Raw genomic sequence first — 115,343 nt, forward strand, 5'->3', positions numbered from 1 at the left:
AGTAAAGAGAGGCTTCTTTATGTACAAAGAATATAACATCGATCAACTGTCCTTGCCAATGGACTTGCAAGAAGATATCCCCGAAAATCATCTCGTACGCGTCATCAACAATGCGGTCAATCGCTCACACAGCGCATCTACTCCTCTCGCCAAATTGCCAACGCCGTACGTGAGAATATCATGTTCATGTAGCTGGCTGCTAGGCAACGTCCAGATTTCCGTACCATTAACCGTTTCCGTTCTGATCGCATGAAAGACGTGCTCGAGACCGTCTTCACGGCAGTTCTTCAGTTTCTCAAGGAAGAAAACTACACAAAGTTGGAGCATTACTTTTTAGACGGAACAAAATCGAAGCCAATGCCAATCGCTACACGTTTGTCTGGGGCAAGGCTGTCGTCAAACAGAAGATGAAGTTGCAAGAAAAGGTGCAGACCTTGTTCGCTGCCATTGAAGAAGCAGAAAAACAGGAAGATCAGGCGCTGAATAACTTGGACCTTCCAGAGCTCGGAGAAGCTTCAGCCATTACGAGCGAAAAGCTGGAGCAGGCTGTTCAGCAATTAGAAAACAAGCTTCAAGAAAAGCCGAAGGACAAACCGCTAAAAAGCTGTTCGCCATGTCCGGAGGGATCTTCTGCCTCGCCTGCAAAAATATGAAGGGCAACAAGAAACGCTCGGAAGCCGAAACGTCCCACAGATACACGTTGCCTGAAGCCGCATCTAGACAAAGTAAAAGCCTCTTTAGGGCAATTGCCGGGAACCATCATCGCAGATGCAGGTTATGGCAGCGAAGAAAACTATGCTTATCTGGAGTCCGAAGAACAACGAGCACTTGTGAAATACCATACTTATCACAAAGAAAACACGAGGGCATGGAAACAAGATATTAGTAAGTTCGAGAACTGGCTCTATGACGAGAGCGAAGATACCTGGACCTGTGCGGCTGGTCAGAAACTGCTATTCCGTTATGAAAGCAAAAGCACGACAGAGAGCGGATATGAAGTCGTTACGCGTAACTACCGCAGTATCTCTTGCGAGGGCTGTCCGCTAAAGGAAAGATGTACAAAGGCCCAAGGGGATCGAGAAATAAAGGTCAGCATGGAATATCTTCGACTCAAACAACAAGCAAGGAAACAATTAAAGAGCGAGGAAGGACATGCCCTGTCGGTTCGACGAATGCACGAACCCGAGAGTGTATTTGGCCAAATAAAAAATAATCGGGGATTCCGCAGATTCCTGCTTCGAAGCTTGCCGAAAGTTAGCCTGGAGGTCGGGTGGCTTTCGCTTGCCCACAATTTGCTGAAGAAAGCAGCAAGAACAAAAATAGTGCTGCAAGGGTAACCCTCTGCTGCACTATTTTCATAAAAATCACTCTTTATTTACTAATGCGAGCCGTCTTTAAAGTGAGCGATCACCTTTGAGACGGCCCCTTCCGTTTAATTGCTGCGCGGACGTCGGTTGTAGCCTTTCTCGTCATAAGGCTGGAGCTTTTCCAGCCAAAGCTCGAGCAGGGCATCCACTTCCGCTTGGTATTTCTTCAGTTCGGACCGGTCGGTTAGATTCTCCTCGCGAGGTTTGATCGAATCCAGCTCCTCGAATTCAAAAGTACTTCCGCCGTATTTGTTCCAGTCCTGCTGCAATTCAAACACTGTGTTCATATTTGTCTGCTTCATGAAAGCCAGCCGGTTGTTCGCGCCATCCAAATCCATCGTGCCAGCTACCAATATTTTGCCGTTCTCAACATTCCTGATCTGATAGATCCCCATTCTCCGGAAGGATTGGGAATAGGCCGTGCCTAATTCGCGCTTGCGTTGCTTTTCCACTGCTTATCATCTCCTCCATACTTATTTACTAATTTACTAAATAAGTAACGTAGTCAACGATAGCATATCACTCCTTGAGACGTCAACCGGACCGGATACAAAAAAGCGCTGGAATGAACGGATTCATTCCAACGCTTTCTAAAGCAATTATGCTGATAACTTAATGATTCTGAGCGATGCGCTGGCGATCGTCTGATCGGCAACTCCGCCAAACGGAGGATATTGGATTCTCCCGCTAATATTAATATTCACTTGCGTGCTGGTTACCGGTATAAGAGCGCGAAGCTCGACCACATCGCCTGCAACTAATCGCATAATAGCCGTTGCGCCAACGTTATTCACCTGCTGGCCGTCCGTAACCGCAAGGCCCGAGGTGGTGGCAGGATGCAAGGCGCCGTTAATAAAGATGCCAAACGCGCAATGGGTTGGCGGCGGCAGGAAGGATACGCTCCAGTCCGCCGTGTAATCGCCTGCAGCAGCGACCGTCAACGACGTGGCGGTAGCGACGATCCCTCCGGCCATCACGGATGACGGTTGATCAAATTGATTAAAACGTACAGCCTGGTTATTAATTAGCGTTTGATCCGCATTGTCGTAGATGTTGGCATAGGCGGGTGAAAACGCCCCAGGCGGACCTTGAGGGCCAACCGGTCCTTGGATTCCTTGCGCTCCTTGCGCGCCTTGTGCTCCGGCCGGACCTTGAGGACCTGCTGGCCCTTGCGGCCCTAGAGGACCCTGATTCTCGAAATTATTAATAATCATATTAATTTGGTTAATTTCGGTAATAAACGTGTTTTGCTGGACTGTCGTTAAATTAACCGTCTGCATGACGACAAACAGCTCGTTAATAATCAGCTGCTGTTCAACAGCTTTGTCCATTAGAGACAGTTCAATTCTTCTAAGCAGGTCTATAAAGTCTCTTAACAACTTGAGGAGGAGTTTTTTTCTACACATATGGGACTTGCTGACGAGATCGTGGAGCCTAATATTTTGCGTCATCAAGCCATGATTTGCAGTTGGATCCATTTGAGTTAAAGCTGCGGGCAACTCATTCTGAATGCCCTCCAGAATGCTTATTAAACGAGCAAATTCCGCATCCGTCATTTTAGATCGGCAAGGCTTTCTTTTTGGATGACGGCAAATCGCTTTGCGTTTGCAAGGCTTATGCTTTTTAGCTTTAAGTACTGCGGATTTCAAGCTTGCACCTCCATCGTTGTTGTCCCGTTAATTTATGTGGGACAAGAGCCGCGTGGCGTATGCGCTTGTCATGCTTGCCTTAAAAAAGGCGTTATTCTCGTGTATATAAGTCTAGTTATTCCTTAACAAACCTTCGCGCCATGTCGGGTACTTGGGCAGCCATCCATATTGCTGTCTGGCCTTTGTATTGGACGCGCCGCGTTCTCCGCGATTGGAACCATCCTGAGCGACAGGCTCCGGTGCTCCAAGCGAACGCGCATATAATGGCAGCCACAACTTGCCCGCCGCAGGCTCATCGTCCACGATGTTAACTGGACCAGAAGGCCAATCTAGAGCCAGGACAGCCGACCGCGCAGCGTCTTCTACATGCAGGAACGAAGTAACGCCGTCCGTCGCCGGAACCAATCCTTGCTTGACCCGTCCGGCAAACAACCCGTGTTCTCTCTCATAGAAAGTACCAGGACCGTATAAAGCGCCATAACGCAAAATAACGGCATGCGGCATTTCTGCTGCCGCCTGTTCCATTGCAATGACGCCGTCCACCGATATTTTTCTTGGCTCCGGCGCTTCGATATCCAGCTCTTCGCCTTCCGAAGCAATGCCCTGGCCAGGTTCATACGCCCAAGATATACTCTGCACAATCATCCGCGGAACATTGGCCGCCAAGGCTGCGTCAACCAAATTACGCGTCCCCTCCGTACGGATCCGCGCGTTGTCCGCAAGATTCCATTCGCTCAGAGCGGTCAGCTGGTGAATAACGGCATCAGGGCGCAACTCTTCAATCAACTCGAATATTCGCTCTCGGTCGAATATATCAGCCACTACAGCAGATGCTCCGGCATGCTCAATTTGAGCAGCCTTTGCCCGGTCGCGCGTCATGCCGACCACTTCATGTCCTGTTTCAGTCAGCATGGGAAGCGACAATCGCCCTATTGCGCCGGCAGCTCCGGCAACGAAAATTTTCACGACAGCATCCGCTCCTTTTCCTTGAACCTATTGTTGGGGTTGCTCTGCACCAGTCCCCTTCAGCTTGATCTTGAACAACAAGCGAAGCAGCGGCGGTACCGCAAAAAAGATAAAGAAGGTACGGAACAATTGATAACCCGATACCATCGACAGATCCGCGTTAATCTCATGCGCCAGAATGCCCATTTGATCCATCCCGCCAGGCGCCAGGCTAAGAAGGGCCGTCGATCTGGACACCGGATGCAGCAAGGTGAGCAGTTCGCATAATCCCCATGCGATGATCATAAGCACCAGACCGCTTCCAATCGCAAATGCGAAAGTCCTTACTTTCCGCTCCAGCCTGCTTGGTTTCAAGAGCAAACCTACATACGTGCCAATCATAAGTTGTGCGGCGCTAATGAGGCCGGATGGCAGCGATGGTCCGTGAAGGCCAATGCCTTGCAAGATAGCAGTAGCAATCGCAGGACCTAACAAGAATGCCGTTGGAAAGTTAATGCGGTTCCCGACAATTGCGCATACAGCGCATACCGGTGCGAAAATAAACATACTCGGAAACAAGCCTGCCCAATCCGCATGTTGCGTAGTTAACGCGACTGCCGCTGCGACCGAATCATGTACCTGGCCGAATACCGGACTAAAGACAAGAAGCGGTATGCCGATGACGATAATCATTAACCGGATCACTTGCGTAACGGTAACGACCGTCAGGTTAACGCCTTCGGTTTCCTCGGCAAGCGCAAGCACCTGCGACAATCCGCCGGGAATGCTGCCGAGCAAAGCGGTCTTGAAATCCGTATCCGACAGCTTCGATACCAAGTAAGCAATTCCCGCGCAAAAGAGCAGCAACACAAGCGTCATCAAAAACATGGATGGCAGCTGATGCCCCATTGCCTTCAGCGCCGTCCCCGTCATCGATAATCCAATTGTGTAGCCCACAATGATCATGCCGCTGTTTCGGATTTGACTAGGCCAACGGTATGCCCCTTTCCATATATTTGTGCCAATCAGCACGGCAATCATAGGTCCAAGCAGCCATGGAATTGGCGTATTCAGCAAGTTGAACAGCATGCCTCCGCCAACTGCGGTGATAAGCGTTATAAGAAATTTAAACCCGTTTGTAGTAGTTAACGTCTTGCTGCCCATCTTTATTACCCGTCCTTTCCTTCCTGCTTAATCATACCGGAAAGTAACGATGCCTGCATAATCGGACAGCCGCTCCTTGGTGACCTCTAGCTCCTTCACTTCTTTGGCCGGCTGATTGGCCGCCGTTATAAAGGAATCCACTTTATCGAATAGCAGTTTGCCCGGAAGGCCAAGCGCCTTCGTCCGGTAATGCATGGGAATCGTTATAACGGGGTTAAGCTGCTTTCTAACTTCGGCCGCTTCGGTACCGTTTAGCACCATTTTGCCTCCGGCCGGAACGATGAGAATGTCCACTGGGCCGATTTGACGAATTTGCTCTTCCGTGAGCAAATGTCCAAGATCCCCGCAATGGCAAATCGTTAAATCCCCTGTCCGGATAACAAACACGATATTGGGTCCTCTCTTCTTGCCGCCAACCTTATCATGGAAGGTCGGGATCCCCGTAATCGAGACATCCTTTTTCGTATAACTTTTCGCTTGGTTGACCAGCATATATTCGCCCGAAGCGACCTGAATCTGGTTATGATCCTTATGGTTATGGCTCACGATCACGATATCGGATTCAATGCCCTTTGGCATCCGGTAACCAAGCAACTTCCCATAGGGATCGATTAGAATCCGCGACCCTTCGTCTGTCGTCAGCAAAAAAGCAGATTGTCCATACCATTTGATTTTCATTACGATATTCCCCTTCGAATATGTGCGTCATTTTGCACATTTAAGATAAAAAATTTAATCCACCAAATCAGCAATCGTATAATTGCCCAACACAAAATAAACCTGATCGGAAATATCCGTCATGATTTTTTTGAAAGATTCATTCACTTTTTGGCCGAAATGATGATTCCCGGTCGTATCCAGCATACGGTCCCACGCCGGCTCTTCCTCGTGCACGGTCTGGTAAACTTCGCGCAGCGTAATGAGTCCGGGACGTTTCGCCAATTGGTAGCCGCCTGCGCGACCTTGCTTCACTTCAATAATTCCCCCGTCTACAAGCTGGGACAAAATCTTGCGCAAGGCGGTAGGTTCGCAATGTATCAGCTCTGCCATTTCTACGCTTGTTAACAGCTCCGTATGGGAAGCCAATACGATTAAAGCTTGAACGCCGAATCCAAACCGCTTCAGTTGTGCCATGTAAAAGACCGTTTCCTCCTTCATTTAATATGTGCTAATTCTAGCACACTTTATTAAAGGCCACAAATAAAGCCCTTTGTTTGTATTTGGGTTAATCAGCAGCCTGCACATTAAATGTTCTTCCGATCGCCATTGCTCAGGGATTCCTTTGAATCAACGAGGTATGGTTGGCATCCCTTCACAAAAGCGAACGCTTCAAAGCTTTCTGAAAGAAAGCTACTTCGTAAGCATGAGCTTTGCTTCTCCAGAATCATTTAATGCTCCGTCTACCCGTAACCCACTCATAAAATGCTCAAACAAAAAGAAGCCGACCTTTGTTAAACATTGGAACAGAAGATCAAATTATTCTCGGTTACGAAGATGCAGGAATAACCGGGGATTCCGCAGATTTCTGCTTCGATTATTGCCGAAAGTTTGCCTGGAGGTCGGATAGCTTTCGCTTACCCATAACTTGATGAAGAAAGCAGTAAGAGCAAAAATAGCACTGCAAGGGTAACCCCCTGAAGTGCTATTTTCATAAAAAAACGTTTTTATTTACTATGCGAGCCATCTTTACAGTGAGCGATCACCTTTTGAGACGGCCTGTGATAAGTTTATAATTCCTCATAAATCCGAATTTCAATCACTTCGGCGCGTTCGCATCCATTGGTTTCCTTCACGACGATCCGGATTCGATCTGTCCGGACCGGCTGGTTCAGCGCATGAATTTTTTTACGGGAACGGTTATGCTCGTCGCTAGCTACGGTAATCCATTCGCCTGTTGCCCATGCCTGAACGTCATACGACTTGACGAGCTCCGGAATGACGAGAAACGGCGTTTCATGGTGATGCAGATTAATTAAGTCTTCGTTCACGTCGTCGTTAAACGTAATTTGAATTTGGCTCACGTCCGCTGGCTGGGCAAGGGCAACTTCCACCCATTCCTCGCGGCCGCGCTCAAGCGGTTCGGACACCCACATATGCGGACCACCGTAAGGCCGAACATAACCGTCAACGACTTTCTCCGGACCAAAGGCATTCGTCTGAACCGTAAAACAGAACGGTCTGCGAACGAGCCTCTTCATCGACCATTCAATAACCGGCTGATCCGGCTGATGATCCTCCAGGTTGGAGCTGACGACTGGTTTAACGCCACGTTCGAACGAAAGCACGCCGGTTGCCGGCACTTCGGACGTATATAGACTTACCGCCTCATTCGCGCGGACAATGGCAAATACATTGCATGGTTCGCCGTCAAACAACGCGTTCTCCACCGGAATAGACAGCCATTGTTTCTCTCCCGCCTCGACTTCAATCGTTAGAGCTTGCAGGAGGTTGGCCGGTACGTAATTCTCATGGCGTCCCGTATCCCACAGCTCTACGGTTAACCTTGTCGCCTCGGAAGCGGTGGCAAGCAAAGATAAATCTTCAATCCCGCCATCGGCCGGGAACAACAATCCAACGTCCGAGGTGAGCGCATACGCTTCTGAAGGGCGGTCAATCGCAATGCGCCTTCTCGTGCTTGAAGCGCTTAAGGTACCTTGTCTCGCCAGATCGGCGGAATCTTCATTGCGCAAGCCAATAATGGACGCATCCATCCTGAGCATCGTCTGCTGAAGCTCGGTCATATGCTGCGCGCGCAGCTCGCGTGGCGTTACGCCTTTCTTGACGGATAACGCAGCTCCAACGCCTGCCGCTTCTCCTATTACCGCGCATGTTGCCATAACCCGGGTTGTTCCGAACGCCACATGCGACGCGCTAATATTGCGTCCCGCAAATAACAGATTGCTCACATTGCGGGAATAGACGGAACCAAATGGAATATGATAAATGCCGTCCGCATGCAGATGTTTGGAACCGCTTTCCGTTGCGTACATCCCTTGCGGCGGATGCAAGTCGATTGACCAGCCGCCAAAAGCGATCCGGTCATCGAACGGACGCTGGGAGATCACATCGTTTTGCGTCAGAATCGTATCTCCGAGGAAGCGGCGGTATTCGCGTTTGCCCGGCATGGAGCCTACCCACTCTAGCGTCATATTGTCCGCTTCGAACTGGCCGGAGTTCTTAATATAATCCCAGATGCCGTAAATAACCGACCATAATTCATCCCGGATCCGTTCATTCTCATGGACGGTATCAAGTTCCCCGCCCCATTCAATCCACCAATAATGGCAGCCCGAATCGCCGCTGCGGATCACGCGTTTGAGCGGAATCGAGGTCGTCGTTATGTCCTTCGCAAACGAAGGGGCAACGAATCTAACCGGTTTGCCCGTATCTTTCGTATAGAACAGCAAGGTACTTCCGAGCGTTATATCGTCGGCAACTTCCGGCGCCCAATCCTCGCCAAACTCATGGCGGGCTTCACGCCCGATTCGGTAGGCCGCGCCGGCGAGAAAACCTACTAGACCATCCCCGGTACAGTCCAAGAAAACTTCGCTCTCAAACGTAATGTCCCGCTCCGACCCCATCATCCATCCGGTTACGCTCCGGATCACACGGGCATCCAGCTCCCCGTCCGCTTCCACTTCTCTGACATCCGTATTCATGAACAGCGTCAGATTAGGCTCCGCCCGAACTGCCTCAAGCAGCGTAACATCCCACAAATAAGGGTTGCCTTCGGGATTGCGGTATTGATTCTGAATAAACAATTCTCCCATAATGCCGGTCTCGCGGGCATAACGGTTAACGCCGTGACTTGTCGCCCCGCATACCCATACCCGCACCTCGGAGCTAGAATTGCCGCCAAGCACGGGCCGGTTATGGACAAGCGCCACCTTTTGTCCCAATCGTGCAGCCGCGATAGCCGCGCTAATTCCCGACAGACCTCCACCTATAACCGTAACATCGGATTTGACCGTTTCCTGTCTCATGTTGGATGAGCCTCCTTTTAATTAGCCTTTAACAGCCGAACTGGATATGCCTTGGATAATGTATTTCTGGCCAAGCAGGAAAATAAGAATCATAGGTACAATTGCCGCGGAAGAAGCAGCCATCATGCCGTTATAATCAACGTTGTTTTCCAGAACGAAATTCTGGAGGCCAAGCGGAATCGTATACAGCTTTGGACTTTGCAGGAACACAAGCGCATTCTCGTAATCATTCCATTGCCAGGAAAAATCAATAATCGCAAACGTGGCTAGCGCCGGCTTGGCCAGCGGCAATACAAGCTTGAAGAAAATCCGGAAATGTCCGGCACCGTCAAGAAACGCCGACTCCGTAATCTCTTTGGGAATGCCAAGGAAAAACTGACGAAGCATAAATACGCCAAAGATCGAGAACATCGCAGGCAGAATCAGCGCCCAATGCGTGTTGTAAATATGAAGCCAATTAAACATGATGAACTTCGGAACAAAAATAACTTGAGGCGGAATCATCATCATGGATAAATATACCATAAAGAGAATATTGCGTCCCTTAAATTCCGTGCGTGCAAACCCGTAGGCTGCAAGGGCCGACAGGAAGACGGCGCCGGCCGTCCCAATAACGGCAATCTTAAGCGAGTTCAAATAATACGGCATAAAATTATAACTTCCGGTCCAAATCCGCTTATGGCTGCTCCAATCCAGCTTCGAAGGAAGCCACTGCCGGAACACTTCGCTAGGCGTTTGCAAGGATGTACTGATCATCCATAAGAAGGGGACAATCATGAACAATCCTGCAATCAGCATCAGAATCGTAACGGGAAGCTTAACCGAGAGGTTCTTTTTCGTTTCAATCATCGGGCCTCGCTCCTCTCTTAGTAATGGACCCAGCGTTTTTGGCCGACCCACTGGATGATTGTGATAAAGAGTATGACTGCAAACAGGAACCAGGAGATCGTCGACGCATAACCCATTTCATAGTAGCTGAAGGCGGTTTTGTAGACGAACAGCGATAATATCGTCGTGCTTCCGCTAGGACCGCCGCCCGTAATCGCTTGAATGAGAGAGAAGGATTTCATCGTCATAATAAGACCTGTAATAAGGAGCATAAACGTCGTCGGGCTAACGAGCGGCCATACAATCCGCCATGTAATCGTTGCCGAACCCGCCCCGTCGATGCGCGCGGCCTCCAGTTGTTCGGTCGAAATTTCCTGCAGGGCAGCCAGGTAAATAATCATGTTGTAGCCTAACATAAACCAGATCTGTACCACATCGATCGCAAACATCGCCGAGTCGGAATCGGCGAACCAGCCCGGTGGCGATGCGATGCCGATCAAACGAAGCACTTCATTAATTGGTCCTTGGGACGGCTGGAACAACAGCATCCAGACAAACGCAACGGCTACGCCGCTTGAAATATAGGGAAGGAAAAACATTCCCCGGAGCAATCCCTTCAAGTACACATTGCGGTTCAGCACTAGTGCAACAAGAAACGCAAGCGCAAGCGATACGGGAACGGACAGAAGAAAAATCGCCGTGTATTTGATCGACGCATAGAACTGATCATCACCGAATAAGCGGTTGATATTATCCATGCCGGTAAACTTCCAGTTTGGATTTGCGAATTGATAATCCGTGAACATCATCATGAAAGAATAGAGCGCAGGTATTATAAAAAAGGCGAGAATGCCTAGCATATTCGGCAATATAAAAGCATAACCAACCCAGCCTTGCTTCTGAACCCAGCTTTTTCTTCTCACAGAAAACGCCGCCTTTCTTGATCGTATCGGGCTATTTGGATATAACAAAGAGAGAAGAAAGGAAGCGGATGATCCTTCTTCTCTCTTGGAGGTTTTGTCACTATGAAGGTTACTTGATATATTCCTGATGGCGTTTGGCCATATTTTTAAGCGTGGCATCAATATCCTGCTCGTTCAGGAAATACTTCTCATATTCTTCTTTGCGGGCATCAAGCGCTTGCTGCGGCACGCTTAACTGGAACGAAGGGAACTGGCCAAACACAACCCGGTTCATCGATTCGGTATCGTACTTGTCTTCTACCCCTTTGAGCAGCAGATCCATCGCTTGTTTGTTGTCTACGCTCTTCGAGGATGGAATCCGGCCGCCGCTTGCCATCGGCAACATGCCGCCGTCCGCATACCATTTCGCAAATTTCCAGGCCGCGTCCTGGTGTTTCGACTTCGCGTTCACGGAGAGCACGTCGCCCAAACCGCCGGGATATTTGTAATCCTTCTGGTCGGCCGTTACTTTCGGAATCGTTGCGAACGCAATCTTGAAGTCATGCGGGAAGTTGGTCAGGTCATTGGCATTGCGGAAAATAAACTCGCCAGCGGACAACATGGCTGCTTCGCCTTTCAGAAACATCGTATCTACAGGCATCTTGCTCGTAACTTGCTCACCGTACTCCGGAGTCGACTTATCCACGAACATCATGTCATGCACGATTTGCAATTGCTTCTTCCACAGGTCATTGTCAAAGTTGGATGTCCCGTCCGGCTTCGTTACGCCAAGACCGGCAATCGTTCCGTCAATCGTGGCGGTAAAGGCCGCATCATGCTGCAGGAGACCGTATACGTTGTCTTTTTTCAGCTTGTTCGCGTAGTCTCTGAGGTCATCCCAAGTCCAGTCCACTGGCGGGATTGGAAGACCGGCATCATCAAGCATCTGTTTGTTAAGCCAAATGAATAGCATGTTTTTCTTTGTAGGAATGCCGTAGTATTTGTCCGCGATTTTCCATTGCGCCGCATCCTGCCCCATCTGATCATCGATGTTATAGTCGGTTTTGGCGCTCAGATCGAGAGCAACGCCGGCGTCAACGCGCTTCTGCAGACGAGTGAGCGTATAGTTGATGTAGAGGTCTGCATCCTGTCCCGTCATTAGCGCCGTATCCAGCTTCAAGTTGCCCGGATCATCGTTAACGTAGCGAATGTATTCGACCTGAATATCCGGATTCTCCTTATTCCAAGAATCAATGACGGCTTGCGGACCCGCTTCGGCAGGAACGGCTCCCCACATGGTGAGCTTCACCTTCTCGCCCGAGCTGCCAGCCGGCGCTTCGCTTGCCGTACCCGTGCTAGTGCCCGCGTTATTGTTATTGCCGTTGCTGCCGCATGCACCCAGAATGGAAGCTGCCAGCGTCGTAATGAGCGCAATCTTGAGCCAACCTTTTCGTTTCTTCATTTGTATTCCCCCTTCTGAAGATGTGCTGCCTGTTTGCTACGTCTTTAACTTTATCACCTGCCCGGCGCTTGGGGGATGAACAGCGTTTGGACATTCATAGAACGAATTTTTGTTCTTTCCGGTATTCGTTTGGCGTCACGTAGCACCAACGCTTGAAAATTTTGATGAAATAGTTGTCATTCTCGAAGCCTACCGAGCGGCCGATCTCGCTGACCGTTCTGTCCGTCTCGGCCAGAAGCATCTTGGCGGCTTGAATCCGGCGGTTCTGAATGTAATGCGTAAGCGTCGTGCCCGTCTTCTTCTTGAATAAATCGCTCACATAACTGGCATCCATCCGAATGTAATCCGCCAGGCGCTTGAGCGTAATTTCCTCGGCAAAATGCTCCTCGATGTAGTTGATGATCCGGTTCATCTCCGGATGATCCGTTGGTTCCTGCGCTGATTTTTCCGGGAACCACTTATCCGCCTTGCGGAGTTTCTCCATTCTTCCTAGCTCGGCGGCCACTTTGTCCATCGCTTGCTTTAATCCCGCCAGATCCAGGGACAACTTCATCAGGTAACCGGATGCCCCGTACTCCACGGCCTGCCTCGCGTATTCGAATTCACTGACCGCCGTCAGCATAACAAACCGGCAATCATAACCTTCTTCCCGCGCAAGCTGCAACAACCGTACGCCGTCCATAACCGGCATAATAATGTCCGAGATGACCACATCGGGCTGAAGCTCCCGGATCATCTTTAGTCCTTCTTCCCCGTTGGCAGCTTCTCCAACAATCTCGAACGGAATCTCCGCTTTGGCGAACAGTTTGCGGAGGCTTGCCCGCGCATGCTGCTCGTCTTCAACGATTAACGTTTGCCACATGGTTCAACCCCTCTTTCTCGTAAGGCTTAGATAACAGTAACGGACAATGCAGCATAACCCGCGTCCCTTCGTTTGACGATTCCAGTGCAAGACCGGAAGGCTGATTCTTGAACAACAGCTCCAGGCTTTCGCGTAAATTTTGAATGCCGATGCTTTTCCGTTTGCGCGTAGACTGATTCGCCTTCGCTTGCTCGATCCCCATTCCGTTATCAATCACTTCCAGGTAAAGCTGTTTGTTGCGGCTAGTGGCCCGTATAACGATGTGTCCTTCGCTTTGCGACTGTCCAAAGCCGTGAAGAAGCGCATTCTCCACCAAAGGCTGCAGGCAGAACTTTGGAATAAGCGCGTATTCCAGCTCGCCTTCAATCTCATATTGAAGCTCGATGCCATGTCCAAACCGTTTGCGCTGAATGTCCATATACGACTCGATCAGCACAATCTCTTCCTTCAGAAGAATCAAATCTTCTTCGGCATGAAGCGTCGTTTCTAAAATTTTGCCAAGCGATACGCATATTTCATAAATATCATCTTCGTCCTTGTCAAGCGCGATACTCTTGATCGTGTTCAGCGTATTAAGCAGGAAATGCGGATTCATCTGCCCAAGCAGCACCTGGAACCGGACGAATTGCTTCTGCCGTTCCTCCAGCTTTAACCGCTCCAGCAGCTCGTTAATATCGGTGATCATCGAATTGAAGCTGCGGGTCAACGCCAGAATTTCGCCGCGGCCTTGCTCCGGCAGCTTCGCCTTCAAATTGGATTTAACCGTTGTTTCCATCTTGCGCTGCAGCAGCTTGAGCGGTCCCATTACCGTAGACGAGATGAAATAGATCATAAGGACAAACATAAACAAGATCGCCATGTATAAGGCAAAAGAACGTTTCTTCTGCTTGTCCACTTCATCAAATAGCAAGGACAATGGCACCTTCTTCACGAGATAACCGTCAAGCTCTCCAATCTTGCTGTAGGTATACAATGTCTGTCGATCCACTATCGACTTGGAGGTGGTCGATTCGTCCATGCCGTTCCGGCTTGCCGCAACGATCCCGTCCGCTACATTTGCCGGCACCTCTTCTTCCGGTTTCGATTGAAGGATGGCATGGCCGCTTGCGTCCAGCAGAAAATACGCGCCATCGCCGGCCGCATCGCTGCCGGATATCCGCTCCGCGAACCACTCCTCATAATCGATGCTGAACCGGCCGTACGCAAAAGGTTTTAACCCGTCATCCCTCATCACTTCGTACAAGCTGAGCATGCGGTTGCCTTTGGTCTCCCGAATAACGGTCGACTGGTCATTTGTATGCCAGATATACCGCTGCCCGCCTTCCTTCTTCAGCTCCCGCACCCAAGCTTCCGAGCTGATTTCTTCGTAATTCAAGGAATTTTCCGGCGTATAGGAAGTGTAAGCGTTTCCTTTTAAGTCGATTAACGTGTAATAAACGGTAGCTCCCGTGAGGAAAAAGCTGTTTTCGATACCCGCAAATTTATTCTCAACGATTTTTTTGCGGTTGATGGCATCATATTGCTCCGGCTTCTGCATCACTTGGCGAAGGACGGAATCCTGTTCGAGCAGCATGCCCGTCTTCATCACAAGGCTCATCAGATCAACTAGATCCGTCTTGATTTCTTCCAGCTGCTCGATGTTTTTGTCGGAGGCATTGCGCTGGAGCAGCTCTTCCGTCTCCCGGAAATTGTACAGAAACAGCAAAGCAATCGGAACGAGCAGGAAAATCAGGAGGGATAACAAAATCCGGTTTTTGAACGTATCCGGCGTTATTCGGCGGAACCATCGGGTCAACATTCGCGATCAGTCCTCTGCTGGGATGTATACCCTCAATGTACTTGACGCGCATGCGAATCGGCAAGGGGCAGTTTGTGGTTAAAAAAAAAGCGGCTGTACTGGAATTCAGTACAGCCGCTAAGGTCTCTCCCATTTGGTTAATGGGCAAACGAAGCAATCGAATGATTCTGTAGAAGCGAATGCGTTCGCTTTTGCTCGGGGATTCCTACATATACACATCTAATCTAAGGAATCCCCGAGCAATGGCGATCGGAAGAACATTCGAATGCGCAGTTTGGATCATTAACCTACTTCCTCTTACGGCATTTCTTCTTTTTGTCGGTGGAGAACTGAATAAACGTACCGCTGACTTCATTCCGAAGGACATTGCGGAATACAAATGCCGCCACGTTATTATAGTTGCCGTAGAAGTCGGAAAGATCGTCATTATAGAACTGCACAACCCGGATTTTGAACACCGGATAAACATACGTTTGACCAAAAATCGTTCTGACGGAAACAAAATGGAAAAGGCGGTTTGTGCGGAATGCAGTCCGGTATAGGTCTGCGATTTCTTTAGGCGTTAAGGTTCTCGTAATAGGTTCGATCACCTTGCCGCCGCTTATCACCAGTACTTGAATGCTTATTTCGCCAATTACTTTAACGGGGGCAACAAGCGTTGCTAATGCTTGGGCTTTCTTGATCCCTTTGACGTAAAGCTTAACAATAAACTCGCCGTCTCCGTGATCTTGCAGCGGACCTACCGATACCAACGGATCTTTTCCGACGGAATACTTAATTTCGTTGTAATACGTAAATTCAGGCGGAGACAAACTGATTCTGGCTTTTCTATTTATCGTCATTATGAATCTCCTCTCTCCCATCAATCTTACTTCTATACTATTTGCAGAGAGAGGAGCCTGTTACCGCATTCATCCATAGGGGACAACTATATTTTTCTACTGAATGGCGTCTAGGAACACATAATAAGTCCGGCCCCGCTCGGCATGAAATACGCCATTCGCAAGTTCAATCGCTGTCCCTCCGTCATCCTCTATTCGGATGGATTGGTTATACCGGATTTGGCAATAGCCGCTGCTCGTTGCCCTTACATCCGCCCGCTTCAGCTCGCCGCCTGCCCATTCCATGCCGATTACAAAGCCACCTCTTGCCTTAAGTCCGCTAATTTGACCGTTTGCCCATTCAGCGGGCAAAGCCGGCAACAGTTCGATATAACCTAAGTGACTTTGCAGCAAAAGTTCGGCTATCCCGGCGCTGCCGCCAAAGTTGCCGTCGATCTGAAACGGCGGATGGGCATCGAGCAAATTCGGGTAAGTTGATCTTGCCAATAACGTTTGAACGGCGCCATAGGCCTGTTCCCGATCTTTAAGACGGGCAAACAAATTAAGCAGCCAAGCACAACTCCAGCCGGTATGCCCTCCCCCGTGTGCCAACCTGCGCTGAAGAGACGTAACCGCCGCTGCTAGCCACTCCGGCGTATTTTCGTTAATCTCATTGCCCGGGTATACACCGTACAGATGCGACACATGGCGATGCCCCGGTTCGCTTTCCTCAAAATCCTCATACCATTCCTGCAGTTGACCATGGCGGCCAATCTTATAGGCGGGAAGCCGTTCCAGCGCCAACAGCAGTTCATTTCGGAACGCCGGCTCCTCGATCTCCAGCACCTGAATCGCTTCCAGGCAGTTTCTGAACAAATCGCGGATAATGGCAATATCCATCGTAGATCCATAAGACACGCTGCAGGCTTCGCCGTTTGCCGTTACGAACTTATTCTCCGGGGAGGTCGACGGATTCGTTACAAGATCGCCGTTTGGCCCTTCGATCAGCCAATCCAGGCAAAATAACGCTGCGCCTTTCATCAGCGGATAACCCTTCTCTTCCAGAAACGGCTTATCCAAGTTATACAGATAACTCTCCCACACCTGCCGGACTAGCCAAGCTCCGCCGAGCGGCCAGAACGCCCAGCTTGCGCTACCGCCGGTCGGAGTGGTCATTCGCCACAAATCTACGTTATGATGGGCGGTCCAGCCTCTGCTTCCGTAATGGATTTTTGCCGTGCGCGCGCCAACGGTACTCATCTCTTCCAGCATCGTAAAGAGCGGTTCATGGCATTCGCTCAAATTGCATACTTCAGCAGGCCAATAATTCATCTCCGTATTAATGTTAATCGTATAATCGCTATGCCATGGCGGAGAGACATGATGATTCCAGATTCCCTGCAGATTGGCGGGCTGGGTGCCCGGTCTTGAGCTTCCCATCAGAAGATAACGGCCATAATGGAAATAGAGCGCTTCCAATTGCGGGTCCCGTTTAGTTGCCTGATAGTTTGCCAATCTGCGGTCAGTCGGTTGTTCTTGTTCCTCCCCGTCTATTTGATCCGACAAGGAGAACGTAACGCGATCAAATAATAACCGGTGATCTTCCGAATGCCGCTCGCGCAAAGCTTCGAACCCTCGTGCCGCAGCAGCTTGAACACGAATGCCGCATCTAGCGGCGCATGCTTCTTCATTCGGGGATTGATCGTAACCGGCGAAACCCGTTTCGGCGGTCAAATAGATATGAAAGTACGTCGCATCTCGAACGAGAATAGACTCTCCGTCACACTTCACGCTGCCATCCGATTCGACCTGCACGCGAATTTCAAAAGGCAACCCAAGTCCTTCTTCATATAACACGTCCATCGGATGATCTTTATGATAGTTGCCTGCCACATGGCTTGGAGCTTGTCCAATTAACCGCAGGCCATTCGCTTCCGCATGCTCCAATCGGTATTGAAGCAAGGAATCAACAACGATGTCTCGGTCCATGGTCCCGCCGGTTGCCTCATACCTAACAACTACTAACTGATCAGGCGTGCTTGCGAAATATTGTCCGTTGACCGTAACCGCACCATCTTCATAACGTACCGCTGCAATCCCGTCATTTAAGTGGAGCTCTCTCCTGTAACCGGATATTGCTGACTCCGAATTATCGCGCCGGATAATTGACAAACCGCCAAGCGGCAAATACGGCTCTACATCCCGGCCTTGCATATTCGCTTCGATCAGACGCTCCGCTTCTTCGTATTTCCCGGAAAATATAAGCTGTCTAGCTTTCGCCAAATATCTCTGGGCTTCGTAATTGATCGGATCCCGCGGAAAACCTGCCCATAACGTATCTTCATTGAGCAAAATTTGATCCTCATCCGTGCCGGAGAACACCATGCCGCCAATTCGGCCGTTGCCGATCGGCAGCGCTTCTTCCCACTCCGCTGCGGGTTGATCATACCACAGCTTCCATTCCCGAGATGCTCCCATTCCTTACCCTCCGTCTCCTTAACGAGAAAAGAGCCCGCATAAATCGGGCTCTCTTATCCTTAATCGTTTATTATTCGTTCCACAGTTTTACGCGGGCTTTAACCAGATCTTCGCGGATTTTTTCTGCTTTTTCAACATCGGCTTTCACAAGCTCTTGTTGGTAAGCATCCCAAATTTTATCGAAGTCTGCCGGCTTAGCCAAGATTGCTTCCGGAATACGTTTCCACGTAATGTCAGTCAGTTTCTTCTCGATGACTACAGCTTCGCTGTCGCCAGGGATCGGAATGTTCCAAGCTGCGCCCCAAGGCTTAACTTTGAACTCTTCTTCTTTAGGGAACAGGTCTTTCCAAGTTGTTGCGTTGTAAGCTTTAAGCACTTCTTTCTCTACATCGTTAAAGCCGGCCACGATTTGCTCAGGGAAGTTTGTTGTATAGTAGTTGCCGCTTGGATCTTTAACGCCGTCGCCGTAGTGGCCGCTAAGCAGGTTGTACAGACCAATACCCGTTTCTTTGGTGAAGTTAACGGCATCGTTGATTTTACGGTTGTTTACATCTTCAGGGATAACGCGTTTACCGTCAACCACGTTGTATTGTTTGCCCTCAATACCCCAGTTCATAAGCACTTGGCCTTCATCGGAAGCCAGGTAGTCAAGGAATTTGATTGTACGAACCGGATCCGGATTGTCTTTGGAGATCGCTACGCCGCTGCCAGCCATAAAGCCTGTTGGCCAGAACGATGCTTCTTTGATATCAGCGGACATTGTAACCGGATAGTGACCGTAACCTTGGTCGAATTTGCCTTCTGCTTTCAGCGCTTTCTCGCCGTCGCCATAATCCCAATCTTGGTCGATCAGACCAAGAACGCGGCCGGAAGCGATCTTCGCTTTGTATTGGTCATATTTTTGCACGAAGCTTTCTGGATCCAGCAAGCCTTCCGCGTTCATATGGTTAAGCCATTTGAAGTAATCTTTCTCTTCCGGACGACGGAAGTGGTACGTTACTTTTTGCGTATCCACGTCGATATTGAACTCGCCGTCATCGGAACCGCCAGTAGCAAAGAATGCAGGGTTCGTTACCGAGATGTACATATGCCAGTCGTCCGCATTCAGCGTCAGGCCGATATTCGGGTTGCCGTTCTCGTCTTTCGGATGAAGAGCGAGATAGTCTTTAATCGCTTTCTCGTAATCCGCAACTGTCTTAATTTGCGGGTAACCCAGCTCTTTAACTACGCGGTGCTGCAGCTCGAAACCGCCGCCAGCGTTGAAGTATTGCTGTCCGATCCCGTTGTAGGAAGGAATAACATAGATCGCATGGTCATCGTCGCTGTAACGAAGACGGCTCATGTTGCCTTCAAACAATTTTTTAAGATGAGGAGCGTATTTATCAATGAGATCAGTCAGATCAAGTACAGCGCCGGCATCAACGAATTTCGCGATGCTTTGTTTCGCGCTGATCAGGTCGGGATACTCGCCGCTTGCCGCGATCAGGGACGATTTTTGAACGGCATCGCCAACTGCGAATTCAGCATCAAGCGTAATACCCGTTTTCTCCGTAAGCGTCTTACCGATTTCGTCTTGCATGTTCGCCCAGTTCGGGGATGGATCTTCGCTGTAGTAAGACAATGTGAGCGGCGAAGTATCTTCAGGAGCTGCCGACTCCGTGTTAGTCGCATTGTTGCCTGCGTTTGCGCTTGGGCTGTTTGCTTCATTGTTGCCGTCGTTGTTGCTGCCGCATCCAGCCAGCATGCCTGCAACCAAAGTAGTAGACAATGCGAGGCTTGACCACTTGCTGATTTGATTCATGTAATAACCCTCCTATATATTTATGAAAGCCATATTGTATTAACGGGTTTCCCCAGGAATACCACTTCTAAACTTCGCTTACCCTTTAACCGCACCTAATGTCATGCCTTTCACGAAGTAACGCTGCAAGAAAGGATAAACGAGCAGGATCGGTACGGTTACGACGATGGTTATCGCCATCTTGACCGACTCAGGCGAAACGGTAGACATCATTTGCGTCATGTTCGAGTTGTGAATGTCCACATTGTTGCCTGATGTTGTACTTTGCAATACTTTCATCAGCTCGTATTGCAGCGTCGTTAACGCCTCGGCCGAGCCGTTGTACAAATAAGTGTCGAACCAGGAATTCCACTGCCCGACGGCAAGGAACAAAGCGATGGTTGCAAGCGCCGGCTTCGACATCGGAAGAATAAGGCGCCAGTAGATCGTGAAATCATTTGCGCCGTCCAGCTTGGCTGATTCTTGCAGCGCATAGGGGATGCCATCCATAAAGGAGCGGATAACGAATACGTTAAAGGCGCTTACGAGCCCCGGCAAAATGTAAACCCAAAACGTTCCCATCATGTGCAGGTCGCGGATCAGGAAGTAGACCGGAATCAAGCCGCCCGATACGTACATCGTCAAGGCCAGGAAGACCGAGACGAATTTGCGTCCCTGGAAGTCTGGCCTGCTGAGCGTAAACGCCAGCATCGAAGCGCTGATCAGACCAAGCACGGTACCGGCTACCGTACGGAATACCGAGATCTTGAAGCCGGTAATCAAGCCGCTGAAGGAAAAAATGACTTTATAGTTCTCCAAAGTTAAATCTCGCGGGAAAATCGTGATCCCGCCTCTAACGCTGTCTACCGAATCGTTGAATGAAAGAGCAAGCACGTTCAGAAACGGATACAGAGTAACAATCATAACGAAGATGACAAACACGTATACGACTACACTTAGAAACCGGTCTGACAGAGGCGCGTTGCCCAGCAGTCTTTTTGATGTCATGGCTCACACTCCTCCTTACATGATGCTTTCTTTCGTAATTTTCTTGAAGATTCCATTGGCCGCGAAGAGCAAGATAATACTTACTACCGAGTTGAAAATGTTAACCGCCGTACCAAACGAGTAACGGCTCATCTGCAAACCGTACTCCAGCGAGTACAAGTCAAGGACTTGCGAATAATCCCTAACGAGATTGTTGCCGAGCAAGAATTGCTTCTCGAAGCCGATCTGGATCAAGTGGCCGATCGACATAATAAGCAGAATAATAATCGTTGAACGAATACCCGGCAGCGTAATGTGCCAGATTTGGCGGATGCGGTTCGCGCCGTCAACCTTGGCCGCTTCGTACATTTCTTGGCTGATGCCCGCAATGGCGGCGAGATAGATAATCGTATTCCAACCCATCTCTTTCCACACGTCGGAGACGGTGACTATGCCCCAGAAGTAATGCGGTTTTGCCAAGAACTGAATCGGCTGATCGATCAAGCCCAGCCACATCAGAACCTCGTTGATTGTACCGTGGTCCGTCGACAGCATCTTGGACACGATGCCTGCTACAACGACCCAGGATACAAAGTGAGGCAAATACGAAATCGTTTGAGCCACTCGTTTGAAGGCCATGTTTTTCACTTCGTTCAGCAGGACCGCGAATACGATCGGCACTGCAAAACCTGCGATAATGCCCATGAAGCTCATGGCAAGCGTATTCCTCATAACGAGGTAGAACGTATCGTCTTGGAATAAAATTTTAAATTGGTCAAAGCCAACCCAGTCCTGCTCCCAGAACGATTTGGCCGGTTTGAATTTCTGGAAAGCCATTGTCCAGCCCCATAACGGGTAGTAGCTGAATACGAACACCCAAATGATGAAGGGCAACGACATCATATATAAGTATCTGTTGCGGAGTGCTGTTCTCCAAAAACTTCTCTCTCTCTTTTTCCCCAGCGTCTGCTGCTGAACGCCTGCTGAGCTTGTTGTGACCGCTTTCATCGGAATCCCTCCTGCCTTATGCATTTATGATAACGGATACATGGCAGATATCGGTACCCAAAGGATTTGGCATAAAATCATATAAAAATTAGTGTAAGCGGATTCACCACAAAAAAACGCATGATTTTCTCCGGCTTGAGAGAAAACCACGCGTTCTTCCTACGATTCTTTCTTCCGATAAACGGACGGCGAAGAACCTACATACTTGCGGAATTTGCTATGGAAATAGTCGACGTTTGCGTACCCGACCATCTCCGCAACCTGATATACTTTCAGTCCTTGCTCAAGTAATATTTTCGCTTGTTCCATCCGTACTTTATCCAGATACGTGTTGAAGTTTTCTCCTGTAACCTGCTTAAACAGCTTGCCGAGATACGCGCTGTTATAGTTAAACAGTTCGGCGAGCGTCTCCATTTTCAGGTTCTCTTTATAATTGCGATGAATGAGGTCGATCATGCGGTTAATCTGCGTGTCCGCGGAAGAATGGTCAAGAGAATCGGCGATCTCCATCGTTATGGCTGCTGTACGGTTAATTAAAGCGCAATACCTGTACTCGCGGAACAATTCCGGAATCCGTATCCGGTATTCCCGCACCGGAAACTCTGGGCGTTTGGCGGCAAGCTTATCGAGAACGGCAGACAGCAGCTCGACAAACGTTGCCTTCATCTCAGCCTCTCCCGATCCCGAAGTTCTCAGTGCTACCGCATATTCTTCAATCAATTGCCGGATGGCGTCGCGGTTCACAATCTCAAGCGCAAGATACAACTTCTCTGCGACCCCCAGCACATCAGGTCTTGTTGCATCATCGTTGACGGCGGTTGCATGATCTTCCGCGATAATCTTGCCGCCTTCAAGGAAGAAGCGGTTTCTCATCCGGTCCAGCGCCTTCTGATACATTGCGGGAAGAAGAGTAAATTCTCGCGCGTTATCGCCTGTGACGACGGTGAATTCGGGCGACATCTCTTCGCAGGCATCGGTAATCATGGCATAGACATCACGGTTGAATGCCTCATTGGCAAGGCTTTTGTTCAGCAAAACGAGCAAATAAGGCTCCATTATAAGGGCGAGTCCAACTCCGGATTGCTCCAGAAGCTCGGATAATCTGCGTTTCATATGAACATGTCCGGCTGTAGCCTCTTCGCTGTGCTCATGCGTCTTGATCAGCAGCAGCTCGTATTCCTTCCAGTTCAAAGGAGCCGCGGGCAATCCGGATGTATGGCCAGTAAGGAACCGTTTGATATCCTCTTCCACGTTTCCCTGGCGCTCATTTTGCCGCATGCGGCGGTCCTCATACTCTTGGTCCAATTCCTTCTTCAAGGATCTCAAATAGTCCATAAGTTCGTCTTCGTCTACGGGCTTCAACAAATAACCGTCGATTCGCTGGACGATCGCCTGCTTCGCATATTCAAAATCCGCGTATCCGCTCAGAATGAGGACATGCATGTTGCCCCCTTTTTCACGAATGGTCTTGATCAGCTCCAGTCCGTTCATCTCCGGCATCCGGATATCCACAATGATGAGATCAAGCTCATACTGCTCGCATTTCAGCAAGGCATCTTTGCCGTTAGCTGCCGTATCTACAACCTCATAACCAAGGCTCTCCCATTCCAGCAAGGTGCGAAGACCTTCCCGGATCATCGGTTCGTCGTCTACCAGCAATACTTTATACATACAAATCCTCCCCAAACGGTAAGGTAAAGCTGACCTTTGTCCCTTGTCCCAGCTCGCTCTCGTATTGAAGTCCATGTTCTTGTCCGTAGGTCAGTTGCAAGCGCAAATGAACATTACGCAATCCAATCCGGTTATTGTCCGCATCTTCCGTTTCATTCAGGTGCTGGGTCAACTGCTTGATTTTCTCGCTGGACATTCCTGCCCCGTTATCAATAACGTCAATCCGGACATAATCGCCTTCTCTTGCCGCGCGGACCGTTACGATGCCGCCTTCCATCTTGTTCTCGAGACCGTGAATAACGGCATTCTCTACAAGCGGCTGAATGATAAGCGGAGGAATAGATACTTTCTCTACAAGCGGATCAACTTGAAGCTCATAAGCCAAGCGATCCTCATACCGGAATTTCTGAATATCCAGATAACAGCGTACAATATCCATCTCATCCGACAGATGCGTCATCCGCTGCGTGACTTCTATGCTTCGCCTCATCAGTTTGCCAAGGAGACGCACCACCTGCGAAATTTCCTTTTCCCCTTTCAAATGGGCTTTCATCCGAATCGATTCAAGCGCGTTAAACAGGAAGTGAGGATTAATCTGGCTGGCCATCATCTTCAGCTTGATTTCGTTCTGCTTGGATTCGAGCAGGCTTTTCATTTTATTAGTTTCCTGTACTTCCTCCACTAGCCCGTTAATGCTGGACACCATGGAATTAAATTGCCTGGACAATTGCCCGATCTCATCCTTGCCGTCAATCTCCATCACGATATCCAGCTTGCCGGTGGCAACCTTCGTAATATGTTTACTAAGCCGAAGCAGCCGCTTCGTAATAATGGTCGATACCCCAATAATCAGTAAGATGGCTATTACAAGACTAATCGAAATAACGGTTAAGGCGAGCGATTTAATGCGGTTCGCGTCTGCCACGATGGTATCTACCGAAAATACGGATATAATGCGAAGCGTATTTCCGCTTGCTTCCGGCACCAAAGGCTCGATCAGTACCCTGGAAGCGACTCCGTCGATATCCGCGGCATACATTCCGCTCTTCTCCTGCACAATGCCGGGCTCGAACTCGATGTCAGCTAATGTTTTGCCGGTTCTTCCCATGCGGTTCGCCGCCACGATCCGGTTATTGTCATCCACGATCATCGTCTCGAACGTTTCCTGGTTTAAGATACTGTTCAGCATCGTCATATCTAGCGTAATGACAAGAACGCCGCTCGTATTATTGCTGGAAAAGCTAATTTCCCGTACCAGAGACAAATAATTGCGCTTGTCCCGTTCGTCCTCGATATAATACCAGTTCACTCCGCTGCCGGGGATCAAAGCTTTCTTATACCATACCGTATCCTTAATCGACTGGTCCGGCTGGATGAAATCCCAGTTGTTCAGCATCGTTGGATTCTCCATATAAAACCGGATGTTCGCTATTTCATCATGCTGCTGACGGATCTCATTGAAATCGGTATATTCCCGGTACGCTTTGACGACCTCGTAAGTCGATTCGTATTTCCGGTTCGTCACGGCTTCGAGCCGGCTGTTCTCCAAACGGTAAGCGCTGTCGTAAGCCACATTCATCAGTTCGGTTGTTCTCGCCTTGACGCGCTGTACGTTCGTATGCGTCTGCTCCATCGCGTTATCCAGTGCCATATTGCGCAGCTCGTTTGTCAGAAACACGCCAACAATGAGAATCGGTATGATCAAGACTACGATACAGGATAGGATGAGCTTTGTTCTCAGCTTCACATTATTAAGCAGGTGTGAGAACATATGAAACATCTTGCAAGCCCCCTGTCACCTTCACATGAAAATTTGATTGCGTTTACATTCTAGGGGTTCTACCGCTAATTGTACAGGGATTTTATCTCCAATTTGTCGGGTATGAACGATTGCGCCGGCATGTTAGAATTTTTGAAACCCCTTACAATTAAAGGAGCTGACTTTCGTCATGACCGAAAACGCTAATCCGTCTTTTCCATTTCACAACCCCGAGCTGCCGCTAGAGCAGCGCGTTAATGATTTGGTTAACCGATTCACCCTGGAAGAAAAAATCAATCTGATGTGCCAATATCAAGACGAGATTGCCCATCTTGGCGTCAAAGCCTACAAACACGGTACCGAAGCTGCTCACGGCATGGCTTGGCTTGGCGAAGCAACAACCTTCCCTCAGCCGATTGGTCTTGCCTGCACATGGGATAAAACCCTGCTCCGAGAAATCGGAAGCGCGATCGGCGACGAAGCCCGCGGCTTCTATCACCGCAATCCGGCTCACAACGGACTGACGCTTTGGGCGCCAACGGTCGATATGGAGCGCGATCCCCGCTGGGGCCGCACGGAAGAAGCTTACGGCGAAGATCCGATTCTAACGGGCAAACTTTCCGCCGCGCTTACGCAAGGCCTTCAAGGCGATCATCCGTTTTACGTGAAAGCAGTCGCATCGCTCAAGCATTTCATCGGCAACAATAACGAGATAGACCGAGGCGAATGTTCCGTCAGCCTTGATCCGCGCAATAAGCACGAGTATTACTTGAAAGCATTCGAGATTCCGTTCAAGGAAGGCGGCGCGCTGTCGATGATGACCGCCTATAACTCCGTTAACGGCGTTCCGGCGAACGTTAATCCGGACGTGAACAACATCGTCAAACGCGAATGGGGCATGAACGGTTTTGTTGTCAGCGACGCGGGCGACGTGCTAGGCACGGTTAATGATCACCATTATGTTGAAACCTATAAGGAAGCCGTCGCTCTTACGATCAAAGCTGGCGTAGACAGCATTACCGACGATCACCCGATCTCGAAGCAGGCGATCCGCGATGCGTTGACTGACGGCCTACTAACGGAAAATGATCTCGACACGGCGCTTCGCAACACGTTCCGCGTCCGCTTCCGACTTGGCGAATTTGATCCGGCAGACCGCAATCCATATGCAGCGATCGACGACTCGGCCATCATGAAGCCGGAACATGCGAAGCTTGCTCTCGATGCCGTACGCAAAAGCATTGTTTTGCTCAAAAACGATGGCCTTTTGCCGCTCGATGCAAATAAATTGTCCAAAGCTGCCGTTATCGGCCCGCTAGCCGGCATCGTGTACCGCGACTGGTACAGCGGTCTTATGCCTTACGCCATTACACCGTTTGAAGGCATTCGGGCGAAGATGAACGGCGAAGGGCAACGGGTAACGCTCGCGACTGGCAGCAACCGCGTGAAGCTGAAATCGCTGAAGAACGACCGTTATGTGACGGTTGCAAGCGGCGAGAAAAACCCGCTCGCTGCAAGCGCGCAAGACTCGGACTCTGCCGACCTGTTCGAGACAACCGACTGGGGCTGGGACAGCCACACCATCATTGCCGAGAACAACAAGTTGTACCTATCTACGGATGAAGAGCAGGTTACCGCATCTTCCGAGCATATCTGGGAATGGTTCACCAAAGAAGTGTTCCACGTCCGTCCGCAGCAAGATGAGAATACCGTCGCCTTCACGACTTGGAACAACCGTCCGGTCACCGTAAATGCCGAGACCGGCGCTTTGGAAGTGCAAGATGGCGATCCTGTTACTGCTGAACGATTTGCGGTTGAACAAGAAACCGACGGCCTGCAGGAAGCGATTGCCGCAGCCCGCGAGAACGAAGTCGCGGTTGTTGTAGTTGGCAATCATCCGCTTATTAACGGGAAAGAAACCATTGACCGTCCAGATCTGACGCTTGCCGCTTACCAAGAGAAGCTGATCCGCGAAGTGTACGCGGTAAATCCGAACACGGTAGTCGTTGTTGTCGGCAGCTATCCGTTTGCCATGCCTTGGGTACAGGAGAACATCCCTGCTATCGTCTACCTGTCGCATGCCGGTCAAGAGCTTGGCCGCGCGCTTGCAGATGTGCTGTTCGGAGACTACAATCCGGCGGGCCGCGTGAACATGACCTGGTACGAGTCGGCTTCGCAACTTGGCGAATTTATGGATTACGACATTATTAAGAGCGAGCGCACTTACCAATATTTTGCCGGCAAACCGTTGTATCCATTCGGCCATGGCTTGTCCTACAGCCGCTTCCAATACGAAACGCTCCGGTTAGAGCAGTCCGAAGATTCGATTACCGCTTGCTTCCGCGTTACGAATACAAGCGACGTAGACGGCGAAGAAGTTGTTCAGCTGTATACCAGAGCTTTGGAATCCCGCGTGAAACGTCCGCTGAGACAACTTCAATCGTTCGAGCGCCTAACGATTGCCGCAGGCGAAACCCAAGAAGTCCGCTTTGAGCTGGATCGTTCCGCTCTTGCTTTCTGGGATGTTACGCGCAGCCAAATGTGCGTCGAGCAAGGAAGCTACGCGTTCCTCGTAGGCGCATCCTCCGGCGATATCCGCTTGGAAGGTACATTAACCGTTGCCGGCGAGACGATTCCGCCTCGCGATCTGACCCAAGTTACTGCTGCGGTGAACTATGACGACTATTCGAATATCATCATCGGCGAGAATACCGAAGGCGGCGACAGCGCCGCAACAACTTCAGCCGATGCATGGCTTCGATATGACGATGCACAGCTTGGCGAAGAAACTTGCTTCTTCGAAGTAAGAGCTTTGTCTTCGAATGGCGCAGCCGTCGAGATCCGATTGGATGCACCGGACGGCCCGTTGGCCGGCAGCTTGAAGCTTGAGGCCAGACCAACATGGCAGACCGCTACCGGCTCGGTAGAGCCTATGGCCGGCAATCATAACGTCTATCTGGTTGTTCAAGGAGAAGGCGAAACAAAGCTTGGCTGGTTCCGCTTCGGTAAATAAATCGTTATGCAGGGGCAACTCTTTGTCATCATTAGATGATAAGGGGCGGCCCCTTTCCTATCGCAGACGGCTACGTTCCAGCGTAGCAAACAGCCGCTTGTTCCCGAAGGAGCAAGCGGCTATCTATTTTATTACAGATTTACAGTAATCTTGGAAGCGAATGGAGCCAACTTCAAACCTTCTTGGCTTTGCACGGATTCCGCGCCTTCTACGGCTGCTGCCTGCCCGATGCCGCGCAGAACAACTTGCCATGGCTTGTCTGTGCCTTCATAGCTAATTTCGATTGTGCCGCCTGTACGAACCGCTGTTGCGGTTGCTTGCGGTTTGCCGTTCAGATCGTGAATGACAGCCGTTGCGGTAGCGCCGTCCGCCAGTTCGAACAGATGCAGTGTTACGTTATCTGCATAGTCGTAGTCCGGCTTCTGATTGTTACTGCCAATCGCTAGAAGCGTGTTTGGACGAACGAGCAACGGAATCGAGCTGTAGCCATGCTGCTCTTCCACCCATTTGCCGCCTTCAACGGTTGTGCCGTCGATCAAGCTAGTCCATTTGCCTGCAGGTACGTAATATTTCGCCGTGCCTTCCGTGTTGAAGATTGGAGCTACGAGCAGATTTTCGCCCAGCATGTATTGACGGTCGAGATAATGCGTCGTTGGATCTTCAGGGAACTCGAGAACCATCGCGCGCATCATTGGCACGCCCTTCTCCGTTGCTTCAACCGCATGGTTGAACAGATACGGCATCAGGCTGCTCTTAAGCTCCGTGAAGTAGCGAAGCACGTCAACGGATTCTTCGTCGAAGAGCCAAGGCACGCGGTACGACTCATTGCCGTGCAGACGGCTATGCGAGCTAAGCATGCCAAACGCTACCCAACGTTTGTAGATATCCGGCGGAGCTGTCCGCTCGAAACCGCTAATATCATGGCTCCAGAAGCCAAAGCCGGAGAGCCCAAGCGACAAGCCGCCACGGAGCGATTCCGCCATCGAGTCGTAATTCGCGGAGCAGTCGCCGCCCCAGTGTACCGGGAATTGTTGACCGCCGGCTGTTGCCGAACGCGCGAACAACATCGCTTCGTTTTTGCCGCGGTTTTCTTCCAACACTTCAAATACCGCTTTGTTGTACAGCTGTGTATAGTAATTGTGCATTTTTTCCGGATCAGAGCCATCAAAGTAAACGACATCCGTCGGAATCCGCTCGCCGAAGTCTGTTTTGAAGCAATCTACGCCCATATCCATCAGACGTTTGAGATGGCCTTTGAACCATTTCGTCGCATCCGGGTTCGTGAAGTCGACAAGACCCATGCCCGCTTGCCATTTATCCCATTGCCAAACGCTGCCGTCCGGTTTGCGGACGAGATAGCCATTGTCCATGCCTTCTTGGAAAAGAGCCGACTTCTGGCCGATATAGGAGTTGATCCATACGCAGATGCGCAGACCGCGTTCTTTCAGGCGGCGAAGCATGCCTTCCGGATCCGGGAACATGTCCGCGTCCCACTCGAAGTTGCACCATTCATATTCTTTCATCCAGAAACAGTCGAAGTGGAAGACATGCAGCGGAATGTTGCGCTCCGCCATTCCCTCAATAAAGCTGTTAACCGTAGCTTCATCGTAATCCGTTGTGAACGAAGTGGTCAGCCACAGGCCAAACGACCATGCCGGCGGCAATGCCGGTTTGCCGGTCAGCTTCGTATAGTTGTCGAGAACGTCTTTGAGCGTTTTACCGCCTACGATGAAATATTCCAAGTGCTCGCCGGGTACGCTGAAGCCTACCTTCGATACAACTTCGGAACCAACCTCGAACGATACGCGTTCCGGATGGTTGACGAATACGCCATAACCTGCGCTCGACAGGTAGAACGGTACGTTTTTATACGCTTGCTCGGAGCTAGTGCCTCCGTCTTCGTTCCAGGAATCAACCACTTGACCGTTCTTGATAAACGGCGTGAAGCGTTCGCCAAGACCGTATACTTGCTCGCCAACGCCAAGATCAAGCATTTCGCGGAAGTACGGTTTGCCTTGATCTTTCACGTATGCTGCCGCTTTGTGCGCGGTACCGGTCATCTTGCGTCCGTTCTGGAAAAATTCCAGACCCCAAGTTGGCGATTTGCGGATACGCGCCTGCAGTCCGCCGCTTGTTAATGTTGTATATTGCTCGTCATGATCGACGGTTGCGGTATGGTTAGCATCTGCGTTAATTTCGAACTCGGGACCAACTTGTTTGACGCCGGCATGGTGAACCCAGCGCACTTTAATCACGTCAGGGATCGGAGAGCTGATCTCAGCCGTTAGCATCATGCCGTTCAGCGTATCGCCTTTAATGTTAATGGGCTTTGTCGCCATATATGCTGTCAGCTTGCCGTTGTTCTCTTTCAGTTCGCGCACGTCTACCGGGTGCTGCATGTCGACGCCTTCGCGAATTTGCCAATAACCATCTGTAAATTTCATGGATTTGGTTCCTCCTCTAATGAATGAAAAAGAATTGCGGGGCAATCCTTGCTTCTGTTCGCTGCTTAAATGCCTACTTAGTAGTTTCTCGTACCATGTAAGCGGTTATGTTATAATAATATTGTCTTACCCTATATAAATCTGTCTAAATATTGCTCATTATTATCACGATTTTGACATTTCCATAAATACATTAGGAGTCTTAACTATGGACAAATCGACACTGAAAGAAGCACGCAAGCATGGTACTCCGATCTACCCGGTCAGCTTCTACGATATTGCTTGTCCGCCCGATGCGCCGCTTCTGGATTTGCATTGGCATGATGAACTTGAACTGCTGCTCGTTACGGAAGGATCTGCCGTGTTCAGGGTAGACCTGCAAGATTATGAACTACGTGCGGGAGAAGCGATCTTTGTCAATGCGGGGGAGCTTCATTCGGGTTATGTTACTAACGATCAGGCATGCTCTTTTACAGCCGTAGTGTTCCACTCCAGCTTGTTCAGCAGCGGCACCATCGATTATTTGTTTGACCGTTATATTTCTCCCGTGCTGGAGCGAAGATATGAAGTACCAGCCCATCTGCGCCGGGAGCCGGGAGCCGGACTGGAACTGCTTACCATGCTTGATACGTTAATTGAGATTTACAACTCAGACAAATTAGCCAATGAATTAATGATAAAAGGATTGCTCTACTCCATGATGTCGGAGCTGATCGGCTTGGGAGGCCCCGCTGCCCGAACCAAACCGGAGCAGGAAGGTTACCGGATCGACCGGCTGAAGACGGTAATCGAATATATCGAGCAGAACTACGCGGAGCCTATCCCTCTGCACAAACTCGCCGAGCTTGCGAGAATGAGCGAATCTTACTTTTGCCGTTTCTTCAAACGGATCACAACAAAAAGCCCCATTGAATATATGAACAGCTACCGCGTCCAGCAAGCGGCAGCCCGTCTGCGCCAGTCCGACGCCAAAATTATGGAGGTCGCGCTGGATGTTGGCTTCAACAGCTTAAGCTACTTCAACACCGTGTTCCGCCAACGTTTCGGCTGCACGCCTAGGGAGTACCGCAGCCGGTTGCAGAAGAGCGGGTAGTTGGTAGTTGCAGCATGGAAATAAAAAAAGGATCAAAAAGCGAAGTGCTTTTTGATCCTTTTCCTTAAATCGTTTATTTAGTTAACAGGCGAGTATTCCGAATTTGCCGTGTCGAGCATCGATTTCCAGCTGTTAAACTTTGTTTCTCTATTGATATAACGTTCAAACAATTCCTCATGCAAGTTATTGATTTCAGCTTGCGTAGTGGCTTGAAAGTTGCCCTTCTCTAAGAACGCCGCAAAACTATCGAAGTTCGAATACTTCTTCATGAAGGCTCCATTAAACAATTTGTCTAATGCAACGTTGTTCGGGTCTTCCTGGTTGTTTTTTGCTCCTTGCAGATCCTTAAACAGATCTTCCATTGACATTGGTTTATGTCTCACGTCATTAACACACCTTTCGTTTTAGTCTATTTTTTTCCTAAAGCTGCCCACGTTGACTCCAGCCAAGCATCAAAGTCAGTGCCCTTCTCGCCGTCATAGGCATCGTACACATCAAGCCTCGTCTTTTTTAACTTCTCTTTAAACTCTTCATAAGAATGGCCTTCCGGCAAGCTTTTCTTGATTCGAACTAGAATTTTCTGCGTTCCTTTGACCGGTTCGCCTTTTTTGCGCGAAGGCAACTGAACTTCCTCGCCAAATGCCTTTAACTTGCGGTATGCCGCTTCCTGCACTTGATAAACGGCATCGTTATTCAATCTATGCGTTAACACATCGATGACTTTCGAATGGTTCGACTGGCTAAGTTCTTCGACTGCGTTCAGCCGTTCTCTCCAGCTAGACCGGTTTGCGGCTGCTTTTAATTCATCATAATTCGAAGGCAATTCATTGCTAAATCCACGTTGACTCAAATGATCTCATCCATTCTTTTGTTATTTCATTATTTATTTTTAACGGATATTACTACATTATCCCTTTTGAAGGATGTTATCCATCCTTCAACTTAAATAGTAACACATAATGCACCCATAAGACTTGTTTGCCGGTCAATAAACTTTTATCTCGTTCCCCCGTTATTCTCATGGTAAAATTATCAAAAGATTTCGATAAAGAAAACTTTCCTTATTCCGAGGAGCCTTCGTTCAGCCGGCTCACCGGCCTTGTTGGCCTGTTGAATTGGCAAGGAATTGAACATCCTTGGCTGAATCAGGCTGTGGAAGTTTGTTTGAATAACATTGCCGAATCGAAATATGAAGATTCCCATACGATTCTTACGGCATTTTGCCTGCTGGAAAGCTTGCCTCAATCCAATCATGTAAAAGACCTGTTCTCCAAATTATCGGAAGAACTTTATCAAGCTAATCACTTTAACCTGGAACCGGCTCAAACCTACGGACTTACTCCGCTAGATTTTGCGCCGCTTTCGAATTCCTATTGCAGAAAGATTTTTTCCGATCAGACACTGCATGATCATCTTGATGTTCTGGAATCGGAGCAGCAGGAAGATGGAGGCTGGCCGATTCAATGGGAGCCGCCTAGCGATTTGGCAAAGTTGGAATGGCGCGCATACAAAACGCTAAAAACCTTAATTACAATGAAATCGTATAATCGAATTTAACAGCTCATCACGCTGCCGATTCTTCCGGACATTTAAAACAAAAAGGCGATATCAGGCTTAGGCCTGTATCGCCTTTTTACTCAAAATTTGTTCAAACGCATCATTGAAGTATTCCATGACGTACTTCGCGACATAACATTCGAAGGAAGCATAATCCGTCTTGACGGCCGAAGGATCCTTAATAAATTGATCCACCTCTTCAAACGTAAATCTCGGCTGATCGATAAACAACGCATTGGAAGCATCCGGCACAACGATTAAGGTCGAATGCATAAGAAGCTGGGAAGATAAAGCGTTGGAAGTCAAATAGATGGAATCGTCAGCACCAACAAGCACCAGAGTAGGATGCGTCAAATGAGCGAAATCTTCATTAACGGGATCTTTGGCGAATAACTCCAGCATTTGAAAATAAGTAGCAGGCGCAACAGCCATATAAGCGGAAACTAGCTTGTTATACAAAGCATGGTCCGTTGACAGCTTGGAAATTCCGTTAGCCAGACTTTCCGCCAGCGTCAGCATGGAGCCTTTGCTCGTTAATTGCATGCGGCTTTCGATAATGGACGATATGGTCCCTTTAGGCATAAACGCGGGAACCGACAACAGGACCAGGCTTTTCACGAGATCGCTATGCTGCAGGCTGAATTTCACGGCAAGCGTTGCGCCAAAGCCATATCCGAGCAAATGGACGGGACCCAGCTCCAGCTGCGTCAGAAATCCGAATAAATCCTGAATCAATAATTCCCAGCTGACAGGCTCATGGCCTTGGCCGGTACGGCCATGACCGCGAAGATCAAGTTTGACTACCCGGTAATGCTCCTTGAGATGAGGCAGAAACGGCTCCCAAACCTCCTGGTTAAGCCCCAAGTCATGTATAAGAACAATGGTCTCCATAGAGGAATTCGAATGATCGATATGATAGTGGAACGGAATATTCCGTACTTGGATGAATGACATATAATCCTCCTACGTTTCATGAGCTTCAACTATCATATCCCGATTGCCCCCTCAAGTCTGTTGACTTTAAGTCACATTGCAGATAATCTCAAAAGTAGAGTACTAGATTTGGGGGGCCGCTAAGCATGGACATTCGCGTACAATTTGGACAGAGAATCAAGGAATTACGGGCTCGCAGCGGAATGTCGCAGGAGCATCTGGCTTATCGGGCCGGCCTCGATCGGAGTTACATAAGCGGAGTTGAGCGCGGAGAACGCAATGTCAGTATTCTTAATATCGAGAAAATCGCCGCCGCCTTGCAAATCAGCGTAGCTTATTTGTTCTCTGGGGAGCGGTTCTCACCCAAGCAGGCTTATCAGCCGAAAGATTTTATAGTCCCTTTCAAAGATAGAATCCATTACACGCTTGACCCGGATAAGAAGCTGCTCTCCTTCCAAGTGAATGGCCTGGCATCCGGCAAGCAGGACGTTGAATATATGTCGAATATCGTGCTTGGCATCTGCTCTGCCTACGGCAAGGATGAGCTGGATGTGCTCGTTGATCACCGCGGCATGGTGACCTCTGACGGCCAGCCCGTTGTGTATTCCCCTGAGGTTGCCGAAAGAGCGGTACAATTCCAGCAAGAGCTTACCTCCTACAGTAAAAAAGTCGTCGTCTTATGTAATTCGGAATTTATGGTGGAGCAGCTCAACTATGTATCCAAAACAAGCGGCATCTTCGATAAAGCGACCCATCTGTTCGATCGAGACCGCGACATGATCGGCAAGGCATATGAACTATTCGATATTCACGATCATCCTTTTATACAGCTGAACAAATAACAAAACCGCCTGTTATAGGCGGTTTTGTCGTATTTAAGAGTTCCCGATCAGCTTAGGCAGCGGCCTTCTGGGACGATTCACCAGATATATACTTCCGAGCACCAGAACCAGACCGATCAATAAGGAGTAAGTAAACGGTTCGTTCAGAACAATCGTGCCGATTAATATCGCTACCAACGGAATGAGAAATGTAAATGAAGCCACCTTGCTCGCTTCCCCGGAATCCATCAGCTTATAGAACACAAGCCAGCCTAGCGCAATGACGAAGATCGAAATAAACAGAAGGCTCGCTATAAATTCGGTGCTCCATACCACATCGGACCAGCTCTCCGTAACCGAGCCGAGACCGGTCATAAATATGCCGCCAATCATTAGTTGCAAGGCGACTAGCCATATATTATCTACCTTGCCGCTATTTTTCTTCACATAGACGGTGCCAAGCGCCCAGCTCAGCGCGGAACCAAGCGCCAGCACAATTCCCGCGATCGAGATATGGCCCGAAGCACCGCTTGCACCGCTCGAGATGACGCCAACCCCGGCAAATCCAAGCACCAGTCCTATGACTTTAAGGCCGTACATTCGCTCTCCAAGCCAAGCCCACGAGAAGATTCCCACCAATACGGGCTGAAGGAATACAATAGCCGAGAATAGTCCGGCAGGCAAATATTGAATGCCAATCGTCTGCAAACCATAATACAGAATAACGTTCACAAGGGCTGACAAGAGATAAATATGCCAGGTTTGCTTGAACCGCAAACGACGGTACCGCGGAATCGCCGCGATTAATAAGAGCAGCCCGCCAAGCAGCGTCCGTACGCCGGAAAATAAGACGGGCGGCATATCCTGCAGCGCATATTTGGATAACGGCCAGTTAATTCCCCATACCAGCACTAAAAAAAATATGAGAAAAAACGTAGTTCTTTTATTCAATCGAAATCTTCCTTTCGAATGTAAAAACCGTTATTGTCCTAGGACAAGCGGTGTCAAAAACAAGGTTAGAATAGCGGTTAGAATCATCGAAACGCTGGATACCGTTCCTGATATGCTGCCAAGCTCAAACGCTTTGGAAGTCCCTGCCCCGTGAGCGCTTGTTCCTAGCATAACGCCTCTCGCAACCTCATTGCGGATTCGGAACAGACGAATGATCGGAGGTCCAACTATAGAACCAAAAATACCCGTAATCATGACCGCAACCGCTGTAATCGTCGGAATCCCTCCAATTGTCTCGGCCACATTCATGGCGATAGGCGTCGTTGTGGAATGAGGGATCAGACTATACGTCATCGACTTATCGAGGCCAAATCCTTCGGCCAGCCACAAGGACGATGCAACTGCGGCGGCAGAACCGGTCAACACGCTGATTATGATCTGGGCAGCATGTTGTTTGATAAGATCATAATGTCTGGACAACGGAATAGCAAAAGCAATGGTTGCCGGTCCCAGCATATCGGATAACCAATGCGCGCCGGCGTTATAATGGGCATAACTTGTTTTGGTAACCGCAAGCAGGATAATGAGCAGGACTGGCGTCACAATCAATGGCGATAACAGCAGCATCGGTTTATGCCGGTATAGCTTTTTGGCTAACAGATATACGGCAATCGTTATTATTAAGCTAATCATTGAAATGATCATCCTTGCGAGCCCCCTTTCCGTCTAGCAACCTGCTGCGCCACAAGTCCGCTGCACAACATGACGATAATCGTGCCTAGACCGATCACTAGAGCAATCTGAACGCCGGAGCTGATGACCAATTGCCGGTACCCGATGATGCCAACGGCAGGCGGAATAAAGAAGAGCAGCATTGTAGCAATCAGCCAATCCGAACCGGATTCCACCCATTTGCGGGGAATAATCTTCGCTTGAAGCATAATAAACAGCAGAAGCATTCCGAGAATGCTGCCTGGAACCGGAAGATGCAGCCAGATGACGAGCTGATTCATCAACCAGGAAAGCACGATAAAGAACAACACTTGAATAAACAACTTCATAAGGTAACGCATAACGGCCAACTCCCTTTAATGGAAGTGTACAGCAGCCTTATTCATAGGTAAAATACATTTACAGAATGGTTTTCATTCCAATTATCTATGGATAGGAGACATCTTGTTTGGATATCCGACATTTGCAATATTTTGTGGAAGCCGCCCGCTTCCAGAGCTTTACGAAAGCCGCGCAGTCCCTTTATATCACGCAGCCGACGATCAGCAAGATGATCAAAAACCTCGAAGAGGAGCTTGGCGTTGTTTTGTTCGAGCGTACCGGCAAACGAATCAAATTAACCGATGCCGGTTCGATTCTGCTCGAGCAGGCGCAGCAAATGGTTCAATCCTTCGGCCAGATGAACTCCAGATTATCCGAACTGATGGAGATGAAGGTTGGCCATATTCGAATTGGACTGCCTCCAATGGTAGGCGTCACCTTTTTCCCGCGCATTATCGGAAAGTTCCGGGAGAAATACCCAAAGATTACGATGCAGCTGTTCGAGCACGGGGCCAAAAAAGTGGAAGCCGATGTTGGCTCGGGAGAGCTCGATATCGGGGTGATCCTGCTGCCAACTAATGAAGAGAAGTTTGATTCCTTCTGCTTCCTGCGGCAGGACTTGATGCTCGTTGTTCCTTCTTCGCATAAACTTGCGAATCGTGACGAAGTGCCGTTCATTGAGCTGAAGGACGAGCCCTTCCTGCTCTTCCATGAAGATTTCACCTTGCATGACCGGATTATCGCCGAATGCGAGAAGTTGGGATTTCATCCCGATGTCGTCTACAAAAGCACGCAGTGGGATTTTATAAGCGAGATGGTTGCCGCCAATATGGGAATTGCGCTTCTGCCTGAAGCCATTTGCCATGAGCTTGACCAGGAACGTCTGCGCGTCATCCCGCTAACGTCGCCTAGCATTCCTTGGCATTTAGCCCTTATCTGGCGCAAGGACAGCTATTTGTCCTTTGCTACTCGGGAGTGGATCGCGTTCGCGAGAGAAGTGCTGGGGCATGAGGTTTGATCGATGACAAAACAGTACTTAAATGAAAAACGGCATGCTAAATGGGGGATCCATTTAACACGCCGTTTTTCATTTATCTATTTCTGCTCACTCGCGGTCCCGGAGGCGGGCCGCCTGGTCCCATACCTGGACCGCCCGGTCCCATACCTGGGCCACCCGGTCCCATACCCGGGCCGCCTGGGCCTGGGCCATGACCCGGACCTCCTGGCCATGGTCCTCCCCAAGGCGGACCGCCCCATGGCGGACGTGGAGGCGGCGGAGGGCCCCATCCCCACCATGGCGGACGCGGAGGCGGCCAGCCCCACCATGGTTGAGGTTGCCATGGCTGAGGCTGAAACCCGCCGGGCGGAATAAAGCCGCCGCCAGGTGGTACAAATCCTCGATTGGATTTTGTCATTTATGAAGACTCCTTTAAGAGAGATGTAATTTGAAGCCTGCCTTAGCGTATGCCAATACCCATGACTTGGTATAGGCAGCCGTACCGCCAGCTAGGTCTGATCTTTACGCAAGAGAAAAAAGCTTCTAATCCAACGCGGATTAGAAGCTTTTTTCTCTTGCTTATCTGGCTAATTTCATTTAACCGCTTCCATCGCATTGGCCAGCGCAACCAGCTTGTTAACCGTATTCCAGTTGCGGACGGTGGAATGAACGCCTAGCTTCTCGGCTTTAACGGCTAATTTGGAATTGCGGATGCTCTGATAGAATAGCAAGTACAAGTCCCGCCCCTCGCAATGGCACAATTCCTCCTCGGATACAAAAGCCTGAAGCTTCTCAAGCCGATCTGATAACGGCTCTTCCAGCATCATTGATACATACAGCGATTCGCCTTGTTCGCTGGCCGCCGCGGCAGCAAGCTGCTCTGCCGAGAACGGGCAGTTGGCCGCTATTCTTCTCATTTCATCAGCCGTTCGAATAATAACCCTGATTGGAAGGCCAAATACCTCTTCGATTCGCTGCTCGATCCGGCTTCGGAGCGTTTGTTCGTCCTCATCCGATGTGAACAAAATATTGCCGCTCTGAATATAGGTTTGAACATCTTCTAGACCGATTGCAGCAAGCGCGTCTCTAAGATCCGCCATCTTGATCTTGTTTTTCCCGCCGACATTAATGCCTCGCAACAAAGCAATATGGACTGTCATAACCATTTCTCCTTATCCGTAAGTAGATGCCGTTCAAATTGCTTCTCGTGCAAGTCTTTGTACACGCCGTTCAACTGAAGCAGCTCTTCGTGACGCCCTTCTTCGACGATCGTTCCATCCTGCACGACCAGAATTTGATCCGCCGCCATAATGGTCGACAACCGGTGCGCAATAACAATACTAGTCTTATTCTGCAGCAAAAGGCTCATCGCCTTCTGAATGTAATATTCCGATACGGTATCGAGGGAAGACGTGGCTTCATCCATCACAATGATCGCCGGATCTTTGAGCAACACCCTTGCGATCGCAATTCGCTGCTTTTCTCCTCCAGAAAGCTTCATCCCCCGGTTGCCAACAACCGTATCGTAACCTTCGGGCAGCTCCATAATAAATTCGTGAATATAGGCGGCTTCGCATGCGGCTATCATTTCTTCTTCGGTCGCTTCATCATTGGCATACATCAGGTTTTCCCGGATCGTCCCGTTAAACAGATAACTGTCCTGCGTGACAAGTCCAATCTGGGACCGCAGCGACTCCAGCGTCATATCCCGGATATCGGTTCCCCCGATCCGTATCGCTCCCGATTGACGTTCGTACAGCCGCGGCAGCAGATTGGTGATGGTTGTTTTGCCCGCCCCGCTAGGACCAACCAGCGCCGTCATCGTTCCCGTCGCGGCTCTGAAAGAAATATGCCGCAAAGCTTGCTTGTCTTTCTGATAAGTAAAGCTTACATCCTCGTACACGATATCTGCTCCAGCAAGATCTATGTCCCGCGCTTCGGGTTTATTAACAATAACCGGCTCCATATCGAAATAATCGAAGATCCGTTCAAACAACGCGATTGAGCGATTGATTTCAACGTACAGGTTGGTCATTTGTCCGAATGGACCGTATACTCTGCCGAGCAATGCAACAAAGCTGATAATTGCCCCGACCGTTATTTCACCTTGAATATATAAATATCCGCCATACAAATAGATCAGCATTGGACCTATCGTTGTAAACGTCGTCAGCAGCATCATGAACCAACGGCCGGCCATCGATTCTCTTATTTGCAGCCGGGTAGATTCGGCATTTACCGCTTGGAAACCCTCAAATTCCTTCTGCTCTTTCGTGAACAGCTTCATCAGCAGATAACCGCTAATGCTCAAAGTTTCCTGGATAATATGATTTTGCTCGGACATTTTCTCCTGCGTCTGCTTGGCAATATTCCAGCGGACACGGCCCATTTTCCGGGTTGGCACAAGAAACAAAGGAACCACGCACATCCCGAGAATAGCGAGCTTCCAGTTCATGACGAACAACGTTCCAAGCGTTGTCGCAAGGATAAACAGATTACTCGCGAAATTGACGACGGTGCTGTTAAATACGCCTTGTATGCCGGCAATATCGCTGGTCATCCTCGTAATGACCTCGCCTTGCTTCACATTGGAGTAGAACTGCATCGGCATCTTCTGCAGATGGCGGTACATCTGGTTTTTCATGTCGTACACAATATTTTGCGAAATATAGGAATTGAGGTAGCTTTGCAGAACGCCAATCAGACCGGACGCAACCGTTGCCGCAAGCGAGATCAACACCAGCTCGAGAAGCAGCCTCATATCCTTATTCGGCAGCGCATCGTCAACGATATGCTGAATAAAGATAGACGGCAGCACGCCTAATCCGGAGGAGATCAGAAGAATCACCAGAACAACGGCGGTCTGCCTCCAATACGGAATAAAATAAGCCGAAATCCGGCGGAGCATTTCTTTTGTAATTTCCGGCTTTGTCCCGTCATCAAATTTCATCTTGTTAAAGCCCATTCCGCCGGGGCCTCCATACATTCTGGACATTTCGTTCCCCCTTCCTTACAGGTGAGTCAAGATCCGCTGGTGAAGCTCGCGAAGCTTATCGATCTCTTCCTGCTGCAACTGTTCGAGCGCATGGCTTAACGCCTTATACGAAGCTGCTTCCAAGTTATATTGCCTGCACAGTTCTTCGCCGCCTGGCGTAATAAACAACTGAATTTCTCTCCGGTCCTGCTCGGAAGGCTCGCGGATCACAAGCCCCTTCTCGACAAGCGAGTCAATATGGACGCTGACCCGGCTTTTGGCAAATACAAGCCGCTCCGTCAGTTCCTTTTGCTTCTGCCCCGGATTTAACCGGACCGATTCCAATATATTGATCTGGTGAACGGTTAGCCCCAGATGAGCGGCGCTATGAAAGGCCAACTTCTTCAGCTGGCGGGTAATCTTAAAGAAAGAATGGTAAATATCCATCGCTTGATCAGCCATTGCAAAAAGCCACCTTTTTAGTTATGAGTGTGAACCGTTACGGTTGTAAACTAATTATACGCAAAAAAAAGAGAGCCTTTCAACTCTCTTCTCTTCCGCTTTAATATAAGGGATACTTTTGACGCAAATCTTCCCGGTGGAGGACATTCGAATCCTCGCGAATATAATGGCAGACGTAGGAACGGCGCCATCTGTCCGTGCTCCGGTTTTTGCCCGATGAATGGATGAGCAGCTCGCTGAAAAACAAAATATCCCCTTTTTCCATCTCTACCGGTACTTGTTTGGTCGTATCCACGCCTTCCGTCTCCTCGGTCCAAGGCTCGTGTTCTTCGATGTTTTTGACCGCGCCATGCGGCAGCAGCCCCAGTCGGTGAGTACCCGGCATAACCCACAGACAGCCGTTCTCGACATCAATTCGATCCTCCATCGCCGTCCATGCGGCAATCATCGTCATGGGATCATTTTTGATGTAGTAATAATCTTGATGGGCAGCCTGTCCCGGGGAACCCGGCTCTTTGTAGAAATACATGCTTTGCACGCAAACCGCCTTTTTGCCCATCAATTGCGCAAGCGCTCCGCGGACAAGCTGATGCTTCATCAGTTGTCTCGACATGCTGTCGTGTTTATGCGGATTAAATAACCGCAGGGAATATTTTTTCGATTCCTCGCATGCCGCCCACTCGGGCATCGGCGATTGGTTCCTGATATCATAGATGTGTCCGTTAAAGGCATCAATCAAATCGCTGGACATCCCGTTCTTCCATAATAGATAACCGTTTTCTCTAAAAAATGCAATCTGTTCTTCCGTTAGGGGAGTAAGGGGAGCCGTAAAAGTTGTATTCATTAAGCATTCTCCTTTGTGGATTGATTTTTAGCTCGAGCGTTACCCTTATCGTACTCCCGCTCCCCTATCCTAACAATGGCTGTCGTTTGCTATTTTGTATCTGTCATTGATATCGGCATGATTCTTCAACTACAATAACAGTTAGAGGTGATTGTCATGCATGTAACGTCCGCGGTAGCCGGTTCCGTCGTTTATCCGCCTGGCGGAAAGTTTGGTCCTCGCATTCAGATGGATTTACAGCTTGTGATGCTTTATACCGGTGAAATGACGGTGACGATCGACGGCCGTGAGCTTCATGCCGAGCCCGGCCATGTCGTGCTTCTGCTTCCCGGACATGAAGAGCAGTTTGTGTTCTCCAAAACCGAAGATACTTGGCATCGCTGGATTGCCGTCCATGCGCCGGAACTTGATGACGAGACGCTGGAATCATTCCGCCGCCTGCCCGAATGTCTGCCGCTTACCGAAGATATGAACCGGCTGACGGATCTCCTTATCGGCCTGCAGCGGAATGTATCCTCTTCCGATCCGGTCATGCTGCAGCTTGGACTTGCCGCTCTGCATCTGTATCCGGTAGAATCCAAGCGGACCCTTCATCAAACGGAAAAACATCCGGCCATCTACGCCGCCATTTCCTGGATGCGGGAGCACTATGCGGAAGACGTCACATTGAAAGAGATTTCCGCTAGCGTAAACCTATCGCCGGAGCATCTGGTCCGTTTGTTCAAACAACACGAGCACATGACGCCATTTCAATATTTATGGAATTTGCGGATTAACAAAGCTGTTGAACTGCTCACCAACACAGGCTTAACGATTACGGAAGTCGCTTTGCTATGCGGATTCAAGACCTCTCACCATTTCGCGAGGCAACTCAAGCAAGCCACCGGCAGAACGGCTTCCGAAATTCGCCAATTATCATGGAGCGGTTTACGAAAAGCTTAAATTCGAGGTTTGTTCCATTGTGGACTCCTGAACCAACAGTCCTTCCAAGTACGACTTGTTATGGAGAACCGACGGATGATCCGGACGGTAAGCGCGGGCGATTTCGTTATGCTCATAAGCTTTCAGCCATTGGCCTAACTTGTCGTAACATACGCAAAGCTGCAGGTGCGGCAGCCAGGTTGAACAGGAGGTATTTTGCATCGACCAGGCTTCCTCCTGCTTGGGAGCCCGCAAAGCGGCTTCGTACCAGTAAGCGGCAGTCTCGTAAGCACCGGACTGAAGCTTGTAATAGCCGATGCGGCAGCAATTATCCGCTCTCGGGCTGCCATATTGGAAGGAACGAAGAGCAGCCTCGAGCGCCAGCTCCTGATCGCCTAAAGCCGCATGGCAATCGGCCAGTTTGCCGCAAGCCGCAATATTATCCTCCACCCACCCTTTTTTGGAATGAAGGAACCGGTTGTAATAAAGAACCGCCTTCTCAAATCGGCTGTGATCCCTGAGCTCGTTGGCAAAATAATAAAGATCTCTTGGACTTAACTCTTCCCCTTGCGCTAAGCGTTGTTCATAAATGCGTAAATTCCGCTCGCTGTCATGCCGCGTACTTGCATGGGTGACGGCGATGTCCGTTGCCAGCGCCACCCCGTATACCTCCAAGTATTCATGGACGGCGCCAATCCATTTGAACCCGCGTTCCCGCTTGACTAACCGGTTCCGGCGAAGCCTGTTCGTAACAACCCCGCTCTCATCCTTCGACAAATGATAGAGCATCGACACCGTATCCACATCCGGTGACAGCGAGGCTTTCAGCTCGAGCAGCTTCACCTGATCCTCTTCCATAAAAATATCGTCCGCATCCAGCCACAGTATGTAGTCGCAAGCCGCTTTGCCAAAGGCATAGTTACGCGCAGCGGCAAAGTCGTCAATCCATTCAAACTCGTATACTTGAGACGTATAGGATAACGCGATCTCTTTAGTCCGGTCCGATGATCCTGTGTCTACAATAACGATCTCGTCCGCGATTCCATTCACCGAATCCAAGCAACGCGCCAAAACATCCTCTTCATTCCTCACAATCAGACAAAGACTTATGCTGATCATCGCGAGCAACACCCCTTTTATTCGATTTTTTCCGCGGTGTTATGACTGATCTCGACGGACAAGCCTTCTTTTTCCTTTAGCCTTAAAGAATATTACTAATTTATGGAACATATTTTTCATTATTCCAATCTTTGGGCGTATGCGTTGAGAAGAGGTGAAGGAGAATTTGCCAGCCGCAAGCCTGCCGAAAAAGTCAATCTCGCATCTAGAGGAGTGATAAAAAGAATGGCCACTGGTCCAATTCCGATTACGGCATCGCAGTTAGCTTCCTTGCAAAATCTGTTGACCGATTTGTCGAACCTGCTTCCAAGCGTTCTTGAAAACCCGACATCAAGCCGCGTGTCCCAACTGAATACGATCTTAAATGAGTTGCGTTCGCTTGTATTAACGATTGATTACAATGTTGAAGAACAAGCTGCCATACTTTCCCTGCTGGAAAACCTGATTACATTAGTTGAGACCAATCCTTTCTCTCCTCTTGGCACGGTCATCTTGCTTGAGTCTCTAATTAATATTCTGGGTTCAGATGCCTTATTATTTAATATCCCTCCATCATCCAAGGATTCCTTAATCGGACAAATCCGTACCATTTCCCGTCAGCTTGCCGTGATTATCCCTGTCATCAGTCCTTCGTCAGGACCTCCCGGTCCAACCGGTCCGCAAGGCCCTGCCGGCGTTGCCGGTCCGGCTGGTACTGCGGGGCCGGCCGGTGCTGCCGGGCCAGCCGGCGCTGCCGGTGAAGCAGGGCCCGTTGGCCCGGTGGGTCCTGCGGGGCCAACGGGAGCGACCGGTCAAGCAGGAGCGGATGGTTTGCCTGGCCCTGCAGGGGGGCCCGGGGCGCCGGGGGCGACTGGAGCTACGGGCGCTACCGGAGATAGCAGCCCCGGCACGACGGGCGCGACAGGAGCCACCGGCAGCACCGGGTCTACAGGAGCCACGGGCGCTACCGGCGCTACCGGCGCTACCGGCATTGGCGTAGCCGGGGCTACTGGCGCCACGGGAAGCACGGGCACAGCTGGCACAATTGGCGCCACGGGTTCGACTGGCGTTATTGGCCCTACTGGCGCCAGTGGCGCGACTGGAGTTACCGGGTCGACTGGGGCCACCGGGTCGACTGGCGCGACTGGAGTTACCGGGTCGACGGGTTCGACCGGGGCCACTGGCTCTACTGGCGGCACCGGCGCTACTGGTGCTACTGGTACGACTGGGGCCACTGGCTCTACTGGCTCTACTGGCGCGACTGGCTCTACCGGTGCGACTGGGGCTACCGGCGACACTGGCTCGACCGGTACCACTGGCTCTACCGGTGCCACCGGCGACACCGGCACGACTGGCGCGACTGGCGCGACTGGCGATACCGGCGCTACAGGTGCCACTGGCGCGACTGGCGATACCGGCACCACTGGCGACACCGGCACCACTGGCGACACCGGCGCTACTGGCGCGACTGGCGCGACTGGCGATACCGGCGCGACTGGCTCTACTGGCGCTACCGGTGCCACTGGCGCTACCGGTACCACTGGCGACACCGGCGCGACTGGCTCTACTGGCGCTACCGGTGCCACTGGCGCTACCGGTACCACTGGCGACACCGGCGCGACTGGCTCTACTGGCGCAACTGGCTCTACAGGCGCGACTGGCTCTACCGGTGCCACTGGCGACACCGGCGCGACTGGCTCTACCGGTGCGACTGGCTCTACCGGCGCGACTGGCGCGACCGGTACCACTGGCTCTACCGGTGCCACTGGCGACACCGGCGTGACTGGTGCGACTGGCGCGACTGGTGTCACTGGCTCTACTGGCTCTACTGGCTCTACCGGCGCTACAGGCGACACCGGTACGACCGGCGATACTGGCGCGACTGGCGCTACAGGCGCAACCGGCGCTACAGGTGCCACTGGCGACACCGGCACGACTGGCGCTACTGGCGCTACCGGCTCTACCGGCTCCACTGGCTCTACCGGCACTACCGGCGACACTGGCGCGACTGGGGCTACCGGCGTTACCGGTGCAACTGGCATCACCGGCGCGACCGGTGCAACTGGCGTCACTGGAGCTACAGGCACTACCGGCGTTACCGGTGCCACTGGCGTCACTGGAGCTACAGGCACTACCGGCGTTACCGGTGCCACTGGCGCTACCGGTGCCACAGGCGCTACCGGTGTGACTGGCGCGACTGGCGCAACTGGTGTTGGCGCTACTGGCGCGACTGGCGTAACCGGAGCTACAGGGGCAGCTGGCTCTGGAGCCATTATTCCTTTTGCATCAGGAACACCGACCACTCTGACGACCGTACTTGGAGGTTTGCTGAACACATCCGCTTTAACCGCATTTGGAACAAATGCAGCCGGAGTGACAATCGCCGGCGGAACCATAGATTTAACGGGAGGCCCCGGCATTTTGCTGAATACTTCCTTCTCTACGCCGAGAGCCGGAACAATAACGTCTGTGGCTGCTTATTTCAGCACAACCGCAGCCTTGTCGCTTGTTGGTTCAACGGTCACAATTACCGCTCAACTCTTTCAATCCACAACTCCTAACAACACGTTTACGGCTGTTCCCGGTGCCTTAGTAACGTTATCTCCTCCCTTTGCAGGCGTTCTTGCCCTTGGCACCATTTCTTCCGGCCTTACGACCGGCCTCTCCATACCGGTTACAGCAGGCACTAGATTGCTGATGGTCTTCTCGGCAAGCGTAACGGCTGGCATCGACGTGGCAACCACCGTTGCCGGTTATGCAAGCGCCGGGTTAACCATCGTGTAAACACAATCCGTACACAAAAAAGCACGGAGCCCCAATAGCTCCGTGCTTTCTCTTATTCTAATTGTCATAAGGATCGATCGTTTGAATCGTACCGTCCTCATTGTATTTAAGCTCGGTAAACTTCACGCTGCGCTTATGGTCCACGCCGCCGGACAGCGAGGCATCGTGATAGAACAAATACCACTTGTTCTGGAATTCAACGATGGAGTGATGCGTCGTCCAACCAATTACAGGCGTCAAGATTGTACCCTTGTATACAAAAGGTCCTTGCGGATTGTCGCCGATTGCATACACGAGCTTATGGGTAGAACCGGTAGAATAAGACAAGTAATACTTGCCATTATATTTGTGCATCCACGGTCCTTCGAAATATCTGCGTTCCTCATCGCCCGCAAGCAGCGGATTTCCTTCCTCATCCACAATTGAAATCTCTACCGGATCGCTCTTGAACGTCAGCATATCTTCGGTAAGTTCAGCAACGAGTGGCCCAAGCGCCGGACCGTTAACGTCCGGATCGGCAGCGTCCGCTACAAATTCGCCGGTTGTCCATTTTTCCAATTGGCCGCCCCAAAGTCCGCCGAAATACATAAACGCCCGATTGTCTTCATCCACCAGAACGGCTGGATCGATGCTGTAACTGCCAGGAATATAGTTTTCTTCTGCTTTGAATGGACCCGCAGGCGATGCGCTTGTTGCTACGCCAATACGGAAGATCCCATCTTTGTCTCTTGCAGGGAAATACAAGTAATACGTATTATTTTTGAATGCCGCATCCGGTGCCCACATTTGCTTGGACGCCCAAGGCACATCCTTCACGTGAAGGGCTTCGCCATGATCGATGCAAGGGGAGTTCGCATCCTCCATCGACAATATGTGATAGTCTTCCATTTGGTATTGATCGCCATTATCGTTAGTTGGACCGTCATGATCAAGATCATGAGAAGGATAAATATAAATTTTCCCTTCAAAAACATGCGCAGAAGGATCTGCTGTAAAAATATGCGAGACGATTGGTTCATTAGGTTTGGACATGATCATATCTCCTTTTGGCGCATTACTGGTACGATTCTATTACACCTTTTCCATTCTAATCTGAAATTCATGGCGATAAACTAAATAAATTAAAGGTTTTTGCATGTAAAATTAAGATTTTCGCAAAAAATAAACGTTTTTCACCTATTCCAACTTGTTTATGGCTGAATGATTATTCGTCCCCTGCCATGTCCGGTTTCCGATTGGCTATGGGCCTGCTGCGCCTTATCAAGCGGGTAAACAGCCTGAATCTGCGTCCGAACAATTCCGCGATCCATAAGCTCCGCAATGTCGAATAAATCTTGTCTTTCGGCAAGAGCCGAACGTATAACGCGCACGCCTTCCTGCTCTCCGCGCTCAATCGGAGGTTGTCCCGTTATGGTAAGAAGAGTCCCGCCTTTCCTGACCAGTTGCCAAGATCGCTCAAGCGTTCCCCCTCCAACCGTATCGAGCACAAAATCCATTTGGCCTTCCAGTCCCGCTTCAAACGGCGAAGACGTATAATCGATAACGGTATCTACGCCTAGGGAACGGATGAAAGCCACATTCTCTGGGCCTGCCGTTGCGACCACATTAGCCCCTTTCCATTTGGCGAACTGGACGGCAAACAATCCGACGCCTCCTGCCGCGCCGTGAATAAATACCCGGTCCCCGGCTTTGACATCCGCATTGTTCAACGCACACCAAGCCGTCGTTGCCCCGCCGGATATCGTGGCCGCTTCTTCAAATCTGATGGAAGAAGGTTTAGGCGCAACGGAATCCGCGGGTGCCGTTGTATATTCGGCATACGTCCCATTTGTGCTTCTTCCAAATACCTCCTGTCCTACAAAAAGTTCCGTCACATCCGGCCCAACCTCTTCAATAACGCCGGCAAACGCCGTACCCGGAATAACCGGGAACTGCATTGGCATCTTGAACAAGCCTTTGCGGATCTTCCAATCTACCGGCAAGACACCAGCAGCTTTGACGCGAATAAGAACTTCCCCTGTTTGCGGAATTGGTCTTGCTATATGCTCGAGCTGAAGAACTTCTGGTCCTCCATACCGATGATAACGAATGGCTTGCATCATGGAAACGATCTCCCCTTCTTGGAATATAGAATGATTTCATGTAAAATCTAAAATACAGATTGAACACATATTGAGTATACTCACTAAATTAAATAATGCGATTACGGGCAATAAAAGTCAAGGAGGATTTAAGCATAATGGCTGTATCCGAAACGTTCGATACGATCCCAACGGCTGGTCATGTTCTGGAACATTTGCTCCGGACGACCCATCAGCTTCATCTTCAATTTGAATCCCAATTATCCGCTCTCGAAGTACCGGATTATTTGTCTGGCCCAAGACTTAGGTTCCTGATCTCCGTTCAGGAAGCCGGACAAATCAAAATGAGCGACATTGCCGCAAAACTTGGCATTAAGCCGCGGACCGTTACTCAATTCGTGGATGCGCTTGAGCAAGCAAAGCTCATTGTGCGCACGCCGGACCCGGATGACCGCAGAGCTACGTTCATCCGACTGTCGGAGACCGCTCCTCCGCTTATCGAGCATGCCCGGCATGCCATGAGCGAGTCGGCGGATAAGGCGCTCTCCGCCTTATCGCCCGAAGATCGCGGCCAGCTGCTCCGTTTATTGCATCAATTAAGCCAATAACCCGGAAAGGATTCCAGCCTATGAGCTTTCAATATACCGATGACGATGTCCGGGTGTTATGCGGCAGATTTGCTTTTGAAGAAGGCGAATCAATCTGGCAGGCAGGCGGGGTAACGATTGTTCAGTACGACCCGGATAAGCCTTTCTGCGAAGCAAACGTCCGGACGAACCGCGACTTTATCGTGTCGGCCTCTCTATTCCGGGGCGATATCGTAGCTACCTGCACATGCCCGGATTTTGATCCTGAGGATAAATATTGCGAACATGTCGCCGCGATGCTTCTGCATCTGTTAGAACAACCCGAACCGCCCGAAGAGGCGCTTAATCTAGCCCGTATTTCCGCAAGCGACCAGCTGTTATCGTCGAGCATTCTCGACTTGTTCAGCGTTCAGGGCCGCGAGCAGCCGCTCCATCTAGGCAGTACGCGATATGTCAGAGATACCCGCACGCCCGTTGACGTTCAATTCACCTGCGTCATCTATTCAAGCGGCTACCGGGATTACCGGATTGGAATTGAGCTGAGGGTAGGTCTTGGCAGACTATATGCGGTACCGGATATCCGCGCTTTTATCGAAGGCGTAGTATTAAACGTGACCCGGACTTTTTCCAAAAACTTCACCTTCCATCCTGCCGAACACCGGTTCAAGACCGAAGATTATGCCTTGCTCGGCGAACTTGTCCGAATCAGCAGGAACGAAACGTTGTACCAAGAAGCCGCGCAAGCGGCGAACGGGCGGGCACGCAGCAAGACGAACAACCGGATGATTATGATTCCGCCTGCCGACTGGCCGAAGGTGCTGCCGCTTCTTGCCGCTTGCCCTTCCGTACTGATTGATCAGGATGGCACCGTAACCGCCGGTCTGCAAATAAGCGAAGTTATCGCTCCCGTCCGGTTCGAATTCGGCGAGCATGACGGGCAAGGTTTTCAGCTGGACGTGGAAGGATTGGATAAAATCACCGTTTTGTCCGCTTACAATCTGGTGCTGAGCGAAGGCTGCATCGTACCGCTACCGGAAGCGTCGTGCAAACGGCTTGCCGATCTGAAAAACATGCTGGATGCCTCGCGCAGACAACATGTCGTGATCGCAGAGGAGCACATTGAACCGTTTATGGACAAGGTTGTTCCCGAGCTTATGAAGCTTGGACAAGTAAAAGTTACGAGAAGCGTCTCCGAAAAAATCGTGCAAACCCCGCTTGCCGCAAGGCTTTATCTCGACCGGGTCAGGGACAAGCTGCTTGCCGAGCTAGAGTTCCAATATGGCGATATCCGCATAAACCCGCTTGCGGCTAATCACGATTACAAGAACACCGACCGCATTCTGCTGCGGGATGGCACGCGGGAGAACCAGATTCTCGATATTATGGAGCAAAGCGGTTTTGTAACCACGGAGCTTGGCTACTATATGCAAGATGAAGACAGCGAATATGAGTTTTTGCGGCATACGGTTCCAAAGCTTGAACAGCTGCTGCACGTCCATGCGACGTCGGCCGTCAAGCTGCGGATAGCGATCCCTAGCACCCCGCCGATCCTGAAGGTGGAAGTTGATGAGCGGACCGATTGGCTCGAGTTTAAATTCGAATTGACCGGCATTTCGGATAATGAAATTCGCAGCGTCTTGCGCGCAATTGTGGAGAAACGGCGATTTTACCGCCTGCAAAGCGGTGCGCTGCTGCCGCTGGAAGGCAAAGAATATGAAGCTATTACAAGAATGATTAACGAAACGGGCTTTCTGCGAACGGATTTGAATCAGCCGGCCTTCCGAATTCCGCTCGCGCGGGGACTTCATCTTGCCGATTACGAGAATGATGGAAGAACCATTCAGCTCGGCAAATCCTTGCGCAAGCTGCTCGCCCATATTCGCAACCCGGACCATCTGGAATTTGAAGTGCCGGCAAGTCTTCAATCCGTGTTGAGAGATTATCAGAAATACGGCTTCCAATGGATGAAGACGCTCGCCCATTACCGGTTCGGAGGCATTCTAGCCGACGATATGGGACTTGGCAAAACGATTCAAAGCATCGCTTTCCTCCTGTCCGTTCTGCCTGAGATCAGACAGCTGAAGCAACCGGCCATCATCGTTGCGCCCGCTTCTCTTATGTATAACTGGCTAAGCGAGCTGAAACGGTTCGCGCCGGAGATTGAGGTTATCGTCGCCGACGGTTCAAGGCCGGAAAGAGCGGCTAAGCTGCGGGCTTTGACAGGCGTTGATGTTATCGTTACATCCTACCCGCTTCTGCGCCGGGATATCGACCTCTATGTCCATCATTACTACCATACCGTCATATTGGATGAAGCGCAGGCATTCAAAAATCATACGACGCAAACGGCTCAAGCCGTTAAAGCGCTGCAGGCCAAACACCGATTCGGCTTAACCGGCACCCCTCTGGAAAATAGGGTCGAGGAATTGTGGTCGATCTTTGGCGCGATATTCCCGGAGCTGTTCCCTGCACGCCATGTCTTCTCCGATATGCCAAGAGAAGATATCGCGCGCCGCGCGCGTCCGTTCCTGCTTAGACGTCTGAAGACCGATGTCTTAAAGGAGCTGCCGGAAAAAATCGAGTCCATGCAAGCAACAAGCTTGCTCCCGGAGCAGAAGAAACTTTACGTCTCGTATCTGGCGAAGCTTCGTACGGAAACCGTCAAACATCTGGATAACGACCGAAGCTTCCATCAGAACCGGATCAAAATATTGGCCGGACTCACCCGCTTGCGCCAAATCTGCTGCCATCCGGCTCTATTCATAACCGATTACGAAGGCAGCTCCGCCAAGTTCGAGCAGCTGTTCGAGATTATCGAGGAATGCCGAAGTACCGGCAAACGAATGCTGATCTTCTCCCAATTCACCGAAATGCTGGGTCTTATCAGCAAGGAGCTAGTCCGGCAAGGCGTGTCCTACTTCTATCTAGACGGCAGCACGAAAGCCGCAGAACGGGTTGAGCTGTGCAACCGGTTTAACGACGGCGAGAAGGATATATTCCTCGCTTCGCTGAAAGCCGGCGGTACGGGACTTAACTTGACCGGAGCCGACACCGTCGTCTTGTACGACTTGTGGTGGAACCCGGCTGTCGAGCAGCAAGCTGCCGACCGGGCGCACCGGATCGGACAGACCAAGGTTGTTCAAGTTATCCGGTTAGCCGCCCACGGAACGATAGAAGACAAAATGTACACCTTGCAGCAGCGCAAAAAAAATATGATCGACGATATCATCCGGCCCGGCGAAGAGCAGCTATCCTCGCTGACCGAAGCGGATATCCGCGAGATTCTGGCGATTGGCGCAAACGAACAGGATTTATAAGGAAAACAGCTGCACGGGTATTTTCCCGTGCAGCTGCTTTTTTTGAATAAACGGTGAACATCGCTCCTCCTACCGCTTCAGGAGACATGATGAGAATTTCCTTTGCGTAAGTTAGAAGGTCAGTTATAAAGTCAGGATATCTTTGGTCTGAAGAATAGCAAGATTAATTTGGTCCTTGGCGGCATTATAAAGCCGCTCCACAATATCAGGCGTTTCGCGATAAATCGGAGGATGATGAATCGCCCGGAAATGAATCGGCACAAGCGTATTTGCCTGCAGCACGACTGCTGCCGCTACCGCTTGTTCCGGCGTCAAGGTAATCGGCTGCCCGCTTGGAATCATCCCCGGAAACTGTACAACGGCGCCATTTACGGGCAAGCAAGCGGCATCAAACGGACCATAGGTTTTGCTCAGCTTCCACCAGAAACCATGCCATAACGTGTCGCCGCAATGTATAACCTTTTTCCCTTCCCCTGCCACAATCCAAGATACTTGAGGGTCGCCAAATCCGTCCACGGAATAGCCTGCCGTCACCTGGAGCTCTCCTACTTCAATTTGTTGTCCCAAGCTTACTCCATGTACGTTTCTTAGCGGAGTATCGGTCATGTGCTTCAAGGAATCTTGCGGAACGTATACCGGCACAGACGCGCCATAATATTCGGCAATCGCTTTTGGATCGTAATGATCCTCGTGATGATGCGTTATAAAGACAGCTTCAACCTGACCAAATTCATTAAGCGGAACCAACTCTTCATGGGAGGAACCAAACTTCGCAGGAAAATGATACATCGGGTCGATGGCAATGGATGTCTCTCCACTTTGCAAGCGCACACCTGCCCATGGCAGCTTTTGTAGGAGCATGATCGCATCATCCTTTATTTTTAATGGGTACCCGGAGGTTCCGCCAATATCATAATCGGATCTGGATTTTATTGTCAATTGTATCCAAGGGGGAATATTGTATGATGCCGTTGGAACAAAAGTCTGTCACGCTTGGCGAGAATGCATTTCCTTACTACATTCAGTGCAACGCGGACAAAGAAACCATTGTGTTATTGCATGCTGCGTTTGCGGATTACACCCTGTTCGAAGAGCAGATCGCATATTTGCAAGATCAATATCAGCTGGTTGTGCTGAATTTGCCTGGACATGGCCTGCAGGCAACAGCAACAACAGCAGCGAGAACCAAATTTACGATAAAAGACATGCCGGACATCATCAGTGGAATTCTAGCTGATAACCACATAGAGTCCTGCCATCTCCTCGGCGTTTCTCTCGGCTCGCTTGTGGCGCAAGCTTTTGCGGACCGTTATCCTCAGCAGGTGCAATCAGTCATTATCGTTGGCGGCTATTCCATCCATAAAGCCAACAAACGGATTCGCAAGGAACAGCTCATGGAAGGATTGAAATGGCTAGGGTACATCCTGTTCTCAATGACCAGATTCAAACAATATGTACTGAAAGCATCCTGCTATACGGAGGAGGGGCGCCGCTTATTTGATCAAGGAATACGGCATTTCCGCCGGCAATCCTTTCAAGCCATGAGCGGCATGGGCTCCTTCTTCACCGATCGGTGGAAACCGATGCCTTACCCCATGCTTCTCCTAGTTGGCGAACATGACCGTGATCTTATTCACGAAGCCGCGAATCTGCTGCATCAGCTGGAGCCGCGTTCGCGGCTTGTCGTTCTACCCGGAGCCGGCCATTGCGCCAATGCGGATAGGCCGGAAGCGTTTAACCAAGTTGTTGGCGATTACTTGTCGGCGCTATTTGCAAGACAATAAGGTTTTGATACTATTAAGCTAAAAACTGATAAAGGATAATCTCAAATGTCTTCGACTTCTCTGGAAACGATTGCTTACCGTGAATTAAGAGAACGAATTATGCGGGCTGAATATATGCCGGGGTCGATGCTCTCGGAAAATGAACTCGCGGGGCTTCTTGGCATGAGCCGGACGCCAATCCGGGCTGCCATCTCCTTATTGGAACGCGAAGGACTTGTGGGATCCTTTCGCGGTCGCGGCGTCATGGTGAAGGAAGTATCCGCGCATGATTTCAGCGGAATGTATGAAGTGCTGGTCTCGATGCAGCTGTTTGTACTCGACACGGCGGTGAAACGCCAGCTTGCCTTCGATCTGGATACGCTAGGCCATCTGCTGGAGGAGCAGCAGCTCGCCATGGAGCAAGGCGATCATTACAACTATTACAACAATACTTTGTTGTTTACCGAAACGATTCTTCGCACCATCCATAACGATAGCATGCTGCAAATTATGGAGCTGTACCGAGGCCGGTACGTCTTCCATACCGTCGCTTACCGCAAAAAATATCCGCAATATCAGCCTAGCCGCTCCGTGCAGACCAATAGACGGATGTATGAAGCGATTAAAGCCGGCGATATCGATGCTGCGAAAGCTGCGGTAACCGAGCAATACGCCGACGTTCACGAGCAATTTATTCTTGGTGGTTTGATGAAATAACAGCAAGGACGAGTAAAGAGGGTGGCTTTCGCTTGCCCATAATTTGCTGAAGAAAACAGCAGGAGCAAAAAATATCGCTGCAAGGGTAACCCTTTGCAGCGATATTTGCATAAAAAACACTCTTTATTGATAATGTGAACCGTCTTCACAGTGGCGATCACCTTTTGGGACGGCCTCTTCCTGTTTGCATATTTAGTTTAATAAGTTATAAATGGCTTGTGCTGCTTCCGCGCGCGTTGTGTGCTCAGCCGGGAAAAACTGCCCTGCTTTGCGCCCTGTCAACAGCTTCGATTGAATCGCGCGATTCACGTCGGACATCGCCCAATCGCTAATGTCTGACGCATCTTTCAATTCGGCAGAGGTATTCTCCAGCTTGGTACCTGTCATAAGCTCGTAAGCACGAACGAGCATGACGGCCATTTCTTCACGGGAGATGCTGCGGTTTGGCCTGAACATTAGCTCAGAATCGCCTGCAACGATACCCGCTTCATAAGCAGCAGATACTTCTTCCGCGTACCACGATTGCTCCTCTACATCTCCAAATGCTGCTTTTCCGGAAGAAGCCAGACCAAGTGACCGCACGAGCAAGGCGGCAAATTCAGCACGCGTTACTTCTTTGGCCGGTTGGAAGGCCTCGTTTGTAGCGCCGTTAACAATGTGCTGGGCCGTCAACTCTTGAATGGTGGAGAAAGCCCAATGCCCATTTGGCACGTCATCGTAATTTTTTTCGAAAGATAGAAGAATATAGTTGCCAGGATGTTTAATTGCCGCTTCAATTGCAGCGTCGCTATTTACACGTTTTCCGCCTGCATAAACAACACTTCCATCCTCCCGGATCTCATACACGCCTACCAACTTCGAGTTCAAGCCAGCTGGAATCGGGAAAGTCGCGGTTACCGGTTGCGTCCACCCTTTAAAGCTTTGTTCATTGCCCGCTTTGTCCATTACGACAAAAGAAACGCCAACTCCCTGTCCGCCTAGCTTATACAGACCGCTATCCTTGCTGCTTGCTTTCGTTGCCGCATCGCTTCCTTGCTGCTCCGACACGGGATTGATCAGTACCGTAATCACGAAATTACTATCTGTTGCCGGAAGAGCGGAGGCTATAATCGCCCCTGGAATGCGAAGCGTAACGCCATGCGCCTGAACGTTCAAAGTGCGGCCTTTCAGCTTGTCTGCCAAATTCGCGGGAATAAGAATCCTGTTCTGATCATTCGTCAGAGCTACGGAAATCGATGTTGAACCATCTTGCAGATCCTTATCTTGAATGGTCACGGCGTTATCCGGTTGAACCGGTGGATTTACCGGCGGGTTAACTGGCGGAACTACCGGCGTCGTCGAAATTTTCTCGCCTGTAAAGTCAAGTTCGCTCAAGCTTGTATACGTCTTTGAAAGATCCGCATTGTAAGTTCCGGTTACGAGAAATTTCACGTAGCGGCCCTGCACGGCTTTATCTAATTTCACAAAATCCGTATATACGTTCCCTGTCCAGGTTTTGCCGAATGTTCCTGAAGCTTTATTCGCGTCATTATCCAAAAATGCCGGATCACTTAAGTCAGCGAGCCGATCGGAGGCGTACAATTCGAAGGTCTTTGGAAACTCCATAGCCGATTGGCTGAGACGGCTTTTTCTTTGAATGCCTGACAGCTTGTACGTGTCCTTCATATCTACAATAACCCAGTGAGGGAACGGTGCAGCCGGTTCTTCATACTTGGAATGCCAAATCGTCGATTCCGCCCCGTCCAAAATATTGCTCGCCACGGCATTTTCATTTGCTGCGAAAGAACTGGATGAATCAATAGAGAAGGCAGATTTCGGTATAAACGAATATACGACGGTTTGTCGGGCGTACTTCAATGCCCACATTAAATCCATATACGACTGATCAATCGCGGAAGCCGCATCTCCATCGGTGTGGGCCTTTGCTGAAGCAAGACGCGCCGTAAGATCCGATTGCGCTTGGATCGGAAGTGACAACCCCGCGGTTCCATTAATATAAGCTGAGAATTGATCAGCTTCCTGTACCAGGTCCGTTAATTGGCTGAAGGTGTACATGGAAGATGCCGATTGATACGAATCCGATAAGGCCTTTGCTTCTGTCGCACTCAAGGCGCGCTTCCAAATCTTGAGATCGTCCATCGTAACTGCGGATCCGCCATATTTCATCTTCCCGTCGGCTCCGATGATGACATGATAAGGCGTATCCATGCTGGACGTCCCGAGCGATGACAGATCCTTGGTCACCGTGAGGGCGCCATCCACGTACGTGGATGCAAGTTTGTTCGTCCGGTCGACTGTAATCGTAACCAGATGCCACTCTTGTCCCACGCTCGACGGCGAATAGTCAATGCGATTAGTGCCGTCTGCCATATTAAGAGTTATTGTATTCGAAGTGGCGGGGCCGATGTACCAGCCGGGATTTTTACCGGAATCCCAGTCTTTGTTGGAGATCACCGACTGGTCTCCCACTAAATTGCCGGCATGCCAGAACGATACGGTAAAGTCTCCGCTTCCGAATTTCAAGTCGGCTCTGTCGCCAAGATCCACATAATTGGCATTTCCGGCAGGAATGCTAACCGCTTGGCCGGATTTGCCTGGAACATAGGAAACATTGCCCGCCATGGTTGCCTGTCCTGTTGTTCCTGTAGCATCCTCGTTCAAATTGCCTTCAAATTTCATATCCGATACAAGCTGGTTCCACATTGTATTCGGATCAATCGGCGTCAATTCCGGCGCCGAACCATCGGTGCGATAATTCAGCTGCAGAGACTCGCTTTTGTTGCCATAAGCGTCCACAGCTTTGATGTTGATGATGTATGACGTACCCGGGTTTAATCCCTTAAGCGGAATATTCATCTTGTTTGGAATAGGCGAGAAATAGAAATCCGACAGCACGTTATACGTCTTCACAACCTGTGCCGTACGCGGATCGTACAGATTAATTTCATAATGATGCATAGATTGATCGTCCTTGGCCTGTCTGAATGACAGCACCGGTACGTTATTTGCGCCAGGAAGCATGGCTAGTTCCGGGTTTGCAGGGAATTGAGGCGCCGTTTTATTGCGTGTATTATTCGTGTACGTGAAATGGCTTTTTATCTCCTCATTGGTATTACCTTGCAATTTAATGACCCATTTTTGGCCTGCTATGGCGCCGGCGCTCCGAAAGGTTTTGGCATGTCCCGGCCCCTGCCATACTCCTCCGAGATAGACCGAGCCGGGGTCGCCGTTATACTCCACGCGCTGAATCTCTACGCGATCCTTGTACACCTCGACGATTTGCGATTGCTGCTCCGGGAATTCAAAGCGGCTATCCACCAGTCCCTCTTCTGTTACGGCAGAATAGCCATGATCGACCTCAATATAAGACATCGAGCCTAAATTAACGGAAGTGAAATCTTTCTGATAGATGGACCGGTCATCATTAATATCCAGATGCGAATGGCCCGACATTACAATGACCTGGGGAAAATCTTTCAAATCCGCATAGAGGTTTGTATTCGTTGACTGCTGTCCGTCCATAACGGTGCCGGTAACCGGATGGTGCAAAGTAATAAAGATCGGCTTGTTCACATTGGCCGGATCGGATGTTATTTCCTGAAGTCTAGACTTCAGCCAATTCCGTTGTCCGGTATCGCCGTTGTAATTGTTCCCGTTCAGGAAGAAAAACGAATAACCGCCGATCGTCTTCTCGTAATAGCCGTTCGGCTGATCCGTAAACCATCCATCCGGATAATACTGCTTGACCTCGGCTACGCTGGCGTCATGATTGCCGATTGCGATTTGCACGGGGACGTTCGTCCAATTTTTGCGCGTCAGCTGCTCTTCAAGCACGCTGCGGGCGTACTGGTGATCCGGGCCTTTGCCGTTTCCGTTATCGTTGATGATGTCACCGGCGATCAGGATGGCATCCGGATTAGGGAAAATCGACGACAACACATCAAAATTGCTTGCAAACCTAGCTCGCGTCTCGGCATCCAGATCCGATGTTCCCGGACCAATATGAATGTCGGACATTGCAGCAAATTTCAGCAGCGGTTGTTCCGTGGAGGCAATGATGTAGCCATATGTTGCGGGCTCGCTCCAAATGTCGTCTTTCTCGGCAATTACGGACAAATTGGTCGTTGCCGTGAGTTCAATTGGCGCTCCGTTATACTTCAGACTGGTATCGTCCGGCATCGTTCCGTCAAGCGTATAATAAATGTCCGAGCCAGCTGTGGCGCTGCTGAGAGATACGGAAACGGATTGCTCGTAACGTCCCGACGGGATAGATACGCCCGGCGTTGCTACCGAATTCGAGACGGAAGCGCTCGCTACCGGAATGTAGCCTGAGGTAGCCGACAAGCTAACCGATAAGGCGATCGTACCTGCCATAAAAGCCGATGCTAATTTATTAACCTTCATTAGTAAAATCCTCCTAATCGTTTGATTAAAGAAATAGGTCATTTGCAACTAGAATTAGAGATCTACAACTTCAGGCATCCCTCCCTTAATAACAACTTAACACAGATTAATTTTGTGTCATTAATTGCTTTTGGTAGATTTTAATTGCATTTTATAGTGGTTTTGTCTTCTAAGTGTCAATGATTGGTATAAGTTTGGTTAAGATCGAAACGTTCTCATGTCAAAAATCAATTATTTTCATCGTTCTACATAAATTCTTCAAATTGAGATGATTCCCTCAAAACACTAAATAGGTAATCTAATGCAATAAAACCCAACCAAAAACAACATTTTTTACTGTTTTTAATTGGTATCAATTCATGCATAAGAAGGTGACCTATGAGTTTTATTCAATCCGTCAGCACGATTGTCATTGCCATTTTGCTAGAGTCGCTTCCCTATGTCTTACTTGGCGTTCTCATTTCGGCGGTACTCCAAACCATGGTCAGCGACAGCCTCCTCCAGCGGTGGATGCCGAAGAGAACGTTACCCGGCATCCTCTTTGGTTGTTTACTCGGGCTTGTTTTTCCGCTTTGCGAGTGCGGCATTATTCCTGTCGTTCATCGTCTGATTCGTAAAGGAATGCCTCCTTATATCGGCCTCGTATTCATTATGGCCGGACCAATCATTAACCCGATCGTGTTTATTTCCACCTTCCAAGCTTTTCGGTCCCAGCCAGAGATGGCCTTCTCCCGAATCGCGCTTGCCTTTGTCGTGTCGGCCATCATCGGCTGGATAGCTTCCCGCCGGGTGCAAATAAACTCGCTGCGCCAATTAACGGAGCAACCGGACCAGCATGCCTCGCGCAGCCAACACGCGAAATCCCCGTTTCCAAAGAACAAGCAAGCCGTTTATTGGAAGGCAAAACTTCATGACATGCTTGAGCATGCTGCCATTGAAATGTTTGATGTCGGCAAGTTCATTGTATTAGGCGCGTTAGCAACGGCTTTGCTGCAAACGGCCGTTAGTAAGGATTGGCTTCTAACGGTAAGCAGCGGATCATGGACGCCGCATCTGTTTATGATGGGGCTTTCTTACGTCCTCTCGATCTGTTCCACGGCGGACGCGTTTGTTGGCGTTACGTTTCTCCCCAATTTCAGCATGGGATCTGTACTCGCTTTTCTCGTATTTGGTGCCATGTTTGATATTAAGAGCACATTCATGCTGCTTAAGGTATTCCGTTTCAAGACAGTAGCCATGGTGTTGCTTCTTTCATTCGTTATCGTTTTAGTGGGGTCGGTTGGATTCGACTGGCTGAACACGTACTTTTAAGGAGGTTGAATGAAAGTGAAAGGTTCTACGCTTGCCCATCGGCTGATCCGGTCGGCGGTCATGTTTGGATTTGTTTGGTTCATTATCCAGAAAGAAAGCGCGCAAGGACTTAACTATTATGTGGCACCTAGAATGGTGCCTTGGGTGTTGTTTCTTGCGGGTGGGTTGTCCGCGTTAGCTCTGCATCAGCTGTATCTGGCCATTCGCCATCTTGCTCATGCCAAACAAGCGGAAGCAGCTTGCCATTGCGCGAGTCACGGCCATGATCGATGGAATACCCGCGCTTTTGTCATGTACGCGGCATTAATCACTCCGCTCCTTCTTGCTTACTCGTTCCCAGATGCCATATTGGGAAGTCAGATGGCTGCTCAAAAGGGGCTGAATCTAACCCCTTCGGACGTGCTGAAGGTGTCCGCAAGCCCAGGCAATTCATCAACCTCAAGTCCCGCTTTTGCGTTCAATGATTACACCAAGCCTTACGCCGATCGGGCTGCCGACATGTACAAGCAATCGCTTATAACGATTAATGATGATCTTTACATTGAATCGCTGACGTCACTTGATTTGTACCAAGATCAATTTGTCGGCAAAAAGGTGCAACTCAGCGGTTACGTTTATCGCCTGGACAGTATGAATGACAGCCAATTCGCCTTGGGAAGATTCGCGATGCGCTGCTGCGTGGCCGACTCCATCCCGATGGGGATTCTGGTCGAGTCGGACTCTTCCCTTGAATGGAAAGATGATGCGTATGTCGTTGCGTTAGGCACTATTAAGAAACGACAAATAAACGGAAGAAGCGTACTGGCAATTGAAGCAAAGACTATTCAAACGCAACCCTCGCCACAAGAACCTTATGTTTATGGGAATCCGTACTTTGGCGCTTAATCAGGGAAGAAGAGGAGGCAACCAGCCCTCCTCTCTTCTTTTTTTGTGGCCTTTTATTTTACAAACTCTCAAAATAGCGATTACACACAACTTACATACAACTTGCATACTTAATTTGAACAAGCGATACTTTATAAGGCGAAGGGATGATGATTCCAATGAAACCAATTATGTTCGCACACCTGACTGATACCCATGTTAACGTTCCGGGCAAAACTCCTCTCTTTTCGATTGACGGCGGCGCTAAGCTGCGCGCTGCATTCGCAGATATCGGCAAGCTGAGCGATAAGCCTGCTTTTGTGGTCATCAGCGGCGATCTTACGCAAGACGGCGACGTGGAGGATTATAAATTCCTTCGACAATTGATTGAGGAAGAGCAAGCTAAACTTGGCGTTCCCGTATATGTGGCACTGGGCAACCATGACTCTCGCCCGTTTTTCCGCGAAGGTTACTTGAATGAAGAGCCTTCCGAAGAGTCGTACCACTATTCCTTCACTCACCAAGGGTTGCGGGTAGTGATGCTCAACACGCAAATTCCCGGCAAACATGACGGCCGTCTTGACGAAGAGCAGCTCGCTTGGCTGAGAAACGAACTGGAAATTCCTGCTCCTGCAGGTACGGTCGTTGTTCTTCACCATCCCGTTGTTTCGACCCCTTCGGATCTGATGGACTCTCATTTGCTCGAGAACCCCGAAGATCTTGGACAAGTGATTGCCGGTACTGACGTCATCGGACTGCTGTCGGGCCATATCCATTTCAATAGCATCGGTTTGTTCCATAACATCCCAAGCGCTGCCGGTACGGGGGTTGCCTTTGGTCTAGACCCAACTTCAAACGACAGCATGAAATTCATCGATAACAGTGGATATAATCTCGTGCTTGTTAAGAACGGCCAAATGATCGTAACGCCAATGGCCATGCCTGGCGAGAATAAGGTTGTGTACGAGTTCACCTTGGAGCAGATGAAAGAAGCTATTGCCAATCATTAATCATACAAACGGAGGTTGTACCATTCATGACAACTAATCTTAAGGAAATTCATGAGAATCGGGTTATTAAGCTGGAAGGCGCTTATAATATGCGTGACCTTGGCGGATACGAAACGAAGGACGGCCGCGCGACAAAGTGGGGACGCTTCTACCGGGCGGATGGCCTTCACCGCCTTACGGATTCGGATCAGCGTCAAGTATTAGAGCGGAACGTTCGTTTGATTGTGGACCTGCGCCATTCGCAGGAACTCGAAAAGGATCCGAATGTGTTCGCTACTTCCGAGAAAGTCTCCTACCGCCATGTTAGTCTAATCAACCCCGCGACGCCTACTGTGATGCAGGTTCAAAGCTTGGGCGAGCTTTACGTCGATATGCTGGACAAGTCTCAGATTGAGCTTTGCGAAGTATTTGAACATCTCTCGCAGGAATCGGAAGAAGCGTCGTTGTACCATTGCACGGCCGGCAAAGACCGGACCGGCGTTATTTCCGCCCTGCTGCTCGACAACGTTCAAGTTCCGCATGAAACGATCATTAACGACTACAGCTTAACAGCAGAGCTTCTTGCCCCCATGGTTGACGAGATGCGCCACAAACATCTTGAAAGCGCGGATGCCGCGTCCATCGAAATGTTCGAACGCTTCATGGGCAGCGCCCCTAGCAATATGGAGATGATGCTGGAGCATCTGTACAATAAATACGGTTCCGGCGAGAAGTACCTTCTCTCCATTGGGTTGACGGAAGAGCAAGTAGCCGTGCTGAAACGCAAATTGCTAGGTGAATAAATAAGTCAAAAGAGTTATCCCATTCGTCATCTAGTGGGAGCTCTTTTTTTTATTCATTAAAGCTATTAATAATATTTGTTAGCCTATATACTTGAATTGACATTATATTCATAATTTTCATGCTATCAGCGTTTAAGGGGGTACATATGGAACGGACGTTTTCAATTTCCCGCTATCTTGATGTGAAGGCTGTAACGAACCAGCTCGACTTGCTTATCCAGCAGCCTATTTATTCGATTAATCCGGAAGCGCTTAAGCGATATGAAGAGGATTATTTCGAGAAGAAATGCATGAAGTCCAAGGAAATGATCCACCTCGCCAAAGACATCATTCCCGGCGGCGTCCAGCACAACCTCGCTTTTAACCATCCATTCCCGCTAGTTTTTACGAAAGCCGAAGGCGCTTACCTCTATGATCTCGACGGCAACCGTTATTATGATTTCTTACAGGCCGGCGGCCCGACCGTACTCGGAAGCAATCCCCCGGAAGTACGCGACAAGGTTATACAATTGCTTAATGATTGCGGCCCCTCCACCGGTTTGTTCCATGAATATGAATATAAATTAGGTCAGAAAATCGCAGACAGCATCGATAGCGTGGAAATGTTCCGCATGCTTGGCTCCGGCACGGAAGCCTGCATGGCGGCTATTCGAGTGGCCCGTCTCGCAACGAAGAAGAAAAAAATCATTAAGATGGGCGGCGCTTATCACGGCTGGAGCGACCAGCTCGCCTACGGGATCCGCATCCCCGGTTCCAAATGGACGCAAGCGCATGGCGTACCGCGTTATATTTTCAAACATACGCAGGAGTTTTTCCCGAATGACCTGCGCGATCTGGAGAAAAAGCTCCGTTTCAATCAATTGCGCGGCGGCACGGCGGCCGTTCTGATCGAGCCCGTTGGTCCCGAGAGCGGCACAAGGCCGGTTGACTTCGAATTCAACAAAGGCGTGGAGCAGCTGTGCCGCAAATACGGCGCTCTCCTCATATTTGATGAAGTCGTTACCGCATTCCGCATCGGCATGTCGGGTGCGCAGGGTTATTACGGCGTGTCCCCGGATTTGACGGTATTTGGCAAGGTGGTAGCAGGCGGTTACCCTGGCGCTGGCGGACTTGGCGGCAAGAAGGAATACATGAAATATTTGTCAGCGGGAATCGAAGCTGGCAGCAAATATAAAAAAGCGTTGGTCGGAGGCACGATGGCGGCCAATCCGCTCAGCTGCGTGGCGGGTTATTATACGTTATGCGAGATCGAACGCACTAACGCGATTCCGCGATCCGGTCAGATGGCCGACCGGCTGACGGCGGGATTGCAAGCTTTAATAAGCAAATACAAGCTGCCATTTGTGGCCTTCAACCAAGGCTCCATCTGCCATCTCGAGACGGTAGGGACGATGCATTACGCCATCAACTGGTCGAAGCCTTGGCAAATCCCAAAAGTATTGTCCGAGACCTCGAAGCGCAAAAAAGAAATGGAGCATATGGGAGCGGCCTATATGGCTGAAGGAATCGTTACTTTGGCAGGCAGCCGGCTGTACACCAGCGGAGCCTATACGGAAGAGATGATTGACGATTGTTTAGTCCGCTTCGAGAACATTTTCAAACAGGTGTCTCTGATTGGGGGTTAAGTAAAGGACCATGACTTCTATCGAGCAAGCGAAAGAGCGTGTTATAAAAGCCGGAATCAAGCTGGTCGACACCGGACTTATCGCCCGCACATGGGGAAATGTGAGCCACCGCATTGACGGCGGTCAATTCGTCATCACGCCTAGCGGCCGGGATTACCGTTCGCTTACTCCGGGCGATATCGTTGCCGTTCAGATCTCCGATTGCAGCTACTCCGGCGATGTTAAACCTTCCTCCGAGAAAGGCGTGCATGCCGAAGTATACAAACGTTTTCCGGAGGTTCAGTTTGTGATCCATACCCATCAGGAATACGCTTCGGTCATAAGTGCCTGCAAGGTAGATACCATACCGGTTGAGGAAGGATTGCTCGCCGGTCAGGTTGTGTGCGGGGCTTATGCGCTCCCCAGCACCAAAAAGCTGCAGCGCAATGTAGCCAAGGCGCTTGCGCAAACCTCGAATAAAGCGATCATTATGAAAAATCACGGCGCGGTTTGCTACGGGACCGATGATGCGGAAGCTTTCGCCGTTGCGCTTGAGCTGGAGACAGCGAGTCAGAACTATGTGGAGAACGCGTATAAACGATTAAGCGGTGAGCTTGAATCCAGCCCCGTCGACCTTAGCCGGTTTGCCCTTGGATTAGGCCGCGCTCCGCAAACAACCGGATCGGATAGGCTGTATCACAGCCGCCGGACAGAGGAAGGTTTCCTGTTGTTTAACGATTCCGGCTCCGAGCTTCTAATCCGGAATGACTACCTGGATGACTCCATGCCGGAGGAAGCCCGGGTCTATCGGCAAATCTATCGGTCGCATACGCAAATTCATCACATTCACTGGAACGGTACTCCGGAGGTTAAAGCTTTTTCCGAAACTGCTCATCCGCTTAAGCCATTGCTAGATGATTTCGCCCAGCTAATCGGCACGTCGGCCAAACAAGTCCTTCTCTCCCCTGCCGAGGTTTCGTCCGCCCTCAAAAAATCTTCAGCCGTTCTCATCCGCGGACAAGGCGCATTATGCTGCGGCAGCTCGCAAGAGGAAGCGTTAGCCGTAAGCATGGTGCTGGAGAAAAATTGCAAAGCTCACGTTGGCGCCAAGCTGCTTGGCCAAGTAAAGCCCATTCATTACCTCGAAAGCCTGCTCATGCGCTTCGTTTATTTGAACAAATATTCGAAGCAGGCTGCTGTTACCTCTTAGCCGAAAGGTGGAATTCTTATTAAAAGAATCTTCCTTATGAAATGGATTATTCTTTTATCGATTGTGCCGGCCATCGTATCGACCGAAATGATGTGGCTATCGCTTGCGCCAATCTCAAGTCTTGCCGAAGACTTCTATGGAGTAGGCAGCTTATCCATCACGTTATGCTCCATGAGCTTTATGATTATGTTTATCTTATTTTCTCTTCCCGCTTCCTGGGTCATTGACAAATGGGGTTACAAAACCTCGCTTCTTATAGGCGCGGGACTAACGGCCGTGTTCAGCGTATTTCGCGCCGCGTTCGCGGATGATTTCGCGCTTGTCCTTGTTTCGCAGTTTATATTGGCCATCGGACAGCCGTTTCTGCTTAATCTGGCAACCAAAGTAGCCTCCGACTGGTTTCCGCCCGATGAAAGGTCAACGGCGGCAGGCATTCTGACGCTCGCCCAATATATTGGATTTATCGTCCCGATGGCAATCGCGCCCGCTATTGCGGAAGCATCCGGTATTCCCGACCTGTTTATGTGGTTTGCGGGGTTTGCGGTTCTAGCCGCAATACTTGCAGCTGCCTTTACTCCCGTAAAACCTCCCGACTCCATCACCCATGCCTCCCCTCAGCAAGAGGTTTTGCGATTTGATTCCGTTAAACTTCTATGGCGCAACAAAAGTTATGGGCTTATCTTGCTCATCAGCTTCATTTCGATTGGGATCTTCAACACTATTCTGACCTTGCTCGAGTCGATTCTAGCTCCGCGCGGATTAAATTCCGAAGAAGCCGGACTCGTTGGCGCCGTATTTATTGTTGCCGGCATTATCGGGGCGGTTATTCTTCCCCTGCTATCCGATAAGTACCGGATTAGATCGCCCTTTTTTATAGGTGCAATCACTTTGCTGATTCCCGCATACCTGGGTCTAACTTTTGCGGAACCCATGGTTCTGGTTACCGTCATTGCCGGTATCGCCGGCTTTACGATCATGGGTGTCGCCCCTATATTGTTCCAGCACGGATCAGAGGTGGCTTATCCCGTACGGGAAGGAACCTCGCTTGGCATGATTTTGCTTATGGGGCAAGTTTCGGGAATCGCTTTTGTCTATTTGTTTGAGCTGTTAAATGATGCTTTGCATTCCATCGTCTGGCCGATGCTGCTGTTTGTGCTGCTGACAGCAAGCTTGATTCCTGTTACCCTTCGCATTCAGGAATCTTCCTTACGAGCACCCGCCAAGGAGAACGATCTTAATCCCCCGATGTAAAGGCAGGTGTTGTGATGAGTACTTATATTCTCACCTATGACGTCGGAACTTCCGGCGTCAAGACATGTCTTTATCAGCTGTCCGACTCGGTAACGCTTGTCGCGAGCGCCTTGCACAGCTATGAGCTTTCGATTCTAGACAACGGCGGCGTTGAGCAAGATCCCGCAGACTGGTGGGATGCTATGAAGCACACAACGAAGGAAGTGCTGTGGAACAGCCTGATTCCCGCTTCGCGCATAAGCGGAATATCGTTTTGCGCCCAAATGCAAGGTCTTGTTCTCGTCGACAGCCAAGGCGAGCCGATTCGGAAAGCGATGAGTTATATGGATACCCGCGCTGCAGCGGAGCATCGGCAAGGAATTATGCATGGTTTGCAAATAGCCGGGGCTAACGTATTCAAACTGCTGAAGTCGCTTGCCATCACCCGCGCCGTCCCGGCCAGCGTAAAGGATCCGGTCTGGAAATACAAATGGGTGGAGCGCCATGAACCTGAGCTGTTCCGCCGCGTTCACCAGTGGCTGGATGTGAAAGAATTCCTGATTCACAAATGTACGGGCGAATACGTGATGACGGAAGACACCGCTTATGCCACGCTCTTGTTCGACGCTCGCAAAGGCCGCTTCAGCAAGGAGATGTGCCGGATGTTTGGCGTGAACATCGCGCATTTCCCGAAGGTCATCCCCTCGACCGCGAAGGCCGGCTTGTTAACCGCGGAAGCCGCCGCTGAGCTGCAGCTACAAGAAGGAACGCCCGTATTTGGCGGAGGCGGCGATGCGGCCCTTATTGGAGTAGGAGCAGGAGCCGTTGACAAAGGCGATACCCATATTTATCTTGGCACATCCGGCTGGGTCTCCACGGTTGTGGACCGGCAAATTATTGATGCAACAAGCATGATAGCCTCCATTGTCGGAGCAAGACCGCAGCATTATCATTATTTCTGCGAGCTTGAGACAGCGGGTAAATGCCTCGAATGGGTCAAGAACCATTTGGCTTTGGACGAAATCGGCGTCTACCTGGAGAAAAAACAAATCTCCGATTCCGGAGAGTCCATGTACCGCAGCCTGTATGATTACATGATGCATGCCATCAAAGACGTGCCAGCCGGCAGCAACGGCGTTATTTTCACCCCTTGGCTCCACGGCAACCGCTGCCCGTTTGAGGATGCAAATGCTCGGGGTTTGTTCTTCAATATCAGCATTGATACGGGGAAAACAGAGCTCATCCATGCGGTACTCGAAGGTATCTGTTACCATTTGCGATGGCAGCTCGAGTCGCAGGAACGGAAGATCAAAACTTCCGAGGCGATTCGTTTTGTCGGGGGAGGCGCGCTTGCACCTCTCACCTGCCAGATCCTCGCCGACATTCTCGGACGAACGATCGAAACGGTTGATAGTCCGCAAAACGCGGGAGCCATCGGGGCTGCCGTTACCGCTGCCGTTGGACTTGGCATCCTCCCCGGCATCGATGAGGCCAAAACCCTAATCCAGGTCCAAGCTTCATACAAACCTAATCTGAACAACAAAGCTACTTACGATATTTATTTCGATGTATTCAAATCGCTCTACCGCCGGAATAAAAAAGCATTTGGCATTCTAAATCATGTCAACGGCCGAACAGATGTTTTTCGCGCTTCGCTATGATACAATACATGAATTGATGGGCTTTACACATTTAGGAGGCTTTAAGAACAACTATGCTTATTATTGGGATTGCAGGCGGCACCGGATCGGGGAAAACCTCGGTAGCCCGCTCTGTTATTGAACGGCTTGGCGCAGATAAAGTAACCTTTATCTCTCAAGATAACTATTACAAGGACCATCCTCATCTCAGCTTTGCCGAGCGCGAAGGTCTTAATTATGATCATCCTCTTGTGTTTGACAACGAACTTCTAGTTGAGCATTTGAAACAGCTGAAGTCCGGGCAAGCCGCCGAAGCCCCAGTCTACGACTTCGCTTCGCATGCGCGGTTCAAGGATCGGACAGTTGAGCTCAAGCCATGCAATATTATCGTTATTGAAGGACTGCATGTGTTGTCCGACGAGAATTTGCGCGCCATGCTCGACATCAAGGTATTCGTGGATACCGACCCGGATGTCCGTATTCTCCGCCGCGTGCTGCGGGACATCGAAGAGCGCGGACGTTCCATTCATTCCATTCACGATCAATATTTAAAGACGGTCAAACCGATGCATGAAGCTTTTATTGAGCCGTCTAAAAAATACGCCGACATCATCATTCCCGAAGGCGGAAAAAATGAAGTCGGCATCCAAATGTTATCCATTCTGATGGAGCAATATTTCTAAACAGTATTGTTAAGTGATTAGAGATTAGAGGGTGTCCCATAAGTCATGAAAATGACGGATGGGACACCCTCTTTTTTTATCTAGGTTAAACAGCAGCCTGCGCATTAAATGTTCTTCCGATCGCCATTGCTCAGGGATTCATTTTAATCAACGAGGTATGGTTGGCATCCCTTCACAAAGGCGAACGCTTCGCTTCTCCAGAATCATTTAATGCTCCGTCTGCCCTTCACCTGTTCATGAAATGCTCAAACAAAAAGAAGCCGCCCCTCCCTAAAATGAAGGTACCACCTCACCACTTTAAGTAAACAGAGCTTCTTTAATTCCATGGATCAACTGTCACTATCAATGGACTTGCAAGAAGGTATCCCCGAAAATCATCTCTTTTGCATCATCAATGATGCGGTCAATTGGCCGGGACAGCCTATTAGGCATTATTTTCTACGGTAAAGCTTAATCAAATTGCGTTCAAGAACCGTATTCCCGGACTGGGGAGAAAACAGCTTATTAAGACCAAAGACATTGTTAATCAGATTAACGTCTATTACCCGGGTAATACGAACCTCGTACTTGAATTGCACTTTGGACACGTCCGCGTATAGGTAAGCGGATCGATTAGGTCCTACCTTTGCGGTACAGGATTTGGTTTGACACGGAAAGACCGGCAAAGCAATCGGGGCTCCACTCGACCAATCATACACCTGAACGATCACTTTCCGGCTGCCGTATCGGTTCAAATTCACAACATCCACTATCGCGTAATTCGTGTTTGTGTTGCGACGCAAAATCCCGGTCGTATACGTCGCCCATTTCTTTGTGCTCTTCACCATTGCTCTCGCATCCCCCCTGCATGTCTTACATGCTATAAGAGATGCTAGTGCTAAGAGATTGGCATGGACGATTCCATAAAGACATTAAACAAGCTTTTGAGCTTGTACTTTTTTCCGATAAGACGAATAATACCAGCCAAGCATCGCAATCGCGATAACCGGGCACAAGAACAGCAGCTCATACACATGACTGTACGCATGCACGAGCGAGCTGCCACTCATCTTATGGAGCAATAAACCGCAAATCGCCACCGACAACGATCCGCCGAAGAACTGGATAAGCTGCATCATTCCCATGCCGGAACCGATCAGATGCCTTGGAAGAATGCTGGAGGTTTGATTATTCAGCGATGCCAGAGTTGCCGAAAAGGCAGGCGAGAACAACAAATACCCGCACATGATAACAAAAGGAGAACTTCCGACCGCCGTCATGAACAACGCCATTACTACAGTAAGTATCGCCGTCCCGATGAACAAGAACCGGACATTCCCGTAACGGTCAAGCCATCTTCCCACAAACGGCGTCAACACGGCTGATAAAATAGCGCCGGGCGCGATCAGGAACCCGATGATCATTTCCGATTTATCAAATAAATTCGCAAGCACCAGCGGCATCAAGAACAAATTGCCCAGGTTAATGATAAGCAGACAGAAACCCACGACAAGTAGCCGGATATACCCGGGCTGGCGGAATACTTCCGGGTTAACAAACGTGCCGCTGCCCTTCGCTTTCCGAATATGAATAACATGAAGCGCAATCGTTACGATACTGGCAAGCAGCCAGATTGCGGACTGTTGCGTCACGGCAATCAATAACGTAGTCGCGTTAATAACGGTCCAAGCTGCCCCCCAATAGTCAAAGCTGCCCGGCTGCGGATTTTCCTTCGGCAACAGCTTAAGCAAAACAGGAAGAATGGCCAACACCAGACAAGTAACCACAAACAAGCCGTTCCAGCCAAAATATTCGCTAATGACGCCGCCCACAATCGGCCCAAGTCCAAATGCCATGGCACTGCCGGCCGCAATCATCGAGATCGCCCTGCCTCTTCGTTCAACCGGAATATAACGGCTTGCTAGAACAAGCCCTAATCCGGCCATCGTACCTGCTCCTGCCGACTGAAGAATTCGGGCCGTCAGCAGCAGCGCAAAATTATGGGCAAAAATACCAAGCACCGAAGAAAGCCCCAATATAAGCAGCCCAACCGCTACCAGCTTGCGGATCGGAGCGATGTCCGACAAGCGGCTGTAAATAACCGTCGATAAGGCATATCCGATCGAATAGCTGGATACGATCCACGAACCAAGATCCGAAGTGATTCCAAGATCGTTAATAATGCTTGGAACGGAAACGTTAAACATCGTCGTATTCATCACCACGACAAACAAGCCCAGCATCCACACGGGCATTACAATTCTGTCATTCAAGTTGTTCACCTTGTTTCTCTAAGAAGTTACTTTACTTTGTTTAGTATAACATAAAAAAAGAATTCGCCCGTTTTCGAATAGGCATAGCTAATTTTTCGTTTACAATTTATAGTAGAGAAAGGAATGTAATCGATTCCAAACAGGATAAGGAGGAACGTAATGCTGAAGCTGTTCATTGCGGACGAGGAACAACTTACAAGCAGCCATCCCATCTATGGATTACACTTTGATGAAATCAAGCAACTTATCGATCGCCTTGCGAGAACCATTGAACAAGTAAACAGGACGAAGCAACAGCACTTAAGCATAACGGTCAATATCGGGATCAGCGGTTCGCTGGAATCGACTCGGGACATGCGCACGCCGAAGCGGAAGGTACAACAAGCGCTCGAGCTCATTCAAACCTCTTATGCCGATCACGGGATGACGTTATCCAAAGTCGCCAAAGCCTTGTTCGTCTCCAGCAGCTATCTCTCCACTTTGTTCAAGCAGGAGCTTGGGGTCAACTTTCTCGACTATGTCCATCAGTACCGAATCGGCAAAGCAAAAGCGCTGCTTCAGGCTAGCGACCTGAAAATCCACTCCGTCGCCAAAGAAGTCGGCTACTATGACGAAGCGCATTTTACGAAGACGTTCAAGAAATGGACCGGCATACTGCCGTCCCAATACAAGAAAACTATTGGCTAAACCAAAACAAGACTGTCCCATGCCATACTAAGATGACGTCTGGGACAGCCCTGCTTATACATTCGTTAATTGATGGCTCTGACGGTACGCAAGCGGAGTCATCCCCATCTTTTTCTTGAATACCTGGAACAGGTAGTTCGTATTCGAAAAACCATGGTTCACGGCAATCGACTCAACGGTGTTGGACGTTTCAACCAGCTCCTCGCAAATGCGCTGCAGCCGGAAGTCCTCCAAATAACTGCTGAAGGAACTTACTCCATACCGGTGAAAGACGCGCTGCAGCTGCCTGGTGCTGATCTGAATCCGATCCGCAACCTCTTGCAGCGTGAGCGGTCTAGCGTAATTGTCGTAAATATATTGCTGCGCCATCTCGAACCGATGGGCCTGGATATCGCGGGACGGCAGCATCTGCTGGCCGTCGCGGTCAACCGTCGCTTTGGCAGCGCGCAGCAATATTTGAATCATCGAATGCCGGATCGTTGTATAAGCGCCAAGCTCGCCTGACCTCCAGGCCATATAGGCCTGAAGGAAACAAGACATCGCGTCATGCTGATCCAAAAACGGGCGAAGCGGAAAATCAGTCAACGCCTGCATGCAAGCTTCGGACTCTTTATTTTCCCACTCAGCTCCCCACTCTTCCCGGTCTTCTTCCTCCGGTAGGCGGGTAATATCCACATGCAAACACAGTTCTTCCATTCCGGAACGGTTATCCGCGATTTGCTGATGAACCACTCCGGGACCGGTCAAATAAAACATGCCGCTATTCAGCTTATAAATATGATCAATTAGCGTGACCGTTCCTTTACCGCGCGGGACAAAATGAAATTCAAACTCGGAATGCTTGTGGAACTTGATAAGCTGGCCTGGTTTAAAAGTGGTGAGATGCCACTTCAGAACCCGAATGCCGTAACGTCCCCATCTGAAATGCAGATCAAGCCGTTCCAGCGCATCCGTCTTTTCTTTCATAATGGCATAAGGATACGGTCTAGCGCTTACCTTGCTGTCTGGTTCCATCATCTGCTCCCGATCATCCATGCCAGTCATTGTATTAGCGGATTTCTTCAATACGTACAACTCGCTTCTCTGCAACCGAACGGTTCGAAGCCTCCATCAGCGCTGTCAGATCCTGCGCCATACGGATATTGTCCGTAGCTACTGTGCCATTGTTGATGTGTGCTGCCCATTGTTCAAATGCCTTGCTGCGGCCATCCAATTGCACCGTTTCCGTCCACTCCGACTCTCCGTTTTTGTTGCTGCGAACAAGTACTTTCGAATCCGGCGTGCCGTACAGTACAGTTCCTTCCGTGCCGTGAATCTCGATCGCAAACGGAGAATGGGCATTAACGAAGCCCGCTTCCACGATCCCGATTGCGCCGCCAGCAGTAGTAAGGATCGATACCGCGTTATCCTCTACGTCTTTGCCGGTTACATAACCGTAAGTAGCTTGAACCTGAACCGGCATTTCGCCAAGGAACAGTCTTGTCAGATACATCGGATGGCAACCCAGGTCAATCAGCGCGCCGCCGCCGCATTGCTCCAGGCTATAGAAATGCTCCGGAAGCCAGTTTGCCGTAGCGCCATTGTGCGACAGGCGAACGCGAACCAATGTCACTTTACCCAGAAGACCCGCTTCCAGAACGTTTTGAATCGTTGTTGTATACGAATCGTTTAATCTAGGCAGGGAAACGGTCAGCTTAACGCCTGCTTCTTCAACCGCTGCAACGATTTCGTTAGCTTCCTTCGTTGTAAGCGCCAACACTTTTTCCGTAAAAATATGTTTGCCTGCTTGCGCGGCTTTGACCATTACTTCGCGGTGGATATTCGAAGGCGCATCTACAATTACACCGTCGATATCTTCACGAGCAAGAAGTTCATCCATATTAGAGAAGAAAGGTACGCCAAGTTTATTTGCGGCTTCCTCTCCTCTTGCCGGAATCTCGTCCCATACGGCTACGATTTCCGTATCCGGATGAGCTTGTGCCTCTCTCGTATAATCCCATGCATGTACATGCCAGTAGCTTAACATTGCGACTCTAATCATTGAACGTCCACTCCTCAAATCAGATATTAGTTTAAACTTCATATTTGCGACTTATTTCTAAGTTAGCACACCATTACACAAAGTAAAACTAGAACATAAAGACAATCTGACTATAAAAATACGACACCAAAAAAGAACTTTTCCCTGGAGTATTGACTCCAAATATCGGTCAAACCTATAGTAAGGGCATGCACTTATTTTATTTATAACGGAGGCTGGACATGAGTAAATTACTGAAGGTTGGTATCATCGGTTGCGGCGGTATCGCCAATGGCAAGCATCTCCCTGCACTAAGCAACAACAAAAATGTTGAAATCGTTGCTTTCTGCGACATCGTGGAAGAACGTGCTGTAGAAGCATCGCAAAAATACGGCGCGGAAGGTTCGAAAGTCTACACGGACTACAAAGAACTAATTGCCGATCCGTCCATTGACGTGGTACATGTTCTTACACCTAACGACTCCCACTCCTTTATTACAATAGATTCCCTTGAAGCAGGCAAGCACGTTATGTGCGAAAAGCCGATGGCTAAAACAGCCGCTGAAGCAAGAGCAATGCTGGATGTTGCGAAACGTACTGGCAAAAAGCTGACAATCGGTTACAACAACCGTTTCCGTAAGGACAGCCAAGCTCTTAAACAAGTTTGCGAACAAGGCGAACTGGGCGAAATCTACTATGCTCGCGCTCATGCGATCCGCCGTCGTGCGGTTCCAACTTGGGGCGTGTTCCTGGACGAAGAAAAACAAGGCGGCGGACCGCTTATCGATATCGGTACTCACGCACTTGACCTGACGCTGTGGATGATGGACAACTACAAGCCGGTATCCGTTACAGGTTCCGTATACCATAAGCTTGGTTCGAAAGAAAATGCCGCTAACGCTTGGGGCCCATGGGATCCTGCTAAATTTACGGTAGAAGATTCCGCTGTTGGCTTCATCAAGATGGAAAACGGCGCAACAATCACGCTTGAAGCAAGCTGGGCGCTGAATACGCTGGACATCGACGAAGCGAAATGTACGCTTTGCGGTACAGAAGGCGGCGCGGACATGAAAAACGGCCTTCGCATCAACGGCGAAGCAAACAGCCGTCTGTTCGTGAAAGAAATCGACCTCTCCGCTGGAGGCGTAGCCTTCTATGAAGGCGCATCCGATCGCGATATCGACGTAGAATGCGCAGCTTGGATCAACGCGATCCTGAACGATACGGATCTGGTTGTCAAAGCAGAGCAAGCTCTTGTCGTAACCGAGATTTTGGAAGCGATTTACGAATCCGCTCGCACTGGCGAGACTGTATACCTGAACCGTCAAGCCGTTACGAAATAACACAAAGAACACGCCTTTCGCATTTGCGGAAGGCGTGTTTTTTTGCTTGCCTGGCGTTTTCTTCATCTTCATCATTGCGGAATACGCTGCAGTTTATCCGGATTGCGGACGATATAGATGTTGCGAAGTTGCGCTTCCCGCTGCTCTAGAAAAACGACCGAATCCACCTTGCCTTCGAGCCGGAACACGAAGCCATACTCACCATTCAAAGGTCGAAGCTCGATTGTCATTTTGCTTGGGTCAAGCGATTTGCGGAATACGCCAAACAAGAACTGCGCCACACGCTCCCTTGTCTTAATTGGCCGGATAGCCGAATTGGCTTTGCCGCCCCCGTCGGACACTAGAACAACGTCTGCGGCAAGCATCGACAAAACGGTGTCAACCTCCCCTTCGGATAAAGCCGATACAAACCGGTTAATCCAAGCCTCTTCAATAGTGCCGACAGCCTGCAGTTCCTCTTCCGTTATGCCCATCTTCGCTCTTGCTCTGCTCATCAGCTTGCGGCAGTTCTGCTCGCTTTTGCCCGTTAATTCGGAGATCGCCGGATAATCGAATTGAAACGCCTCGCGTAGAACAAATACCGCCCGCTCCGATGGCGACAACTTTTCCAACAGAGCTAACATGCCATAAGATAGCAGGTCGTGGCGAATGATCTCCTCCAGACCGTCATCCTCATAAGGAGCTATAGGCTCCGGGAGCCACGGACCAACGTATTGCTCCCGCCGGACTCTTGCCGACCGAAGATGATCAAGACAACGGTTCGTAATCATTTTGCATAAATAGGCTTTGGGCTCCTGTAGCTTCTCAAGATTCACGTTCTGTACCTTAAGAAATACGTCATGAACGGCATCCTCGGCATCGGCAGCGGAGCCGATTAGCTGATAAGCCAAGCGGAACAACAATCCCTTGTATCTTTCATACAGCTCCATCCCATGACATCTCCTTATGATTTCAGCATGCTGGCGTAATCCCATACGAAACGTTTGATTTTATAGGAAAGATTTCCCGAGATGATTATATCAAGGCCCCATTTGCGAGTCCATGTCATGCCGCGCCCGGGACCAAGCCCAATCGTAAAACCGTCCATCACCTGTTTATGGCGGGGAGCCGGACTTCCGCTTCGATCGGCGGCCATGATTTTGCCAAGCCGCTGCGCCTGCGGAATGGCTTCCTTGCAGGTCATGCGCGCAGCTTCGCCGCTAACGGGATCAACAATATAGGCGCAATCGCCAATCGCATAGACGCCTTGAGAATTGTGGACTCGGTAGCTTTCGTCTACAAGAAGCCTGCCATCATCCGTAACAGGCAGCCCCAATGAGCGGACCGCGGGATTCGCCACAAGACCTAACGTCCATACGGTTAGACCAACGGGCAGCGTTGTTCCATCCGACAACCTAAGACTGCCGTTATCCTCGCGCACCGCTTTTTTGCGATGATGCACGGCAACTCCGCATTTCCCAAGCTCCTCTTCCAGCTTCCGGCTCGCCTTAACCGGTCCTTCCGCAAACAAACGATCCTGCGAATTAAGCAAGTGGACGCGCACCTCGGCAGGATTAAGACCTTGCCTTACAGCTTCTTCTTTCATGGCGTATGCAAGCTCCGAAGCGGTTTCAATACCGGTAATTCCCGCGCCGGCTACGGCTGCCGTCAGCAGTCGTTGCCGCTCTTCTGCTTTATCCTCCAACCGGGCAGCCCGCATATTATGCATCCATTGCTCCTTGATCCGGGAAGCCGCCTCCTTCCCCGAAAGGGTAATGCCGCCAAGTCCCGCTTCCGCCTCGCGTGCTACGCTGCCTATTGAGATGACCAAAGCATCATAAGCAACATGCTCTATTTGCCCCTCGGCATTCTGGTACTCGAGTTGCTTGGCAGACGCATTCACCTTGCAGGCATTGCCCTGTACAAACGAAGCGGATTCCGGCAATAGCCGGTTCCATGGCACCGTTATCGGATCTTCCCCAACAGCCGGCTTAAACAATAATACCTTGCGCAGGTGATAGGGGTTCGGATCCATCAACAGAATTCTAAGCTTCCGGTCCCCCGCCTCTGCCGCGTTTTGCTTCCAAACCGCCTTTACCGCGTGAATGCCCGCATAACCGCCGCCCACAACAACAACCGTCCATTCCTTCATCATCAATCTCTCCCTCTTTGCTCGTTTGTTAATAGAACGAGAAGAGGCTTTGGTTTGTGACATTGACATTCACTTCAATATTTCACTAACACAAAGTTAACGTTGACGTAAAGATTAACCTGACGATACGATAAATGCGATTGAGAACGCTGTTTCAAGGGAGGGCTTACTCGCTAGATACAAAATCAATAAGGTTGCAAAAAAGTCCGGTTTAACAAAACGGACGATCCGATATTACGGATTAGTGAAGCTATGAATACGATATCTATTTGATAAAAGAGAGGAAAAACCGAATATGTCTTCAACTGCAAAACCCGCTGCGGCTGCCGCGACTTCGCTTAAACCCGCCCAGTCCATGTTCAACCAGCCTATCGCCGTATGGGCCATTGCTTTCGCCAGCATCATCGCCTTTATGGGACTTGGTCTCGTAGATCCGATTCTCCCCATGATGAAAGACCAGCTTCGCGCGTCGGACAGCGATCTTACGCTTCTCTTCACAAGCTATAATGCCGTTATGGCCGTTGCGATGCTGGTTACCGGCGTCATCTCCTCCAAGCTTGGAACGAAAAAAATGCTCCTCACCGGGATCGTACTTATCGCGATCTTCTCCGCTCTTGCCGGAAGCGTCGACAATGTCATGTCGATCGTATGGCTCCGCGCGGGCTGGGGCCTTGGCAATGCCTTTTTTGTAGCTACCGCGCTATCGGCGATTGTCTCGCTCTCCCGCGTTGGCGTAGCCAAATCGATTATTTTGTTCGAGGTTGCCGTTGGTCTTGGCATCTCCGTTGGTCCATTGCTTGGCGGCGAGCTGGGTGCGATCTCCTGGCGCAGTCCGTTCTACGGCGTGGCTTGTCTGATGGTTGTGGCATTCTGCCTGATTACGTTCATGATGCCTAAACCAACTGCACCTGCCGCTACAGCCGTAAAAAAGAAAGCTTCTATTCTTGATCCGTTCCGCGCGCTTAAGCATCGCGCTCTTCTGATCTTCGGCCTGTCCGCAGCCCTTTACAACTTTGGATTCTTCACCCTGCTTGTTTACGCAGCACTTGTGCTTGGCCATCTGCATCATCTGGATGTTCACGGACTTGGTTATGTATTCCTTGGATGGGGGTTACTCCTTGCTTTTACTTCCGTCTTTATGGCGCCTAAGCTGCAGAGACGTTCGGGTACCATCAAGTCAATGTGCATCCAGCTCTTCCTCTTTGCTTGCACCTTGTTTGCAATGGGATATTGGACAACCGAAAAAGCGGTCGTGATCAGCATGGTTGTTCTCGCCGGCGCTTTCCTCGGCAACAACAATACGCTTATTACGACAGCCGTTATGAATGCCGCTCCCGTTGAACGCCCTACCGCTTCCGCTGCATATAGCTTCCTTCGCTTTATCGGCGGTGCGCTTGCTCCCTATTATGCGGTTAAGTTTGCGGAATGGTTCGACTTCCATGCGCCATTCTATATTGGCGGCGGCTTCGTTATTCTGGCCGTTATATTAATTGCTCTCAATCATAAACATCTGAAGCATGTCGATCATGCGGAAGGACATTAATCATAGGAATCAACAAGCTGCCCTTTCGGTTCAGCTTGTTTTTTTATGGAAAGAGGAACATTATAGAGATAATTAATTAGGAGAAGAGGAAGTTGTTTATGAAGAGACTCGTTCTTATTCGCCACGGACAAAGCGTCTGGAATGTCGAGAACCGGTTCACGGGCTGGACCGACGTGGATCTGTCCACCCAGGGGCTGGACGAAGCCCGGGAGGCCGGCAAAATATTAAAAAAACACGGTTACATATTCGATACCGCCTATACCTCCGTCTTGAAACGCGCTATTCGGACGTTATGGATTATCCTCCACGAGATGGATCTCTTATGGATTCCCGATCATAAAAGCTGGATGCTGAACGAACGGCATTACGGTGCCTTGCAGGGACTGAACAAAGACGAAACGGCGGCCAAATACGGAGAAGAACAGGTGCATCTATGGCGCAGATCGGTAGATGTGCGGCCCCCAGCGCTCGACAAATCGGATGAACGTTACCAGATTTCCGATCCCCGCTATAAAGGACTTCAAGACGGAGAGTTTCCGTTAACGGAAAACTTGGAGGACACGGAAGCCAGAGTTCTGAAGTATTGGAACGCCGAGATCGCACCGGCCATTACCTCGGGAGGCCAGGTGATCGTATCCGCGCATGGGAATACGCTGCGGGCTTTGGTCAAATATTTGGATCAGATACCGCCGGACGGCATTGCGGACTTGAATATCCCAACCGGGATCCCGCTCGTTTATGAATTGGACGATAACCTGAAGCCGGTCAAGCATTATTATCTCGGCTGGGAAGGTCCCTACCCGAAAGGTCAAATTCCGACGCATATTACTCATTAGAAGCATCCGCGACTGACTTCAACGACTGATTTCAAATATAAGAATTGTGCTATTCCGCTTCACTGAGCAATCTTGGATTGAATTCAAGCGAACGATCGCCTACAATAGAATCTAATATTGCGTATAACTTCGGCAATACGGGCCGAGGGTCTCTACCGGGAACCGTAAACTCCCGATTACCAGCATGCTTCTTTCAGCATCGATGGTAGTCGGGAGTTTTTTTATTCCATCTAAGAAAGGATAATGACATGAATACCAAACAAAAACTAACCAAACGAATGGAAGTAGCAGCCAAACGCGCAGCCGCAGATCTCATTATACGGAACGGCAACATTGTCAACGTGTTTACGGGGAGCATCACATCCGGCGATATTGCCGTCGTGGACGGCATGATTGCGGGAATTGGAGAGTATACGGACGCCGTTACCGTCATTGACGCGGCAGGCCAGTGGATTATTCCCGGCTTGATTGACGGACATGTTCATATTGAAAGCTCCATGCTTACGCCGCGCGAGTTCTCTAAGGTTGTCCTGCAGCACGGGGTTACCGCCGTTGTGACCGATCCGCACGAAATGGCCAATGTGATGGGAAGCGTTGGGATTCAATACATGCTCGACCAATCGGAAGGCCTTCCGCTCGACATTTACGTCAATCTTCCCTCCTGCGTTCCTTCGACCCCATTCGAGACAAGCGGCGCTACGCTTGAAGCGGAGGAACTGCGCGAATTTTATAAGCATCCCAAAGTATTGGGTTTGGCGGAAGTCATGGATTTCCCGGCTTTGGCATCGGGCAATCCGGGCATGACCAGCAAGCTGGCGGATGCGAATGATTTCGCCGCGCATATTGACGGTCACGCCGCCGGAATTAACGGGGATCTATTAAACCTGTACATGGCCGCAGGTATCCGTACGGATCATGAAGCAATTAACGCGGAAGAAGCAACGCACCGCCTTGAACTGGGCATGTATCTGATGATCCGCGAAGGAACGGTCGCCAAAGATCTGGAAGCCCTACTCCCCGCCGTCACACCGCATAACAGCCGGAGATGCCTGTTTGTAACCGACGATAAATTAATTGATGATCTCCTTGAGGAAGGCAGCGTGGATTACAGCATCCGTCTTGCCGTCAGCAAAGGACTCGATCCCGTTACCGCCATTCAGATGGCAACCATTAACGCCGCAGAATGTTTTGGCCTCCGGCAGCAAGGCGCCATTGCTCCCGGCTATAAAGCCGACCTTGTTATCGTCGACAATCTGGAAGCGCTGGCGATCCGGCAAGTGTTTAAGGAAGGCGTCAGCGTGTATAAAGACGGCGAGCTTGTAGAGGAAGCTTTTGCTTCAAACAGGACTATGTCTCCGGAATCCCTGCATTCTTCCAACATGAAGCAAGGAATGAAGCCTCTCCTGCCGCATGCTCTTCAGCTGCCGCTTGAGTCCGACATCTGTCATGTGATTGGCATTATCCCTAATTCTCTTGTGACCCGTCACTTGACGGAACAGGTCGATCGAGACTCCGAGAAGCGGTTTGTCTCCTCCGTAGAACGGGATCAGCTGAAGATCGCCGTTGTTGAACGCCATCATCATACCGGAAATATCGGACGGGCGATTGTAAAAGGTTTTGGCTTCCGCAAAGGCGCGATTGTATCGTCGGTTGCCCACGATTCGCATAATGTCATATGTGCCGGTGTCTCCGATGACGATATGCGGCTTGCGATCGACCATGTCGTTGCGATGAACGGCGGTCTTGCGGTCGTTGCGGACGGCGAAATTCTAGCTTCTCTATCCCTGCCTGTTGGCGGTCTTCTATCCGAAGAGAGTTATGCGGAAGTGAATAGGCAAATGCAAGGATTGTACGAAGCGCTTCGCAGCATTGGAGATCCGGATGCGTTTAACCCGTTTCTGACGTTGTCCTTCCTAGCTCTTCCGGTTATCCCGGAGCTCAAATTAACCGACAAAGGATTGTTCGAGTTTGCCTCTAACTCTCATATTCCCTTAGAAGCCAGATAGCGACAAGTCTCCTCAGCTTGTTATAATAAGGCAGAGAGGAGTTGAGTGTGCCAGTATGACTCGTTGGGTAGATCAATATATCCGGAATGAAGAACAACAAGCCCGGGTATTGCAAGTTGATAAATTAGCGGCGGCTTTCGCGGAAAGAGCGGCGAAGCATGACCGGGAAGGTTCATTCCCCTTTGATAATTTTGCCGATCTTCGCGAGGCGGGATATTTGAAGCTTACGGTTCCTAGAATGTATGGCGGAGAAGAGATTTCGCTCTATGAAATGGTTATGTTGCAGGAAAGGCTCGCTTATGGAGACGGATCAACCGCGCTGGCCGTCGGTTGGCATATGGGACAAATGCTTCATCTGCGGACCTCGAGGAAATGGCAGGAGCCCGTGTTTGCCGATCTTTGCGCAGCCGTAGTCCAAAGCGGAGCCATGATTAACACCTTCGCCAGCGAAGCCGCTTCGGGCAGTCCAAGCCGCGGCGGCCGGCCGGAGACAACGGCAACTGCCGTGGAAGGAGGATGGCTGATCTCGGGACGCAAAACGTTCAGCACCTTGTCTCCAATCCTCGACCGGTTTGTTGTCTCGGCCTATATTCCCGCCGAAGACAACGTTGCCGAATTTCTCGTGAGCCGCGGAGAACAAGTGTCCCTGATCGAGACTTGGGATACGCTTGGCATGCGCGCGACAGGCAGCCATGATGTCGTGCTGGATCAGGCTTTTGTTCCTGCCGCTCACCGGCTGGCGGGCAAAGGCACGGACGACGGCGCCGGCTGGCTGCTGCACATTCCCGCCTGCTATCTTGGCATTGCGCTGGCCGCGCGGGACTATGCTCTTTCTTTCGCAAACTCCTACAAGCCCGGACAGATGGACAAGCCCATCGCGTCTATTCCATCGGTTCAGCACTCGATCGGCCAGATGGAGCTTGAGCTGCGGACCACCCATACGATGCTGTATACGATTGCGGACCGCTGGGACCGGGAGACGGATAATAGGCCAGCTCTGAAAGCTGACCTTGGTCTCGCCAAATATGTCGTAACGAATAATGCCATCAGAATCGTGGATCTTGCCATGCGGATCGTGGGCGGCACAAGCCTATCCAGGCAAAACCCGCTTGAGCGTTATTACCGGGATGTCCGGGCCGGATTGCATAATCCCCCCATGGATAATGTCGTCATACAGAATTTAGCCGCAACCGCTCTAAGCGAATTTGAATAATGCATCATTAGAGTAGCGCTAGCGTAATTCGGACTTGCCTTGCTTCAGCCTCTCCAGACAAGCTTGGCATACGCAGGCTTTTCCCGATAATTCAGGCGGTATGCGTTCAAAGACTGCTTTCGGAAACGTTTCTTTGCTGCACCAGCATTCTCCGGCTGGCAGCCCTTGCAAGTTGCCGCACTGATTATTCCCTTTGCAAATCGGGCATTCGCTTGCAGAATAATCGGTCATAGCTTCGGCTCCGTGCTAATCTGCCATTTGATGCCGAATTTATCTTCCAACCGGCCAAACAACGTGCCCCAGAACTGTTTCTCCAGCGGCATGATGACGCGTCCGCCTTCTGACATATTGGCAAAAGCCTGCTGGGCTTCTTCATCCGTCTTGAATTCCAGGCTCAGGTCAAAGCTTGTGCTGCCTCCCCGCGGCTCGTGCATCGTATCGGCCATGTAGAAGGTAACGCCCGCAGCTTGAAATACCATATGTATGATTTTATCCTTCATCGATTCATCCGTACCCGGAGCTTGTCCGTACGTCATTTGATCGATGATTTCACCGCCAAGAGCCTGCACGTAAAATCCCGCTTGCTCTTTAGCATCCTCGGAGTAAAAATACGGTGTCAGCTTTGCCATTAGAGTACACACGTCCTTTAGCGATATTTGGTTTGCCAGCTTATTCTAACCTAGAATAACGTTTTTTTCGAGTCTGGCAAGCATAAAAGAAACCGTGCGGGCTTTTAAGCCTGCACGGTTTCTCGCTGTCTTACAACACCCTGACCGGTTCCTTCTCGCTCAGCGTCCGGAGGTAGTTCGCAATAACCCTGGCCAGCTGCTCCGGAGCTTCGACCAAACTCATGTGCGCCACGCCTTCGAACGTATTTTCCTGAATATGCGGGTATTCATAGGTTGACTTCGGCGTTTCCTGTTCATTGACGGAGAACGTATCGTCCGGAGCAACCACTTCATCATCCGCGCCGGCTACAAGAAGAACCGGATATGGCGCATCATGCAGCATGGCGCTGCGGTCCGGCCTCATCATCATGCCTTCCAGCGTATGAATGGCGCCTTTCGGTGACATGTTCAGTCCCGCTTGCTTCACCTTTTCCACTTCGTCCGGCATTTCCTCGCGTTTGGAATCTTTGAACAGCTTCGGAATCAACTCGTGCACGTAAGGCTCGATCCCTTCCTTCCCGATAAAGTGAATATCCTGATACCTCTTCCGTTTCACTTCTTCGGTATCCGGCAGGGCCGTGGAGTGTATTAATCCAAAGCCAGACAGCTTGTCTGGGTATCTATCCGCGAATGCCAGCGTGACGTAACCGCCAAGGGAATGCCCGAATACAACCGTCTTTTCAATTCCGAGCGCTTCCGCCAAACCGTTAATATCATCGGCCATAACTTCCATCGTGTACACATTGTCAGGTACCGATGTTTCGCCATGACCCCGCAGCTGCGGCATGATGATTCGGTAATGTTCACTCAGAAGCGGACAAACATTGTGCCAATAATGGGACGATCCGCAAAATCCGTGTATCAGAATAATTGTTTTTTCATTTTCTTTACCGCATTCTTCATATACCATATCGATGCCGTTAACATGTACCGTATGCTTTTCCATCGATAACACATCCTTTTTTAATTGGAGTTGCAACCATGTCATTAAATAACCAGCAATTGAACGGATGAAACAGTTGTTATAAAAAACGATAAAAAAACAGCCCTGGGCACAAAAACCCGGGGCTGTAATCGTACTGCGGAAGCATATGTTCCTTATTTGGATACCGTCTTATTATAGATGCCGATTTTGTCGGTAATTTGTTTGGCGGCATCGTCCAGCGCGGCCTTAACATCTTTCTTGCCCGTGAACACTTCTTCAATCGCGCCTTCCACTGTCTGACGCGCATCCGGGAATACGCCCATCACGGCTCCTTGGCTTGCCGTGCTTGGCTTGGAGGCATGCAACTGGTCCACTGCCGTCTGGAACTGCGGATACTTCGCCAAGTTGTCCTTGACGATTTGCTCATCGTAAGCTTTAGTTGTGATCGGGAAGTAACCGGTGTTAATATGCCACTGTGCTTGAACGGCCGGTTCAGCCAAATACTTAATAAATTCCCAAGCGGCTTGTTGCTCTTCTGCCGGTTTGTTGTTCAGAATCCATAAGCTTGCTCCGCCAACAACAACGCCGCCTTCGGAGGATGCGTCCGGCTTCGGCAAGAAAGCCGTACCCACTTCGAATTTGCCTGCCGCGCCGTCCACAATCCCGCGCAGCGAAGCCGTGGAATCAAGCGTCATGGCGATTTGACCGGCGAGGAACGCTTTTTTTGTATCGTCCGTTTTACGGCCAAGATTCAGAACCGACTTATTATCAACCAAACCTTTCCACCAGTCGAGCGTCTTGATGGCCGCTTCCTGATTCACAAGCGATTCGGTTGCGGCCGTCTCGCGGCCATTGCCGTTGTTAACGAGATCCTTGCCCTGATTGGCGAGCAGCTGCTCCATGAACCAGCCGTAGATGGCGAAGGATGCTCCCGTCACGTTGCCCGATGTCAGTTTCTTGGCATCCGCGGCCACTTCATCATAAGTGACAGGCGGCTTGTTTGGATCAATGCCGGCTTTTTCAAACAGGTCCTTATTATAGTAAAGAATCGGATTGGACGTATTAAATGGCATGGAATACTGTTTGCCTTCAAAGGTGTAGTAGCTGCGGATATTCGGCTCAAGCGATGACACGTCATAACTTTCCGCGTCGATGAACTGCTGTACCGGCGTAACCGCACCGGAATCGATCATGAATCTCGAACCAATCTCGTACACCTGAATGAGCGATGGACCGGACTTCGAATCCATAGAAGCCTTAAGTTTGTTCAAGCTCTCGTCATAGGTGCCCTGGAATACGCCTTCTACCTTAATATCGGGATGCGAGGCATTAAAATCGCTGACCAGCTGGTCAGCCGCTTTGCCAAGCTCGCCGCTCATGGAATGCCACCAAACGACTTTGACCGGTTCTTTGGCTGGTTCAGTGGAAGCTCCGCCAGCATTTGCGTTGGTCTCCGTATTGGAAGCCGTAGCCGTTGGTGCCGGATCATTCCCCCCGTTATTCGGATTTGATGCGCAGGCCGATAGAGGCAACACAAGCATCGCCGCTACAGGAAGTACCATTGTCCAATTGCGTTTAACCATGATTCACTCTCTCTCCCTTTAACTAATTATTTATATATGGTCCATAAAGGACATATACCTGAACATGTACCTGAACACCGTGAAGCTCAACCCTTTACGGCACCCGCCGTAATCCCCCGTACCAGCGGCTTCAAGCCTAACGCCAGCAGAACAAACGAAGGCACAAGAACAAGCGCCACGCCGCAAAGAACCAAGTTCCAGCTCGTCAATTCCTCGAACTGAAGCATCGCGATTCCGATCTGAACCGTTCTCATCGCATCGCTGCTCGTGATAAGCAGCGGCCATAGATATTGGTTCCATCCGTTTAAGAACACGTATACGGCTAACGAAGCCGCAGCAGGTCCGGATAACGGCAGCACAACGGAGAAGAAATGGCGGAAATGTCCGCAGCCGTCGATCCGAGCCGCTTCGAATAGTTCGCGAGGCAGCTGCAGAAAGAACTGACGGAGCAGGAACACGCCAAACGCCGAGGCTGCGAATGGGACGATAAGCCCTTGGAACGAGTCGAGCCATCCCCAGCTCTTCACCAGCAAATAATTCGGAATGATGGTCACTTCCCATGGGATCATCATCGTGCTGATAAACAGCGCGAACCAGAACCTGCTGCCGGCAAACCGAATGTAGACAAAAGCGTAAGCGGCAAGCGCTGCCGTCAGCACCTGTAGAACCATAATGCAGGTCGCTAGAACAAAGCTGTTCAGGATAAAGCCAATAATTGGTACCGTATTGATCGCGTTTCTGAGCTCCGCCGTATGAAGACCGGAAGGCAGCAGCTTGGGCGGGTATTGGCTAGCTTCGGCCGGTGTCATAAAGATCTGGGCAAGCAGGTATAACAACGGTCCCAGCACAAGCAGCGACAGCAGGATAAGTACGCCGTATCGGCTAATCGTTCGGACTCGATTACGCAATGCCGTCACTGATAACGCACCTTCTTTCCAAGAACGAGGAATTGTACGGCCGTGAGCAGCAGCATGAGGACAAATAGGACGATCGCCAAAGCGCTGCCGGTTCCGAACTGATAATTGACAAACGCTTCCCGATAAATCGAATACACCAGTACATCCGTAGAGCCGGCTGGACCTCCCCGGGTAAGGATATTGATTTGCCCGAAGGATTGGAACGCATTCATGATGGACACGACGGCTAGGAAAAAGAGCGTTGGAGACAGAAGCGGAAGCTTAATGGAGAAAAAGGTTCGCCATGACGAAGCACCGTCAATCCGGGAGCTGTCCATAATATCGTTGTCGAGCCCTTGAATGGCGGCTAACAGCAGGACAAAAGGAAATCCGGAATTCATCCAAATCGTCATGAGAGAGACGGAACCAAGCGCTGTTCCGGGATCGGTCAACCATTGAACGGGTTCCATTCCGATTTGACCAAGCAAATAATTGAGCATGCCTAGCGACGGATGGTACAGGATCATCCACAGAATGGATGCCGTTCCGACGGAAATCGCCAGCGGCATGGAGAAGATAAAGCGGAATAATTTGTTGCCTCTGCCGGCGGAATGGACCAGGCTTGCGCAGAGCAAACCGAGAGCAAGTCCAGCGGGCACCGTGAGCAGCGTGAATTGGACCGTGATCCATAAGCTGCTCCAGAAAGCGGATGACTCCAGCATTTGCGTATAATTGTCCCAGCCAGCATAAGCAGCAACCCGGCCACGCGGATCGGTAAGCTGAAAGCTGAGATAGACGGAGCGGACCATCGGATAAAAGAGGAACAATAGAAATACGGCGAGACTAGGCGCTAAAAACAGATAACCGAGCAGCTGCTCCCGAATCCGTCTCAGCCTGCTTGCGCTCAGCCTGTTACCTTCCGAGACGACAGTTGCGGGGGATATAACCGAGTTGGACTTGTCCGAATAGAGGGATGAGTTCATCTGTGGCTGAAACCGCCCTTCCAAGTGATTAGCCTTCCTATAAAGGCTTGGCAAGTCCTACAATAACCGTTAATTGTCAGAATAATGTCATAATAGTATTAAGATTCCGAAATATGATAGCGCTTAAATTGAAAGAAAGAGGAATCATATAAAGATTTGATTGGTTTTTAAATGAATAAACGGACGATAGACCTATTTTTTATGTTTTATATATTAATGAAGCAAAAATTAAAATAGAAGTAATCTATTCTTTTTGATATAAAAACTGTTTCATCTCCCGTTACAAGGGTTAAGTATCTATCAAGCAACAAGAAACAAGCAACGCAAACAAAACAACAAAGCACTTTGAAAGAAAGGTGATTACTATGTTAGGTTGGGCATTAGCATTCTTCATCATCGCAATTGTCGCTGGACTGTTTGGCTTCCTGGGCATCGCTTCCGCGCTGGCCGGCATTGCAAAAATCTTGTTCGTAGTCTTTCTCGTCCTGTTTGTCATTTCCCTGATATTCGGACGAAGACGAGCATAACCAAGCAGCATCAAATCAATGAACGAACTAAAATGAACGAACTAAAATCGAGGAGGAATTACAATGACAACTCAAACCATGACGACAAGAGTACACACGGTCAACAACATGCTGGAGGTTCAAGAGCAGGTACACCGTTTCGAACGTGACGGTTATGCGAGGGAGAACGTCTTTGTACTAACTCACGATAAAGGCCGGACCGCCCGAATCGCCAAAAACACGGATGCCGAACAAATCGGCGTTTCCGCGGAAGGCGTCGGCACCGCAATCGCCAATATCTTCCGCTCTACCGGCGACGAGCTGCGCGCCAAGATGCGGTCCCTTGGGATTTCGAAGCAATACGCGGAGCATCTCGAGGAACAGATGGACCGGGACAAAATTCTGGTCATCGCTTGGGGCGGCAAAGAATACAGAGATGACGAATATGATTCTGCCATCTATTACTACCCCGAATACCGCCTATAAGCCGGATTCATCGTTCGATCATTCAACAATCAAAGACCTATCCATACGGGTAGGTCTTTGATCTATGGTATAGTATGGTGTTAGAAGATCCTATTGAAAGGAGTGTTTCCAAGATGAGTATAATCATTGTCGACGATAATGCGACCAACCAGCTGATCATTCAGACCATCTTGGCCAAAGCCGGTTATCGAAACTTATTAACGGCCTCTTCAGCCCGGGAACTGTACGATCTGCTTGGAATCGGAATGTCAGCGACAACGCCCGACACGGATGTCGAGTTGATTCTAATGGATATGATGATGCCTGACATAGACGGTATTGAAGCTTGCAGAACCGTCTTGCAGGATAGCCGTTACAAGGACATTCCTATCATATTCGTAACCGCCGTCGGAGACTCGAACAAGATGGCCGAGGCGCTGGATGCCGGAGCCTGCGATTATGTCATGAAGCCGATTAACCGGATGGAGCTGTTAGCGCGTATCCGCTCTGCCATGCGGCTGAAGCAAGAGATTGACCGGCACAAAGAACGAGACAAAAACATGAGATATAATCTGGAACTAGCGAAGCAGGTACAGCTCAGCGTATTAAGTTCGGAGATCGATGACGAGAATGTGCGGATCAATGCCGCCTATCAGCCCTCTTCCGAGCTTGCGGGAGACTTCTACAACTGGTACCGTATCGATAAAAACCGGTATGGCGTTATTTTGCTGGATATGATGGGCCACGGCATCTCTTCTTCCCTTGTCTGCATGTACATCTCATCCGTGCTTCGCGACACGATTACGCGCATGCATGATATGGAGCAGGTCATGAATGAACTTAACCGCTATATGAATCAGCTGCATATCAAGGATGAGCTTATGAATTATTACTTTACGGCGATCTATCTGGTCCTTGATGTGGAGGAGAAATCGATCGAATACGTCAATGCCGGACATCCCCCGGGAATTGCGTTTCTCGACGGCAAGCCTGCCTTGCTGGAGCCCTGTTGCAGTGCAATCGGTTTTTTTGAGAAGCTGAAGGTAACCAAAGGAAAGCTTTATTATGAACAAAATGCCGGCATCGTTCTCTATACCGACGGGTTGACCGACGGTATGACGGGCGGAAAAGAAATGTCAAGCGAGACCCTGATTGGTCTTATGCGTAACGAAGAGCAGTTGGATCCTTCCGGACTTGTGGCCAGCATGATTCAGACAGATAATGGATCGGTGCAACAAGACGATATTTGTCTCGTAACGCTGTATACGAAATAATTTTACGAAATAATTAATTCAAGCTGTTTCAACTCCCCCCTGCCCGGGTAATCGTTATTAAAGCGAATGACAAAGGCAAGGCTGGAGGGATAACGTATGAAAAACACACTCATAGCTTGTTATCTTGCAGGAGGGATTATCAGCATCGCATCGCTGAGCTTTATGTCCGTTCCTCAACCCGTTCATAAGCTGCAGACAACTTCCGCATTTACTGAGTCGGCAACCGCCGAGCATGCGGATTATAACTACACAGTCCCAGACTTCAAGCTGCAGTCCGTCAACGGGCTATCGCTCTATGACGACAAAGTTACGGTTCAACGGATGCTTGGCAAACCGGCTCATGTTTCCCGTGACGATTATTTCACCGAATTCGAGACTTACGAATACCCGAACCTGAATATCGTCTTCCGCGAAGGCGTTATGGAAGAGATCAAGGTGAGCGGCAGCGCGGACACGATCCGAATCGACGACCAGGAAATTCCCGTCTCTATCGAAGCGTTAATTAAGGCGCTTGGAGAGCCTGACTATAAGGCGGATGACGGAATTGTCTATCAACGCCAGGAGAATGTTCTGAAGCTGTTCATTAATTATGACAAGGGTACGCTGGATTCTATCGCGTATTATCATATTTCATCTGTATAACGTATAACTATGGAGATCGGAGTGGATCGAATGAAAGCCCAGCAATTTCAGATCGAACAAAAAGAAACGAACGACAGCTATATTTTATCTCTCGCGGGAGAACTTGACCTTTCGGTTGTTCCCCAACTAAGATCAGCGCTCGAACCGGTTATGGATCGTAAAGACCAGAAGCTTGTACTTAATCTTCGCGAACTGTCCTATATCGATAGTACAGGCATTGGCATTATCGTTTCCATCCTGAAATACCGTGACGGAATTGATGCTCCCTTCTCCGTTACAGACATTCCGCCGACTATTCAACGTCTGTTCGATCTGACTGGCATATCCGGTTATTTAACGGAAGGGACAGAACAATAGACATGATACGATTACAAATCCCGTCTCATGCCGACTACATTGATATCGTTAGAGTATGTCTTTACGGTATTGCGTCCAAGCTTTCGTTCTCTTACGAAGACATTGAAGATATGAAGGTCGCCGTCTCCGAGGCATGTACAAATGCCGTGTTGCACGGCCGTCCTGCCGAGGAAGGCGGCAGCTTGATTGATGTCACCTTCCAGCCTACGGAAGCTGGAATCACCATCGTTGTAAAAAATGATGGCCCTCCGTTTGCGCATCAGGAAATAACCGCAATTGCTCCTCCGCTCCAAGGGATCGAAATCAGCGAGCTGCCAGTTGGCGGACTGGGCATCTACCTGATGGAAGCTCTTATGGATGAAGTATCCGTGCAGTCTAACGACAACAGTACGGAAGTGATTCTGACCAAATATATAAGCGAATAAAAGACAAGGGCCGGCGACAACTCGCTGGCCCTTGTCTTTCGTTATGACTAATCTTTTTTTACAAACAGACGCTCTCCGTCCGTTAATTCATTATAATGCTGCTTCCAAGGCGCAATCAGATATTCCATGCTGCCAAGGCCAAGAATGCCGTTTCCGGTCAAGCTGTCGTGAAACAGCTGGTGGACGCGGTCTTGCAGCTCGGGATTGAAATAAATCATGACGTTCCGGCAAAGAATCACGTGAAATTCGTTGAAGGTACTGTCCGTCGCCAGATTATGCTGCGCAAACACCATATGATCAGCCAAGGAACGATTAAAGATCGCGTGATCCCGATCCGTCGAATAGTAGGCTGAGAATTCTTTCGTGCCGCCGGCCTGCAAGTAATTTTTCGTAAAAGCCTGCATTCGCTTCAGAGGGAATTTCCCCTCCTTCGCTTGCTCAATGGCTCGTTCGCTCATATCGGTCGCATAGATTTTAGCCCGGTCGAGCAGCCCCTCTTCCTCCAGTAAAATCGCCATGGAGTAGACCTCTTCGCCGGTGGAGCAACCCGCATGCCAGATGCGAATCTCGGGAAACATCTTTAAATGCGGCACCGCTTTCTCCCGAAATGCTTTGAAAAAGCTCGGATCCCGGAACATTTCCGTTACTTTGATAGAGAAATCGTTCACGAGCTTTGCCGCATAACCCGGTTCATGGAACACCTTCCCTAACAGCTCGGTTACCGTGCTTGCTCCGTCAATAAACATCCGGTTGCGTATACGCCTCCGCATGGAGGAACGCAAATAATGCCGGAAGTCATAACCGTAGGCCATGTACAATCCTTCAATTAACAACTCGATCTCGATCGTTTCCCATTCGGAAGCAGGAGCTTCATCGGATCCCGCTTCCAGCATGTCCGGATAGTTGTGTTCATCCATTAATTCCCCACCTGCTTCGTTAGCCACACCCGCATAAGCGAGAACAGCTGATCCATCTGTAATGGTTTACTGATATAATCCGAGGCTCCTGCTTCCAGACATTTGTCACGGTCGGACTTCATCGCTTTTGCCGTAAGCGCAATAATCGGCATGGCTTGCAGCTGAGGCTGTTTGCGCATTTCCCTCATCGTCTCGAACCCGTCCATGAGCGGCATCATAATATCCATAAGTACAATATCGAAATCCGCGTCATCCCGTAAAATGTCCAAGCAGCGACGGCCGTTATTTGCAACGGTGACTTGCATCTTCTTGCTCTCCAGCGCTTGTACAAGGGCGAAGACGTTTCTGGCATCGTCCTCGACAAGCAGCACTTTTTTGCCGGCAAAGTCCGAACCGCTTGCTTCGCTTTCGGTTGCTGCCGGCTCCTCTTCGTCTGCTTCATGGACAGGGGCAGAAAGCGCAAATTGTTCTTCCGCGGCGGCAGATTCTTGGATAGCCAATTGGATGGAATCCGCTTGCTCTTGGGTAAGCTGAGGCAAATACACCGTAAAGCAGCTTCCCTGCCCTACCGTACTGTCCACCTTGATGTATCCGCCTAGAAGTCTCGCGAACTCGCTGCAGATGGATAATCCTAGTCCCGTGCCGCCATAAAGCCGGTTCGTATTGCCGTCTACCTGCTGGAAGGCTTCGAATATAAGTTTCTGTTTATCTTTCGGAATGCCAATCCCCGTATCCGTCACGGAAATCGCCAGCATACCTTCATCCGCTTGCTCAAATCGCAAATTCACCGATCCCGTTTCCGTGAACTTGAAGGCATTCGAGAGCAGATTTTTCAAGATTTGCTGCAGGCGTTGGCCGTCTGTATACCAGACATCCGGCAGGCTATCCGCTAAATGAACGTTAAAGGCAATATCCTTTTTATCCGCAATCGGATTAAAGGTCAACTTCATAAGCTCGGGATATTCGGTCAGATTCACTTCATCAATGGTCAGAACGACTTTGCCCGCTTCAATCTTGGACAGATCAAGGATATCGTCGATCAGCTTCAGCAGGTCCGTACCGGAAGTATGAATCACCTTCGCATATCCTTCTTCATCTTCATTTAATGTCCGGTTCTCATTCTCGCCCAGCAGCTGTGACAAGATAAGAATGCTGTTAAGCGGCGTGCGGAGCTCGTGAGACATATTTGCCAGGAAGTTGGATTTGTATTGCGAGCTTTTCCTGAGCTGCTCGGAGTAGTCTTCCAGCTCTTCCTTTGCTTTCTCGAGCTCTTTTGTTTTTTGCTCGGCGACCAAATACTGCTCTTCCAAATGTTCGGTCGTCATCCGCATTTCCTCCTGCTGCATCTGGAGTTCCTCCGTCAGCACCTGGGATTCGCTCAGCAGTCTCTCCACTTCCATCCGGCCGGAAATGTTGTTGACCGCAATGCCGAAGTCTTTCTCAATCTCCTCCATCAGCTTCAGATGTTGCGTCGTGAAGGACTGCAGCGAAGCGAACTCAATGACCGCTTCCAGCCGCTCCTCATATGCGATCGGCACCATCAGAACACTGCTTGGTTCCAGTTGCAAAAGCCCTGTTGTGATGAGCGGACTATGGTCCTTCGGATGATTGAGCAGGAATATCCGTTTCTCCATCGCGCATTGCCCGACAAGCCCTTCGCCGAATTGGATGGAGGATTTGCCCGCTTCCTCGCCGGAACCGGCGTAAGAGGACAATTTATCCAGTCTTTGCTGCTCTCCCGCTCCCCGGCGAATATAAAACACGCCGTAAGAAGCGTTAATCATAGGCGCTACCTTAGTTAGGAACGTCTTCGCCAATACTTCCAAATCATTAATGCCTTGCGTCATGGTCGCGACTTCGGCTACCTTCGCTTGCACCCAGCTTTGCGCCTCGAGGCTGGAGAGCAGCTGATTGGTCGCATCGCCGAGCTCCTTGATCTCATCGTTCGTATTCACTTTAATTCGAGTACCAAGGTCTCCTCCGGAAGAAGCAATCTCGGTAATTGTTCTTACGACCTGTTTAATCGTCTTAACAATAGAATTGGATACGAATGAAACAATCATGAAGGAAATAATCGTAGCGACCAGCAGCAGAATATAAATGCCGATTGTTAATGTCCGGTTTTTATTTTCCAGATCAACGATATGCAGTCTTGTCGACTGAATTTGCTGCGTGCTGATATTATCGAATTTGGTTCGCAGACTGTCCATTCGCTGCTTGCCGATATCGTCTTGGAAGAAGGCTGAAATATCAGCGTCTCTCCCTTGTTCTTTCATCGCGATGGTTGGCTCGCCGGCTTGGTTGATCCAATCCTGGATCATCATCTTGATGGACTCAAGCTCCTTCTGGGTCGCCGGGGAATCGGAGAGATAAGCGTACAAGCTGTTATAACTTGTTTCCCACTCGGATTTGCCTTTTTCATAAGGATCCAGATAACTTTTATCCCCAGTAATGATATACCCGCGTTGCGCGGTTTCCATATTAATCGCGTCATATTGTATAGAAGCAATCAGGTTATGGACGTCTACGTCTCTTGACGTAATCGTCTCTACTTCATTCTGAAGCCCTTGAATACGGTCCGTCACCGCGACAATAGATACGCCAAGGCATATAAGAATGAGGAAATAACCAATTGCAATCTTGGTTCGGATATTAAATTTGATGGCTCGAAGCATAACAATCTCCTTCTCTCCTAATCTCTTCTCCCCAGTATACCACTAATAGTTAGATTAGACGGCTGTTTCATTTGCGAATTACTCGGGTATTTATAGAAAAAACGAGGAGATGATTCGATGGATCTCTTTATTCAGATCATTATCGCCGTCATTACGGTTGCGTTCGTCATCCTGATGTTCTTTCTCATCCAAACCATTAAAGCGTTAACCGCCACCTTGGATGAGGTTCGCTCCACCGTTGGGGAGCTCAAAAACGATGTGTCCCAAATTAGCGGCGATGTGAAGGAAATGATTCACCATACCAATGAAATGACTTTGGACGTCCGGACGAAACTTCGTTCACTCGATGTTGTGTTTGCCACCATCCACGACATCGGCCAGACGCTCCACAGCTTTACCGGCGTGATGAAAGAAACCGCCGTAGGAATTGTCCATAACATGAAGGACAAAGCAAAGACAAAACCGGAAGTCTATGATGAGCAGGCTAATCAAGCTAATCGAAAGAGTAGCGGCAACGTTACGAACGCTCTTGCCGACGGCATTTTATCCTCGGTACGCATTTGGAGAAAACTCAAACAACAATAAGCTATAATAGGACTAGCGGAGAGGAACGAGAACAAATGATGAAACCATGGATAAGCTTGACCATTCCCGCTCAAGCGGATTATATCGATATTGTGCGGCTGACCCTGTCGGGGCTTGCTGCCAAAGAAGGTTTTTCCTACGAGGAAATTGAAGACATGAAAGTAGCCGTAACGGAGGCTTGCAGCAATGTTGTCCTCCATGCCTATGACGGCGGCACCTATGGCCTGATCGAAGTCGTTTTCGAAATTCAGCAGGACTCCCTGCACATTCGGGTCAAAGACAGCGGCAACAGCTTCCAATTTGAACCTACGGCTATTGCGGGCGCTGCCTTGCATAACAAGCCTCTAAATGAAGCTAGTATAGGAGGTCTTGGCCTATTTCTGATGCAGGCTTTAATGGATCAAGTTGAAGTCCGTTCGGAAATGGGGACCGAGGTGATTCTAACCAAGCGACTTGGTAGGAAAGAGGAGATGGCATGAGATCACAATCATCCTGCCTGGATCAGCAACAAATAGCAAGCTTGTTATTGCAATATCGGGAATTGAGCTGCAATGATGCCGCAACGGCATTGTTGCAGCATTTCGAACCGTTGGTCCGGATGGCTGTATCCAAAATATCGCGTAACCGACCGGATCTGTACGAAGATCTTTTTCAGGTCGGTCAAATGTCCATGCTGCGATTATTCAAGCAATATGACAGCGACAAAGGCGTGCCATTCGAAGGATATGCCATGAAGAGCGTAATCGGCCAGCTGAAAAATTACTTGCGCGACAAATCTTGGTACATACAAGTACCTCGAAATATGAAAGAAAAAGGACTGCTCGTTCAGAAAGCGATCGATGAATTGACAACTAAGCTCGAGCGGTCGCCGAAGATGGATGAGATTGCAAACTATTTGGGCCTGTCAGTCGAGGAAACGATCGAGGTCCTGTCTTCGCGGGAATCGTACCAATACGTGTCTTTGGATACGCCGCTCTCAACCGAAGGCGACAGCGCTACGATTGGCGACGTCATCAGCGATCATTCCGACGAGTATCGCCATATCGATAATCAGTTAGCCCTTAACGAAGCTCTTGCGCAGTTAAAGGAAGAGGAACGCAAAGTGCTCATTCTCGTCTACCAGCACGGTCAGTCTCAACGGGAAATTGCCGATCAGCTCGGCGTTTCGCAAATGAGCGTCTCCCGCTTCCAGAAGCGTGCGCTCGATAAGCTGCGGCAGCTGCTTCATCCGCCGCTGAGCGAAGAAGGCTGAACAAACCGCCTATTTCATTTATTAATAAATGAAACAGGCGGTTTGTTTTGCTTTACGAACTTTTACGAGCTTCATAATTCTAACGCGACAAAAGAAGCCGCTCCGGTTGGAGGGCTTCTTTCCCGTGAAAAACTATTCTAATTCGAAGTGGTACTCATCTTTTCTTTCATATCGTCCTTCGCGTTGTTGAAGGAATCCATGACATGCTCATGCGATTTCTTCGCGCGGTCGGACAAGTCCGAAGCTTCTTCCCTGACGCTCGATAACACGTCTTTAGACTTGTCTTTGGCGGTGGAAGCAAGTTCCTGCGTACGCTGGCTGATGGCCTGGAACTTATTCGAGATATCCTCCCTCAGCTTCACACCCGATTTTGGAGCAAGCAGAAGTGCCCCGACAGCACCAACCGCCGTCCCGACAATTGTACCTACCAACAGACCGCTACCTGTGTTTTCCTTTGGCATAGTTATCTCTCCTTTATTCCGTTCGTATTCGAAACCGTTATTCGATCTCGTATGTTCTATTACACGTAATCGGTTCTTTTGAAACAACCCGAGCAACTTTATAGAACTTGGAACGAAAAAGAGGTTGCATCTTTTATTGTTTACATCATATACTGTTTATATAATAATCAGTGTACGTGGTACACAGAAAAGAGGCATTTCGTGAACCAACAAACCGCAATTGAAATAGCTGGCCTGCGCAAAAGCTTCGGTAAACAAACGGTGCTAGGCGGCGTTGATCTTACGGTTCCTGCCGGAACTGTCTTCGCCCTCCTTGGCCCAAACGGTGCCGGCAAAACAACCTTGATCCATATCTTGTCTACCTTAATTGCACCGGATGAAGGAATGATCCGCGTCGGAGGTTATAACGTTCAAACCGAGCAAGAGCTGGTCAAGCAGAACATTAGTCTTACCGGTCAGTTTGCAGCAGTGGACGAAGTCTTGTCCGCGGAAGAAAATTTGCGGATGATCGGGAGACTTTCCGGCTTGTCGGCTGCTCATGCCCGCGTCCGCGCGGAAGAACTTCTAAGCGCATTTGATCTTGCGGATGCCGCTAAGAAAAGAGTGAAAACTTACTCGGGAGGCATGCGGCGCAGACTGGATCTTGCCATCAGCCTTGTAGCCCTCCGTCCCGTTATTTTCTTGGATGAACCTACAACCGGACTTGATACGGTCAGCCGCAGAGCCTTATGGGAGATTATCAAAGGGCTTGCCAAGCAAGGAAGAACGATATTTCTAACGACGCAATATTTGGAAGAAGCCGATCAGCTTGCTGACCAGATTGCCGTTATTCATGGCGGGACGATCGTAGCCAAGGGAAGCGCCGAACAATTAAAAGCAAAGGTTGGCGGAGAGGTGATTGAATTGCTGAACGACTATGACGAAGTGATCCATACCATACCGACGACTGGAAATATCCAGGATATTAGCCGTACGTTAAATGATCTTGTCAACTCGGTTCCTCCGGGAACCAAGGTCAACATTCGCAGACCAAGCATGGATGATGTGTTTGTTGCCTTAACAACAACCGTGGAAAAAGAGGTGTTACACGCATGATTTCAACGAATAACCCCGTTAAGCCCGCTTCGTTGCTAACGACTAACCTCGTATTTATCGGACGCAGTCTCCGTCATAGCCTTCGCAATACGGAAGCTTTGCTTATGGCCATTATGCTGCCCGTCATGCTCATGCTGCTGTTCACTTATGTATTTGGAGGAGCTATTGATTCAAGCGGAGATTATGTCAATTACGTGGTTCCGGGCATTATTCTATTATGTGCGGGTTTTGGCTCATCAAGTACAGCCGTTGACGTATCCAATGATATGACAAACGGCATCATTGACCGGTTCAGAACGATGCCGATCAAAAGCCTTAGCGTAGTTACCGGTCATGTAGTCGCTAGTCTCGCCCGAAATTTATTCGCAACCGGCGTTGTATTTGGCGTTGCCCTGCTTGTTGGGTTCAGACCAAATGCCAGCTTTATCGAATGGATACTTGCCATTGCGGTGATTGCTTTGTTTATTCTGACCTTCACCTGGTTGTTCGCGGCGATAGGCCTAGTAGCCGGAAGCCCTTCCGCTGCAAGCGGTTATGGCTTTGCGTTATTGTTTCTCCCGTATTTGTCCAGCGCTTTTGTCCCGACGGACACGATGCCTTCCTGGCTGCAAGGCGTAGCCAACCATCAGCCGATTACGCCTGTAATCGAGACGATCCGCGGGCTCCTGACGGGAACCCCGCTGGAGAATAGCGGCTGGTGGGCCATTGGCTGGTGCCTGCTTATTCTGGCTATCGCATTCTTGTGGAGCATTTCTTCCTTCCGTAAAAAAGCCGGCCGCCGATAAGCCATCGAAGCAAAATAAAGAGAGCAGCCTAATCGCTGCTCTCTTTATTTTGCGCCTCGTGCGGCAATATAATGCTCGACCCCGTCCAATATCCGCTCCAATCCGAAATCAAAGTCGTTGCCGATTGGATTGTCCGCCGGATTTTCTTCCGTATAGACGCCAGACGCAATAAGCGGCTGCAAATCCGGGTATTGCTCCTTTTTAACCAACAGCTTAAGCGCCTTCGTATAGTTCAGTCCGCTGAACTCGCCTGGACTTGCTCCACCTTGAATCGCCCGCTCCATATCCCGCTGGATCATCCCCGTGGAACGGGCATAGCTGCTAAGCAACAAGACCGTGGACATTTTCTCATAATCGTTCAGCGGCAAATTTCTCATGGGCCGAAGCGCCAAATCCACGATTAACAAATTATTCGGAGTAATTGGCACGCCCGAGACCGGAATATCCGCGAACCACGGATGTTTGACGAATACTGCAATACAAGCTCGCACATATTGACGCAACCCCTCCCGCCAATCCGCCCCTTCTTCGAGCTGATCTTCGGGTAATTGGATGACCTGCTCCTGCATCAGCAATAACAAATCATCTTTACTTTGCACATAACGGTATAACGACATCGCCGTAAACCCCAATGATGCGGCTACCCGGCTCATTGATACGGCCTGCAGCCCTTCCTGGTCCGCCAGCTGTACGGCTGCAGCTACGATCTGATTAATCGACAGCTCGCGCTTTGGTCCTCTCTGAGGTTCTTTCACAAGCCCCCATGCTAACGCAACGCCTTTTGGCAAACTGCCCACAATTTGAACGTCGTCCTCATGCTCCATCCTGCTTTTCCTCCACGCCATAATTGTTTACTATGTACACAGTATAACACAATATTCAACCAACAAAAAAACAGCTCCTCGTAAGGGAGCTGTTTTTTGTTAGTCCATGCCATGCTCTTCCCGGATTTTGTACAAACCCTTCAGCAGCATTTCGGCAGGATCGCGATTCAGGAGCAGATGCGTATACAACAGATGAAGTGAGAAAGCGCAAACATTATTACCATCCGAAATAGCCGGGAAGCCCGTTTCAAATACTGGACCTTTCAGCTCTTCATTCCAGGCAAGTCCTGCGTGAACCTTCTCCTCGGGAAATTCTTCTTCAACCGACTTAATGCAATGCGGGATGAGTACATGATCAATTAATGCTTTGGCATCATCTTCGCTTGCAGGAGGTTGAGGAAGCGGTTTACCCCCCTCGGTTTTCATCAATTCATAGAAAAACGAAGCCATCCATTCTGTTGCTTCATCGTTCCCCGCTTGGAAGTTCGCGATTAACTCGCGAAGGAAAAATCCGCATACATAATCGCTGCCCGACTCATCCTTCACTTTGTAAACAAACACGGGACCATAAAGCTCTTGATTCAATACTTGGCCTTGGACGTCTTCGAAATGCCGTCTCAATGCGACAAAGCCGTTATGCTGGACTGCTTTGACCAGCTCCGCGAATTGCTTCGCCTCTTCTTCTTGATTCCCTTGGATCTCTTCGTTTGTTGTCTCGTTATTCATATCGCTTCACCCGTAATCATCATATCATTCCACCAATTAAACAGTCTAGTCCATTAACCCAAAAGAAAGCCGTCCCGGCAGGACGGCTTAAACTTTTCCTATTCCACGCCATGCTTCTGGCGAAGCTTGGCCAATTCGGCAAGAAGCGTATCCGATGGATCACGGTTCAACTGCATCATTTTGTACAGGTAATGAATCGGGAACACGCATTTCTCGGCGGGAATATCTTTGAATCCAAGCTCAAGAACCGGCGTGTGGTTCGCATCCAATCCTCTATGGCCCGTAATCGTCAGCGGCGCAAATTCTTCGCTTACTGCGCTGAGACAATGCGGGAACAGAGTATGGTCGATAAACTCTTCTTCTTTCTGTTCGCTCTCGTGAGGACCGGGCAGCTCTTTGCCGCCTTTGTTAGTCTTCATCAGCTCATAGAAGAAGGAAGCCATCCATTCACCGGCATCCCGGCCGCCGTCCTGGAACTGCTCCGCCAATTCGCGAAGGAAAAAGCCGCAGTCATAAGATTTCTTGAAATCATTGGTTACCCGGTAGATGAAGATCTGTCCGAACTTCTCATCGTTTGCAATAAGACCTTCTACATTCGGGAAAAATGCTCTCAGCGACGCGAGACCCTTCTGGTAAATCGTCTTCATGAGCGAATCCCAGACTTCCGCATTATCGTTACTATTTACATTAGTATTATCATTATTCATCTTGTATTCACCCTCATGCATCATACCATTCTGCGCTTTGGAACGTCCAGTGCAATACTTAACAACTAACCGCGGCTTACAAAGAACGGAAGCTGCTCAATTCCTACCAGGCGGAGGTACGTAAACAGCTGGCCTTTATGATGAATTTCATGATCTTTCGCATTTTCCAGCAACGCAAAACCCGGGACCGCATTCCCGAAGAAATCAATGGATTGTGCAAGCTGCTCCGGCGTAAGGGTGCGAAGAGTGGCTTCCGTTCTTTCCGTAGAAGCAGCAACAACCGCCTTCAGATCTTCAACCGTTTCCGGAGGGGAAGCAGGTTTGGTGCCTTGCGTATGCGCGCCGTTCTGAACGGTATTCGCGAACATATCCATCGCACCTGTAATATGTAGGACGAGTTCTTTAAGCGACATCCCTTTCTCCCAAGGTCTGTAGGAAAGCTGTTCCGTCGTTACGCCCTCAAGCATGTCATGCAATACTTTGCGATGGCTTTTCCAAGCCGCGATAAATGTCTCAATGTTTGTCATTTTACAATTTCTCCTCTGCTTTGTATTCCACCTATTCATTATAAAGGCTACAAAATGGTTTTTCATCTTTTCGCGCCATGCAAACTTTCTTATCCTGTTGTGAGCCTATATTTTGAGCCTATATAATGAAGACTTTTTTCTCCCCGGTCCGTTGAGATTACAATTCATGCGCAGACGTTCACAACTCTCAAAAAAATTTACATTGCGTTAACATGAATAACGTTTTGCGTTTACGTAGCCCAACTAGAATAGCTCTTGTAAGGAAAAACAAAAACACAAGTTTGGAAGGGGAACCTAACTATTATGAAAAAGTCTTTGATCGTTACTATGGCACTTACATTGTCGCTCTCGCTCGCAGCATGCGGCAATAACAACAATAACGGTGCAAACAACGGAAACGCAGCAGCTACAAACAATGCTACAACAAATAATACGGCTTCCGCTGATCTGTCCGGCTCCATCCTGGCTTCTGGCTCCACTGCTCTTCAACCGCTGGTTGACCAAGTATCGAAAGAGTTCATGGACAAAAACACTGGCGTATCGATTCAAGTTCAAGGCGGCGGCAGCGGTACAGGCCTTACTCAAGTATCCGAAGGTCAAGCCCAAATCGGCAACTCCGACGTATTCGCTGAAGAGAAGCTTGACGCTGACAAAGCAGCTGAACTCGTTGACCACCAAGTGGCTGTAGTCGCTATGGCAGCTGTAACTAACAAAGACGTTGGCGTGGACAACCTGACTAAACAACAACTGGTTGACATCTTCACTGGCAAAGTAACGAACTGGAAAGACGTTGGCGGCAAAGACGAGAAAATCCAAATCGTTAACCGTCCATCGAGCTCCGGTACTCGCGCAACTTTCGAGAAATTCGCGCTTGGCACGAAAACAGAAGACCTTGCAGGTTCGATCCAAGAGGACGCTTCCGGTACGGTTAAGAAACTCGTAAGCGAAACTCCTGGCGCTATTGGTTACCTGGCACTGTCCTACCTGGATGATTCGGTAACAGCTCTGAAATACGAAGGCGTTGACGCAAACGTTGATAACGTAGCTAAGGGTACTTACCCAGTATGGGCTTACGAGCACATGTACACGAAAGGCGAGCCTGACGCAGCAACTAAAGCTTTCCTTGACTACATGGTATCCGAAGAAGTTCAAAACGGCGACGTTGTAGAAATGGGCTACATCCCGGCAAGCAAAATGGAAGTAACTCGCGACGCTGCAGGCAACGTAACGAAATAATAAACAACTGAAATAAATATGTTGAAGTCAAGAGACGAGCTAGCTCGCCTCTTGACTTCATGTCCTATATCAATTGTAAACAATTTGTAAAGGGTGAACAAAGGTGAAGAAGTCTAATGATCGAGAAGTAGCCACGCCGCATCTTGCGGAAGAATGGGTCGGCAAAGTTTATACATTCATCTGCATCTTGTTTCTTATCATCACCATTTTTTCGATGGTTTACTTCGTCGCTTCAAAGGGACTTAGCACCTTTTTGGTAAACGGCGTTAACGTAAAAGATTTGTTAACAGGATTGAAATGGAAACCGGACGGCGAACCTCCTATGTTTGGTGCATTGCCGTTTATCTTCGGTTCGTTCAGCACATCGATTCTTGCTGCCATTATCGCTGCTCCGCTTGGGTTCTGCGCTGCGGTATTTATGATCGAGTTATCTCCAAAAATCGGCCGCACCTTTATGCAGCCCGTTATCGAACTGCTTGCAGGCATTCCATCCGTCGTATACGGATTTGTTGGATTAAGTGTAGTCGTTCCACTATTCCGCGATATATTCCCTGGCCAAGGCGTCGGGATCGCGGCAGGCGCGCTTGTCCTTGCCTTTATGATCTTACCTACAATTACGACTATAGCAACGGATGCGCTGGCTTCCCTGCCTGCGGGTCTGAAAGAAGGCTCCTACGCGCTTGGCGCAACCCGTTGGCAAACCATATATCGCATTGTCCTGCCAACTACGCTTCCTGCGCAGATGACAGGTATCGTACTAGGTATTGCGAGAGCTTTCGGCGAGGCGCTTGCCGTCCAGATGGTCATCGGCAACGCTCCGCATATCCCGCATTCCCTGTTTCAATCGGCATCAACGCTCACAAGTGCCATTACGCTTAGCATGGGCAACACGGCGATGGGCTCCGTACAAAATAACGCCTTGTGGTCGCTTGCGTTAATTCTGATGATGATGACCTTCGTATTCGTATTTATTATTCGCTGGCTGGAAGGACGGAAAAAGCTATGAGCGCCAAAACCGCAGATAAAATCGCAACCGGCATTATTATTTTCATTACGGGCTTAATTGCTCTCGCCCTGATTGGACTCTTGGGCTACATTTTGTTCCGCGGAATGGGCCATATTAGCTGGCATTTCCTGACTTCTCCGCCAGAGACAATACGCAAAGGCGGCGGTATCGGACCGCAATTGTTCAACTCCTTGTTCTTGCTCGTGTTAACGATGGTTATTACCGTACCGATTGGGATCGGAGCCGGCATTTATATGAGCGAATACGCGAAAGCCGGCAAAATCACTTCAACGATCCGCCTGATCGTCGAAGTATTGTCTTCCTTCCCTTCGATCATCGTTGGTTTGTTCGGCCTTCTCGTCATCGTAAATAAATTTAACTTTGGCTTCTCCCTGTTGTCCGGTGCTCTTGCGCTGACCATCTTCAACTTGCCTCTGATGGTGCGGATTACGGAACAAGGTCTCCGCAGCGTACCGCTGGCACAGAAAGAAGCAAGTCTTGCGCTTGGCATCTCCAAGTGGAAAACGATCCGTTCGGTTCAGCTTCCAATCGCGCTTCCGATCGTGCTATCCGGTTCGATTCTGGCGGCTGGCCGTATCTTCGGTGAAGCGGCAGCGCTTCTGTTCACCGCCGGCATGAGTACCCCGCGGCTTGATTTCTCTGACTGGAACCCGCTCCATTCGGACTCGCCGCTTAACCCGATGCGTCCGGCCGAAACGTTGGCCGTGCATATCTGGAAGATCAACTCGGAAGGTCTGGCGCCGGATGCAACGCAAATCGCGGCAGGGGCTTCGGCCGTACTTATTATTACCGTTCTACTCTTTAACTTAGGCGCGCGAGCGCTTGGACGTTATATGCACAACAAATTTACAGCTTCTAAATAAGGAGGATCCGATCGTGGGAGAAATTGCATTATCCGCTAAGAAGTTAAACGTCTACTATGGAGAAAAACATGCGGTTCACGACGTGTCGCTTGATTTCGCCGAGAAGGAAGTAACGGCTCTGATCGGCCCTTCCGGCTGCGGCAAATCAACCTTCCTCAGAAGCTTGAACCGAATGAACGATTTGATTCCTTCTTGCCGGGTTACCGGCGAGATCCGGATCGGAGACCGCGATATTAACGAAGGGAATACCGATGTTGTTGCTCTTCGCAAAAACATTGGCATGGTTTGGCAGCGCCCGAACCCATTCCACAAGTCTATCTATGAGAACATCGCGTTTGGACCCCGTTATCATGGCATTAAGAACAAAAAGCAGCTGAACGACATCGTTGAAGAATCCCTTCGCAAAGCAGCGATCTGGGAAGAAACGAAAGACCGCCTGCATAAATCCGCGCTCGCTTTGTCCGGCGGCCAACAGCAGCGCCTTTGTATCGCGCGCGCGATCGCCGTTAAACCGGAAGTCATCCTGATGGATGAACCGGCGTCCGCTCTTGACCCGATCTCGACCTCCAAGATCGAGGAGCTGATCTCCGAGCTGAAGCAGGATTACAGCATCGTTATCGTTACCCATAACATGCATCAGGCAGCTCGCGTGTCCAATAAGACCGCCTTCTTCTTAAACGGCCATGTCGTTGAATACGATAAAACGGAAGTTATTTTCACGAACCCATCCGAGCAACGGACAAATGATTATATTACAGGCCGCTTCGGTTAATGAAGCGGCATATCATATAAGGGCTAGACGAACCGGTCAGGTTCATCTAGCCCTTATTGTTGTTATGGATTAATAACCAAGGATGCTTTTTGTTTTATTGAAGATATCGTTCGCCATTTGCGCGTAACGGTCGCTGCCGTTCGCCTGCACCTGTTTGACAAAATTGTCGAAGTTATCGATCTTCTCTTGTCCTGTGATGAACTTGAGCGTCATCGTGCCTACATAGTCCATAAGCGGCTTCGAGATCAGGTTCAGCTGTTCGCTTTCGTCGGCTGAAGCCATAATTGGCGGTGCAACTGGACGAGCCGTACGATTGTTCAGAATACGGTTGTTAAAGTCAATTTCACCGTCTGTCATTTTCGACTGTCTGAGCTTCGTAGTACCGCCGTATGCGAATACGCCTCCGCCGAAACCGTAGTCTGCGTTCAGCTTTTTCGTTGCCGTAGGGTTCATGCCGTTGTAAGTAATGTCCGGATTAAGCGTAATTTTGCCACTTGCGTCCTTTGTGAAAGTCTCGCCCTCTACCCCCCACAGGCTAAGCGTTTGACCTTCATCGGAGTACCAGAGCCAGTCAACGAAACGAAGCATCTTAATAAATTTCTCTTCGCCCAGGTCTTTCAAAGCGTTCTCACTAATCATAATGCCGTTCTCAAGACGGGAGTTCTCAACCTGCAGCTGACCTTTAGGGCCGCCTGGAGGCGTGATAATCATGAGCTGAGCATTTGGATCTTCCATCTTTGTCTGGATATCCGTGAATACTTGATAGTTGGCGTTGATCACGTAAGTATCGCCTTTGTAGAACTTCGCTTTTGCCGCATCGTCTTCTTGCGTGAACGATTCCGGATCCATGATACCTTCCGTAATCAGCTTATTGAAGTACGATACGTAGTCTTTGAAGTCTTGGGTATTGTCAGCAAATTCGAATTGCTTCGAATCCTGGTTGAAGCGCATGCCGTTTGCTTTACCCCAACCGGCAGTTACGCCATATTCTACAGCTGCGATGTTCAATGTAGATTCGCCTTTGGACTGATCGGAGAATACGTATTTAGCGCCCGTAAAGTCTTTAACTTTCTTCATGGCCGCGTAGAAATCTTCGTAAGTCCAGCTCGTTTCTTTGGACAGGTCTACACCGGCTTTCTCGAAAATATCTTTGCGGATAACGAACGAGTAGCCGCCGCCCGGTGCTTCCCACATACCTGGAAGAACATAGTATTTACCGTTTGCTTGCATTTTCGCTTTCAGGTCATCTTCCATGCCCCAAGCTTTTACCGCTTTTTGATAGTTAGGCATGTATTGCACATAGTCGCTGATCGGAACGATTTGACCGCCTGCAACAAATGCGGATTCATCATACGTTTTAGGGATGATATATGGAGCATCGCCGCTGTTTACGAGGAGCGATTTTTGGTTCTCGTATTCAGTTCTTGCTACAACCGACAAGTCAAAAGAGACGTTTGTTTTCTCTTGGATCGCGCTCCAGATTCTCCAGTCTTTTTTGTATGGATAGCCCTCGTTGTCGCTGAACATCATGGAGTACGTAACCGGCTCATTCGAATGGAACGTAACATCCTCGCCATAAGCGTAATCTTCGGCCGGTTTGTCCGATGCTGCTGCATTACCCGAACCAGCCGCGGTATCCGCTGGCGAAGCCGAACTGTTGCTTGGTTTTTCATTATTATTCCCGCTGCAAGCCGCCATAACGAACAACACCATGATCACCGACAAAATCAATCCCATTGTTCTACTGAATCTTTTCATGCCGTGCCTCCCTTTTAATAATTGCATTTATATAACAGAACTTGCCTCGCGACCGTTCCGGTTATATCGCGTCTTACCCTTTTACAGCGCCAATCATCATGCCTTGCACGAAATATTTCTGGACAAACGGGTAGATACAAATCATAGGAAGCGAAGTTAGGACCATCGCAGCCGATTTGACGGTGGCCGCAATCTGCGTCGTTTGCTCCGCGCTTGCTCCAAGTTCAGCCGGGCTGATCGCCGTTTCGATAACTTGCCGCAAATATAGCGCTACCGGCCATTTCTCCTTCGACTGCAAATACAATGAAGCATCAAACCAGCTGTTCCATATCCCCACGACAACAAATAAGAGCATGGTTGCCAGAATCGGCTTGGACAACGGTAGCGTAATTCTAAGGAAGATGCCATAGACATCCAGTCCGTCAACCTTGGCCGATTCCTCGAGCTCATTCGGAAGACTTGCGAAGAAGGTTTTCATCAATATCACGTTAAAGGCGCTGATCGCGCCGGGAATAACAAGAGCCCAAATCGTGTTGCGCATATCCAGCGTTTTGGCTACGAGAATGTAGTTCGGGATCAGTCCGCCGCCAAAGTACATCGTGAACAGGACAAACGGGATAAAAAATTTGTTAAGACGAAGTTTTTCCTTTGAAAGCGGATAGGCCATTACAGCCGTCGCCGATACGGCAATGAGAGTACCAATTACCGCGTACATAATCGTATTGCCGTAATAGCGGAAGAAATCCGGCTTGCTCAGGATGACATTATAAGTAAGCGTAGTGAAATCTACCGGATAAAACGTTACTTTCCCCGCGTAGACAGCAGCCTCGGAACTGAAGGACTGCGCAACCAAATAAACGAACGGATATAAGGTAAAGAGCACAACTACGGTCATGATCAAAGCGTTTACGCCGTTAAAGAGGCGAGAACCCGGGGTTGCTTTCACGCTCAGCACTTCCTTCCTACCACAGACTTGATTTCGTCGTTTTTTTCGAAATAGCGTTCGCTGTCGTTACCAGAATCAGACCGATAACCCCTTCGAACAAGCCAACAGCCGTTGCATAGCTGAAGTTTGCGTTTGTAATACCCATCCGGTATACGTAAGTCGAGATAACATCCGCCGTTTCATAAGTAAGCGGGTTGTACAGAAGCAAAATCTTCTCGAAGTTCGAACCCATAATACCGCCAATGTCCAGAACGAGAAGCGTCATAATCGTTGGCAAGATGCCTGGAATCGTGACATGCCATGCAAGTCTTAACCGGCTGGCCCCGTCAATCCTTGCCGCCTCGTAAAGCTCCGTGTTGATCCCTGTCATAGCTGCAAGGTACAAGATTGTGCCCCATCCAAGTCCCTGCCAAATGCCGGAAGATACATAAATGGTTGAGAACCATTGCGGCAGCGAGATGAACTGAATCGGATCAACGCCGAAATGGCCAAGCAGCGCGTTAATCGGACCCGATACGGACAGCATCTCTTTCACCATGCCTGCTAGAATAACCATAGAGATAAAATGCGGAAGGTAAGATACGGTCTGAACGAATTTTTTCAGCTTCAGCGTTCTGATCTCATTAATCAATAACGCAAAGATCAAGGTTAACGGGAATCGGACAATCAGATAAGCAACGCTGAGAAAAATATTGTTCCAGAACGCCCGCCAGAAGGTCGGATCCTTCATAAACATCCGGAAGTACTGCAACCCTACCCATTCCGAGCCAAGAAAGTTGGGCCCGCCCCGATATTTCCGGAAGGCGATTACATTCCCGATCATGGGTGCGTACTTGAAAATGAGAAAATAAATGACGGGGATTAATAGGAAGGAATACAGCTTCCACTCTTTTCTGACATGCTTCCATAGCGGCGTAACATCCAACCTTCTACTTGAGCTCTCCATTTATCTCCACTCTCCTCTAGTCCATTTCGTCTACTGACCGGTCAAAAAATAGCTATATTTAACTACTTTAGTTGCATGGTCATGTGGACCTCATGATGAAATAATGCAAGTTAGAAGTCACTATTCAACAAATGTATTCGCTTTCATAGGCTTCATTATAGCTGTATTTGATTAGTCGCTCTTCGTAAATATAGCTTTTGACTTCTCAAATATTGCCTTTTTTGATTGACTTATTGATTTTATGAGCACGGGATGCCATTATCTGATTAGTCACAAGCGAGAGAGGAAGAGTGATAGATGATCCCGATCCTTAACGGAGCCAAAGAAACCGTATCCTACGGTGAGCATCTCGGGTTGCGCATTTATTTGAACAAGGAAGTCGAGAACTATCCGATCCATTGGCATACCGCCGTGGAAGTCATCATGCCGCTCGATAACATCTATACCGTTATTGTTGATGAAACCAAACATGTCCTCTATCCGAATGATATTCTGGTCCTGCCGCCGGGCGAGCTTCACGAGATCTTTGCGCCTGATTCCGGAACAAGGCTAATTCTTCAATTTGATTGCTCTTTGCTGTATTCCTTGAACGGTTTTGATTCTACCTTTCATTTGCTGCGCCCATGCCTTCTCTTAACCGCTGAACAAAATAAAGAGCTGCATGGGCTGGTTAGGCCGATGCTGCTCGAGCTCGTGAACGAATATTTCAGCCAAACAATGCTGAAGGAGGCTTCCGTGTACGCGAAGCTTATCGCTTTTTTTGTGACGCTCGCCCGGAATTTCATGCAGGAAGAACGCGGCTTCCCAAGGACCAAAGGTCATAATAAGCAACACAAATATATCGATAAGTTTTTGCAGGTTTGCAACTATATGAATGAACATTGCACCGAGGATATACGCGTCGAGGAGCTGGCCGAGTTATCCGGCTTCAGCAAATATCATTTCACGAAAATGTTCAAGCAGTACATGGGCTTGTCCTATTACGACTACTTGATCCAGCATCGCATCATGCATGCCGAAAACCTGCTGACCGATCCGAATCTGTCCATCATGGAGGTCGCCATGAGATCCGGATTTGGCAGCCTTCCTACCTTCAACCGAGTGTTCAAAACGTATAAGAAATGTACTCCATCGGAGTATAAGGCTTTGAATAAGATCGGATAAACGTGCGTGCTGCGCATTGAATGTTCTTCCGATCGCCATTGCTCGGGGATTTCTCTGAACTATTCCAATAGGATTGGAATCCCCTCACAAAAGCGAACACTACGTTTCTCCAGAATCATTCAAATACTCCGCCTGCCTTAACCGTCTTATTGGGGGGACCGAAATGGCCGTGCGCTAATTGCACGGCCTTTTCCATTAGAGATTTGGGATCATTTTTTGTTTGCTTTTTCGGATGGAGAGGACAGCGGAAGCGAAGGCTAAGATCAGGACGAGGCCAGCCGCGAGAGGATTGTATAGGACGGTATCGTTCCAATTAACAACAAGGCCTCCTATGCTTGCACCAATGGCGATTCCCATCTGTGTGACGGAAACATTCAAGCTGATGATGAGATTAGCCGACTGCGGAGCACGCTCGATGAAGTACGTTTGTGTAGCAGGCCCCAAGACGAACATGGACATAATCCACAGCGACAACAAAGTGATCGCAACTGGGAAGGAATGAATAGCAAGCGGCAGCAGCAGCAAGGCGATGACATGAACCATTACGCCAACAATAATTAATTTGGCGCTGCCCCATTTGTCTACGGCAGACCCTCCAATCCGGGAGCCAATAGCCCCTGCTACACCAAACAACAGCATCATCCAACCAATCTCGCTTGCGCTCCTGCTCAGAATGTTGCCAAGGAATGACGCAATATACGTGAACATGACCGAGTTGCCGGCTTCTCTGAACAAGACTAGCAGCAAGGCGTAGAAGATGACCGGATTAGCGAGCACCTCGAATTGCCGCTTGAATGGAACAGGTGCATCCCCTTCTAGATTCGGGAGAAGCAGTGCAAGGCCAATGAGGATCACAATCCCTCCTAGTCCAAGGAACAAAAAGATGGTTTGCCAGCTATACATATTTGTTAATGCCACGCCAATCGGGACTCCAAATATCATGGCGCTGCTGAACCCGAGAATAATCGTTCCGATGGCACTGCCGATTTTCTCAACCGGTACCATCTTGGTTGCGGCGCTGAATGCTGCTACCAAAAACACGCCCGAGCTTACGCCAAGCAAGATCCTTGCTCCCATGACGACTACCAAGCTTGAACTCGCAATGGTCAAGAAATTACCCACGATAAACAAGGCTATTGCCAGCAGTAAAAGGTTTTTCCGGGGGATCCTGGTTGTCGTCGAAATAATGATCGGCGTGCCAATTGCAAACGCCAGGGAATACACCGTAATGAGCTGCCCGGCCACACTCTCCGAAATATTCATCTGTTCGGCCAGCACATTCAAGACGCCGGCAATGACCAACTCCGAAGTCGCCGTAAAGAATACGGCAACCATCAAGACGTAGATAAGTACACTCTTCATAACTACACTTCCTTCAGTGATCGATTTGTTAATTGGAGTATATCGAAGTGGCTTACTTTTTGTAAGAACGCAAATTGTTTTGGCATAATCCATCGAGTTGGAGTAACTTACCGGTTGGTAAGTGCATGCAACAAAAAAACCGCAAGAGCGAAGTGCTCTTGCGGTAAAAAGGATTGCTGAACATATGGTTTGAATTATAATTTAGTGGCTTGATAAACCATTTTCTGACTAGCGCTTGTTGGTTTCTTTCCATCCTCGAAATCAGCGCAAACTTTGACATCAGAGAAACCAATGCTTTCAAGGACGTACTTGAATTCATCGACACCGTACCAACGCAATGCAAAACGCTGTAATTCCGTTTGGATCAATGATCCATTACGCCACTTTTCGTATTTCAAGTAGCTTATTCGGTATTGATTGAAGAATAGATCAGCTTCCGTGCATTTCCCTTCCATCGTAATGATGTCGCCATCAGGCAAGTGAAATATGGCCGATCCTTCCCATCGTCCTAATTCGGAACTGTTAAACTTGTTATCCGGCAGAAAAAGATCAAGGAACAATTGCCCGCCTGGTTCCAAATGTTCATACAACAACTTTAGAACCCGCAGTGACTCTTCCCGTTGTTCGATTAATAAGAACGAACCCCCTGGAATGATGATTGCTTCATATTTATATGGCAAAGAAAGTTCTTGCAAGTTCGCTTCGTATAAGTTGGGAGTTAACCCTCGTTCTTCACATCGGTTGCGGCATGAATCCAACATTTGCGGGGAAGAGTCCACTCCGTCTACGATGAGGCCAGATTCTAGAAGAGGAATAATTACGCGGCCAGAGCCAACCATAGCCTCCAGAATGCGTCCCTTATAAGGCTTCAGCTTATCGCGATAGTACTCAATGTCCCCACCTAATGATTGCCCAACTTTTTTAGTTAAATCATAGACTTCCGTACAGAGTTCTCCGTAATTGCTAAAAGTCATATTGGCTTTCCCTCCACAAAAGAATACTTCCAGATTACACCAGCCCAAAATAAGGGACAACAGAATATTTTTATATATTCAAACATAACCAAATAACCGGCAGCTGATCTTTGATCTGCTGCCGGTTAAGTACGTCGTCGATGCAATTAGATAAGTTATTCAATCCTGTACGGGACTGAATTGAAGCTGCTCTATAAATTTCCGCGTCTCGATATCCGGTTCCGGATAAGAAAGTTCCAACTTCTCTAAGGCATTTACAATAATCCGGAGCACCAAGTAGTCGCGGAACCATCGTTTATTGGCAGGAACGATGTGCCATGGAGCGTAATTAGTTGCCGTATTCCGGAAGGCATCTTCGTATGCGTCAATATAGG

104 protein-coding genes, 1 pseudogene and 1 riboswitch (1 of these 106 running past the window's edge) are annotated in these 115,343 nt (G+C 49.6%); of the genes and pseudogenes, 44 read left to right on the forward strand and 61 right to left on the reverse strand.

Going from position 1 to position 115,343, the window contains the following annotated elements:
- Positions 1 to 19 precede the first annotated feature (19 nt).
- Positions 20 to 1,337: pseudogene (locus QQK89_RS29700) on the forward strand (transposase).
- Positions 1,338 to 1,432: 95 nt separating this feature from the next.
- On the opposite strand, the gene QQK89_RS03780 reads toward QQK89_RS29700, so the two are convergent.
- From QQK89_RS03780 to QQK89_RS03835, 12 genes are all read right to left on the reverse strand, one after another.
- Positions 1,433 to 1,819, reverse strand: coding sequence for a GIY-YIG nuclease family protein (locus QQK89_RS03780; protein ID WP_284237108.1), 387 nt, complete (start codon positions 1,817 to 1,819; stop codon positions 1,433 to 1,435).
- Between the two features lie 147 nt (positions 1,820 to 1,966).
- Complete coding sequence (locus QQK89_RS03785) at positions 1,967 to 3,016, reverse strand: hypothetical protein (protein ID WP_284237109.1); 1,050 nt, start codon at positions 3,014 to 3,016, stop codon at positions 1,967 to 1,969.
- Positions 3,017 to 3,127: 111 nt separating this feature from the next.
- Positions 3,128 to 3,982 (reverse strand): NAD-dependent epimerase/dehydratase family protein, encoded by an 855-nt coding sequence (locus QQK89_RS03790; RefSeq protein ID WP_284237110.1) that lies wholly within the window; start codon positions 3,980 to 3,982, stop codon positions 3,128 to 3,130.
- A gap of 27 nt (positions 3,983 to 4,009) precedes the next feature.
- The gene (locus QQK89_RS03795) at positions 4,010 to 5,125 is read right to left on the reverse strand and encodes an AbrB family transcriptional regulator (RefSeq protein WP_284237111.1); all 1,116 of its coding nucleotides are present in this window, start codon (positions 5,123 to 5,125) and stop codon (positions 4,010 to 4,012) included.
- 27 nt (positions 5,126 to 5,152) lie between these two features.
- The gene (locus tag QQK89_RS03800; RefSeq protein ID WP_284237112.1) at positions 5,153 to 5,803 is read right to left on the reverse strand and encodes an MBL fold metallo-hydrolase; all 651 of its coding nucleotides are present in this window, start codon (positions 5,801 to 5,803) and stop codon (positions 5,153 to 5,155) included.
- Between the two features lie 54 nt (positions 5,804 to 5,857).
- On the reverse strand, positions 5,858 to 6,259 hold the full coding sequence (locus QQK89_RS03805) for an Rrf2 family transcriptional regulator (RefSeq protein WP_284237113.1): 402 nt from the start codon (positions 6,257 to 6,259) through the stop codon (positions 5,858 to 5,860).
- Between the two features lie 593 nt (positions 6,260 to 6,852).
- Positions 6,853 to 9,108 carry an FAD-dependent oxidoreductase gene (locus QQK89_RS03810; RefSeq protein WP_284237114.1) on the reverse strand — a complete coding sequence of 752 codons (2,256 nt, stop codon included), beginning with the start codon at positions 9,106 to 9,108 and terminating at the stop codon, positions 6,853 to 6,855.
- A 21-nt stretch (positions 9,109 to 9,129) separates the two neighbouring features.
- On the reverse strand, positions 9,130 to 9,957 hold the full coding sequence (locus QQK89_RS03815) for a carbohydrate ABC transporter permease (protein ID WP_284237115.1): 828 nt from the start codon (positions 9,955 to 9,957) through the stop codon (positions 9,130 to 9,132).
- A gap of 17 nt (positions 9,958 to 9,974) precedes the next feature.
- On the reverse strand, positions 9,975 to 10,859 hold the full coding sequence (locus QQK89_RS03820; RefSeq protein WP_284237116.1) for a carbohydrate ABC transporter permease: 885 nt from the start codon (positions 10,857 to 10,859) through the stop codon (positions 9,975 to 9,977).
- 109 nt (positions 10,860 to 10,968) lie between these two features.
- Entirely contained in the window at positions 10,969 to 12,300 is a 1,332-nt protein-coding gene (locus QQK89_RS03825; protein WP_284237117.1) for an ABC transporter substrate-binding protein, read from the reverse strand.
- Between the two features lie 94 nt (positions 12,301 to 12,394).
- The gene (locus QQK89_RS03830; RefSeq protein ID WP_284237118.1) at positions 12,395 to 13,162 is read right to left on the reverse strand and encodes a response regulator transcription factor; all 768 of its coding nucleotides are present in this window, start codon (positions 13,160 to 13,162) and stop codon (positions 12,395 to 12,397) included.
- Positions 13,140 to 14,960 carry a cache domain-containing sensor histidine kinase gene (locus tag QQK89_RS03835; RefSeq protein ID WP_284237119.1) on the reverse strand — a complete coding sequence of 607 codons (1,821 nt, stop codon included), beginning with the start codon at positions 14,958 to 14,960 and terminating at the stop codon, positions 13,140 to 13,142. The genes QQK89_RS03830 and QQK89_RS03835 overlap by 23 nt, the downstream gene beginning before the upstream one ends.
- Before the next feature lie 35 nt (positions 14,961 to 14,995).
- On the opposite strand from QQK89_RS03835, the gene QQK89_RS03840 reads away from it, so the two are divergent.
- A complete protein-coding gene (locus QQK89_RS03840; protein ID WP_284237120.1) occupies positions 14,996 to 15,133 on the forward strand; it encodes a hypothetical protein in 138 nt (45 codons plus the stop codon).
- A 114-nt stretch (positions 15,134 to 15,247) separates the two neighbouring features.
- Here the strand turns inward: QQK89_RS03840 and QQK89_RS03845 are convergent, their stop codons facing one another.
- The 7 genes from QQK89_RS03845 to QQK89_RS03875 form a co-directional block, all read right to left on the reverse strand.
- The gene (locus tag QQK89_RS03845) at positions 15,248 to 15,802 is read right to left on the reverse strand and encodes a hypothetical protein (RefSeq protein WP_284237121.1); all 555 of its coding nucleotides are present in this window, start codon (positions 15,800 to 15,802) and stop codon (positions 15,248 to 15,250) included.
- A gap of 96 nt (positions 15,803 to 15,898) precedes the next feature.
- Positions 15,899 to 18,259 carry a glycoside hydrolase family 95 protein gene (locus tag QQK89_RS03850; RefSeq protein WP_284237122.1) on the reverse strand — a complete coding sequence of 787 codons (2,361 nt, stop codon included), beginning with the start codon at positions 18,257 to 18,259 and terminating at the stop codon, positions 15,899 to 15,901.
- Between the two features lie 70 nt (positions 18,260 to 18,329).
- Positions 18,330 to 20,060 (reverse strand): ABC transporter substrate-binding protein, encoded by a 1,731-nt coding sequence (locus QQK89_RS03855; RefSeq protein WP_284237123.1) that lies wholly within the window; start codon positions 20,058 to 20,060, stop codon positions 18,330 to 18,332.
- Between the two features lie 78 nt (positions 20,061 to 20,138).
- A complete protein-coding gene (locus QQK89_RS03860; protein WP_284237124.1) occupies positions 20,139 to 21,047 on the reverse strand; it encodes a carbohydrate ABC transporter permease in 909 nt (302 codons plus the stop codon).
- Between the two features lie 15 nt (positions 21,048 to 21,062).
- Complete coding sequence (locus tag QQK89_RS03865; protein WP_284237125.1) at positions 21,063 to 22,034, reverse strand: ABC transporter permease; 972 nt, start codon at positions 22,032 to 22,034, stop codon at positions 21,063 to 21,065.
- Between the two features lie 159 nt (positions 22,035 to 22,193).
- Positions 22,194 to 23,705, reverse strand: a complete 1,512-nt coding sequence (locus QQK89_RS03870; RefSeq protein ID WP_284237126.1) for a response regulator transcription factor — start codon at positions 23,703 to 23,705, stop codon at positions 22,194 to 22,196.
- Positions 23,698 to 25,485, reverse strand: a complete 1,788-nt coding sequence (locus QQK89_RS03875) for a sensor histidine kinase (RefSeq protein ID WP_284237127.1) — start codon at positions 25,483 to 25,485, stop codon at positions 23,698 to 23,700. The genes QQK89_RS03870 and QQK89_RS03875 overlap by 8 nt, the downstream gene beginning before the upstream one ends.
- 169 nt (positions 25,486 to 25,654) lie before the next feature.
- Between QQK89_RS03875 and QQK89_RS03880 the strand changes: the two genes are divergently transcribed.
- On the forward strand, positions 25,655 to 28,477 hold the full coding sequence (locus tag QQK89_RS03880) for a glycoside hydrolase family 3 protein (RefSeq protein WP_284237128.1): 2,823 nt from the start codon (positions 25,655 to 25,657) through the stop codon (positions 28,475 to 28,477).
- A 131-nt stretch (positions 28,478 to 28,608) separates the two neighbouring features.
- Here QQK89_RS03880 and yicI read toward each other — a convergent pair whose 3' ends face one another.
- A complete protein-coding gene (yicI, locus tag QQK89_RS03885) occupies positions 28,609 to 30,921 on the reverse strand; it encodes an alpha-xylosidase (protein WP_284237129.1) in 2,313 nt (770 codons plus the stop codon).
- A gap of 208 nt (positions 30,922 to 31,129) precedes the next feature.
- On the opposite strand from yicI, the gene QQK89_RS03890 reads away from it, so the two are divergent.
- The gene (locus QQK89_RS03890) at positions 31,130 to 32,014 is read left to right on the forward strand and encodes an AraC family transcriptional regulator (RefSeq protein WP_284237130.1); all 885 of its coding nucleotides are present in this window, start codon (positions 31,130 to 31,132) and stop codon (positions 32,012 to 32,014) included.
- A 77-nt stretch (positions 32,015 to 32,091) separates the two neighbouring features.
- On the opposite strand, the gene QQK89_RS03895 is transcribed toward QQK89_RS03890, so the two are convergent.
- Together QQK89_RS03895 and QQK89_RS03900 are read right to left on the reverse strand one after the other, a co-directional pair.
- Positions 32,092 to 32,397, reverse strand: a complete 306-nt coding sequence (locus QQK89_RS03895; RefSeq protein ID WP_434481621.1) for a hypothetical protein — start codon at positions 32,395 to 32,397, stop codon at positions 32,092 to 32,094.
- A gap of 26 nt (positions 32,398 to 32,423) precedes the next feature.
- Positions 32,424 to 32,864, reverse strand: a complete 441-nt coding sequence (locus QQK89_RS03900) for a HEAT repeat domain-containing protein (RefSeq protein ID WP_284237131.1) — start codon at positions 32,862 to 32,864, stop codon at positions 32,424 to 32,426.
- A 170-nt stretch (positions 32,865 to 33,034) separates the two neighbouring features.
- On the opposite strand from QQK89_RS03900, the gene QQK89_RS03905 reads away from it, so the two are divergent.
- Entirely contained in the window at positions 33,035 to 33,571 is a 537-nt protein-coding gene (locus QQK89_RS03905) for a hypothetical protein (protein ID WP_284237132.1), read from the forward strand.
- Between the two features lie 57 nt (positions 33,572 to 33,628).
- Here the strand turns inward: QQK89_RS03905 and QQK89_RS03910 are convergent, their stop codons facing one another.
- Positions 33,629 to 34,525: an alpha/beta fold hydrolase gene (locus QQK89_RS03910; RefSeq protein WP_284237133.1), complete on the reverse strand. Its 897-nt coding sequence runs from the start codon at positions 34,523 to 34,525 to the stop codon at positions 33,629 to 33,631.
- Positions 34,526 to 34,650: 125 nt separating this feature from the next.
- Here QQK89_RS03910 and QQK89_RS03915 point away from each other — a divergent pair, with 125 nt between their 5' ends.
- Positions 34,651 to 35,346: a helix-turn-helix domain-containing protein gene (locus QQK89_RS03915; protein WP_284237134.1), complete on the forward strand. Its 696-nt coding sequence runs from the start codon at positions 34,651 to 34,653 to the stop codon at positions 35,344 to 35,346.
- 33 nt (positions 35,347 to 35,379) lie between these two features.
- Here QQK89_RS03915 and QQK89_RS03920 read toward each other — a convergent pair whose 3' ends face one another.
- Genes QQK89_RS03920 through QQK89_RS03930 form a run of 3 tightly spaced genes read right to left on the reverse strand, consistent with a single transcriptional unit; the run spans position 35,380 to position 37,349 of the window.
- Positions 35,380 to 36,276: a DMT family transporter gene (locus QQK89_RS03920; RefSeq protein WP_284237135.1), complete on the reverse strand. Its 897-nt coding sequence runs from the start codon at positions 36,274 to 36,276 to the stop codon at positions 35,380 to 35,382.
- Positions 36,277 to 36,306: 30 nt separating this feature from the next.
- A complete protein-coding gene (locus QQK89_RS03925; RefSeq protein ID WP_284237136.1) occupies positions 36,307 to 36,981 on the reverse strand; it encodes an LrgB family protein in 675 nt (224 codons plus the stop codon).
- The gene (locus QQK89_RS03930) at positions 36,978 to 37,349 is read right to left on the reverse strand and encodes a CidA/LrgA family protein (RefSeq protein WP_284237137.1); all 372 of its coding nucleotides are present in this window, start codon (positions 37,347 to 37,349) and stop codon (positions 36,978 to 36,980) included. The genes QQK89_RS03925 and QQK89_RS03930 overlap by 4 nt, the downstream gene beginning before the upstream one ends.
- A gap of 107 nt (positions 37,350 to 37,456) precedes the next feature.
- On the opposite strand from QQK89_RS03930, the gene cidR reads away from it, so the two are divergent.
- The gene (cidR, locus tag QQK89_RS03935) at positions 37,457 to 38,347 is read left to right on the forward strand and encodes a cidABC operon transcriptional activator CidR (RefSeq protein ID WP_284237138.1); all 891 of its coding nucleotides are present in this window, start codon (positions 37,457 to 37,459) and stop codon (positions 38,345 to 38,347) included.
- 73 nt (positions 38,348 to 38,420) lie between these two features.
- Here the strand turns inward: cidR and QQK89_RS03940 are convergent, their stop codons facing one another.
- The 5 genes from QQK89_RS03940 to QQK89_RS03960 all read right to left on the reverse strand — a co-directional run bounded on the left by QQK89_RS03940 (position 38,421) and on the right by QQK89_RS03960 (position 42,606).
- A complete protein-coding gene (locus tag QQK89_RS03940) occupies positions 38,421 to 38,744 on the reverse strand; it encodes a hypothetical protein (RefSeq protein ID WP_284237139.1) in 324 nt (107 codons plus the stop codon).
- A 175-nt stretch (positions 38,745 to 38,919) separates the two neighbouring features.
- Positions 38,920 to 39,486: a DUF1697 domain-containing protein gene (locus QQK89_RS03945; RefSeq protein WP_284237140.1), complete on the reverse strand. Its 567-nt coding sequence runs from the start codon at positions 39,484 to 39,486 to the stop codon at positions 38,920 to 38,922.
- Entirely contained in the window at positions 39,483 to 41,321 is a 1,839-nt protein-coding gene (locus tag QQK89_RS03950; protein ID WP_284237141.1) for an ABC transporter ATP-binding protein, read from the reverse strand. The genes QQK89_RS03945 and QQK89_RS03950 overlap by 4 nt, the downstream gene beginning before the upstream one ends.
- Before the next feature lie 15 nt (positions 41,322 to 41,336).
- Positions 41,337 to 41,762, reverse strand: coding sequence for a MarR family winged helix-turn-helix transcriptional regulator (locus tag QQK89_RS03955; protein WP_284237142.1), 426 nt, complete (start codon positions 41,760 to 41,762; stop codon positions 41,337 to 41,339).
- Positions 41,763 to 41,862: 100 nt separating this feature from the next.
- Positions 41,863 to 42,606, reverse strand: a complete 744-nt coding sequence (locus QQK89_RS03960; protein WP_284237144.1) for a phytanoyl-CoA dioxygenase family protein — start codon at positions 42,604 to 42,606, stop codon at positions 41,863 to 41,865.
- A gap of 156 nt (positions 42,607 to 42,762) precedes the next feature.
- Between QQK89_RS03960 and QQK89_RS03965 the strand changes: the two genes are divergently transcribed.
- Positions 42,763 to 43,548: an AraC family transcriptional regulator gene (locus tag QQK89_RS03965; protein WP_284237145.1), complete on the forward strand. Its 786-nt coding sequence runs from the start codon at positions 42,763 to 42,765 to the stop codon at positions 43,546 to 43,548.
- Here the strand turns inward: QQK89_RS03965 and QQK89_RS03970 are convergent.
- The gene (locus QQK89_RS03970; protein ID WP_284237146.1) at positions 43,534 to 44,646 is read right to left on the reverse strand and encodes a tetratricopeptide repeat-containing glycosyltransferase family 2 protein; all 1,113 of its coding nucleotides are present in this window, start codon (positions 44,644 to 44,646) and stop codon (positions 43,534 to 43,536) included. The two genes, QQK89_RS03965 and QQK89_RS03970, sit on opposite strands and share 15 nt — an antisense overlap.
- Positions 44,647 to 44,871: 225 nt before the next feature.
- Between QQK89_RS03970 and QQK89_RS03975 the strand changes: the two genes are divergently transcribed.
- Positions 44,872 to 47,409: an exosporium glycoprotein BclB-related protein gene (locus QQK89_RS03975; RefSeq protein ID WP_284237147.1), complete on the forward strand. Its 2,538-nt coding sequence runs from the start codon at positions 44,872 to 44,874 to the stop codon at positions 47,407 to 47,409.
- A 57-nt stretch (positions 47,410 to 47,466) separates the two neighbouring features.
- Here the strand turns inward: QQK89_RS03975 and QQK89_RS03980 are convergent, their stop codons facing one another.
- Both QQK89_RS03980 and QQK89_RS03985 read right to left on the reverse strand, forming a co-directional pair.
- On the reverse strand, positions 47,467 to 48,441 hold the full coding sequence (locus tag QQK89_RS03980; RefSeq protein WP_284237148.1) for a glycoside hydrolase family 43 protein: 975 nt from the start codon (positions 48,439 to 48,441) through the stop codon (positions 47,467 to 47,469).
- Between the two features lie 158 nt (positions 48,442 to 48,599).
- The gene (locus QQK89_RS03985; protein WP_284237149.1) at positions 48,600 to 49,511 is read right to left on the reverse strand and encodes an NADP-dependent oxidoreductase; all 912 of its coding nucleotides are present in this window, start codon (positions 49,509 to 49,511) and stop codon (positions 48,600 to 48,602) included.
- Positions 49,512 to 49,648: 137 nt separating this feature from the next.
- Between QQK89_RS03985 and QQK89_RS03990 the strand changes: the two genes are divergently transcribed.
- Positions 49,649 to 50,098, forward strand: a complete 450-nt coding sequence (locus QQK89_RS03990; protein WP_284237150.1) for a MarR family winged helix-turn-helix transcriptional regulator — start codon at positions 49,649 to 49,651, stop codon at positions 50,096 to 50,098.
- Between the two features lie 20 nt (positions 50,099 to 50,118).
- A complete protein-coding gene (locus QQK89_RS03995; protein ID WP_284237151.1) occupies positions 50,119 to 53,394 on the forward strand; it encodes a DEAD/DEAH box helicase in 3,276 nt (1,091 codons plus the stop codon).
- Positions 53,395 to 53,517: 123 nt separating this feature from the next.
- Here QQK89_RS03995 and QQK89_RS04000 read toward each other — a convergent pair whose 3' ends face one another.
- Positions 53,518 to 54,255 carry an MBL fold metallo-hydrolase gene (locus QQK89_RS04000; RefSeq protein ID WP_284237152.1) on the reverse strand — a complete coding sequence of 246 codons (738 nt, stop codon included), beginning with the start codon at positions 54,253 to 54,255 and terminating at the stop codon, positions 53,518 to 53,520.
- A 101-nt stretch (positions 54,256 to 54,356) separates the two neighbouring features.
- Between QQK89_RS04000 and QQK89_RS04005 the strand changes: the two genes are divergently transcribed.
- Positions 54,357 to 55,178, forward strand: coding sequence for an alpha/beta fold hydrolase (locus tag QQK89_RS04005; protein ID WP_284237153.1), 822 nt, complete (start codon positions 54,357 to 54,359; stop codon positions 55,176 to 55,178).
- Between the two features lie 45 nt (positions 55,179 to 55,223).
- Positions 55,224 to 55,874: a GntR family transcriptional regulator gene (locus tag QQK89_RS04010; RefSeq protein ID WP_284237154.1), complete on the forward strand. Its 651-nt coding sequence runs from the start codon at positions 55,224 to 55,226 to the stop codon at positions 55,872 to 55,874.
- A gap of 192 nt (positions 55,875 to 56,066) precedes the next feature.
- Here the strand turns inward: QQK89_RS04010 and QQK89_RS04015 are convergent, their stop codons facing one another.
- Positions 56,067 to 60,278, reverse strand: coding sequence for an S-layer homology domain-containing protein (locus QQK89_RS04015; protein ID WP_284237155.1), 4,212 nt, complete (start codon positions 60,276 to 60,278; stop codon positions 56,067 to 56,069).
- Positions 60,279 to 60,656: 378 nt separating this feature from the next.
- On the opposite strand from QQK89_RS04015, the gene QQK89_RS04020 reads away from it, so the two are divergent.
- From QQK89_RS04020 to udk, 9 genes are all read left to right on the forward strand, one after another.
- Entirely contained in the window at positions 60,657 to 61,589 is a 933-nt protein-coding gene (locus tag QQK89_RS04020) for a permease (protein ID WP_284237156.1), read from the forward strand.
- A gap of 9 nt (positions 61,590 to 61,598) precedes the next feature.
- A complete protein-coding gene (locus QQK89_RS04025) occupies positions 61,599 to 62,474 on the forward strand; it encodes a TIGR03943 family putative permease subunit (protein WP_284237157.1) in 876 nt (291 codons plus the stop codon).
- Positions 62,475 to 62,632: 158 nt separating this feature from the next.
- Complete coding sequence (locus tag QQK89_RS04030) at positions 62,633 to 63,463, forward strand: metallophosphoesterase family protein (protein WP_284237158.1); 831 nt, start codon at positions 62,633 to 62,635, stop codon at positions 63,461 to 63,463.
- Positions 63,464 to 63,489: 26 nt separating this feature from the next.
- Positions 63,490 to 64,245 (forward strand): tyrosine-protein phosphatase, encoded by a 756-nt coding sequence (locus QQK89_RS04035; protein ID WP_284237159.1) that lies wholly within the window; start codon positions 63,490 to 63,492, stop codon positions 64,243 to 64,245.
- A gap of 146 nt (positions 64,246 to 64,391) precedes the next feature.
- Positions 64,392 to 65,870 (forward strand): aspartate aminotransferase family protein, encoded by a 1,479-nt coding sequence (locus tag QQK89_RS04040; RefSeq protein WP_284237160.1) that lies wholly within the window; start codon positions 64,392 to 64,394, stop codon positions 65,868 to 65,870.
- Between the two features lie 10 nt (positions 65,871 to 65,880).
- On the forward strand, positions 65,881 to 67,059 hold the full coding sequence (locus QQK89_RS04045; RefSeq protein WP_284237161.1) for a class II aldolase/adducin family protein: 1,179 nt from the start codon (positions 65,881 to 65,883) through the stop codon (positions 67,057 to 67,059).
- A 36-nt stretch (positions 67,060 to 67,095) separates the two neighbouring features.
- Positions 67,096 to 68,310, forward strand: coding sequence for an MFS transporter (locus QQK89_RS04050; RefSeq protein ID WP_284237162.1), 1,215 nt, complete (start codon positions 67,096 to 67,098; stop codon positions 68,308 to 68,310).
- A 14-nt stretch (positions 68,311 to 68,324) separates the two neighbouring features.
- Complete coding sequence (locus QQK89_RS04055; RefSeq protein ID WP_284237163.1) at positions 68,325 to 69,950, forward strand: xylulokinase; 1,626 nt, start codon at positions 68,325 to 68,327, stop codon at positions 69,948 to 69,950.
- 53 nt (positions 69,951 to 70,003) lie between these two features.
- The gene (udk, locus tag QQK89_RS04060) at positions 70,004 to 70,612 is read left to right on the forward strand and encodes a uridine kinase (protein WP_284237164.1); all 609 of its coding nucleotides are present in this window, start codon (positions 70,004 to 70,006) and stop codon (positions 70,610 to 70,612) included.
- A 431-nt stretch (positions 70,613 to 71,043) separates the two neighbouring features.
- On the opposite strand, the gene QQK89_RS04065 is transcribed toward udk, so the two are convergent.
- Together QQK89_RS04065 and QQK89_RS04070 are read right to left on the reverse strand one after the other, a co-directional pair.
- Positions 71,044 to 71,439 carry a hypothetical protein gene (locus tag QQK89_RS04065; protein ID WP_284237165.1) on the reverse strand — a complete coding sequence of 132 codons (396 nt, stop codon included), beginning with the start codon at positions 71,437 to 71,439 and terminating at the stop codon, positions 71,044 to 71,046.
- 84 nt (positions 71,440 to 71,523) lie between these two features.
- A complete protein-coding gene (locus tag QQK89_RS04070; RefSeq protein ID WP_434481622.1) occupies positions 71,524 to 72,873 on the reverse strand; it encodes an MFS transporter in 1,350 nt (449 codons plus the stop codon).
- A gap of 150 nt (positions 72,874 to 73,023) precedes the next feature.
- Here QQK89_RS04070 and QQK89_RS04075 point away from each other — a divergent pair, with 150 nt between their 5' ends.
- Positions 73,024 to 73,551 carry a helix-turn-helix domain-containing protein gene (locus tag QQK89_RS04075; RefSeq protein ID WP_284237167.1) on the forward strand — a complete coding sequence of 176 codons (528 nt, stop codon included), beginning with the start codon at positions 73,024 to 73,026 and terminating at the stop codon, positions 73,549 to 73,551.
- 54 nt (positions 73,552 to 73,605) lie between these two features.
- Here QQK89_RS04075 and QQK89_RS04080 read toward each other — a convergent pair whose 3' ends face one another.
- Positions 73,606 to 74,616 (reverse strand): helix-turn-helix domain-containing protein, encoded by a 1,011-nt coding sequence (locus QQK89_RS04080; protein ID WP_349816708.1) that lies wholly within the window; start codon positions 74,614 to 74,616, stop codon positions 73,606 to 73,608.
- Positions 74,600 to 75,592 (reverse strand): Gfo/Idh/MocA family protein, encoded by a 993-nt coding sequence (locus QQK89_RS04085; protein WP_284237168.1) that lies wholly within the window; start codon positions 75,590 to 75,592, stop codon positions 74,600 to 74,602. The genes QQK89_RS04080 and QQK89_RS04085 overlap by 17 nt, the downstream gene beginning before the upstream one ends.
- A gap of 221 nt (positions 75,593 to 75,813) precedes the next feature.
- Here QQK89_RS04085 and QQK89_RS04090 point away from each other — a divergent pair, with 221 nt between their 5' ends.
- Entirely contained in the window at positions 75,814 to 76,914 is a 1,101-nt protein-coding gene (locus QQK89_RS04090) for a Gfo/Idh/MocA family protein (protein ID WP_284237169.1), read from the forward strand.
- Positions 76,915 to 76,985: 71 nt separating this feature from the next.
- On the opposite strand, the gene QQK89_RS04095 is transcribed toward QQK89_RS04090, so the two are convergent.
- Positions 76,986 to 77,843: an RNA polymerase sigma-70 factor gene (locus QQK89_RS04095; protein ID WP_284237170.1), complete on the reverse strand. Its 858-nt coding sequence runs from the start codon at positions 77,841 to 77,843 to the stop codon at positions 76,986 to 76,988.
- Between the two features lie 14 nt (positions 77,844 to 77,857).
- Positions 77,858 to 79,048 (reverse strand): NAD(P)/FAD-dependent oxidoreductase, encoded by a 1,191-nt coding sequence (locus tag QQK89_RS04100; RefSeq protein ID WP_284237171.1) that lies wholly within the window; start codon positions 79,046 to 79,048, stop codon positions 77,858 to 77,860.
- 292 nt (positions 79,049 to 79,340) lie between these two features.
- Here QQK89_RS04100 and QQK89_RS04105 point away from each other — a divergent pair, with 292 nt between their 5' ends.
- The 4 genes from QQK89_RS04105 to QQK89_RS04120 all read left to right on the forward strand — a co-directional run bounded on the left by QQK89_RS04105 (position 79,341) and on the right by QQK89_RS04120 (position 84,643).
- Positions 79,341 to 80,588 (forward strand): MFS transporter, encoded by a 1,248-nt coding sequence (locus QQK89_RS04105; RefSeq protein ID WP_284237172.1) that lies wholly within the window; start codon positions 79,341 to 79,343, stop codon positions 80,586 to 80,588.
- 98 nt (positions 80,589 to 80,686) lie between these two features.
- Positions 80,687 to 81,424, forward strand: coding sequence for a 2,3-diphosphoglycerate-dependent phosphoglycerate mutase (gpmA, locus tag QQK89_RS04110; protein WP_284237173.1), 738 nt, complete (start codon positions 80,687 to 80,689; stop codon positions 81,422 to 81,424).
- 101 nt (positions 81,425 to 81,525) lie between these two features.
- Positions 81,526 to 81,623: riboswitch (purine riboswitch) on the forward strand.
- A gap of 49 nt (positions 81,624 to 81,672) precedes the next feature.
- Positions 81,673 to 83,430, forward strand: coding sequence for an adenine deaminase (ade, locus tag QQK89_RS04115; RefSeq protein ID WP_284237174.1), 1,758 nt, complete (start codon positions 81,673 to 81,675; stop codon positions 83,428 to 83,430).
- A gap of 55 nt (positions 83,431 to 83,485) precedes the next feature.
- Entirely contained in the window at positions 83,486 to 84,643 is a 1,158-nt protein-coding gene (locus QQK89_RS04120; protein ID WP_284237175.1) for an acyl-CoA dehydrogenase family protein, read from the forward strand.
- Positions 84,644 to 84,661: 18 nt separating this feature from the next.
- On the opposite strand, the gene QQK89_RS04125 is transcribed toward QQK89_RS04120, so the two are convergent.
- From QQK89_RS04125 to QQK89_RS04150, 6 genes are all read right to left on the reverse strand, one after another.
- Positions 84,662 to 84,874 (reverse strand): cysteine-rich CWC family protein, encoded by a 213-nt coding sequence (locus tag QQK89_RS04125; protein WP_284237176.1) that lies wholly within the window; start codon positions 84,872 to 84,874, stop codon positions 84,662 to 84,664.
- Complete coding sequence (locus tag QQK89_RS04130) at positions 84,871 to 85,272, reverse strand: VOC family protein (RefSeq protein ID WP_284237177.1); 402 nt, start codon at positions 85,270 to 85,272, stop codon at positions 84,871 to 84,873. Before QQK89_RS04130 ends, QQK89_RS04125 begins: the two co-directional genes overlap by 4 nt.
- A gap of 130 nt (positions 85,273 to 85,402) precedes the next feature.
- Entirely contained in the window at positions 85,403 to 86,257 is an 855-nt protein-coding gene (locus QQK89_RS04135) for an alpha/beta fold hydrolase (protein ID WP_284237178.1), read from the reverse strand.
- A gap of 152 nt (positions 86,258 to 86,409) precedes the next feature.
- Complete coding sequence (locus tag QQK89_RS04140) at positions 86,410 to 87,819, reverse strand: ABC transporter substrate-binding protein (protein WP_284237179.1); 1,410 nt, start codon at positions 87,817 to 87,819, stop codon at positions 86,410 to 86,412.
- Positions 87,820 to 87,905: 86 nt separating this feature from the next.
- The gene (locus QQK89_RS04145) at positions 87,906 to 88,727 is read right to left on the reverse strand and encodes a carbohydrate ABC transporter permease (RefSeq protein WP_284237296.1); all 822 of its coding nucleotides are present in this window, start codon (positions 88,725 to 88,727) and stop codon (positions 87,906 to 87,908) included.
- A 5-nt stretch (positions 88,728 to 88,732) separates the two neighbouring features.
- The gene (locus tag QQK89_RS04150; protein ID WP_284237180.1) at positions 88,733 to 89,698 is read right to left on the reverse strand and encodes a carbohydrate ABC transporter permease; all 966 of its coding nucleotides are present in this window, start codon (positions 89,696 to 89,698) and stop codon (positions 88,733 to 88,735) included.
- Between the two features lie 365 nt (positions 89,699 to 90,063).
- On the opposite strand from QQK89_RS04150, the gene QQK89_RS04155 reads away from it, so the two are divergent.
- From QQK89_RS04155 to QQK89_RS04180, 6 genes are all read left to right on the forward strand, one after another.
- Positions 90,064 to 90,225 (forward strand): DUF1328 domain-containing protein, encoded by a 162-nt coding sequence (locus QQK89_RS04155; RefSeq protein WP_284237181.1) that lies wholly within the window; start codon positions 90,064 to 90,066, stop codon positions 90,223 to 90,225.
- A gap of 63 nt (positions 90,226 to 90,288) precedes the next feature.
- Complete coding sequence (locus QQK89_RS04160; protein WP_284237182.1) at positions 90,289 to 90,690, forward strand: general stress protein; 402 nt, start codon at positions 90,289 to 90,291, stop codon at positions 90,688 to 90,690.
- Positions 90,691 to 90,803: 113 nt separating this feature from the next.
- Positions 90,804 to 91,943, forward strand: a complete 1,140-nt coding sequence (locus tag QQK89_RS04165; protein ID WP_284237183.1) for a PP2C family protein-serine/threonine phosphatase — start codon at positions 90,804 to 90,806, stop codon at positions 91,941 to 91,943.
- Positions 91,944 to 92,039: 96 nt separating this feature from the next.
- The gene (locus tag QQK89_RS04170) at positions 92,040 to 92,585 is read left to right on the forward strand and encodes a hypothetical protein (RefSeq protein ID WP_284237184.1); all 546 of its coding nucleotides are present in this window, start codon (positions 92,040 to 92,042) and stop codon (positions 92,583 to 92,585) included.
- A 30-nt stretch (positions 92,586 to 92,615) separates the two neighbouring features.
- Positions 92,616 to 92,942, forward strand: coding sequence for an STAS domain-containing protein (locus QQK89_RS04175; protein ID WP_284237185.1), 327 nt, complete (start codon positions 92,616 to 92,618; stop codon positions 92,940 to 92,942).
- A gap of 2 nt (positions 92,943 to 92,944) precedes the next feature.
- A complete protein-coding gene (locus tag QQK89_RS04180; RefSeq protein WP_284237186.1) occupies positions 92,945 to 93,367 on the forward strand; it encodes an ATP-binding protein in 423 nt (140 codons plus the stop codon).
- Positions 93,368 to 93,414: 47 nt separating this feature from the next.
- Here the strand turns inward: QQK89_RS04180 and QQK89_RS04185 are convergent, their stop codons facing one another.
- Positions 93,415 to 94,284: a CheR family methyltransferase gene (locus tag QQK89_RS04185; RefSeq protein WP_284237188.1), complete on the reverse strand. Its 870-nt coding sequence runs from the start codon at positions 94,282 to 94,284 to the stop codon at positions 93,415 to 93,417.
- On the reverse strand, positions 94,284 to 96,959 hold the full coding sequence (locus QQK89_RS04190) for an ATP-binding protein (RefSeq protein WP_284237189.1): 2,676 nt from the start codon (positions 96,957 to 96,959) through the stop codon (positions 94,284 to 94,286). The genes QQK89_RS04185 and QQK89_RS04190 overlap by 1 nt, the downstream gene beginning before the upstream one ends.
- A 117-nt stretch (positions 96,960 to 97,076) precedes the next feature.
- Between QQK89_RS04190 and QQK89_RS04195 the strand changes: the two genes are divergently transcribed.
- Genes QQK89_RS04195 through QQK89_RS04205 form a run of 3 tightly spaced genes read left to right on the forward strand, consistent with a single transcriptional unit; the run spans position 97,077 to position 98,796 of the window.
- The gene (locus QQK89_RS04195) at positions 97,077 to 97,544 is read left to right on the forward strand and encodes a DUF948 domain-containing protein (protein WP_284237190.1); all 468 of its coding nucleotides are present in this window, start codon (positions 97,077 to 97,079) and stop codon (positions 97,542 to 97,544) included.
- A 38-nt stretch (positions 97,545 to 97,582) separates the two neighbouring features.
- Positions 97,583 to 98,023 (forward strand): anti-sigma B factor RsbW, encoded by a 441-nt coding sequence (rsbW, locus tag QQK89_RS04200; protein ID WP_284237297.1) that lies wholly within the window; start codon positions 97,583 to 97,585, stop codon positions 98,021 to 98,023.
- Positions 98,020 to 98,796 (forward strand): sigma-70 family RNA polymerase sigma factor, encoded by a 777-nt coding sequence (locus tag QQK89_RS04205; protein ID WP_284237191.1) that lies wholly within the window; start codon positions 98,020 to 98,022, stop codon positions 98,794 to 98,796. Before rsbW ends, QQK89_RS04205 begins: the two co-directional genes overlap by 4 nt.
- A gap of 137 nt (positions 98,797 to 98,933) precedes the next feature.
- On the opposite strand, the gene QQK89_RS04210 is transcribed toward QQK89_RS04205, so the two are convergent.
- Positions 98,934 to 99,257 (reverse strand): YtxH domain-containing protein, encoded by a 324-nt coding sequence (locus QQK89_RS04210; RefSeq protein WP_284237192.1) that lies wholly within the window; start codon positions 99,255 to 99,257, stop codon positions 98,934 to 98,936.
- 201 nt (positions 99,258 to 99,458) lie between these two features.
- Here QQK89_RS04210 and QQK89_RS04215 point away from each other — a divergent pair, with 201 nt between their 5' ends.
- Positions 99,459 to 100,352, forward strand: a complete 894-nt coding sequence (locus tag QQK89_RS04215) for an ATP-binding cassette domain-containing protein (protein WP_284237193.1) — start codon at positions 99,459 to 99,461, stop codon at positions 100,350 to 100,352.
- Positions 100,349 to 101,137, forward strand: coding sequence for an ABC transporter permease (locus tag QQK89_RS04220; RefSeq protein ID WP_284237194.1), 789 nt, complete (start codon positions 100,349 to 100,351; stop codon positions 101,135 to 101,137). The genes QQK89_RS04215 and QQK89_RS04220 overlap by 4 nt, the downstream gene beginning before the upstream one ends.
- 44 nt (positions 101,138 to 101,181) lie before the next feature.
- Here QQK89_RS04220 and QQK89_RS04225 read toward each other — a convergent pair whose 3' ends face one another.
- The 4 genes from QQK89_RS04225 to QQK89_RS04240 form a co-directional block, all read right to left on the reverse strand.
- A complete protein-coding gene (locus QQK89_RS04225; RefSeq protein ID WP_284237195.1) occupies positions 101,182 to 101,961 on the reverse strand; it encodes a TetR/AcrR family transcriptional regulator in 780 nt (259 codons plus the stop codon).
- Positions 101,962 to 102,060: 99 nt separating this feature from the next.
- Entirely contained in the window at positions 102,061 to 102,687 is a 627-nt protein-coding gene (locus QQK89_RS04230; RefSeq protein ID WP_284237196.1) for a hypothetical protein, read from the reverse strand.
- A gap of 98 nt (positions 102,688 to 102,785) precedes the next feature.
- Complete coding sequence (locus QQK89_RS04235; RefSeq protein ID WP_284237197.1) at positions 102,786 to 103,394, reverse strand: hypothetical protein; 609 nt, start codon at positions 103,392 to 103,394, stop codon at positions 102,786 to 102,788.
- A gap of 65 nt (positions 103,395 to 103,459) precedes the next feature.
- Entirely contained in the window at positions 103,460 to 103,921 is a 462-nt protein-coding gene (locus tag QQK89_RS04240; RefSeq protein ID WP_284237198.1) for a DinB family protein, read from the reverse strand.
- Between the two features lie 300 nt (positions 103,922 to 104,221).
- Here QQK89_RS04240 and QQK89_RS04245 point away from each other — a divergent pair, with 300 nt between their 5' ends.
- The 4 genes from QQK89_RS04245 (at position 104,222) to pstB (ending at position 107,819) form a co-directional block, all read left to right on the forward strand.
- Positions 104,222 to 105,157 carry a phosphate ABC transporter substrate-binding protein gene (locus QQK89_RS04245; RefSeq protein WP_434481625.1) on the forward strand — a complete coding sequence of 312 codons (936 nt, stop codon included), beginning with the start codon at positions 104,222 to 104,224 and terminating at the stop codon, positions 105,155 to 105,157.
- A gap of 103 nt (positions 105,158 to 105,260) precedes the next feature.
- On the forward strand, positions 105,261 to 106,163 hold the full coding sequence (pstC, locus tag QQK89_RS04250) for a phosphate ABC transporter permease subunit PstC (protein WP_284237200.1): 903 nt from the start codon (positions 105,261 to 105,263) through the stop codon (positions 106,161 to 106,163).
- The gene (gene pstA / locus QQK89_RS04255) at positions 106,160 to 107,047 is read left to right on the forward strand and encodes a phosphate ABC transporter permease PstA (protein ID WP_284237201.1); all 888 of its coding nucleotides are present in this window, start codon (positions 106,160 to 106,162) and stop codon (positions 107,045 to 107,047) included. Before pstC ends, pstA begins: the two co-directional genes overlap by 4 nt.
- 13 nt (positions 107,048 to 107,060) lie before the next feature.
- Positions 107,061 to 107,819, forward strand: coding sequence for a phosphate ABC transporter ATP-binding protein PstB (gene pstB, locus QQK89_RS04260; RefSeq protein WP_284237202.1), 759 nt, complete (start codon positions 107,061 to 107,063; stop codon positions 107,817 to 107,819).
- Positions 107,820 to 107,888: 69 nt separating this feature from the next.
- Here the strand turns inward: pstB and QQK89_RS04265 are convergent, their stop codons facing one another.
- The 3 genes from QQK89_RS04265 to QQK89_RS04275 all read right to left on the reverse strand — a co-directional run bounded on the left by QQK89_RS04265 (position 107,889) and on the right by QQK89_RS04275 (position 111,469).
- Entirely contained in the window at positions 107,889 to 109,577 is a 1,689-nt protein-coding gene (locus tag QQK89_RS04265) for an ABC transporter substrate-binding protein (RefSeq protein ID WP_284237203.1), read from the reverse strand.
- A gap of 73 nt (positions 109,578 to 109,650) precedes the next feature.
- On the reverse strand, positions 109,651 to 110,472 hold the full coding sequence (locus QQK89_RS04270; RefSeq protein ID WP_284237298.1) for a carbohydrate ABC transporter permease: 822 nt from the start codon (positions 110,470 to 110,472) through the stop codon (positions 109,651 to 109,653).
- A gap of 67 nt (positions 110,473 to 110,539) precedes the next feature.
- Positions 110,540 to 111,469, reverse strand: a complete 930-nt coding sequence (locus tag QQK89_RS04275; RefSeq protein ID WP_284237204.1) for an ABC transporter permease — start codon at positions 111,467 to 111,469, stop codon at positions 110,540 to 110,542.
- Positions 111,470 to 111,766: 297 nt separating this feature from the next.
- Here QQK89_RS04275 and QQK89_RS04280 point away from each other — a divergent pair, with 297 nt between their 5' ends.
- Positions 111,767 to 112,633 (forward strand): AraC family transcriptional regulator, encoded by an 867-nt coding sequence (locus tag QQK89_RS04280; RefSeq protein ID WP_284237205.1) that lies wholly within the window; start codon positions 111,767 to 111,769, stop codon positions 112,631 to 112,633.
- Positions 112,634 to 112,828: 195 nt separating this feature from the next.
- Here the strand turns inward: QQK89_RS04280 and QQK89_RS04285 are convergent, their stop codons facing one another.
- The 3 genes from QQK89_RS04285 to QQK89_RS04295 all read right to left on the reverse strand — a co-directional run.
- Complete coding sequence (locus tag QQK89_RS04285) at positions 112,829 to 113,995, reverse strand: MFS transporter (protein WP_284237206.1); 1,167 nt, start codon at positions 113,993 to 113,995, stop codon at positions 112,829 to 112,831.
- A 194-nt stretch (positions 113,996 to 114,189) separates the two neighbouring features.
- Complete coding sequence (locus QQK89_RS04290; protein WP_284237207.1) at positions 114,190 to 114,969, reverse strand: class I SAM-dependent methyltransferase; 780 nt, start codon at positions 114,967 to 114,969, stop codon at positions 114,190 to 114,192.
- A gap of 159 nt (positions 114,970 to 115,128) precedes the next feature.
- On the reverse strand, positions 115,129 to 115,343 hold the final stretch of the coding sequence (locus QQK89_RS04295) for a PPK2 family polyphosphate kinase (RefSeq protein ID WP_284237208.1). 613 nt of this gene lie beyond the right edge of the window; 215 of the gene's 828 nt are visible here — the last part of the coding sequence; the start codon falls outside the window, past its right edge; the stop codon is at positions 115,129 to 115,131.

It is taken from the genome of Paenibacillus glycanilyticus (assembly GCF_030161375.1).
GTDB classification, from domain to species: Bacteria; Bacillota; Bacilli; order Paenibacillales; family Paenibacillaceae; genus Pristimantibacillus; species Pristimantibacillus glycanilyticus_B.

Coding starts and splice junctions, on each gene's coding strand:
- QQK89_RS03795 (WP_284237111.1), bottom strand. CDS start 5,125: ATGGGCAGCAAGACGTTAACTACTACAAACGGGTTTAAATTTCTTATA.
- QQK89_RS03800 (WP_284237112.1), bottom strand. CDS start 5,803: ATGAAAATCAAATGGTATGGACAATCTGCTTTTTTGCTGACGACAGAC.
- QQK89_RS03805 (WP_284237113.1), bottom strand. CDS start 6,259: ATGGCACAACTGAAGCGGTTTGGATTCGGCGTTCAAGCTTTAATCGTA.
- QQK89_RS03810 (WP_284237114.1), bottom strand. CDS start 9,108: ATGAGACAGGAAACGGTCAAATCCGATGTTACGGTTATAGGTGGAGGT.
- QQK89_RS03815 (WP_284237115.1), bottom strand. CDS start 9,957: ATGATTGAAACGAAAAAGAACCTCTCGGTTAAGCTTCCCGTTACGATT.
- QQK89_RS03825 (WP_284237117.1), bottom strand. CDS start 12,300: ATGAAGAAACGAAAAGGTTGGCTCAAGATTGCGCTCATTACGACGCTG.
- QQK89_RS03830 (WP_284237118.1), bottom strand. CDS start 13,162: ATGTGGCAAACGTTAATCGTTGAAGACGAGCAGCATGCGCGGGCAAGC.
- QQK89_RS03835 (WP_284237119.1), bottom strand. CDS start 14,960: ATGTTGACCCGATGGTTCCGCCGAATAACGCCGGATACGTTCAAAAAC.
- QQK89_RS03840 (WP_284237120.1), top strand. CDS start 14,996: ATGTACTTGACGCGCATGCGAATCGGCAAGGGGCAGTTTGTGGTTAAA.
- QQK89_RS03845 (WP_284237121.1), bottom strand. CDS start 15,802: ATGACGATAAATAGAAAAGCCAGAATCAGTTTGTCTCCGCCTGAATTT.
- QQK89_RS03850 (WP_284237122.1), bottom strand. CDS start 18,259: ATGGGAGCATCTCGGGAATGGAAGCTGTGGTATGATCAACCCGCAGCG.
- QQK89_RS03855 (WP_284237123.1), bottom strand. CDS start 20,060: ATGAATCAAATCAGCAAGTGGTCAAGCCTCGCATTGTCTACTACTTTG.
- QQK89_RS03860 (WP_284237124.1), bottom strand. CDS start 21,047: ATGACATCAAAAAGACTGCTGGGCAACGCGCCTCTGTCAGACCGGTTT.
- QQK89_RS03865 (WP_284237125.1), bottom strand. CDS start 22,034: ATGAAAGCGGTCACAACAAGCTCAGCAGGCGTTCAGCAGCAGACGCTG.
- QQK89_RS03870 (WP_284237126.1), bottom strand. CDS start 23,705: ATGTATAAAGTATTGCTGGTAGACGACGAACCGATGATCCGGGAAGGT.
- QQK89_RS03875 (WP_284237127.1), bottom strand. CDS start 25,485: ATGTTTCATATGTTCTCACACCTGCTTAATAATGTGAAGCTGAGAACA.
- QQK89_RS03880 (WP_284237128.1), top strand. CDS start 25,655: ATGACCGAAAACGCTAATCCGTCTTTTCCATTTCACAACCCCGAGCTG.
- yicI (WP_284237129.1), bottom strand. CDS start 30,921: ATGAAATTTACAGATGGTTATTGGCAAATTCGCGAAGGCGTCGACATG.
- QQK89_RS03890 (WP_284237130.1), top strand. CDS start 31,130: ATGGACAAATCGACACTGAAAGAAGCACGCAAGCATGGTACTCCGATC.
- QQK89_RS03905 (WP_284237132.1), top strand. CDS start 33,035: ATGGTAAAATTATCAAAAGATTTCGATAAAGAAAACTTTCCTTATTCC.
- QQK89_RS03910 (WP_284237133.1), bottom strand. CDS start 34,525: ATGTCATTCATCCAAGTACGGAATATTCCGTTCCACTATCATATCGAT.
- QQK89_RS03915 (WP_284237134.1), top strand. CDS start 34,651: ATGGACATTCGCGTACAATTTGGACAGAGAATCAAGGAATTACGGGCT.
- QQK89_RS03925 (WP_284237136.1), bottom strand. CDS start 36,981: ATGATCATTTCAATGATTAGCTTAATAATAACGATTGCCGTATATCTG.
- QQK89_RS03930 (WP_284237137.1), bottom strand. CDS start 37,349: ATGCGTTACCTTATGAAGTTGTTTATTCAAGTGTTGTTCTTTATCGTG.
- QQK89_RS03940 (WP_284237139.1), bottom strand. CDS start 38,744: ATGACAAAATCCAATCGAGGATTTGTACCACCTGGCGGCGGCTTTATT.
- QQK89_RS03945 (WP_284237140.1), bottom strand. CDS start 39,486: ATGACAGTCCATATTGCTTTGTTGCGAGGCATTAATGTCGGCGGGAAA.
- QQK89_RS03950 (WP_284237141.1), bottom strand. CDS start 41,321: ATGTCCAGAATGTATGGAGGCCCCGGCGGAATGGGCTTTAACAAGATG.
- QQK89_RS03955 (WP_284237142.1), bottom strand. CDS start 41,762: ATGGCTGATCAAGCGATGGATATTTACCATTCTTTCTTTAAGATTACC.
- QQK89_RS03960 (WP_284237144.1), bottom strand. CDS start 42,606: ATGAATACAACTTTTACGGCTCCCCTTACTCCCCTAACGGAAGAACAG.
- QQK89_RS03965 (WP_284237145.1), top strand. CDS start 42,763: ATGCATGTAACGTCCGCGGTAGCCGGTTCCGTCGTTTATCCGCCTGGC.
- QQK89_RS03970 (WP_284237146.1), bottom strand. CDS start 44,646: ATGATCAGCATAAGTCTTTGTCTGATTGTGAGGAATGAAGAGGATGTT.
- QQK89_RS03975 (WP_284237147.1), top strand. CDS start 44,872: ATGGCCACTGGTCCAATTCCGATTACGGCATCGCAGTTAGCTTCCTTG.
- QQK89_RS03980 (WP_284237148.1), bottom strand. CDS start 48,441: ATGTCCAAACCTAATGAACCAATCGTCTCGCATATTTTTACAGCAGAT.
- QQK89_RS03985 (WP_284237149.1), bottom strand. CDS start 49,511: ATGATGCAAGCCATTCGTTATCATCGGTATGGAGGACCAGAAGTTCTT.
- QQK89_RS03990 (WP_284237150.1), top strand. CDS start 49,649: ATGGCTGTATCCGAAACGTTCGATACGATCCCAACGGCTGGTCATGTT.
- QQK89_RS03995 (WP_284237151.1), top strand. CDS start 50,119: ATGAGCTTTCAATATACCGATGACGATGTCCGGGTGTTATGCGGCAGA.
- QQK89_RS04000 (WP_284237152.1), bottom strand. CDS start 54,255: ATGCTCCTACAAAAGCTGCCATGGGCAGGTGTGCGCTTGCAAAGTGGA.
- QQK89_RS04005 (WP_284237153.1), top strand. CDS start 54,357: ATGATGCCGTTGGAACAAAAGTCTGTCACGCTTGGCGAGAATGCATTT.
- QQK89_RS04010 (WP_284237154.1), top strand. CDS start 55,224: ATGTCTTCGACTTCTCTGGAAACGATTGCTTACCGTGAATTAAGAGAA.
- QQK89_RS04015 (WP_284237155.1), bottom strand. CDS start 60,278: ATGAAGGTTAATAAATTAGCATCGGCTTTTATGGCAGGTACGATCGCC.
- QQK89_RS04020 (WP_284237156.1), top strand. CDS start 60,657: ATGAGTTTTATTCAATCCGTCAGCACGATTGTCATTGCCATTTTGCTA.
- QQK89_RS04025 (WP_284237157.1), top strand. CDS start 61,599: ATGAAAGTGAAAGGTTCTACGCTTGCCCATCGGCTGATCCGGTCGGCG.
- QQK89_RS04030 (WP_284237158.1), top strand. CDS start 62,633: ATGAAACCAATTATGTTCGCACACCTGACTGATACCCATGTTAACGTT.
- QQK89_RS04035 (WP_284237159.1), top strand. CDS start 63,490: ATGACAACTAATCTTAAGGAAATTCATGAGAATCGGGTTATTAAGCTG.
- QQK89_RS04040 (WP_284237160.1), top strand. CDS start 64,392: ATGGAACGGACGTTTTCAATTTCCCGCTATCTTGATGTGAAGGCTGTA.
- QQK89_RS04045 (WP_284237161.1), top strand. CDS start 65,881: ATGACTTCTATCGAGCAAGCGAAAGAGCGTGTTATAAAAGCCGGAATC.
- QQK89_RS04050 (WP_284237162.1), top strand. CDS start 67,096: ATGAAATGGATTATTCTTTTATCGATTGTGCCGGCCATCGTATCGACC.
- QQK89_RS04055 (WP_284237163.1), top strand. CDS start 68,325: ATGAGTACTTATATTCTCACCTATGACGTCGGAACTTCCGGCGTCAAG.
- udk (WP_284237164.1), top strand. CDS start 70,004: ATGCTTATTATTGGGATTGCAGGCGGCACCGGATCGGGGAAAACCTCG.
- QQK89_RS04065 (WP_284237165.1), bottom strand. CDS start 71,439: ATGGTGAAGAGCACAAAGAAATGGGCGACGTATACGACCGGGATTTTG.
- QQK89_RS04075 (WP_284237167.1), top strand. CDS start 73,024: ATGCTGAAGCTGTTCATTGCGGACGAGGAACAACTTACAAGCAGCCAT.
- QQK89_RS04085 (WP_284237168.1), bottom strand. CDS start 75,592: ATGATTAGAGTCGCAATGTTAAGCTACTGGCATGTACATGCATGGGAT.
- QQK89_RS04090 (WP_284237169.1), top strand. CDS start 75,814: ATGAGTAAATTACTGAAGGTTGGTATCATCGGTTGCGGCGGTATCGCC.
- QQK89_RS04095 (WP_284237170.1), bottom strand. CDS start 77,843: ATGGAGCTGTATGAAAGATACAAGGGATTGTTGTTCCGCTTGGCTTAT.
- QQK89_RS04100 (WP_284237171.1), bottom strand. CDS start 79,048: ATGATGAAGGAATGGACGGTTGTTGTTGTGGGCGGCGGTTATGCGGGC.
- QQK89_RS04105 (WP_284237172.1), top strand. CDS start 79,341: ATGTCTTCAACTGCAAAACCCGCTGCGGCTGCCGCGACTTCGCTTAAA.
- gpmA (WP_284237173.1), top strand. CDS start 80,687: ATGAAGAGACTCGTTCTTATTCGCCACGGACAAAGCGTCTGGAATGTC.
- ade (WP_284237174.1), top strand. CDS start 81,673: ATGAATACCAAACAAAAACTAACCAAACGAATGGAAGTAGCAGCCAAA.
- QQK89_RS04120 (WP_284237175.1), top strand. CDS start 83,486: ATGACTCGTTGGGTAGATCAATATATCCGGAATGAAGAACAACAAGCC.
- QQK89_RS04125 (WP_284237176.1), bottom strand. CDS start 84,874: ATGACCGATTATTCTGCAAGCGAATGCCCGATTTGCAAAGGGAATAAT.
- QQK89_RS04130 (WP_284237177.1), bottom strand. CDS start 85,272: ATGGCAAAGCTGACACCGTATTTTTACTCCGAGGATGCTAAAGAGCAA.
- QQK89_RS04135 (WP_284237178.1), bottom strand. CDS start 86,257: ATGGAAAAGCATACGGTACATGTTAACGGCATCGATATGGTATATGAA.
- QQK89_RS04140 (WP_284237179.1), bottom strand. CDS start 87,819: ATGGTTAAACGCAATTGGACAATGGTACTTCCTGTAGCGGCGATGCTT.
- QQK89_RS04150 (WP_284237180.1), bottom strand. CDS start 89,698: ATGAACTCATCCCTCTATTCGGACAAGTCCAACTCGGTTATATCCCCC.
- QQK89_RS04155 (WP_284237181.1), top strand. CDS start 90,064: ATGTTAGGTTGGGCATTAGCATTCTTCATCATCGCAATTGTCGCTGGA.
- QQK89_RS04160 (WP_284237182.1), top strand. CDS start 90,289: ATGACAACTCAAACCATGACGACAAGAGTACACACGGTCAACAACATG.
- QQK89_RS04165 (WP_284237183.1), top strand. CDS start 90,804: ATGAGTATAATCATTGTCGACGATAATGCGACCAACCAGCTGATCATT.
- QQK89_RS04170 (WP_284237184.1), top strand. CDS start 92,040: ATGAAAAACACACTCATAGCTTGTTATCTTGCAGGAGGGATTATCAGC.
- QQK89_RS04175 (WP_284237185.1), top strand. CDS start 92,616: ATGAAAGCCCAGCAATTTCAGATCGAACAAAAAGAAACGAACGACAGC.
- QQK89_RS04180 (WP_284237186.1), top strand. CDS start 92,945: ATGATACGATTACAAATCCCGTCTCATGCCGACTACATTGATATCGTT.
- QQK89_RS04185 (WP_284237188.1), bottom strand. CDS start 94,284: ATGGATGAACACAACTATCCGGACATGCTGGAAGCGGGATCCGATGAA.
- QQK89_RS04190 (WP_284237189.1), bottom strand. CDS start 96,959: ATGCTTCGAGCCATCAAATTTAATATCCGAACCAAGATTGCAATTGGT.
- QQK89_RS04195 (WP_284237190.1), top strand. CDS start 97,077: ATGGATCTCTTTATTCAGATCATTATCGCCGTCATTACGGTTGCGTTC.
- rsbW (WP_284237297.1), top strand. CDS start 97,583: ATGAAACCATGGATAAGCTTGACCATTCCCGCTCAAGCGGATTATATC.
- QQK89_RS04205 (WP_284237191.1), top strand. CDS start 98,020: ATGAGATCACAATCATCCTGCCTGGATCAGCAACAAATAGCAAGCTTG.
- QQK89_RS04210 (WP_284237192.1), bottom strand. CDS start 99,257: ATGCCAAAGGAAAACACAGGTAGCGGTCTGTTGGTAGGTACAATTGTC.
- QQK89_RS04220 (WP_284237194.1), top strand. CDS start 100,349: ATGATTTCAACGAATAACCCCGTTAAGCCCGCTTCGTTGCTAACGACT.
- QQK89_RS04225 (WP_284237195.1), bottom strand. CDS start 101,961: ATGGAGCATGAGGACGACGTTCAAATTGTGGGCAGTTTGCCAAAAGGC.
- QQK89_RS04230 (WP_284237196.1), bottom strand. CDS start 102,687: ATGAATAACGAGACAACAAACGAAGAGATCCAAGGGAATCAAGAAGAA.
- QQK89_RS04235 (WP_284237197.1), bottom strand. CDS start 103,394: ATGAATAATGATAATACTAATGTAAATAGTAACGATAATGCGGAAGTC.
- QQK89_RS04240 (WP_284237198.1), bottom strand. CDS start 103,921: ATGACAAACATTGAGACATTTATCGCGGCTTGGAAAAGCCATCGCAAA.
- pstA (WP_284237201.1), top strand. CDS start 106,160: ATGAGCGCCAAAACCGCAGATAAAATCGCAACCGGCATTATTATTTTC.
- QQK89_RS04265 (WP_284237203.1), bottom strand. CDS start 109,577: ATGAAAAGATTCAGTAGAACAATGGGATTGATTTTGTCGGTGATCATG.
- QQK89_RS04270 (WP_284237298.1), bottom strand. CDS start 110,472: ATGACCGTAGTTGTGCTCTTTACCTTATATCCGTTCGTTTATTTGGTT.
- QQK89_RS04275 (WP_284237204.1), bottom strand. CDS start 111,469: ATGGAGAGCTCAAGTAGAAGGTTGGATGTTACGCCGCTATGGAAGCAT.
- QQK89_RS04280 (WP_284237205.1), top strand. CDS start 111,767: ATGATCCCGATCCTTAACGGAGCCAAAGAAACCGTATCCTACGGTGAG.
- QQK89_RS04285 (WP_284237206.1), bottom strand. CDS start 113,995: ATGAAGAGTGTACTTATCTACGTCTTGATGGTTGCCGTATTCTTTACG.
- QQK89_RS04290 (WP_284237207.1), bottom strand. CDS start 114,969: ATGACTTTTAGCAATTACGGAGAACTCTGTACGGAAGTCTATGATTTA.